Source organism: Corynebacterium sp. ES2775-CONJ (assembly GCF_024814515.1).
Classification (GTDB): domain Bacteria; phylum Actinomycetota; class Actinomycetes; order Mycobacteriales; family Mycobacteriaceae; genus Corynebacterium.
Genome location: NZ_JANUXT010000003.1, coordinates 1 through 115,343 on the forward strand (window position 1 = coordinate 1; position 115,343 = coordinate 115,343).

General features: G+C 52.8%; 92 protein-coding genes, 3 tRNA genes, 1 pseudogene and 2 riboswitches (1 of these 98 running past the window's edge). Of the genes and pseudogenes, 25 read left to right on the forward strand and 71 right to left on the reverse strand.

The window, feature by feature from the left end:
• A pseudogene (locus NXT01_RS04040) lies at positions 1-892 on the forward strand (hypothetical protein); the annotation flags it as partial.
• Positions 893-2,270: 1,378 nt separating this feature from the next.
• On the opposite strand, the gene NXT01_RS04045 reads toward NXT01_RS04040, so the two are convergent.
• From NXT01_RS04045 to NXT01_RS04055, 3 genes are all read right to left on the reverse strand, one after another.
• Positions 2,271-2,343: transfer RNA gene (locus NXT01_RS04045), tRNA-Glu, on the reverse strand.
• Between the two features lie 27 nt (positions 2,344-2,370).
• Positions 2,371-2,442, reverse strand: a tRNA-Gln gene (locus NXT01_RS04050).
• 109 nt (positions 2,443-2,551) lie between these two features.
• Entirely contained in the window at positions 2,552-3,526 is a 975-nt protein-coding gene (locus NXT01_RS04055) for a PHB depolymerase family esterase (protein ID WP_259077818.1), read from the reverse strand.
• 135 nt (positions 3,527-3,661) lie between these two features.
• Positions 3,662-3,809: riboswitch (FMN riboswitch) on the forward strand.
• 205 nt (positions 3,810-4,014) lie between these two features.
• Here NXT01_RS04055 and NXT01_RS04060 point away from each other — a divergent pair.
• A complete protein-coding gene (locus NXT01_RS04060; protein WP_259078430.1) occupies positions 4,015-4,743 on the forward strand; it encodes a nicotinamide mononucleotide transporter family protein in 729 nt (242 codons plus the stop codon).
• 69 nt (positions 4,744-4,812) lie between these two features.
• Here the strand turns inward: NXT01_RS04060 and gltX are convergent, their stop codons facing one another.
• Complete coding sequence (gene gltX, locus NXT01_RS04065) at positions 4,813-6,294, reverse strand: glutamate--tRNA ligase (protein WP_259077820.1); 1,482 nt, start codon at positions 6,292-6,294, stop codon at positions 4,813-4,815.
• Between the two features lie 1,203 nt (positions 6,295-7,497).
• Between gltX and NXT01_RS04070 the strand changes: the two genes are divergently transcribed.
• On the forward strand, positions 7,498-8,049 hold the full coding sequence (locus tag NXT01_RS04070; protein ID WP_259077822.1) for a MerR family transcriptional regulator: 552 nt from the start codon (positions 7,498-7,500) through the stop codon (positions 8,047-8,049).
• A gap of 40 nt (positions 8,050-8,089) precedes the next feature.
• Here the strand turns inward: NXT01_RS04070 and NXT01_RS04075 are convergent, their stop codons facing one another.
• The 10 genes from NXT01_RS04075 to NXT01_RS04120 all read right to left on the reverse strand — a co-directional run bounded on the left by NXT01_RS04075 (position 8,090) and on the right by NXT01_RS04120 (position 22,154).
• The gene (locus tag NXT01_RS04075; RefSeq protein WP_259077824.1) at positions 8,090-8,887 is read right to left on the reverse strand and encodes a fumarylacetoacetate hydrolase family protein; all 798 of its coding nucleotides are present in this window, start codon (positions 8,885-8,887) and stop codon (positions 8,090-8,092) included.
• Between the two features lie 31 nt (positions 8,888-8,918).
• A complete protein-coding gene (locus NXT01_RS04080; RefSeq protein WP_259077827.1) occupies positions 8,919-9,560 on the reverse strand; it encodes an exonuclease domain-containing protein in 642 nt (213 codons plus the stop codon).
• Positions 9,561-9,575: 15 nt separating this feature from the next.
• The gene (locus NXT01_RS04085) at positions 9,576-11,432 is read right to left on the reverse strand and encodes a putative nucleotidyltransferase substrate binding domain-containing protein (RefSeq protein WP_259077828.1); all 1,857 of its coding nucleotides are present in this window, start codon (positions 11,430-11,432) and stop codon (positions 9,576-9,578) included.
• A 344-nt stretch (positions 11,433-11,776) separates the two neighbouring features.
• Entirely contained in the window at positions 11,777-13,369 is a 1,593-nt protein-coding gene (gene serA / locus NXT01_RS04090) for a phosphoglycerate dehydrogenase (RefSeq protein ID WP_259077830.1), read from the reverse strand.
• A 106-nt stretch (positions 13,370-13,475) separates the two neighbouring features.
• The gene (locus NXT01_RS04095) at positions 13,476-15,077 is read right to left on the reverse strand and encodes a hypothetical protein (RefSeq protein WP_259077833.1); all 1,602 of its coding nucleotides are present in this window, start codon (positions 15,075-15,077) and stop codon (positions 13,476-13,478) included.
• 3 nt (positions 15,078-15,080) lie between these two features.
• Positions 15,081-16,874, reverse strand: coding sequence for a DUF262 domain-containing protein (locus NXT01_RS04100; RefSeq protein WP_259077835.1), 1,794 nt, complete (start codon positions 16,872-16,874; stop codon positions 15,081-15,083).
• Between the two features lie 20 nt (positions 16,875-16,894).
• Positions 16,895-18,046 carry a cation diffusion facilitator family transporter gene (locus NXT01_RS04105; RefSeq protein WP_259077838.1) on the reverse strand — a complete coding sequence of 384 codons (1,152 nt, stop codon included), beginning with the start codon at positions 18,044-18,046 and terminating at the stop codon, positions 16,895-16,897.
• A 589-nt stretch (positions 18,047-18,635) separates the two neighbouring features.
• Complete coding sequence (gene ilvC, locus NXT01_RS04110) at positions 18,636-19,649, reverse strand: ketol-acid reductoisomerase (protein ID WP_259077841.1); 1,014 nt, start codon at positions 19,647-19,649, stop codon at positions 18,636-18,638.
• Between the two features lie 85 nt (positions 19,650-19,734).
• Positions 19,735-20,256: an acetolactate synthase small subunit gene (gene ilvN, locus NXT01_RS04115; RefSeq protein WP_259077854.1), complete on the reverse strand. Its 522-nt coding sequence runs from the start codon at positions 20,254-20,256 to the stop codon at positions 19,735-19,737.
• A gap of 8 nt (positions 20,257-20,264) precedes the next feature.
• Positions 20,265-22,154: an acetolactate synthase large subunit gene (locus NXT01_RS04120; RefSeq protein ID WP_259077864.1), complete on the reverse strand. Its 1,890-nt coding sequence runs from the start codon at positions 22,152-22,154 to the stop codon at positions 20,265-20,267.
• Positions 22,155-22,578: 424 nt separating this feature from the next.
• Between NXT01_RS04120 and NXT01_RS04125 the strand changes: the two genes are divergently transcribed.
• From NXT01_RS04125 to NXT01_RS04140, 4 genes are read left to right on the forward strand one after another with little or no spacing between them, the layout of a single operon-like run.
• Positions 22,579-23,979, forward strand: coding sequence for a mechanosensitive ion channel domain-containing protein (locus NXT01_RS04125; protein ID WP_259077883.1), 1,401 nt, complete (start codon positions 22,579-22,581; stop codon positions 23,977-23,979).
• A gap of 36 nt (positions 23,980-24,015) precedes the next feature.
• Positions 24,016-24,531 (forward strand): PH domain-containing protein, encoded by a 516-nt coding sequence (locus NXT01_RS04130; protein ID WP_259077885.1) that lies wholly within the window; start codon positions 24,016-24,018, stop codon positions 24,529-24,531.
• A gap of 12 nt (positions 24,532-24,543) precedes the next feature.
• Positions 24,544-26,382, forward strand: a complete 1,839-nt coding sequence (gene ilvD / locus NXT01_RS04135; RefSeq protein ID WP_259077887.1) for a dihydroxy-acid dehydratase — start codon at positions 24,544-24,546, stop codon at positions 26,380-26,382.
• A 14-nt stretch (positions 26,383-26,396) separates the two neighbouring features.
• Positions 26,397-27,632 (forward strand): glycosyltransferase 87 family protein, encoded by a 1,236-nt coding sequence (locus NXT01_RS04140; protein WP_259077900.1) that lies wholly within the window; start codon positions 26,397-26,399, stop codon positions 27,630-27,632.
• Here the strand turns inward: NXT01_RS04140 and NXT01_RS04145 are convergent.
• From NXT01_RS04145 to NXT01_RS04155, 3 genes are read right to left on the reverse strand one after another with little or no spacing between them, the layout of a single operon-like run.
• The gene (locus NXT01_RS04145; RefSeq protein ID WP_259077903.1) at positions 27,629-28,600 is read right to left on the reverse strand and encodes a DoxX family protein; all 972 of its coding nucleotides are present in this window, start codon (positions 28,598-28,600) and stop codon (positions 27,629-27,631) included. The two genes, NXT01_RS04140 and NXT01_RS04145, sit on opposite strands and share 4 nt — an antisense overlap.
• Positions 28,601-28,655: 55 nt before the next feature.
• Positions 28,656-29,594 (reverse strand): HNH endonuclease family protein, encoded by a 939-nt coding sequence (locus tag NXT01_RS04150; RefSeq protein WP_259077905.1) that lies wholly within the window; start codon positions 29,592-29,594, stop codon positions 28,656-28,658.
• Complete coding sequence (locus tag NXT01_RS04155; protein WP_259077907.1) at positions 29,591-30,442, reverse strand: LysR family transcriptional regulator ArgP; 852 nt, start codon at positions 30,440-30,442, stop codon at positions 29,591-29,593. The genes NXT01_RS04150 and NXT01_RS04155 overlap by 4 nt, the downstream gene beginning before the upstream one ends.
• Positions 30,443-30,513: 71 nt before the next feature.
• Between NXT01_RS04155 and NXT01_RS04160 the strand changes: the two genes are divergently transcribed.
• Positions 30,514-31,188 (forward strand): LysE/ArgO family amino acid transporter, encoded by a 675-nt coding sequence (locus NXT01_RS04160; RefSeq protein WP_259077908.1) that lies wholly within the window; start codon positions 30,514-30,516, stop codon positions 31,186-31,188.
• Positions 31,189-31,252: 64 nt separating this feature from the next.
• Here NXT01_RS04160 and gatB read toward each other — a convergent pair whose 3' ends face one another.
• A complete protein-coding gene (gene gatB / locus NXT01_RS04165) occupies positions 31,253-32,761 on the reverse strand; it encodes an Asp-tRNA(Asn)/Glu-tRNA(Gln) amidotransferase subunit GatB (protein WP_259077911.1) in 1,509 nt (502 codons plus the stop codon).
• 131 nt (positions 32,762-32,892) lie between these two features.
• Between gatB and NXT01_RS04170 the strand changes: the two genes are divergently transcribed.
• Entirely contained in the window at positions 32,893-34,971 is a 2,079-nt protein-coding gene (locus NXT01_RS04170) for an ATP-dependent DNA helicase RecQ (RefSeq protein ID WP_259077913.1), read from the forward strand.
• Positions 34,972-35,018: 47 nt separating this feature from the next.
• On the opposite strand, the gene NXT01_RS04175 is transcribed toward NXT01_RS04170, so the two are convergent.
• The 8 genes from NXT01_RS04175 to gatC all read right to left on the reverse strand — a co-directional run bounded on the left by NXT01_RS04175 (position 35,019) and on the right by gatC (position 44,918).
• Complete coding sequence (locus NXT01_RS04175) at positions 35,019-36,047, reverse strand: ATP-dependent 6-phosphofructokinase (protein ID WP_259077915.1); 1,029 nt, start codon at positions 36,045-36,047, stop codon at positions 35,019-35,021.
• Between the two features lie 76 nt (positions 36,048-36,123).
• Entirely contained in the window at positions 36,124-37,536 is a 1,413-nt protein-coding gene (locus tag NXT01_RS04180) for a DHA2 family efflux MFS transporter permease subunit (RefSeq protein WP_259077921.1), read from the reverse strand.
• Positions 37,537-37,549: 13 nt separating this feature from the next.
• The gene (locus tag NXT01_RS04185) at positions 37,550-38,755 is read right to left on the reverse strand and encodes an MFS transporter (protein WP_259077922.1); all 1,206 of its coding nucleotides are present in this window, start codon (positions 38,753-38,755) and stop codon (positions 37,550-37,552) included.
• Between the two features lie 139 nt (positions 38,756-38,894).
• Positions 38,895-40,001: an ABC transporter substrate-binding protein gene (locus NXT01_RS04190; protein ID WP_259077924.1), complete on the reverse strand. Its 1,107-nt coding sequence runs from the start codon at positions 39,999-40,001 to the stop codon at positions 38,895-38,897.
• A gap of 53 nt (positions 40,002-40,054) precedes the next feature.
• The gene (locus NXT01_RS04195; RefSeq protein WP_259077926.1) at positions 40,055-40,822 is read right to left on the reverse strand and encodes an ABC transporter ATP-binding protein; all 768 of its coding nucleotides are present in this window, start codon (positions 40,820-40,822) and stop codon (positions 40,055-40,057) included.
• The gene (locus tag NXT01_RS04200) at positions 40,819-41,859 is read right to left on the reverse strand and encodes an iron ABC transporter permease (protein ID WP_259077928.1); all 1,041 of its coding nucleotides are present in this window, start codon (positions 41,857-41,859) and stop codon (positions 40,819-40,821) included. Before NXT01_RS04200 ends, NXT01_RS04195 begins: the two co-directional genes overlap by 4 nt.
• 978 nt (positions 41,860-42,837) lie before the next feature.
• Positions 42,838-43,040, reverse strand: a riboswitch (cobalamin riboswitch).
• 81 nt (positions 43,041-43,121) lie between these two features.
• Positions 43,122-44,618, reverse strand: a complete 1,497-nt coding sequence (gene gatA, locus NXT01_RS04205; protein WP_259077930.1) for an Asp-tRNA(Asn)/Glu-tRNA(Gln) amidotransferase subunit GatA — start codon at positions 44,616-44,618, stop codon at positions 43,122-43,124.
• A 6-nt stretch (positions 44,619-44,624) separates the two neighbouring features.
• Positions 44,625-44,918, reverse strand: coding sequence for an Asp-tRNA(Asn)/Glu-tRNA(Gln) amidotransferase subunit GatC (gatC, locus tag NXT01_RS04210; RefSeq protein WP_259077932.1), 294 nt, complete (start codon positions 44,916-44,918; stop codon positions 44,625-44,627).
• 462 nt (positions 44,919-45,380) lie between these two features.
• Between gatC and NXT01_RS04215 the strand changes: the two genes are divergently transcribed.
• Entirely contained in the window at positions 45,381-46,043 is a 663-nt protein-coding gene (locus NXT01_RS04215) for an amino acid-binding ACT domain protein (RefSeq protein WP_259077934.1), read from the forward strand.
• A 60-nt stretch (positions 46,044-46,103) separates the two neighbouring features.
• Here NXT01_RS04215 and ligA read toward each other — a convergent pair whose 3' ends face one another.
• Entirely contained in the window at positions 46,104-48,179 is a 2,076-nt protein-coding gene (ligA, locus tag NXT01_RS04220) for an NAD-dependent DNA ligase LigA (protein WP_259077936.1), read from the reverse strand.
• 152 nt (positions 48,180-48,331) lie between these two features.
• On the opposite strand from ligA, the gene NXT01_RS04225 reads away from it, so the two are divergent.
• Entirely contained in the window at positions 48,332-49,036 is a 705-nt protein-coding gene (locus NXT01_RS04225) for an exonuclease domain-containing protein (RefSeq protein WP_259077939.1), read from the forward strand.
• 8 nt (positions 49,037-49,044) lie between these two features.
• Here the strand turns inward: NXT01_RS04225 and NXT01_RS04230 are convergent, their stop codons facing one another.
• Positions 49,045-50,019, reverse strand: coding sequence for a hypothetical protein (locus NXT01_RS04230; RefSeq protein WP_259077941.1), 975 nt, complete (start codon positions 50,017-50,019; stop codon positions 49,045-49,047).
• Positions 50,019-51,116: a tRNA 2-thiouridine(34) synthase MnmA gene (gene mnmA, locus NXT01_RS04235; RefSeq protein WP_259077943.1), complete on the reverse strand. Its 1,098-nt coding sequence runs from the start codon at positions 51,114-51,116 to the stop codon at positions 50,019-50,021. The genes NXT01_RS04230 and mnmA overlap by 1 nt, the downstream gene beginning before the upstream one ends.
• Before the next feature lie 64 nt (positions 51,117-51,180).
• On the opposite strand from mnmA, the gene NXT01_RS04240 reads away from it, so the two are divergent.
• Both NXT01_RS04240 and NXT01_RS04245 read left to right on the forward strand, forming a co-directional pair.
• On the forward strand, positions 51,181-52,038 hold the full coding sequence (locus tag NXT01_RS04240; protein ID WP_396124730.1) for a spermidine synthase: 858 nt from the start codon (positions 51,181-51,183) through the stop codon (positions 52,036-52,038).
• A 101-nt stretch (positions 52,039-52,139) separates the two neighbouring features.
• Positions 52,140-53,522, forward strand: coding sequence for an alpha/beta hydrolase family protein (locus tag NXT01_RS04245; protein ID WP_259077945.1), 1,383 nt, complete (start codon positions 52,140-52,142; stop codon positions 53,520-53,522).
• A gap of 33 nt (positions 53,523-53,555) precedes the next feature.
• On the opposite strand, the gene NXT01_RS04250 is transcribed toward NXT01_RS04245, so the two are convergent.
• The 6 genes from NXT01_RS04250 to NXT01_RS04275 all read right to left on the reverse strand — a co-directional run bounded on the left by NXT01_RS04250 (position 53,556) and on the right by NXT01_RS04275 (position 59,417).
• On the reverse strand, positions 53,556-54,695 hold the full coding sequence (locus NXT01_RS04250; RefSeq protein WP_259077947.1) for a cysteine desulfurase family protein: 1,140 nt from the start codon (positions 54,693-54,695) through the stop codon (positions 53,556-53,558).
• Between the two features lie 44 nt (positions 54,696-54,739).
• A complete protein-coding gene (locus tag NXT01_RS04255; protein ID WP_259077949.1) occupies positions 54,740-55,702 on the reverse strand; it encodes an electron transfer flavoprotein subunit alpha/FixB family protein in 963 nt (320 codons plus the stop codon).
• Positions 55,703-55,714: 12 nt separating this feature from the next.
• Positions 55,715-56,512 (reverse strand): electron transfer flavoprotein subunit beta/FixA family protein, encoded by a 798-nt coding sequence (locus NXT01_RS04260; protein WP_259077950.1) that lies wholly within the window; start codon positions 56,510-56,512, stop codon positions 55,715-55,717.
• Between the two features lie 134 nt (positions 56,513-56,646).
• Positions 56,647-57,825, reverse strand: a complete 1,179-nt coding sequence (locus NXT01_RS04265) for a THUMP-like domain-containing protein (protein ID WP_259077951.1) — start codon at positions 57,823-57,825, stop codon at positions 56,647-56,649.
• Entirely contained in the window at positions 57,822-58,619 is a 798-nt protein-coding gene (locus tag NXT01_RS04270; RefSeq protein ID WP_259077953.1) for an NUDIX domain-containing protein, read from the reverse strand. The genes NXT01_RS04265 and NXT01_RS04270 overlap by 4 nt, the downstream gene beginning before the upstream one ends.
• A gap of 12 nt (positions 58,620-58,631) precedes the next feature.
• Entirely contained in the window at positions 58,632-59,417 is a 786-nt protein-coding gene (locus NXT01_RS04275) for an ABC transporter ATP-binding protein (protein ID WP_259077954.1), read from the reverse strand.
• 194 nt (positions 59,418-59,611) lie between these two features.
• Between NXT01_RS04275 and NXT01_RS04280 the strand changes: the two genes are divergently transcribed.
• Positions 59,612-61,648, forward strand: a complete 2,037-nt coding sequence (locus tag NXT01_RS04280; protein WP_259077962.1) for a maltotransferase domain-containing protein — start codon at positions 59,612-59,614, stop codon at positions 61,646-61,648.
• Between the two features lie 387 nt (positions 61,649-62,035).
• A complete protein-coding gene (glgB, locus tag NXT01_RS04285; RefSeq protein WP_259077970.1) occupies positions 62,036-64,255 on the forward strand; it encodes a 1,4-alpha-glucan branching protein GlgB in 2,220 nt (739 codons plus the stop codon).
• Positions 64,256-64,310: 55 nt separating this feature from the next.
• Here the strand turns inward: glgB and NXT01_RS04290 are convergent, their stop codons facing one another.
• Together NXT01_RS04290 and NXT01_RS04295 are read right to left on the reverse strand one after the other, a co-directional pair.
• A complete protein-coding gene (locus tag NXT01_RS04290) occupies positions 64,311-65,153 on the reverse strand; it encodes a tetratricopeptide repeat protein (RefSeq protein ID WP_259077972.1) in 843 nt (280 codons plus the stop codon).
• 12 nt (positions 65,154-65,165) lie between these two features.
• The gene (locus NXT01_RS04295; RefSeq protein ID WP_259077974.1) at positions 65,166-65,474 is read right to left on the reverse strand and encodes an MTH1187 family thiamine-binding protein; all 309 of its coding nucleotides are present in this window, start codon (positions 65,472-65,474) and stop codon (positions 65,166-65,168) included.
• A gap of 72 nt (positions 65,475-65,546) precedes the next feature.
• On the opposite strand from NXT01_RS04295, the gene mce reads away from it, so the two are divergent.
• Entirely contained in the window at positions 65,547-65,993 is a 447-nt protein-coding gene (gene mce / locus NXT01_RS04300; RefSeq protein WP_396124731.1) for a methylmalonyl-CoA epimerase, read from the forward strand.
• 3 nt (positions 65,994-65,996) lie between these two features.
• On the opposite strand, the gene NXT01_RS04305 is transcribed toward mce, so the two are convergent.
• The 17 genes from NXT01_RS04305 to rho all read right to left on the reverse strand — a co-directional run bounded on the left by NXT01_RS04305 (position 65,997) and on the right by rho (position 82,314).
• Positions 65,997-66,284, reverse strand: a complete 288-nt coding sequence (locus NXT01_RS04305) for a hypothetical protein (protein WP_259077976.1) — start codon at positions 66,282-66,284, stop codon at positions 65,997-65,999.
• 4 nt (positions 66,285-66,288) lie between these two features.
• Complete coding sequence (gene nucS / locus NXT01_RS04310) at positions 66,289-66,987, reverse strand: endonuclease NucS (RefSeq protein WP_259077978.1); 699 nt, start codon at positions 66,985-66,987, stop codon at positions 66,289-66,291.
• A gap of 33 nt (positions 66,988-67,020) precedes the next feature.
• Positions 67,021-67,476, reverse strand: a complete 456-nt coding sequence (locus NXT01_RS04315; RefSeq protein ID WP_259077980.1) for a DUF2550 domain-containing protein — start codon at positions 67,474-67,476, stop codon at positions 67,021-67,023.
• 100 nt (positions 67,477-67,576) lie between these two features.
• The gene (locus NXT01_RS04320; RefSeq protein WP_259077982.1) at positions 67,577-67,948 is read right to left on the reverse strand and encodes a F0F1 ATP synthase subunit epsilon; all 372 of its coding nucleotides are present in this window, start codon (positions 67,946-67,948) and stop codon (positions 67,577-67,579) included.
• A 14-nt stretch (positions 67,949-67,962) separates the two neighbouring features.
• Positions 67,963-69,408, reverse strand: coding sequence for a F0F1 ATP synthase subunit beta (atpD, locus tag NXT01_RS04325; RefSeq protein ID WP_259077983.1), 1,446 nt, complete (start codon positions 69,406-69,408; stop codon positions 67,963-67,965).
• A gap of 3 nt (positions 69,409-69,411) precedes the next feature.
• Positions 69,412-70,389, reverse strand: a complete 978-nt coding sequence (locus tag NXT01_RS04330) for a F0F1 ATP synthase subunit gamma (RefSeq protein WP_259077985.1) — start codon at positions 70,387-70,389, stop codon at positions 69,412-69,414.
• Positions 70,390-70,446: 57 nt separating this feature from the next.
• Positions 70,447-72,075: a F0F1 ATP synthase subunit alpha gene (gene atpA, locus NXT01_RS04335; protein WP_259077987.1), complete on the reverse strand. Its 1,629-nt coding sequence runs from the start codon at positions 72,073-72,075 to the stop codon at positions 70,447-70,449.
• Between the two features lie 63 nt (positions 72,076-72,138).
• A complete protein-coding gene (locus NXT01_RS04340) occupies positions 72,139-72,957 on the reverse strand; it encodes a F0F1 ATP synthase subunit delta (protein WP_259077989.1) in 819 nt (272 codons plus the stop codon).
• Between the two features lie 8 nt (positions 72,958-72,965).
• Entirely contained in the window at positions 72,966-73,514 is a 549-nt protein-coding gene (locus NXT01_RS04345; RefSeq protein WP_259077991.1) for a F0F1 ATP synthase subunit B, read from the reverse strand.
• Positions 73,515-73,547: 33 nt separating this feature from the next.
• A complete protein-coding gene (locus NXT01_RS04350) occupies positions 73,548-73,787 on the reverse strand; it encodes an ATP synthase F0 subunit C (RefSeq protein ID WP_259077993.1) in 240 nt (79 codons plus the stop codon).
• A gap of 97 nt (positions 73,788-73,884) precedes the next feature.
• The gene (gene atpB, locus NXT01_RS04355; protein WP_259078435.1) at positions 73,885-74,676 is read right to left on the reverse strand and encodes a F0F1 ATP synthase subunit A; all 792 of its coding nucleotides are present in this window, start codon (positions 74,674-74,676) and stop codon (positions 73,885-73,887) included.
• Between the two features lie 1,512 nt (positions 74,677-76,188).
• Positions 76,189-76,620 (reverse strand): hypothetical protein, encoded by a 432-nt coding sequence (locus tag NXT01_RS04360; RefSeq protein WP_259077994.1) that lies wholly within the window; start codon positions 76,618-76,620, stop codon positions 76,189-76,191.
• Positions 76,617-77,831 (reverse strand): MraY family glycosyltransferase, encoded by a 1,215-nt coding sequence (locus NXT01_RS04365; RefSeq protein ID WP_259077995.1) that lies wholly within the window; start codon positions 77,829-77,831, stop codon positions 76,617-76,619. Before NXT01_RS04365 ends, NXT01_RS04360 begins: the two co-directional genes overlap by 4 nt.
• Entirely contained in the window at positions 77,832-78,482 is a 651-nt protein-coding gene (locus NXT01_RS04370) for an L-threonylcarbamoyladenylate synthase (RefSeq protein WP_259077996.1), read from the reverse strand.
• Between the two features lie 44 nt (positions 78,483-78,526).
• Entirely contained in the window at positions 78,527-79,363 is an 837-nt protein-coding gene (gene prmC, locus NXT01_RS04375) for a peptide chain release factor N(5)-glutamine methyltransferase (protein WP_259077997.1), read from the reverse strand.
• 5 nt (positions 79,364-79,368) lie between these two features.
• Complete coding sequence (gene prfA, locus NXT01_RS04380; RefSeq protein ID WP_259077999.1) at positions 79,369-80,442, reverse strand: peptide chain release factor 1; 1,074 nt, start codon at positions 80,440-80,442, stop codon at positions 79,369-79,371.
• A gap of 3 nt (positions 80,443-80,445) precedes the next feature.
• Positions 80,446-82,314, reverse strand: a complete 1,869-nt coding sequence (gene rho / locus NXT01_RS04385) for a transcription termination factor Rho (protein WP_259078001.1) — start codon at positions 82,312-82,314, stop codon at positions 80,446-80,448.
• Positions 82,315-82,740: 426 nt separating this feature from the next.
• Here rho and NXT01_RS04390 point away from each other — a divergent pair, with 426 nt between their 5' ends.
• A complete protein-coding gene (locus tag NXT01_RS04390) occupies positions 82,741-84,468 on the forward strand; it encodes a long-chain fatty-acid--CoA ligase (RefSeq protein ID WP_259078003.1) in 1,728 nt (575 codons plus the stop codon).
• Here NXT01_RS04390 and thrB read toward each other — a convergent pair.
• The 4 genes from thrB to argS form a co-directional block, all read right to left on the reverse strand.
• On the reverse strand, positions 84,465-85,379 hold the full coding sequence (thrB, locus tag NXT01_RS04395; RefSeq protein WP_259078005.1) for a homoserine kinase: 915 nt from the start codon (positions 85,377-85,379) through the stop codon (positions 84,465-84,467). The two genes, NXT01_RS04390 and thrB, sit on opposite strands and share 4 nt — an antisense overlap.
• Complete coding sequence (locus NXT01_RS04400) at positions 85,380-86,726, reverse strand: homoserine dehydrogenase (RefSeq protein WP_259078006.1); 1,347 nt, start codon at positions 86,724-86,726, stop codon at positions 85,380-85,382.
• A 112-nt stretch (positions 86,727-86,838) separates the two neighbouring features.
• Positions 86,839-88,188 (reverse strand): diaminopimelate decarboxylase, encoded by a 1,350-nt coding sequence (gene lysA / locus NXT01_RS04405; RefSeq protein ID WP_259078008.1) that lies wholly within the window; start codon positions 88,186-88,188, stop codon positions 86,839-86,841.
• Between the two features lie 79 nt (positions 88,189-88,267).
• Complete coding sequence (gene argS / locus NXT01_RS04410) at positions 88,268-89,920, reverse strand: arginine--tRNA ligase (RefSeq protein WP_259078010.1); 1,653 nt, start codon at positions 89,918-89,920, stop codon at positions 88,268-88,270.
• A gap of 561 nt (positions 89,921-90,481) precedes the next feature.
• Between argS and NXT01_RS04415 the strand changes: the two genes are divergently transcribed.
• From NXT01_RS04415 to NXT01_RS04435, 5 genes are all read left to right on the forward strand, one after another.
• A complete protein-coding gene (locus NXT01_RS04415) occupies positions 90,482-92,152 on the forward strand; it encodes an L-lactate permease (RefSeq protein WP_259078012.1) in 1,671 nt (556 codons plus the stop codon).
• Between the two features lie 472 nt (positions 92,153-92,624).
• On the forward strand, positions 92,625-93,410 hold the full coding sequence (locus NXT01_RS04420) for a (Fe-S)-binding protein (protein WP_259078013.1): 786 nt from the start codon (positions 92,625-92,627) through the stop codon (positions 93,408-93,410).
• Complete coding sequence (locus NXT01_RS04425) at positions 93,407-94,945, forward strand: LutB/LldF family L-lactate oxidation iron-sulfur protein (RefSeq protein ID WP_259078015.1); 1,539 nt, start codon at positions 93,407-93,409, stop codon at positions 94,943-94,945. Before NXT01_RS04420 ends, NXT01_RS04425 begins: the two co-directional genes overlap by 4 nt.
• Before the next feature lie 2 nt (positions 94,946-94,947).
• Positions 94,948-95,583: an LUD domain-containing protein gene (locus NXT01_RS04430; RefSeq protein WP_259078017.1), complete on the forward strand. Its 636-nt coding sequence runs from the start codon at positions 94,948-94,950 to the stop codon at positions 95,581-95,583.
• 110 nt (positions 95,584-95,693) lie between these two features.
• A tRNA-Arg gene (locus tag NXT01_RS04435) sits at positions 95,694-95,766 on the forward strand.
• A 53-nt stretch (positions 95,767-95,819) separates the two neighbouring features.
• On the opposite strand, the gene NXT01_RS04440 is transcribed toward NXT01_RS04435, so the two are convergent.
• From NXT01_RS04440 to NXT01_RS04465, 6 genes are all read right to left on the reverse strand, one after another.
• A complete protein-coding gene (locus tag NXT01_RS04440) occupies positions 95,820-96,050 on the reverse strand; it encodes a PspC domain-containing protein (RefSeq protein ID WP_259078018.1) in 231 nt (76 codons plus the stop codon).
• Between the two features lie 90 nt (positions 96,051-96,140).
• Complete coding sequence (locus NXT01_RS04445; protein WP_259078019.1) at positions 96,141-96,623, reverse strand: MarR family winged helix-turn-helix transcriptional regulator; 483 nt, start codon at positions 96,621-96,623, stop codon at positions 96,141-96,143.
• A gap of 90 nt (positions 96,624-96,713) precedes the next feature.
• Positions 96,714-99,284, reverse strand: coding sequence for an AAA family ATPase (locus tag NXT01_RS04450; protein ID WP_259078021.1), 2,571 nt, complete (start codon positions 99,282-99,284; stop codon positions 96,714-96,716).
• Between the two features lie 14 nt (positions 99,285-99,298).
• Positions 99,299-100,438, reverse strand: coding sequence for an exonuclease SbcCD subunit D (locus NXT01_RS04455; protein WP_259078022.1), 1,140 nt, complete (start codon positions 100,436-100,438; stop codon positions 99,299-99,301).
• Between the two features lie 53 nt (positions 100,439-100,491).
• Positions 100,492-101,385: an SWIM zinc finger family protein gene (locus tag NXT01_RS04460; RefSeq protein ID WP_259078023.1), complete on the reverse strand. Its 894-nt coding sequence runs from the start codon at positions 101,383-101,385 to the stop codon at positions 100,492-100,494.
• Position 101,386: 1 nt separating this feature from the next.
• Positions 101,387-104,542, reverse strand: coding sequence for a DEAD/DEAH box helicase (locus NXT01_RS04465; protein WP_259078025.1), 3,156 nt, complete (start codon positions 104,540-104,542; stop codon positions 101,387-101,389).
• Between the two features lie 336 nt (positions 104,543-104,878).
• Here NXT01_RS04465 and putP point away from each other — a divergent pair, with 336 nt between their 5' ends.
• The 3 genes from putP to NXT01_RS04480 all read left to right on the forward strand — a co-directional run bounded on the left by putP (position 104,879) and on the right by NXT01_RS04480 (position 107,745).
• A complete protein-coding gene (gene putP / locus NXT01_RS04470; protein ID WP_259078027.1) occupies positions 104,879-106,393 on the forward strand; it encodes a sodium/proline symporter PutP in 1,515 nt (504 codons plus the stop codon).
• 127 nt (positions 106,394-106,520) lie between these two features.
• Positions 106,521-107,201 carry an HNH endonuclease family protein gene (locus NXT01_RS04475; RefSeq protein WP_259078029.1) on the forward strand — a complete coding sequence of 227 codons (681 nt, stop codon included), beginning with the start codon at positions 106,521-106,523 and terminating at the stop codon, positions 107,199-107,201.
• Positions 107,202-107,253: 52 nt separating this feature from the next.
• Entirely contained in the window at positions 107,254-107,745 is a 492-nt protein-coding gene (locus NXT01_RS04480; RefSeq protein WP_259078031.1) for a DUF2269 family protein, read from the forward strand.
• A gap of 129 nt (positions 107,746-107,874) precedes the next feature.
• Here the strand turns inward: NXT01_RS04480 and NXT01_RS04485 are convergent, their stop codons facing one another.
• From NXT01_RS04485 to NXT01_RS04515, 7 genes are all read right to left on the reverse strand, one after another.
• Positions 107,875-109,968 carry a DEAD/DEAH box helicase gene (locus NXT01_RS04485; protein ID WP_259078437.1) on the reverse strand — a complete coding sequence of 698 codons (2,094 nt, stop codon included), beginning with the start codon at positions 109,966-109,968 and terminating at the stop codon, positions 107,875-107,877.
• Between the two features lie 471 nt (positions 109,969-110,439).
• Complete coding sequence (locus NXT01_RS04490) at positions 110,440-110,850, reverse strand: hypothetical protein (protein WP_259078033.1); 411 nt, start codon at positions 110,848-110,850, stop codon at positions 110,440-110,442.
• A gap of 185 nt (positions 110,851-111,035) precedes the next feature.
• Positions 111,036-111,437 carry a (deoxy)nucleoside triphosphate pyrophosphohydrolase gene (locus NXT01_RS04495; RefSeq protein ID WP_259078035.1) on the reverse strand — a complete coding sequence of 134 codons (402 nt, stop codon included), beginning with the start codon at positions 111,435-111,437 and terminating at the stop codon, positions 111,036-111,038.
• Between the two features lie 202 nt (positions 111,438-111,639).
• Positions 111,640-112,863, reverse strand: coding sequence for an MFS transporter (locus NXT01_RS04500; RefSeq protein ID WP_396124746.1), 1,224 nt, complete (start codon positions 112,861-112,863; stop codon positions 111,640-111,642).
• Between the two features lie 43 nt (positions 112,864-112,906).
• Positions 112,907-113,935 carry an AAA family ATPase gene (locus NXT01_RS04505; protein WP_259078038.1) on the reverse strand — a complete coding sequence of 343 codons (1,029 nt, stop codon included), beginning with the start codon at positions 113,933-113,935 and terminating at the stop codon, positions 112,907-112,909.
• Positions 113,932-114,618, reverse strand: coding sequence for an energy-coupling factor transporter transmembrane protein EcfT (locus NXT01_RS04510; protein ID WP_259078039.1), 687 nt, complete (start codon positions 114,616-114,618; stop codon positions 113,932-113,934). The genes NXT01_RS04505 and NXT01_RS04510 overlap by 4 nt, the downstream gene beginning before the upstream one ends.
• A gap of 5 nt (positions 114,619-114,623) precedes the next feature.
• Positions 114,624-115,343, reverse strand: partial view of an ECF transporter S component gene (locus NXT01_RS04515; protein ID WP_396124735.1) — the 3' portion only. 48 nt of this gene lie beyond the right edge of the window; the window shows 720 of its 768 coding nt (coding positions 49-768); its start codon lies off the right edge, out of view; its stop codon occupies positions 114,624-114,626.

The window sequence follows — 115,343 nt, forward strand, 5'->3', positions numbered from 1 at the left end:
CCTCACTAATTCCCCAACCACCAGTGCACGTTTCGATACACCAACTGGATCAGAAACCATAAGCAACGCATCCATGGCAACTGCTGGTGGTGATAACCCGCATGCCACCGATCACCACACACTCGGGGTAAGTAACCCACATAACCCCACCACCATTAACACCCACCAAGCAAGTACCACCCTCACTTCCCCTCACGGGGCAGGCCTTGCTGGGGCGGGGGCCTCGCCAATGACCACCACCGCAGCAACAACCACCACACACACTAGTTTTGCCACCGGTGGTGGTCTCCCACCGCATGCGTATGCAACACTAACAGGTAAAAACCCAACCACTACCAGTACTCCTTATAGTGGTCTTGGAACCGGAGGAAGCATCAGTGACCGTGGGATTTTAGGTGCAAACGCCCAAGATCATTCCTCCCTCAACTCCCGCTCGCGTTTATTAGGTTCCAAAGATGGGACTGGTTATATCGGTCACCGCACAACTGGTAGCCGCAACAGCACTACCTCAGGTGACGTGGCTCGTCGTGGTGGTGCGTTTGCCGACAATGGTCTCAACCAGCGGGGCACTCCTCGGGGTTCTTCTCCTGGTGTGCACGGGCTAGGGGGTACTGGTGGTGTGGGGTCGAACGGTCCGGATGGGTCGTCGGGGACTTCCCGCGGATTGAATTCCTCCGGTGGGGCGGGTTCGTCTCAGTCGGGTTCTCAAGGGCGTGGGTTTGTTCCGATGATGAATCAGGCCCAGCCTGGTGAGGATCAAGGGCGGAAGCAAAAGCGTCGGATTAGTAATCCGGTTGAGCGTGAGGGGAACCTTCGGGATCTTCTTGGTGATCCCCCGGTTGTGATCCCTAAGGTAATCGGTGAGTGGATCAGAGACGAGGACACCAACTAACACCACTCTAAAAGAGCACCACCCAAACGACATTTCCGAGCCCTATTCGTCTGCCGATAACAAACGCTGTCTGTAGTTTAAGGATACGCCAGCTTGAGGGTCTAGAGATCGTTACAGGAAATGTAGAGGTATGACCCTATATTTTATCCTGCGCACACTGAGGTTTTCACCGTCAGCTCTTATTTAACTTGAATGCAGAGTGCGGGCGAAAAACCTTAGTGCCCCAGCACCCTTGGGAAAAATCTAGGTATAGTGCGTTTGCAGCGAGCTGTGATATCGACGGTGTTTTATCCAGCAACTGCTAGAGCGCTTTCAACCCTATGGGATACCTCGTCGGTTTTCAGCCTAACCAGTATCGGACGCTGTGTATGCGTTGCTGTTAATTCAGGCGTCTACCATCTCACAAGTGGTATAGGCCGCCGCCATAGACCCTGCGAATCGGAGTCCGGCTGTCCAAGCCACGCCGCTTCCGTAGACCTCGCTAAGGAATGGGAAGGAGCGATGATCCATCAAATACGGTTACTATTTGGCGCAAGCGGTACTGAACATTTTTTTACTCAAGTGATCTCAAATCAAAAGTTATCCATGCAGTGCGAAGCCTATGCAGTCTACTCACAGAATCACATGGGACTGGAACATTTGTTGAGTACGGACGCACCATCTAAAGGGTATGAGAGCTTCGAAGCTTCTATCTACCAGCGATATCTAACTGGAGTTTCTAAACAACAACATGCAGATAATAAGGGGTTGCAGTCCTACAAGCGTGACGAGTTTGTGGGAAGTGCAGTTGAATCTCCCAGGGTCTTGAGTCTAATTTCGACAGCGATCAGGACCGACTTTTTTCCGAATATATATACAAGCTACACGGTGTCTGGAAGGCCCCCTAGATCGAATTGGGTTCTTTTCGGTAATGTGAATGCAGGCATTCTCGCCTGCATGAGCAGTTGTGCCAGCGCAGGGGATGTGGAGCTCGGGCGACACCACCTGGCGAACACTACCTTCGAATCGGGTTCGAGAAAGTTCTCAACATGAGACACTATGGTTCGGCAGCGATTTCGTGCTCAAGGTGGGGCCGTGGTGCAGGAGTTTATTGCCGCTGAGCATTATGTGGGCCGATCATCTAGGCACGGCACTAACAACAAAATGAGACGTGCAACTACATGGAGAGTTTCTAACTTGCTATGCAACTGGCCTTGAAATACTTAAACGTTGGCGAAAACCTCGGGGAATCTAAAGTTTCATATTTTGTCCGCAAACCGTCTAATAACGATGCCCTGGTAACACTGCCACTAGACGGGCAAGAAAAAGAGGCAGTCGGTAGATTTCCACCGGCTGCCTCGTAGATCCCTATCCGCACTCTTTAGTATTCGCGGAATTGTACCCCGTACGGGATTTGAACCCGTGTTACCGGCGTGAGAGGCCGGCGTCCTAGGCCACTAGACGAACGGGGCATAGAACTAAGTGGATAGAACCACTTGCTGGCCTACCAGGACTCGAACCTAGAACGAGGGTACCAGAAACCCTTGTGTTGCCAATTACACCATAGGCCAATGCTGCTGCGCTTGAAAGCTGTTTCCGTGCGCAATGCAACGAAATGATATTTAACCAGTTACACCTCTCGAAAGCAAATCGCGAGCTAGGCGACTAGATCTTCTGGCTCTATTTCGACTTACTGCTGAGGAAATTCCAGATATAGCCCGGCAGGGATGGATCGAGTATCCACTTATGCGGTTGTCCATCGATCCGAATATGCTGCGTCTCAGCAGTACATCCACGATAAATATAACGCTCCCCATTCCCAAAGCGGTCGACGTCGGGAGTAGATTGTGAACAGCCGTTGCGTACCGCCTCAAAGTCGGCGGCGAAACGTGGCGCATAATAGTAGGCGCCGTGCCGTTTACCCCCCTCATAGGAAATGATTTGGTCCTCTGAGGAGTGCACGAAAAGCCCGGGCATCGGAGAACGCACGCAGCCGTCTAGAGTGGGAAAGTAGAAGGCGGCGGAGACCGTGGCAATCGCGGCGAAAGTTTCCGGCATCTTACACCCTAGGGCTGCCGCCATTCCCCCACCATTGCTGAAGCCCGCAGCGTAGACACGGTTGCGGTCGATTTTATAGTCGCGATCGATCTGCTCAAGGATTGCTCGTATGAAATCCATATCCTCTGAAGCCGTGGCTTTAGCGTAGGGAGCCCCCTCCCACGCACTGTCAAGCCCTTGAGGGTAAATCGCGATGGCTTCCTCCCAAGCTTTGGTATTAGCGAAGCCAGAATGTTTAACGAAGGCCTCTGCACCTTCTTTCCACCCGTGAAAGGCGAAAAGCACTGGAGCGGGAGCGGGATTGTCTAAATTGTACTGAGAGCCTATATGGACGATATATCGCCTGGTAATACCACTATCATCTCGCATTTCTACACTGTGCTGCATACCTGGAGCCACCGGAGGAACAGGGTTGTAGCTATGATCCTCACCGTAACGAGCTACGTTTCGAGACAGAATATCCGCGCGCTCTTCGACAGCAGCTAGTTGGGGTTCCAAGAATTCTTCGACTCTCGGGGTCACCGCGTCGAGATGCAGCGGATCGGGTTGTGTGGAGCTGAGATCGTGCAGCGGGAATGCTATGAGTGAGCCGGCCAATGCTCCTATTAGAGCGCTAGTAACAAGACCACTCTTGGAGTGCGTCCGATGCCTTCGACGATTTATCATGATAGCTCTCAGTTTAACGGGATAAATGGGATTTCTGAGTATTCATCTCCGTTTGTTAGAATCGTGTTACGTTCTCAGGGCGGGGTGAAACTCCCCACCGGCGGTAAGACTTATATGAGTCGAGCCCGCGAGCGCCACTTTCCTTGGAGGTGGGTCAGCAGATCTGGTGCAACTCCAGAGCCGACGGTTATAGTCCGGATGAAAGAGAGCAGAAGTTAGCTGCAGCTAAAGACTGTCGATGGTTGCTCAACAAAGCAACCATACCGGCCTCGGCGCGTGGTTTCTTTTCAGCTCTGGTTATGAAGACTAAAAGAGAACCGCTCGTGAGGGCTCTTTCTTTATATCCAGCGCTCTAAGGAGAATGCTTCGCTTTTCACCTTGAGGATTTGCGTATTCCTACTACCTTCTGGAGTTTTATCGTGAATCTTCTCACTACCCTTCTTGATGCCACCCTCGTTATCGGCGGCGTCCCCATTTTATGGCGCGAAATCATCGGTAACGCCTTTGGTCTTGCCTCAGCAATCGGAGGCATGCGCCGAGTTGTGTGGGCCTGGCCTGTCGGTATTATCGGCAATCTGCTACTGTTTACTGTTTTTCTTGGGGGAGTCTTTCACACTCCACAAAACCTCGATCTCTACGGCCAAGCAGGGCGCCAGGTTATGTTCCTCATTGTCAGCGTATACGGGTGGTGGAACTGGTCGAAGGCGAAACGCCGCGGCATAAGGGAGGCTTCAGGGACTAATCCCAGCCGTTCAATTATCAGCGAACCCCACGATGAAGCAGCTGCAGTGGAACCACGGTGGGCCACTAATAAGGAGCGCCTCGGTCTAGTGGTCGCCGCTGTTGTTCTGACTGCTACTCTCGCCTGGGTCTTCTCGGCTCTGGGATCGTGGGGGCCTTTGGCCGACGCATGGATTTTCACCGGTTCGCTTCTCGCTACGTACGGCATGGCTCGTGGCTGGACTGAATTCTGGCTAATCTGGATCGGGGTTGACATCGTAGGTGTACCACTATTGCTAAGCGCAGGCTACTACCCGTCAGCCATCCTGTATATCATCTACGGCATTTTCGTTATCTGGGGCTTCTTTGTATGGATGCGAGTGCAACGAAATGCTGCGCGATCTCCGCTAGCTTCGGCTGAAGTTTAACAAACAAGACCCCTTAAACCTCATATCGGTTAAGGGGTCTTGTTATCGGGCAGCGGGTCCTGGCTCAGACTAGTTGACTATTTGGAACGGAGTCTGCTCCAAGGCACGACGAAGTCTAAACAGAGTGGAATCCTTACCGAGCAATTCCATGGACTCGAAAAGTGGCGGTGAAATGGCCTCTCCAGAGATCCCTACTCGCAGTGCTCCGTAGGCAATACGCGGCTTGAGTCCAAGTTCTTCGATTAGGGCCGTCGATAGCGCCTTTTCAATCTCAGGAGTTGTCCAATCAGCTATCGCTTCTAAGGCCGCAATACCGGCGCGAAGTGGTTCGAGGGCAGCCTCTTTGAGGTTCTTTCGTGCAGATTTTTCATCCAAGATGAGATCTTCATCGGCCGTAACCAAGAATTTTAATAACTGCCAGGCGTCTGAGAGCGTCTTGATGCGAGTCTGCACTAATTCTGCAGCAAGGGCGAACTTCTGCTTCGGGTAGTCCGCGGGGAAATCGTAATACCGCTCTAAGTAATCGCGTAGCCGATGCGTGAAATCATCGAGCGGAAGCAAGCGAATATGATCGGCGTTGATTGCTTCGAGCTTCTTTTGGTCAAAGCGAGCTGGGTTTGCAAGAACATCAGTGACCTCGAAATTCTCCACGAGCTCCGTCACACTGAAAATATCGCGCTCCGAGGAGAGCGACCAACCCAGCAACGCTAAATAGTTCAGCATTCCTTCAGGAATAATGCCCTTATCGCGGTGGTGAAAGAGGTTAGATTCGGGATCGCGCTTGGACAACTTCTTATTGCCCTCCCCCATAACAAAAGGCAGGTGGCCAAAGGTGGGAGTGTGCTTGGCAACACCTATCTCCTTGAGGGCCTCATATAAGGCAAGCTGGCGCGGAGTTGAGGGCAGAAGGTCCTCGCCACGCAAGACGTGAGTGACGCCCATCAGGGCATCGTCTACGGGGTTGACCAGTGTGTACAGCGGAGCACCGTTAGATCGGGCAACTACGAAATCGGGCTGGGTTTGACGTTTGAACTCGATGTCCCCGCGCACTAGATCGGACCAACGCCAATCATTCTCAGGCATCCGTAACCGCCACACTGGCTGGCGGCCTTCAGCCTCAAACGCGGCGATCTGCTCCGCGCTCAGATCACGATCGAAGTTATCGTAGCCCAATTTCGGATCGCGACCAGCCTGCTTGTGACGTTCTTCTACTTCTTGAGCGGTTGAGTAGGCGGGGTATACCCATCCTGACTCTTTAAGTTTTTCCAGCACATCCTGATAGATCTCCATACGCTGCGATTGCCGGTACGGGGCGTCGGGACCGCCGATATTGACGCCTTCGTCCCAGTTAATTCCTAGCCACTCGAGAGAATCAATAATCGCCTGATATGATTCCTCGGAATCGCGGGCGGCATCAGTATCCTCGATGCGGAAGATCAGCTTTCCCCCCGTATGGCGAGCGTAAGCCCAATTGAAGAGGGCGGTGCGCACCATGCCTACATGGGGGGTGCCAGTTGGTGATGGACAGAATCGTACGCGTACTTCAGACATGGTTACTTAGTGTAGTTCATCGACACGTAGATATGCCTCTTGGAATCTATCAGGCGCTAGAAAAGGTGAAGCTTCAAGATTCCAGAACTTATTAGCGCACAGATTTTTAGTCGAAGATAACGTGCTTAGTCATGCCCTACTAGTCGAATCCTGGTTGATACGTGGGTCATACTTGGGGAGACCATAGGTAGGTTCCACAATTGTCAGTCACTCTGCACGCATTCACACCGGTTTTCCTAGCAGAATTCGCCCGCGGCAATCTCTAGCCTTTGCAAGGGGCCTGGTTGAGAAGCTCTTTGATTATTTAGTTCACATACGAGGAGATCTGGGAGCTAGTCGAGACTGTGCCCGTGCTACACGACACTCGTGAGCAAGCTGCATAATCTCTGCGAACACTACGTGGAGATATAGCCTTATTCAATCGTGACAGAGAGTTCTTAAACAAATCCAGACAAGGTGTGCTGCGAATAGCAACAAACATTATTCAGAGAGCTATATTCGTCCAACATAAAGACCACTGCTTCCTATCCGCACGGCACAACACTAAAAATCTTTTCCGCTCCATACTCTAAACCTTCCTGCTAATCAAAACCCGAGGTGACCTCTATGGAGAAGATGCAGGCAGCTCGTTAGGGCCTACTCGTTATCGTTTCGCCAGCTATATATTTCAGCCGCCGCGGACAGTAGGAAACTATCGGCACCGTCCTAAGAAAAATCAAAAATTATGATCAATTGGGGCACCATGGCCCACAACTTCTCTCTTGAGGTCTGCTGTGGTCAATAAGTTTAGGCCCTGACACCCCGTCCAATACCCTGCCCGATAAAGCCGTGACGAGATACCTGTGATCAACCGGCGAGACTATCTATACCCATGTGCCCGACGAGGAGAATATATGTCTCCCTGGCGCTTTCTCCCAAAGGTACACCGCCCTTAAGTCCCTAGCTTCGTTACTGACGATATAGCGTCACTTTGAGAGATTAGGCGAGAGATTAGGCGATTTTGAAGTTGTCTATACGCCTGCACGAACGCGTAGGCGCTGGTGGGTGGGGTCACGAAGGTAGTGCGATCGTTGCGAGATCAGGGCTTCTCATGGATGCTTGAAATGTCTTCGCTACTCTGGCGACGTTCTGGAAGGCGTTGATATTGGCAGTTTCACCATTATGCTTGACATCACGTTACGGAAGGCTGGAAGGGTAAGCACTATGCACACGAGAACCATTGGAGAGGTCGCGGAACTCTACCAACTGACCAAGCGGACTCTCCACCACTGGGATGATATCGGGCTTCTCTCCCCTTGCACCCGGTCATGGCAAGGTCATCGCCTTTACAGCAATGATGATATCTCGCGTCTGCAGACCATCATTATCTTCCGCACCATCGGAATGAGCTTAAAAGAAATTTCGGCGCTGCTCGATAGTGATGATTACCCCCATAATCTGCGGCCATATCTCCACCAGCAGCGAGCCTACGTGGAACAGCAAATCGTTTCACTGCACGCAATGCTCGGTGAGATTGACGCACTATTGTCCAAGGAGACACCCGTGAGCGAAACCGATGTGAACCAAGCCCTAGCCCCATTATGCTGCCCACCAGGTTGTTGCGACCCCGCAACCTGTGATGATCAGCAGTGCTGCCCTCCTGGAGCAACAGCTGATAGTCCTTGCTGCTGCGCCGACGGTGCAAAATCGGAGCTACCGGTAGTGGAAGACACGCATGATTGCTGCTGTTCTTCTGACAAGAAAGCTGCCGAATAAAAAATTGGCCTAAGCGATATATATCGTTTAGGCCAATTTTTTATGCCCGTTCTACTGGGTTAGCAAGTTTTCCCAAGCCTGGAATCTCGATTTCGATGCGATCACCTGGAACCATTTCCGCGGTACCAGCTGGAGAACCAGTGAAGATAATATCGCCTGGCAATAACGTCATAGAGGCCGTAATAAACTCGATGATCTCCCCGATATCCATAATCATCTCCCGCGAATTTGAATTCTGCTTCGTAACAGTCTCACCCTCATGAGTTAAGTAGGCCCTAATCGGTACGTCCTCAGTATCAATGGCGTCGAGATCGGTCTCAATCCATGGGCCGATGGGTGCAAATGTATCGATACCCTTTGCCCTCGCCCACTGGTGATCGGAAAATTGCAACGAACGAGAGGATACGTCGTTGACGATGGTATAGCCAAGCACAACCTGCCTCCAGTTATTGGCACTGACATTTTTGCACGGCTTTGCAATGACGAGCCCTAATTCACCTTCAAATTCCACGTTGTGGGCGAAATCGGGAATCCTGATGGGCGCCTCAGGCCCCACTACTGCGGTCGGCGGCTTGAGAAACAGGGTGGGTGGTAACTCTTCGGATGTTTTTCCAAATAGTTCCCTAACGTGGTCGGCATAGTTACGGCCCACTGCCACAATCTTGCTCGGCAGCATCGGCGCAAGAACCTTGACCTCCTCCAACGGATACTCTTTACCGCTATAACGGGGAGAAGTAAAAGGGGTACCCTCAATAACCCGACACCACTGCTTGTCATCGCGAGACTCAACAGTGCAGAAAAACATTCCATCTGGGGTAGCTATTCGTCCAAATCGCATAAACAGAGATTCTAACCTAGAATATTGCGCGCTACCCCATCAAACCTTTGGCGGTTGCAGCCGGTAGATGAGCTTGTTGGGCGAGAAATAACTCTGCGCAGGCTAGAGCGTCGGTCAATGCGTTATGGTTGCCATAATCAGGAAGACCGTAGCGCCGACGCACTACGGCTAGTCTCAGGTCTTCCCCCCGCGGATAGGTTCCCATGCGCTCCATATGGCCTCGCTCGATCTGAAAGGTATCAACCGTATCGAAGGAAAAGCTCGCGGCGAAGTATTTCTTTGTCGCCCGATTGAGAAATTGGGTTTCTAGGGCGGTGAAGTGATTGAGCATCAATCGTCCGTGCATAGCGAACACAAGCCTTCTTATAGCATCGGGTTCGTTCAGCCCGTGCGCCACTTCATCGTCAGTCAGATGGTGAATGGTGGCGGAGGATCCTACTAGGTGACCACGCACTAATTCATAGCCTGCGCTCGACATATCTATGGTTGGCCCATTGACAGCTACCCAACCGATCGCGAGGATATTGTCCGTATGAGGATTCAGACCCGTTGTTTCCATATCCACAGCTAGAAGCTTCAGCTCAGCAAGCTGAGCATCTAGACTTGGGATGCCAGAGTCTAAAAATGCTTGATACTCTGCAGTTATTTGAGGTCTTTTTAAGAAACGAAACATGCCTATCGACTCCTGCTAGATGGTGCGCACGGGATATGTGGTGGCTAGCGCTGTTTGCATGCTCTTGATAATGCCGAAGGCATCCCTTAAGTGTTCGCGGTCCATTTTCCCCAAGAGTATGGGATCGATGTGGTAATCAGGATGTAGTCCGCCGCGAATCTGCTTTCCTTGATGCTTAAAAGTCAATGAGTTAAGAAAATCAAAGGAGTCGATCAGATTCTGGGCACCCTGGGCGCTGACGACTCCGTGCTCGTGCGATACCTTTAGCCGGTCACGAGTGGAGATCTCACTGACACCGGCAGTGATTGCGTAAAGTCTTGCCATTTGCACAATAGCCGCTATTCCGCCCTTTTTAATGTCCAGGGTGTGCCGGTATTCACCGTCACGTTCGAGCACAAATCCACGAAAAAAACCTAGGGGAGGTTCTCGACGCGCTGCAAGGGCCGCCAAGTGTGCGTGAAGGCGTCGTGCCTTATGCGCCATTTGATAGGCGGTTCGGCGAACCATATGCTCGAGTTCCGTCTGACCAAAAAGAGAGCGCATATCGAAGAAGGTCTGGACGTAGAGGAGGGAGTCTGGTTCGGGGGCGGTGATCCACCGGTGAAAGGAAGTAATCCACTCGTCTTCTGTCATTCGCCACGTTGGGTTGGAGACCATCATATATCCGGGGCACAGGGGTTGGCCGGCGGCTGCAAGATGCCGGCTTGTATAATCACCAAGTGCTTGAAAGTAGTCGCCATGGAGTTTTTCCTCATAGCTATTATCTAGGATCAAAGCATTATCTTGGTCAGAAGCAAATCCCATCTCACGGCGTCCCTGGGAACCTAGTGTGATAAAAGAGAACGGAACGGGTGCCGGGCCCAGATGCTCAATAGCCATCGATATAATATGGCGGCCGAGGGCGTCGGCAGACACATTCATCACGCTGGAGATTTCTCCTGGGGAGGAACCCCGTTCAATAAAGCGCAACGCCACCTCACTAGCAGAGGTGTGAACCTCTTGAAGCTGCTCAGTGGTGTATTTATTCTTAAGATCCGCAAGTAGATAAATCGGGTCTGATTGCAGCAATCGCATAATGTCGGGGGAACTGACGATACCAGCCAAAGTTGTGCCATCAAGGACAGGCAGGTGGTGTATGGAAAATTCGGTCATCATGAGCATGGCCTCAAAAGCTTGTGCCGTCGTAGCGATAGTGACCACATTGGTGCTCATGATCGTGGAGAGCGGCTGACTTACGTCAAGAGCGTTGGCTACTACCTTTTTTCGAAAGTCTCGGTCGGTCACGATCCCTACGAGCTGAGAGTCCTCAAGAATAATAAGAGAGGACACATTGGTCTTGTGCATCCTGATGGCGGCATCTTGAATACTGGTCGTAGGGGATGCTGTCGTGGGGTTTGCCACCATGAAATCAGAAATAGAGCGACGCAAAAGGTCTGTTGCAGCTCCTTGACGCAAAGTCGTGGCGGTGGCGTGGATGCGGCGAGTGTGCGAGGCGAAATAGCGAGCAAAAGCCTCGTCGTGATTAGCTATTCGCCTAAAGCTGGCCTCAGGAATGAGATAAAGAAGACTGTCTTCACACGCTTCGAATGAGTACTTTAGGCTCTCGCCGCTGATGAGGCTGGAATACCCGAAGGAACGGCCAGATTCGCGCCGATCTACGAGGATATTGTCTCGATCGAGAACGTCGACGGCTCCCTGGCGGACGAGGTAAAGAGTGGTATTGGCATCACCAATATTCTTAATTCGCTTGCCGCGGCGAACGTAACTGATCGCGAGTTCAGTAGCGAGCACACTGAGGATTTCGCTGGGGAGTTGGGCATAAGGCGCTTGAGTGGAGAGAAAAGCGGTGACTTCTACTGATTCAACTGTCATCTTCCCCACTTTAGTGCGTGAAGCAGAAGTATGTATCCCCTAAGGATAGGGATCTGTGAGACTATCTCCCCCGCTTTGTGGGTAGAATTCAATTCTCGGCTCTAATTCGGGAATAGAGATATACACAGATGAAGAGGATGTGACGCATTTTACCCAGCGCGAGCAGACGCACATCAACCCTCGTGCGAAGATACGCACCTGCACCTACTGGCTCGAGATAGCAAAGCCTACTGAAATAAAAATCGCGGCAGCCTCGACCCCCGTGTTCGAAGCTGCCGCAACTCGCTCCCCATATGGCCCTTTAATCTGAGCGCTCCCCTCAGGCGGGCTACCTTATCCCATTCCTATCCGAGATCAAGTTGGAAGGCTACAGCCCCCAAGTCAGCTGCGATTGATTCCACGACATCATCGTCGACGGGGCGATCCACTCGCAAAATCAAGACGGCTTTATCACCAGAGGACTCTGTGGTCAAAGCTGCGGCCACAATATTGACCCCATAATTGCCCAGAGCAGTACCGACACGCCCCAATGCACCAGGTGTATCGGCATAATTGAAGAATAGGTTAGTGCCTTTAGCTCGCAGATCGATGCCGCGGCCATTGATGCGCACGATTTTTTCTTCGCGGTCGAGCCCCGTGAGGGCACCAATCAGTGAAATCCGAGAGCCGTCAGCTGCAATCGCCGTGACATCTAATACCGAGCGATGCGATACCGACTCGGAACGCGTACTCACCTCCAAAGACACTCCCCGTTCTTTGGCAATCATCGGTGCATTCACGAATGTGACTTGCTCATTGACAATCCCAGCAAAGAGGCCACGCAGTGCCGAGAGGCCAAGAACTTCCACATCCTCGGTGGACAATTCACCGCGAGCTTGCACCTCTAAGCGGATTGGGGCTTGTGCCAACATATGGCTGACGGTCAGGCCGAGCTTACGCGCTAGTTCGAGCCACAGGGCTACTTCTTCACCCACTTGACCCGCAGCCACATTCACCGCATCAGGGACAAATTCGCCGGCTAAGGCTCGCAGGCAAGAGGCCGCCACATCGGTACCAGCACGATCTTGTGCCTCAACAGTCGACGCTCCCAAATGAGGGGTAACTACCACTTCATCGAGGTCAAATAGCGGAGAATCGGTGCACGGTTCAGTGGCGAATACGTCAAAACCAGCACCCCTGATGCGCCCACTGCGTATCGCCTCAGCTAGAGCGTGTTCGTCAACCAATCCCCCTCGCGCTGCGTTGATAATAATCTGCCCGGGCTTAGCGTGAGCGAGCAGTTCAGCGTCGAACATTCCCGCGGTCTCCGGAGTCTTGGGTAGGTGAATCGTTATAAAATCAGATTGCTCAACCACCTCCACCAAAGACAGCAGCTCCACGCCTAATTGGCCTGCACGCGCCGGGTTCGCATAAGGATCAAAGGCGATAATTCGGGCCCCGAACGCCGTGAGACGTTGCGCGAATAACTGTCCGATATGGCCAAAGCCGATAATGCCAATCGTTTTACCGTAGATTTCTACACCGTTAAAGGACGAGCGTTTCCACTTACCGCGGCGCAGCGTTGAATCAGCCGCCGGAATTTGACGAGCTGTGGCTAGTAGTAGCGAAATTGCATGCTCGCACGCCGAGTGGATATTTGAGGTGGGTGCATTGGCGACCATAATTCCCAGCTCTGTGGCTGCCTGGATATCGACGTTGTCCAGCCCCACGCCCGCGCGACCTACAATCTTTAGACGAGGTGCCGCCTGCAAAACCTCTCGGTCTACCGTAGTCGCTGAACGTACTAACAGCGCGTCAGCCTCTGCAACTGCTGCCATCAATGCCTCACGATTGGGGCCATCAACCCAGCGAACCTCAACCTCATCTCCAAGCGCATCAACAGTTGACTGCGCCAATTTATCAGCAATTAAAACTACGGGGCGATGTGAAACGCTCACGTTGCATATTCTCCTTGACAGGTGGGTTTGGCCGGATGAAATATCACCCATAGGCTCTTAGTGACGGTCAATACTGATATTGACTATGTGTAGTGTATCCCACACCTTAGCGAAGAGCAGGAAATTCTTGGCTCTTTTGACTACGTTTTAACATCTTCAACCGAGGTTGCACCTGGTCAATATCAGCTACCGCAAGCGGACTATCGGGAAGTAGCTCTAGAGCTGGATGGTAATACGGCGGTAATTCCGCCGCTTCCTTTAGGTATTTCTCTTTTCCCACAATCAAGTGGACATAGGACAGCTCATCGTAACGCGTAGTGAGAGGAAAATCAGTAATAAATATTTTTTGTGGCAGATCCTGCGCCCTCACGACTAAAGAAAGCCACTCGCTGGCTTTTTCCACCTCACGATTGTCCGCCGTGTGATCCTCGGTATCTCGAGCCGAATCGGTGTGGAAATAAACCCCCACATGAGGCGCAATAACTTCCGCTTTGAAGCGTTGCAATTCTTTAAAACTGCGGACCTTGATGATTCCGTATGCATCGGCATCCTTGAGCTGCTCCAGCCATCCATCCAACTCCGATAGATTCGTATTGTCCATATCAAAGAAAACTGCTGGGCTAATAACGTGATCATAAAGTTTACCCATCTCCGCGCTATCAGCCCGCGCTTGGGCCAATCTTTCGGTGAAGATGCCGCTATGGTCCACCCTCTTAGTCGCAGGCATCTCTACCGCCGCAATCGAGCGCTGCGGGAAGACGAGGCCGCGTCGACCCGGACCTGGCTGATATTGTGTCAGCTGCTCACCTGCCTCGATTCGATCTGCAAGTTCTGCGGCACTACCAAACTGTTCACCCAGGGCCACTAATGGATGATTGGATAATCCTGCTACCTTGCGCATACTTTCCACGCTAAAGCGGGGATCAGGAAATGCCAGAACACGTATTTTTGCACCGAAAGCTCGCGTGCTGGCAACTGCTGCAATACTTGAATCTGCGGATGCAATTACAATGGGGGCAGTATCTGCGTCGCGTTTAGAATTCAGCGGGAAAGGGCGCAATTTTTGGCCACCGTCTGGACGGCCAAAACGCTCTTGCGGGCTCATGTCAGCAAATTCTTCATCCCATGCAGGCACCAATTCAACGGCCTCATCTCCTGGGAGCTTAGCCACACTGCGGATCACAGATTTTTGATACGTTATCGCTTTGCGCTGGAATTGCAGTGCGGTGAGGTCCCCTAGAGCTACCGGAGTTAACGTATCTTTGATGATTGCTACATCCCCACTGAGCGAGGCCAAAGGCACATCTCCGACGAGTAAGATAGTTTTGACGCCCAGGCGATCGATTTCGGCGATAATATCGTCGCGGTCGTCGTCAGTCATGGTCAGCATCGGAGCATGAGCAACCACTGCGATGCTGGCTGCACGCAACTGGTGGGCAATATCTGCGTCTGAAATCACCAGAGTTTCCGCAGCCTCGAAGAAGTGTCTTACCGCCGCAATCCCCGAACCAGTGTCGCTTAATACAACTGGTTCCCGATCGAATATAGGATTGACATGGTGCCCTAGATTCCTGGTTCGCGATTGCTCTAGATGATCGGCAACTTGAGTAGTTGGAATCGCTGAAATCTGGCGAGCCGGATCAGTGGTACACGCGCCGAGCACCAACGACGCTAGCAGGACGCTTGACAGTATTTTCCAATAACGCATGAACTACTTGCGGGCATCCACGAAGGCACCTGGGCCCTCTTCTCCAGCGTGAAGGTTATCTTCATCAACATCTAAGATGGCTGTGACTCCCATGGCTGACTCGATCATCTTCAGAATCTTATGGCGTCGATCATGAAAGAATTCTCGGGCATTGGCACTAAAGAGTAAGTGAGAATCAATGAGATGGGAATTCAATACGGCATCGAACTCCGCATCGTCAAGCAGACTTTTCAGCTGAATTCGGTGCAGGTAGCGCGCAGGCGAGTTCTGCTCCAGCATCACATATGTGCGCCGCGACATTGGGGTCCGGTTGAGAACCGAATCTGATAGAAATTCTTCGATGCCGTTTTCCGCGCACCACTCGGTCGGGAAAATCTTGCGGAAATGTGTGCTGAGGGCGTGGAAATTTTCCCCGTCGAACCTAGAATTGCTGCGCCAATCTATAGCACCGCGCCCCATGATTAAAGCATAGATGCCTTTATAGAGCCCAGAATGTGGGGTAGCAGAATGCAGTCGTGATTCCACAAAGCGGGCTTGAGCAATGGTTTTTGGCTCTGGTACGCCCCTGGAATTGTTGTAATCAAGAATCCACTTGGTTACTTCATCGACATCTTGGCTTGTTCGCACCATGACAGCTGGGGAGCCGTAGAGTTCGCCAAATACCCCGCACCAGAACCAGCGATTCAGGCGGTCAAGTGCTGCTTGGTTGTCCAAGACACTGTCATCGAGAAGGGCTCTGATCGCGGCTAGGGGTACCAATTGGGCACTATAGGGCACTTGGTCAATGGAATGAATACAGCGTTCAGTGAGGAAGTCACCGACGTGTTCAAATGCAGATCGCAGATTTTCTGCGGCCTCTTTGTACTCCTCGAGCGTGAGCTGCAGAATTGACTGCCTGAAACCTGAAGCTTTGCCCTTGTTGTAGGTGCAATAGAGGGCAACAGCAGTGAGGAATTCGGTGCGCCCAATTTCTGCTAAAGCTGGGTGGGCATTAAGGACCCGCTGGGTTTTGCGCCAATCATCGGCTAGGTGAAAATTCTGGTCCTGGGCAGCAAAGATTGCAGTGATGAGCTCGAATACGTCCATTTGCTGACCCACGCTATTAGCATGGGCAAAAATCGATCCGATTCCAGCCTGGGCAGTATCACGATCCAACCTGATAATGGGGATTTGGTAGCGCACTAGTGGCTTGATAACCCGGGTATAAAATTTCTTTGCCACGTCATGGGAGGAAGCAACAGCTATATCGAAGAGTAGATCTGTACCTTTTTCAAAGAGTAAATCTGCCACTGGAATATAGCCATAGGTAGATGCAGTATCGGAGTCTGGAAGTTGTGCAGAAGGGCCGAAATGCGAACACACAACACCTTGTTCATCAACTGCGATGACAGCATCATCTGGAATGATTTCTTCTGCTGTAGCGCGCTCAACATTAACGTAAAACCGCCGACGCACCCGCTTATGACGAAAGTCGACGCTTTCGACGATTCCACCACCACGGAGGCAATGATACAAGGTAGTCAGGCGTTGTTGTCCATCAAGGAGCAGCATACCTGGACCCAGGCCATGATCTGGGGCGCCGGCGAGGGGGCGCGGACGGAAACGGAGTACCTCGTTGCGCGTGTCGAGCGCCATGAATGCGCCGATGGGGTCGCCCCGTAAGACTGAAATGATTAGAGTGCGGATTTGGTCGACATCCCACCGGTATTCGCGCTGGAAATCTGGCAGTTGGATATCGCCGCGATCTACACGAGCGAAGAGATCGAGAAGATCATAACTTGGGGTGCTATAAGCCATAATTTTAGCTTAGCCGATGATCAGCACGTCGTCTCGTGCCTTTGGTGCCCGGGGCCTTCGAGCTGCACTGTTGAGTGCTCGATACCAAAATCGAGCAAGCGATCTTGAACTTTATCCAAGACGGTACACGACCCAATGGACATATCGCGATCGACTACGAGGTGGCAGGTGGCGATTAGTTCATTGCCGTCAAGTGACCAGACGTGTAGATCATGTACTGTTAGCACATCATCGATATGGGTAAGCGCTAGCTTAATCTCGGCCATGTCTACCCCTAGTGGCACCTGTTCCGTAATCACCCTTAGCGATTCCCATGCCAGCTTCATGCTCCGCGGAAGAATGAGGGCTGCGATGATGAGCGAAGCTACCGTATCAGCCCATATAATTTGGTAGAAGATCATGGCGAGGGCTGCGATGATTACGGCAATTGATCCGAAGAGATCGACGAGAACGTGTAAATAAGCACCGCGCATATTCATGCTGGAGTGACTGTGTCCGTGCAACACAAGTGCCCCGAAAATATTTGCCACCAAACCTATGATGCCTACTCCGAGCATTAGTGGGGCGTTGATCTCTTCCTGGGCGAAAAAACGCATGATCGCTTCCACTACGATCCACAACGAGATAATCGAAACGCTCAGCGCGTTCGCTAAGGCGGCTACCACCTCTAGTCGGCGGTAGCCGTATGTTGCGGTATCGCTTGCAGTCTTGCGGGCGAAAATGATGGCTAACGCGGCTACTAGAAGTCCTGTTGAATCCGAGAGCATATGCATCGCGTCAGAGACGAGGGCGAGCGAGCCAGATATATATCCACCAATGAGTTCGGCAAAAAAAATTGTCGCGGTGAAAATAAGAACTGTTAGGAGTGCTTTTAGACCCTCCGGTGCGTGGCTATGATGATCATGATCGTGGTTGTGGTTATGGTTGTGATCATGGCCATTACTGTGGTCATGGTTGTGGTCATGATCATCATCGCGGGCATGGCCACGACCTACAAGCACCTTGGACTGCTGGGGCACACTGTGCTCCTGATCGTGCGTGCGAGGAGTCGGAGCGGTCTGGGACTCGGAAGCGTCACGTGCGCGGATACTATAGCGACGCGCGCCTCGCGAGCGAGTTTCTCCCGGGCGACGGCTGTGTCCGTGGTTTAAATGACGTCGTTTCCTGCTCATAATGCTACCCTAACCTGTACTTTCATTAACTTCAATATAATGAAAATAGATATTCATATCAGTCGGTCTTTTTGGGGTTTTTCTTAGAAAGGCGAGAGCAAAAAAATGGGGCGACCGTCGACATACCCGGCTCGTTGCCATCGCTTACCGGTCGTTTCCGGTTACTTATTTCGAAGATATTTATCGCTGACACAATTTACGAGGCTAGACCTCCACGAAGACGGTTCGACGCCCCCGCACGTTAAGCAAATTCTCACAGATCCAATACTTCTTCTCATTAGCTCTAATGTGCCCACATTGAGCACTCGGATGCGACAAAGCGAGCTTTTAAGGTGGGTGTACCCGAAAGTCCAGCCCACACGCTACAGAGCACGCAAGAACACAAGTTACAACCAGATGATGGGAATTGGTCGGCAAAGTAGAACTTAAGAGGTAGCTCTAAGAGTAGCTCTATCGAAGCCCAGCTCTCCTACTCTCAACACATATCCCGAACCTCACCAGGCTTGTACCCAATGTCGAATAGTAAGCTTGGCAGAGCAAAACCCCTCGGAATACCCGAGGGGTTTGAGGGTCAGCAGCTACCTAAACTCTAGGCAGTGGCATCGAGAGGATTTTTAACCCAGCTCATAAGATCGCGCAGTTTCTCGCCAGTCTCTTCGATCTGGTGTGCAGAAGTCTCAGCGCGCAACTGTTCAAGCCGCCGATTGCCGTCTTTGATATTGGCTAGGAGCTGCTCTGTGAAGGAACCGTTCTGGATATCCTGCAGAATTTCGCGCATGCGTGTCTTCGTATCCCCATCAATGACACGAGGACCAGACAGGTAGCCGCCGAGCTCAGCGGTATCGGAAATCGAGTAATTCATATTAGCCAGACCGCCCTCATAGATGAGGTCAACGATCAATTTCATCTCATGCAAGCATTCGAAATAAGCCATCTCCGGCTCGTAGCCAGCTTCAACGAGGACATCGAAACCATTTTTAATCAGCTCTTCGAGGCCACCACACAGCACAACCTGCTCACCAAACAGATCAGTAACAGTCTCGGCCTCAAAAGTAGTGGGGATAACCCCGGCGCGAGCGCCACCGATGGCTGCAGCATAAGACAGGCATAGCTCCTTGCCGTGACCGTGAGGGTCTTGGCCTACGGCAATCAAGCACGGCACCCCTTTACCGTCGACAAATTCACGACGGACGAGATGTCCAGGGCCCTTAGGGGCGATCATTCCTACGGTTATATTCTGCGCAGGCTCGATCAGTTTGAAGTGAATATTGAGGCCGTGGGCAAAAAGGATTGTATCGCCGTCTTTTAAATGTGGTGCAAGGTCTTCCTCGTAGACTTTGGCCTGGGTGGTATCGGGAACCAAGACCATGATGACATCTGCCCATTCGGCGGCCTCGGAATTTGTTTTAACGTCGAAACCGGCTTCTTCAGCCTTTTGACGTGATGGGGAGCCTTCGCGCAAACCGATAACGACCTCGACTCCTGAGTCACGCAAATTCATCGCATGGGCATGCCCTTGGGAGCCGTAGCCCAAAACCGCTACCTTGCGGGATTGGATGAGGGAGAGATCAGCATCTGCATCATAGAGCAGCTCAATTGCCATGAAAAAAGGACCTTTCTGTTAAAGAATATGAGTCACACGAGAGTTTCCTAGTGGGGACTCTGTGAAACTAATTATAGGATACTGCTTAATTGATCTTTGGAGCCATCGTCTTCGGACCACGGGTCAAAGCGATCGGCCCTGAGGATATTAATTCTCGAACTCCGAAGGGCCTTAGGATCTCCAGAAAAGCCGCCAACTTATCCTCGGTACCTGTGGCCTCGATAACCACAGATTCGGGAGCCACGTCGATAATCCGAGCCCTGAAAATATTGGCTGCATCGACTACCTGCGGGCGATTTGAGGCATCTGCCGAGACCTTAACCAGCATTAGAGCACGGGCCACTGTCGATTCTGGATCCATGCGAACCACTTTGCGAACTGGCACGATCTTGTTGAGCTGTTTGGTGATCTGCTCAATAGCATTTTCATCCGCATCGAAGACGATGGTAATTCGTGTGAGCTGTGGCGTTTCGGTGGTGCCCGAGACGAAGGAACGCAAATTGAAGCCGCGACGTGAGAACATTGCGGACACTCGGGTCACCAGCCCATCAACGTCCTCTACCAAAGCGGACAGTATATGGCGGGAATTTTTAGGTTGATTATTCACGCTATCCCTCAGATCTTTTTCGTCATATCGTCGACGTCGGTGGGCGAAGCTTCGTCGAAAAGCGGACGTAGATCACGCGCGTATTGAATTTCGGAATTCGAGTGCCCCGCAGCGACCATGGGCCACACCTGCGCATCCTCTCCGACGATAAAATCTATAACCACCGGTCGGTCATTGATCTCGCGCGCTTTGTGAATCGCCTCAAGTGCCTCCGCCTCGGTGGCGGCTCTAAAAGCAGCGCAGCCCTGAGCCTCAGCCAGTCCTACAAAATCAGGTAGAAAATGATTACCCTTGCGCAGTTGGGTATGAGAGTAGTGTCCGTCGTAGAACAGTGTCTGCCACTGGCGCACCATGCCTAAGTTGCCGTTATTGATGAGGGCTACCTTAATGGGGAAGCCATTAGCTGAGGCCGTAGTGAGTTCCTGGTTGGTCATCTGGAAACATCCATCGCCGTCAACCGCCCATACTTCACGGTCGGGTGCTGCAGCTTTAGCGCCTACGGCCGCCGGAATCGCATAACCCATGGTTCCTAGCCCCCCGGAATTAAGCCAGTGACGAGGTCTTTCGAAGTCGATAAACTGCGCTGACCACATTTGGTGTTGACCTACTCCGGCACAGTAGATTGCCTCAGGTCCAACTATCGATGAGAGGGACTCAATCACGAATTGAGGTTCCAAAACTCCATCGGCGCTGTGCTCGTAGCCACGCGGGAACCTCTCTTTAAGATCGCTGAGATGATACGTCCACGCAGAAATATCAATCCCTTGGGGCAAAGTTCTATCAAACTCTTCCGCCAGCGCCACAAGTACCTCGCGGGCATCCCCAACTATGGGGATATCGGCCATTCTGATCTTGCCAATTTCGGCTGGGTCTATATCAGCGTGGATCACCTTAGCCTCCGGGGCAAAAGATGCAGTATCACCGGTTACGCGGTCATCGAAGCGGGTGCCGATAGCGATCAGCAAGTCGCTCTCTTGAAGCGCCCCCACAGCGGGAACTGTTCCATGCATGCCTGGCATACCCATATGCAAAGGATGTGAATCGGGAAATACGCCGAGCGCCATCAAAGTAGTCACGACTGGAATTCCAGTTTTTTCGGCAAAGATTTTCAGCTCGCGGGCGGCATCAGCCTTCACGACGCCGCCCCCAATATAGAGGGCCGGGCGGGTAGATTCTGCGATGAGCCTCACTGCTTGTTCGATGGGACGCGAATGAGGTTTGGTCACGGGGTGATACCCAACAAGTTCCAGACGCGGTGGCCAGTGGAATTCCATTTCCATCGCTTGGATATCTTTGGGAATATCTACGAGCACTGGTCCGGGGCGGCCCGTATTCGCTACATGAAAGGCCTCGGCGATAGCCCGCGGAATTTCGTCCGGAGAAGTAATCATAAAACTATGTTTGGTCACCGGTATCGTAATCGATCGAATATCGGCTTCCTGGAAGGCATCTGTTCCTAACATGGGGCGGGCCACTTGGCCTGTAATGGCGACGAGCGGAACAGAGTCGAGATAGGCATCTGCTATTGGGGTGACGAGATTGGTTGCACCTGGTCCGGACGTGGCAATACAGACGCCCACTTTTCCGGATACTTGTGCGTAGCCTGTCGCCGCGTGGCCAGCACCTTGCTCATGACGAACTAAAATATGCCGCAATTTCGTTGATTTATAGAGCGCGTCGTAGAGTGGCAAAACGGCCCCGCCGGGCAGACCGAAGACAATATCGGTGCCCAACATTTCCAGAGTCCGAACGACCGCGTCGGCGCCGGTCATTCGTTCTGGTTGTGCAGCTTTAGCACGCGAAGCAACCGTGGCGGGGCTCGGACGTGAGGGAGTTGTCACGACTTCTAACTCCTTGTTGGGGTCTAGAAATAAAGATATTCCTTCACTCCTGCCCATTATCCATGGTGTGATAATCGCAAAGAATGAAGCCAATGGCGGTCTGCCACCTAAAACACTAAAGCCCCCGTATTCCTAGCACTTGTGGTGCGTAGGTTTCGGGGGCGCTTTGGTTTCGACTTGAACTTTAGCAAGCCGCGACATCAAGCGCCGCGCCGTTCACTACTAGTACAAGTCGAATAATGTTCATAGTCACCAATCATACAATTCAACTAAGGGAATTGTCGAAAATATCGCTTTTTACCCCTCGCCACTACCCCATCCAGAGCTCTCCCAAAAACCAATCGGTGCAGGTAGAGGCTTATTCGCCCAAAAAATTCTGGAGCACCCCAAGTTAAGCTATCAGCAGTCATGACCAAGCAGTGAGGCGCTCGATCCGCACTATTCGCGAGACCACAGGGAAGACGATAACCTAGAAAGAATTATGCATATCAGTTATATTGCCCAGTCTCTATGGAACTGGTTTCTCGATCCTGGCATTCCTCTAGCCCTGCTTATCTTGTTAGCGCTCCTGGTGCCCCGCGCTGGACGCCTCGCCATGTATATCATTCGTAATAAGGTCGTGGATGAACAAGCGGATGAGCAGAAAACCCAACTCGCCTTCGCGGGAGTATTTGTTTATGCCGCTCAAATCTTGGCCTATTTCCTCATCTTTGTTGCAATATTGCAACAACTTGGATTTTCTCTCGCTTCCGCAGCTATTCCTGCAACGGCGGCCTCAGCCGCTATCGGCCTGGGTGCGCAATCCATCATCGCAGATTTTCTCGCAGGCTTTTTCATTCTCTCGGAGAAGCAGTACGGGGTTGGCGATTGGGTGATCTTTAAAGGGGGATCTGCCGACGCTATCGAGGGCACCGTCATTCAAATTACAATGCGATCGACTCGTATTCGAACCCTCGCAGAAGAGACGGTTATCATCCCGAATTCCAAAGCCGGGGTGAGCATCAATTGTTCCAATCACTGGTCTTCTGCCGTAGTTTCCATGCCCGTTCCCCTTCTCGGATCCCATTCGGTGGACGAAGCCGTCGAACGCGCTACTAGCGCTACACAGCGCGCCCTCGATGAGCCTAATATACGTGAGGTGGTTTTGGGCCCCCTTGCCGTACATCCCGCATTGGCGATCAATCCGCCTGCGAGCGTTGGCATGCCGTGGACCATGCAAATGCGCTTCCTTACTCAGGTCAAGCCGGGTTCTCAATGGATGGTAGAACGCGCAGTGCGAGTCAAAATTATCGAAGAGTTTTGGCACGAATACGGATCCGCTGCAACGATTGATGGACGCATCGTTTCAGAACTCGAAGATACCCAGACTCCTCATTCACTCGCGACGCAAGCTACCACCGTTGAGTACACCCCCCAAGAAGGAACTATGCATCCCAGCAGTGCGGAACGGCTAACTGAGCGTGGATTCCTCACCGATAACGATCCCGCTGTTACCGATCCTGCGCAAGAGGACGACGCAGAGCCGACCGCACACTCCTCGCAGCATATTTTTACCTTCGGCGGAAGGGTACGTCTGTCCACTGCTTTGATGTTGCTAGCGGGGATCATTCTGCTAGCTATTAAGGCCTTCACTCTCGAACCCGAGCCCACTGCAGAAACTCCAACGCTGTTACCGCAGAGTCAGATCCAGCCCGCCATTCCAAGTGAAACTGAACCAGAGGTGACTATTGTTCCTCAAGATACCCACGACGATACCCACGTAGCGGAACTCACGGAGGAGCCGGTTTCCATCCAGCCCACAGCGAACCCCGAAACTGAAGTGACAGTCGAACCTGAATCCACCACCCCCTTAGATAGCTCAGTGGAGCCTGAAACTACTTAAAGAATTAACCGTGATCTTGAGAATCCAATATCATCAATGAGTATGAGCGACCACAACCCCGACAGCCCCGAGACAATCTTTCGTGTCGATCGCGCCCATCTGCTCGCAGCGATCTTCATGGCAGCCCTAGCGCTGCTCATCTCAGGCGCTGCTTTTACATATCTCTTCTGGGTGCCATTCCTACCGCTGGTCATGATTTATTATGTGCTGAGGTCGCGCACCGTTATTACCACCGACGGGATTACCGCCTACTATGCATTCAAACGCCCAGCCACAATGCCATGGGCAGAATTCACCGGGCTCGGTTTTCAGGGCTCGCGCGCACTGGCATTTGGTTCGCGCAATAAGAAGATGAGGCTTCCTGGTATCAGCTTCAATTCCTTGCCCAAACTAGAAAAAGCCTCTTTTGGCCGGATTCCCGATGTTATCACTAAGGCTCACCAGGCGGCCGATGACCAGGTTGTCATCATAAACAAAGACGGCCACCAAGTCCTCATTTCTAAGGATGAGTACGATGCCCGTATTCATAGTGACACCGCTGACAACGATTAAGGATTGACTAGTATGTTTCCTCTGCGCTCTCGCGTAACCACGGTTGGCCGCAACGCATCTGGGGCACGCGCCCTATGGCGAGCTACCGGCACCAAGGAACAAGATTTTGACAAACCAATTGTGGCCATCGTCAATTCCTATACCCAATTTGTTCCAGGGCACGTGCATCTGAAAAATGTGGGCGATATCGTCGCTGAGGCTGTCCGCAAGGCGGGAGGTGTCCCCAAAGAATTTAATACCATTGCCGTCGATGACGGTATCGCGATGGGTCACGGGGGCATGCTCTACTCCCTACCTTCTCGCGAGATTATTGCTGATTCTGTGGAATATATGTGCAATGCCCATACCGCCGATGCGATGGTGTGCATCTCCAACTGCGATAAAATTACCCCCGGCATGCTCAACGCCGCCCTCCGTTTGAATATTCCAGCGGTCTTCGTCTCTGGTGGCCCCATGGAAGCCGGAAAAGTTGTGTCCATTGACGGGGTCGCTCACGCCCCCACTGATCTCATCACAGCAATCACGGCCTCTGCCAATGAGGCAATCTCCGATGCTGAATTGCGCACAATCGAAGACCTCGCCTGTCCCACCTGTGGTTCCTGTTCAGGAATGTTCACCGCGAATTCCATGAATTGTCTCACCGAGGCATTGGGACTATCCCTGCCCGGTAATGGCACCACCTTGGCCACCCATACCGCTCGGAAGCAGCTTTTTGAACAAGCCGGCCATATGATCGTCGATCTGTGTCAGCGTTACTACGGCGAGGAAGATGAATCAGTGCTGCCACGCTCGATCGCGACTAAAGAGGCCTTTAGCAATGCCTTAGCTCTCGATATGGCCATGGGCGGGTCCACCAATACGATCCTGCACACTCTAGCGGCAGCTCAAGAAGGCGAGGTGGACTTCGATCTCAGCGATATTTCGGAACTCTCCCATAAAATTCCTTGTATTTCCAAAGTTGCGCCTAATGGGCACTACCATATCGAAGACGTCCATCGCGCTGGAGGGATTCCAGCAATCTTGGGTGAATTACGACGCGCCGGGCTCCTTCATGAGCAGGTACACACAGTGGCTTATGACACCTTAGACGGCTGGCTTAACGATTGGGATATCCGCGGCGGCAAAGCCCTCGATCGGGCCGAAGAACTCTTCCACGCCGCCCCCGGCGGCATGCGCACCACAGAACCGTTTAGCCAATCGACGCGGTGGGAAAGCCTAGATACCGACCAAAAAGATGGTTGCATCCACAGCATCGACCATGCTTACTCCGAAAACGGCGGACTCGTCATTTTGCGTGGCAACTTGTCCCCTGACGGTTCGGTTTTGAAAACCGCCGGCGTCGACGCCGAATTATGGGAATTTTCCGGGCCGGCACGGGTGTGCGAATCCCAGGAAGAAGCTGTGTCTATTATTCTCAAACGAGAGGTGCAGCCCGGAGAAGTAGTTGTCATTCGCTATGAAGGCCCAGCCGGGGGCCCTGGCATGCAAGAGATGCTCCACCCCACCTCTTTTCTTAAAGGAGCAGGTCTTGGCAAAGCGTGTGCTCTTATCACAGACGGACGCTTCTCCGGTGGGACCTCTGGTCTATCCATCGGCCATATCTCCCCTGAGGCCGCTCACGGCGGGCTCATCGGTCTCATAGAGAACGGAGATATGATCAGCATCTCAGTGAAAAACCGCGAACTCAATCTACTCGTCGACGCCGACGAGATCGAAAGACGTCGCCAGGCACAAGGGGTCCGCAACAAACCGTGGACGCCAGTCAACCGCCAACGCACAGTATCGAAGGCATTGCGGGCCTACGCAAAAATGGCTACATCCGCTGACAAGGGTGCCGTCCGCGAAGTATAGGAAGAAGAATCTCAATGACTTTGCTGCGGCGCTTCAGGCCGCTGCTCACGGTAGTAGCTTGTGTGGTCTCCGCACTCATTATGGTGCTTCAGATCGCAGACCCTCACGGGCATATAGATATGATCATTTATCGTCAGGGAGCACAAGCCTACATGGACGGAGCCAGTCTCTACCAGGCAGGATTTCCCGCCTACGATCTTACCTTGCCGTTTATCTACCCGCCCTTTGCAGCACTTCTCCTTAGTCCGTTCGCCCTCCTCTCAGAGCAGCACGCTGGCTACTTGATGATTGCTCTATCGGGGCTTCTCCTAGCGCTCTGCCTATGGTATTTAGGGCGCTATCTTTTCTCGTCTCCCTCTGCCGCATTACTTTTTACAGCCACAGGGTGGGGATTCGGGCTGCTTCTGGAACCTGTTGTGCAGAATGCCAAATTTGGGCAAATCAATATGTGGCTTCTCGCCTTGGTTTTTCTTGATATTGTGCCGCGCAAGCGAAAGATACCACGAGGGTGGTTGATAGGAATCGCCGCTGCCATCAAAATCACCCCAGCAGTCATGGTGCTCTACCTGGTGCTCCGCAAAGATCTCAAGGGCATTGGGATGTTTATCTTAGGAGCTGTGGGAGCCACGGCCATTGGTGCTCTTCATAATACCAAGGAAACTGTTGATTTCTTTGGCCGTGCCATCTTTGTTATGAATGATAATTCACGCATTGGTGTGAATATCGGCTATATCTCCAACCAATCAATCAAGGGTGTCCTCACACGGTTGTGGCCAAGTTCCGAGGCAGCCCACAATGCCAGTGACACCATTCAGGTACTCTGGCTGATCCTAGCGGTACTAGTGACCGTCATTTTCGCCGTAGTTATGCTCCGACTGCTGCGATCTGGCCTGGATTTCGAGGCAGCATTAGTCAATACAGCCCTCATGCTGCTAGTCTCCCCTATTTCCTGGTCACATCACTGGGTGTGGTGGCCTATATGGATAGCGGTTCTCGGCTACTATGCACTGCGTTTGCGTGCCCGTACATTGGTGGTTCTATTGGGAGCTATGAGCTTTTTTATGATGACCACTCCACCTCATTGGTGGCTCGGTGATCCCCAAGGTGATCAGGACTTTGAGCAGATTTTACTGCTTAAACTGTGGATGGATGATTATTTCTTTTGGACTCTTTTCCTCATCCTCCCACTGCTAAAGACGAACGTAAAAGGCGCTGCAGTCTCACCTGCAGCGCCTGGAGTTCGGACTTAGTTAAAAGGGTTCGTGGCCGCCCCGAACCACCACAACGCGGCGGCCGCACCAAGGCCTACTATCACAAAGACCCAGCTCGAAGCTAGAGGCCGTTTCGACCACGAACGACCGGCGTCGAAAGAGTAACGGCCAGGACCTGTGAATTGCACAACGAGAGCGATCGCGCTCAAAAATGCACCAAACCACAGCGTCTCAGTAGCCGTATTAAAGGTGAGGCTGTCTTGGATATTGATGGTGTGCAAGGCCATGAAGGAGGTTGATATGATCGCCAGCGCCGCAGCTACTGGGCTCAGGAGTCCAAAGAGCAAGAATATGCCGGCAGTAAGCTCAATCGTAGGAAGTGCGATGCTAAGAATATCGCCATAAGGATAGGCAGCAAATTCGGCGGATAGCTCACTGATACCCTCCGACGAACCGATGCGGAAAAAGACGATGAGAGCGTGACTGATGAGGTAGAGGCTAAAGAAGATACGCAAAAGGAGCAGTCCAAAGTCAAGAGTTCCACGCTTAACTTCCTTTTCCACGATCACCTCATCTCGAACCACAAAGTCTGCAGGAACACCTGCTGGCGCTGGTTCTGTTAGAGGAGCAGGTTGGGCAAGCTGCACAGCGGCAAGGTGCTGAGTGGCATCTGTACCCATAGCACCGTCGTCATAGGCACTGATAGGTGCATCAGAGGCGAGGCGATCACTCACTTCAAAAATTTCGGCCTGCTGGGTGGCAGCCGCCGGAGTGCGCACGGGATGATCCAGTGCATCCTCGGCGTGCATATCAGGCACCTCGCCTAGCACTGGTTCAGGGCTAGGGTTAATGCTAGGGCTGTGAGGGGGGATATCCTGTGGGGCCGCCCGTCCGGCGCGCGCATAAATATCTGTAGGCTCAGCAGCGGTGGGCGGCGTATTAGGATCAAAGGTTGGAATATCTGAGTCGAGCTCGGTGGCTCGATCGGGTGTATTATTCTCGCTCATACTTTATCAATGTAGGCGAGAACGCCGTCGAATAGGGCAACGGCACGCAGGAAAACTAGCAGCGATGCAGAGCTTTTTCCAAGGCTCCGCGCTCCGCTGTTGTGACCGCGAGATCATATGTGTGCTTGATCTGCACCTGCTTACGAGCATACTCGCAGTGAAATTCCTCGTTAGGTGGCATCCAGCTCGCCGCAGACTGTGCGCTCTTCGAGGAGTTCTCAGACTGCGTGGTGGCAAGGAGGTTAATAGGATCATTAGCAAAAGCGAGACGACGTTGATTATCCCACCGATAAGCTCCGGCATACCACGCGTCACCGAGGGCAACCACATGATCGATGGGAACGAGGGCACTGGTTTTCTGACCTCGCTGGAAATCAACGCGCTTCCCGGTATAAGGATCGATGAACCAGCCACTTTTCACCTTACATGTCTCGACCTTATTCTTCCGCTTCGAAGGAACAAAGACCACATCATTAAGGTCGCGCGCAAGAATATCATTTCGAGTATCGCAGCTATTGCCACTCAAATCGACGTCCATAGCATCGTCACTCCACGCCTTACCAAAAGCGCCTCGATCGTATGCGGGTGCATTCTTATCGAAGACGCGAGTCGGTAGCTCCGCAAGCCAAGCCAAAGATTGCTGGTCGCCAGTTACCGCTGGAGGCACCTCGCCTGCACCCTCTGGTCCTTCGGGTGCCACGTCGGGGAGCTGTTCGTCTTCCGCTGATTCTCCAGGTACAGCGTCGAGGTCCTCCTCCTGCTGAGGAGAGCTACCAGTGTCAGGGTTTTCCTCAGTTGTCGGGGTCACAGCCGAAGTCACTGCTGGAGGTTGAGTGCTCGATCCCGAATTACTTCCTAATACAACGCCCACAATGAGCGATACCGTCGTGATAATTCCAATTACTAAACTAATAAGCTGCGCCATATCAAGGCCAAAAGGTCGTGCATTTTTCACGGTCGGTACCGTATCACAACCGTCCGAAAATGTGCTCATAGAGTCTGTGCTGCACCAACTACCGCTTGGGTCAGGCGCTCTAGCGAGGTCGATTCCAGACGCCAGCTCTGCCAAAACAGGGGTACCGCCTGGACCTTTTCATCGAGGAGTATAATCTCTCCGCTCTCAAGAAGGGGGCTAGCCTCATGAATAGGTAGCATTGACCATCCCAGACCCACTCTCGTAGCTTCGATAAAAGCTTCGGCAGAAGGGATCTGGGATATGCGTCGGTGGCGCGAGCGCCCTTTGAGGTCATCAATTTGCAAGGTGTCCCGGGGACCAAAACGCAACGTTGGCATCGCAGCCCAATCTAGTTCGCCTTGGATTGTATAGCGGTGCGCGAGGCGGGGATGGGCAACGGGCACATAGCGCATGGTTCCCAATGCCACAGACTCACATCCGGGGACCGGATTCTTTTCTCGCGTCACTGCACCCAAAACATCCCCCCTACGCAGCAAGTTTAGCGAATGCGATTCGTCTTCGATGAGTAGCCTTAATGTGGCATTCTCCCACCGAGCCACCTCAGCCAACACAGGTTTAAACCAGGTGGACAGTGAATCCGCATTAACGACGACGCTCAGCGGAATACCCGCAATTCTTCCCTTTAATTCTGCGAGAGTCTCCGCCTCCAGAAGCGCCATCTTGCGAGCGGACTGCACCAAAATTTCTCCAGCAGCGGTGGCAGTCACCGGGCTCGTACGACGTAAGAGAACCCGACCGGCGAATTTCTCCAAACTCTTGATGCGTTGGCTAACCGCTGAAGGGCTAATGCCTAGGGCTGCGGCGGCATCTTCGAAACTACCCTCGTCGATAATGCTGAGCAATGTGTGCAGGTGAGTGGGGTTCATGAAGCTATTCTAAACTATGTTTAAGGTATGTAATTTTACTTAAGGATTCGCTCAATCTAATTTCATTGAGTATGAGCATTGTTATCGCTGGATTCCTCCTGGGAATCTCCATTATCGTGGCCATTGGTCCTCAGAACGCACTCATTATCCGACAGGGCATCAAACGCGAAGCTGTTGGAGCTGTTGTGGCCGTCTGTCTCATCAGTGATATCTTGCTCATCTTCGGTGGCACCGCAGGAGTGGGCGCCATAATCGAGCGGGCTCCAATTATTCTCACCATTTTGAAGTATGCGGGCGCAAGCTACCTCGCCTGGTTTGGGCTGAGCTGTTTTAGGGATGCTTTCAAACCTAAAGGCGGATCTATGGTCATAGAGCAATCCTCCCCTACTGCTCCCGTTGACGGTGCCAGCGGTTCCGGGGGCGTTCAGGTTAAGGTGCGACCACAGCAACGCACTCGGACATGGACGAAGCCCGTTCTCGCGGCGCTTGCGTTTACATGGCTGAATCCAGCTGCCTATATCGATGCACTCATCATGCTGGGCGGAATGGCAAACCAGTATGGAACGTCTGGTCGCTGGTATTTCGCTACAGGTGCCCTCATCGCCTCAGTTGTGTGGTTTCCTCTCATAGGCTTCGGGTCCAGCTACTTCTCCCATATCTTAGCCAAGCCCTCATCCTGGCGTATTATTAACGCTGCCATCGGCTGCATTATGGCCGTCATGTGTGTGCGCTTACTCATGCACTAACTGAACGTGTGCTCTAACCGAAACCAACAAGAGGGATCTAGCCGGAGCTAGATCCCCCTCTTTTTTAAGAGTTGAGCTTTTTCGCAATGAGCTGGTTCACGTGACCTGGATCGGCCTTGCCGCGTGTTGCCTTCATCACTTGACCAACAATGGCTCCGACAACTTTCTTATTGCCGGCTCTATATTTCTCCACGATATCTGGATTGGCTGCTAAGGCCTCATCTACTGCCTTTTCGATCGCACCATCATCGCGGACTACCTCCAAGCCTCGGGCCTTAATAACTTCAGCCACACTGCCCTCCCCGGCGACGACCCCGTCAACTGCCTGGCGGGCCAACTTATTGGTAAGCGTTCCCTGCTTAACCATGGACACCACCTCAGCAACCTGCTGAGGGGTGATAGCGAGGTCCTCGAGTTCCACACCGCGCTCCTTGGCTTTTTGCGCCAGATAAGAAACCCACCAAGAACGAGCCTCGTCAGCAGTGGTTCCGGCTTCTACGGTTGCGATGATGACGTCGATGGCACCAGCGTTCACGAGATCGCGCATTTCAGCGTCGGAGAGATTCCACTCCTTCTGAATACGTGCCTTCCTCACCCACGGCAGCTCCGGCAGGGTGGCGCGGATCTCCTCGACCCATTCTCGGGGGGCAATAACCGGCGGCAAGTCGGGATCATTGAAATACCGATAGTCCTCGGCGGTTTCCTTGATACGGCCGGAGGTCGTCGACCCGTCGGTTTCCTGATAGTGGCGCGTTTCTTGGATAATCTCACCTCCGTTCTCGATCACTGCTGCTTGACGCATCATCTCGAAGCGCACAGCCTGCTCAACGGATTTGAGAGAGTTAATATTCTTTGTCTCTGTACGGGTGCCAAATTCCTCAGCTCCGATCCGATTGAGCGAGAGATTCGAATCAACGCGCATAGATCCTTGATCCATTCGCGCATCAGATACACCCAGAGCCTTGACCAAATCTCGAAGCGCAGACACATATGCTTTTGCTACTTCTGGGGCTCTCTCACCAGCACCAACGATGGGCTTTGTCACTATCTCTATAAGTGGAATCCCTGCGCGGTTGCAATCCACCAACGACGAGGTGGCTCCGTGGATGCGGCCATCGGCCCCACCGATATGAGTCAACTTGCCAGTATCTTCCTCCATATGTGCCCGTTCAATGTCAATCCGCCACGGCGTACCGTCATCGAGAACCACATCGAGATAGCCATCGTAAGCAATTGGCTCGTCGTACTGCGAGATCTGATAATTTTTGGGCTGATCAGGATAGAAATAATTCTTGCGAGCGAAGCGCGAAGATTCAGCGATGGAGCAGTTGAGGGCGAGGCCGATCTTAATAGCCCACTCGACTCCCTGAGCATTTACAACGGGAAGCGCACCAGGCAGACCGAGTGAAACGGGATCAACATTGGAATTGGGTTCTGAACCGAAATGAGCCGAGGATGTGGAGAACATTTTGGTTTCAGTTGCCAATTCAACGTGGACTTCCATGCCCATCACTGGCTCAAATTTTTCCAGGACCTCGTCGTAATCCATCAGTTCATCAAAGGCTGTAGTCATAATTCACCATTCTATACTGTCTCCTCCGAGATACCGATACCCACTGAGAAGCCAGATAATCGGGACTCCGTGCGCCGTTGCATCACCATCGTGGGGGTGGTGTGTCCTGTGCACCCGATACTCTCATCCATATGAGCATAGTTAGCCAGGCATCAGCCACTAATATTTTAAGAAGAATTACCGGAGATGATGACCATCATCTCCACCCTGACCAATGGGATGCGATAGATGCCCTTGTCAACGGCCATCAACGGCTCTTGGTGGTCCAACGGACCGGATGGGGAAAATCAGCCGTTTATTTCATAGCTGCTCAACTCCTCCGCGATGCAGGGGGTGGCCCCGCTGTGATTATCTCCCCGTTATTAGCTTTGATGCGCAACCAGATCGAAGCGGCCCAGCGCGCTGGCATTCAGGCAGTGACTCTCAATAGTGCAAATATCGACGAATGGGGCACGATCGCTTCCCGTCTAAGGGATGGGGACATCGATATTCTCCTCGTGTCCCCCGAGCGGCTGAATAATCTTAATTTCCGCGAAGAGCTCCTGCCTCGACTGGCAACACAGTTGTCACTTCTTGTCATCGATGAGGCGCACTGTATTTCAGATTGGGGACATGATTTCCGCCCTGACTATCGCCGCATTAAGGACCTGATTCCCACTCTGAATCCGGCAACCCCAGTGCTTGCCACTACTGCTACCGCAAATAACAGAGTAGTCGGCGATATCAGTGCTCAATTAGGGGAAGAAACCACGATCATGCGTGGATCTCTCGCCCGGCGTTCGCTATATCTCAATGTGCTCCACCTACCCGATTCGTCCCAACGAGCGGCGTGGATTGCTACTCATATACAAGATCTATCTGGTTCCGGCATCGTTTATTGCTTGACTATTGCGGCAGCCGAAGAGCTCGGCCACTATCTTCGTTCCATGGGTTATCAGGCGGCTACCTATACAGGGCGCACTGAGGCTGCAGAGCGGGAACTCTATGAGCAACAACTTCTCAACAACGAACTGAAAGTACTCGTTGCCACATCCGCCTTGGGCATGGGCTTTGACAAACCTGACCTCGGCTTTGTCATACACTACGGAGCGCCCTCCTCACCTATTAGCTACTATCAGCACATTGGACGAGCAGGCCGCAATAACGATCAAGCCAGTATTATTCTTCTACCCGGAACTGAGGATCAGGCAATTTGGGAATACTTCGCCAAATCGAGCCTGCCCGATGCTTCCGCCGTCGAGCCTCTTATGCAGGCCCTCTCCCAAGCAGATACCCCTCTCACCGTGGCCCGCCTGGAGAATTCTGTCAACCTAAGCCGCGGGCGAATTGAGCAAACCCTGAAAATCCTCAGCGTTGACCACTTCGTAGAGAAAACCCGCAGCGGATGGATAAGAACCAGCAAACCCTTTACTCTTGACCTCCACAAGAACCAGGCTCTCAAAGAAACACGCGCAAAGGAGGCACAGGCGATGTTGGACTATATCGAAACGTCGTGGTGTCGCGAGCTTTATTTACGCAAGCAACTCGATGATATGACCGCTACGGAACCGTGCGGTCGGTGCGACAATTGCCGCAACACCTACCTCGACCCACATATCGACACAGCGAGTCTCGAGGCCCTGCGTGCAGCGGCCGCTCAGAGCGGCGTCGATATAAGCGTCCGAAAGAGGTGGCCTGCTGGTGTAACCCAGAAAGGACCAATTTTAGGAATTGCAGGGATCAAAGCTCTCGATCGACTCTCCTCCCTCACGCACGGAACACTATTACGTCAAATCCTCCACGACAAAGCGTGGCCCTTCGCTGCCCGGTGGCAGGACGACCCACTCCTCGCCCTATCCGTCAGTGTCTTACAGGATTGGGAGTGGGAATATCGCCCGCGCTGTGTGGTCGTCTTAGAAAATCCGCATCCAGACATAACAACATTGCTCCACCAGTATGCGCAGTGCCTAGCAGATATTGGCAATATAAATTTCAGCGGTGTACTAAAGCTCCATGAGGGGGCCCGAGACGTCGACGCACATAATTCCACCTACCGCGTGAGAGCACTCACCAAGAGATGGAACTGCGACTCTCTCGGTGAGGTCATCGGTCCTGTATTACTCATCAGTGATGTTGTGGACACGTCGTGGAGTGTCACTGTCGCGGCTTCGGAGCTGCACGAGCACTACGGTGTCCAGGTCCTCGGTCTCGTGCTTGCAACCCACTATTAGAAAAAGCCTGCGACCACAGAGGCCGCAGGCTTTTTCTTTTACTATTATTAGCCAAAGAGGGCTTGGGCGGTGCGATACCGGCCGGCTGGAACAGCTTTCAAACTGCCAACTGCTTCTTGCAAATCGATGAGCTCGATATGTTCTCCATGCAGAGCCACACACTTACCAAAGTTTCCGTTGTGGCAAGCACGAGCTGCATGAACGCCATAGCGAGTGGCAAGAACTCGGTCAAAGGCGGTGGGAGTACCGCCGCGTTGAATATGTCCCAACACCGAGGTGCGAACATCGTGTCCCAGACGTTTTTTGATTTCCTCACCGATCACATGACCGATGCCATTAAAGGTCTTGTGACCAAATTGATCCTCTTCACCCTCATCAAAATTCAGGGTGCCTTCCTTGGGCAGTGCACCTTCAGCAACCACAATAATGCCGTACTTTTCGCCCATTTGGAAGCGACGTTCCATTGCCTTGCAGATTTCCGCAATATCAAAAGGAACCTCAGGTATCACAATATAGTGAGCGCCACCAGCCATACCTGCGTGCAAGGCAATCCAACCGACATGCCGACCCATAACCTCCACGATCATCACGCGGTTGTGCGATTCTGCGGTAGTGTGCAAACGGTCAATCGAGTCTGTTGCTACTGATACTGCCGTATCAAAACCAAAGGTGAAATCGGTTCCGTTGACGTCGTTGTCGATTGTTTTAGGGACACCTACAACAGGGATCCCGTTATCTGCGAGCCACTGAGCGCCCTTCAAGGTTCCCTCGCCACCGATGGGTACGAGAGCATCGATCCCTGCGTCAGCGAGATTTGCCTTGATCTGGTCAACCCCACTCTTGAAACGGTCAGGGTGCAGTCGGCCGGTACCAAGTATGGTACCGCCACGTAAGAGAATACGATCGATACTTTCATCGTCGTAAAGCTGCACACGGCGATCTTCCATGAGGCCTACCCAACCATCTTGATAGCCCACTACTGTGGAGCCGTACTCGGTGGCGGTACGAACGATTCCTCGAATAACAGCATTCAGGCCGGGGCAGTCGCCGCCGGAGGTTAAAGTGGCAATACGCATGATTGTTATCCTAGCTTATACTTGAAAAAATGTCCGATCGGTAAAAATGGGCATTGTGGTGTTGAGCTGGTCTTTCCTAGAGTTGTGAGTTTTCTCGCACACGAGCATTCTTTTTCGCTGACGGGTCGTTGAATTGGATTACGGCTAGCAGGCCAAAAGCCAGCGCGATGACGGCTGCAATCATGGAAAAACCCATAGCGTCTTTGACCGAAGCAGAATGCGCCATACCGTGCTGCATTAAGGCGCCGATCATGGCGGTCCCAACCACTGAACCCACCTGACGGGTCGTATTATATACCCCTGAAGCTGCTCCTAGCTGCGAAACAGGAAGGTCTCGCAGGGCGGTGGCGGAATTAGGCGACCACACGAAACCATTTCCAAAACCAAGCAAAACCACAGGAAGCAACAACCACCAGTAGCTCCATCCTTCGCGCATAACGACAAACAGCGCACAGGCAGCACAGAGCATACAGCTAAACCCAATAGTAGAGAGGATTCGTGGATGAAGCCGATCCGATAACCTGCCGACAAAAGGAGCCAAAACGCCCGCTAGAACGGACATGGGAATGAGCATAAAACCCGCATCTTGCGCGCTTAATTGGTGCCCGTCTTGGAGGTAAATCATCATAGGGAGCATCACACCCCCAACCGCAAAAGCCATGGTCGATATGGAGAAAGCGGCAAGGGAAAAATTCTTGTCCTTGAAAATTTCCAAAGGAACGAGAGCATCCTCGGCGCGAGCAGCCACATCAGCCTGACGTCGAATAAAATACCCGATACCTAGCAGTCCGATGGCGAGAAGGATCCACAACCACCAGGGCCACCCGAGCTCGGGACCCTGCTGAACCGCAAAAATGAAACAGGACATAGCGACTATTGCCACAACAACACTTACGGTGTCTATTGCCTTAGCGGTTCGCGGGAGCTTTGGAACCCAGTAATAAACCGCAATAATCGAAGGAATTCCGAGAGGGATATTCGCCAGAAAAATCCACTGCCATCCCACACTGCTGACTAAGACTCCGCCGAGAATTGGGCCAAGCAAAGTGGCAAGTCCTGCAACCGCACCCCAAACCCCGAGGGCCGCACCACGTCGATCGCGCGGAAAAATCCGGTTAACCACACTCATTGTTTGGGGTGTCATAATAGCCGCCCCGATCCCTTGGAAAGCGCGCGCTACAATGAGAATGTCAATCGAGGGAGCCAGTCCACAAGCCAGCGAGCTTGCCGTGAAGATAGACATACCCGTGATATACATCCGACGCTGTCCATATCGGTCACCTAAGCGTCCGGTAACAAGGATAGGGACCGCGAAGAAGAGTAAATAAATACTCGATACCCACACCACTTGATTGAGCGTGGCACCCAGTTCGGCTTGGATTTCAGGGGTGGCAACGGCAACGATTGTTTGGTCAAGTAAAATCATAAAGAAGCCAATACACAAGGCTGCCAGCGCCCGCCATGCCTGCTTCTCACTTATATCAGTCACCGGTACGATCCTACTACGCTATTTTGCTCGGGTGCAGCACTCGCGCTCCATAAACGGCAGCCCATAAAGCAACAATGAGCCAAATTCCCGCAACCGCTGTGGCAAGAACATAGATGGTCGTGAATTCCAGGAAAAATGCTGCGGCTGATAATCCCATGGGTTGAGTTAATAAGGCAATGGCACCGAGGAGCGAAAACGCTCGCCCTCGCACGTGCTCGGCGGCATTCTCGGTGATGATGACCGCTTGCAGAGGATTAATTAATCCGCCGCCAATTCCGGCAATAGCAGTCCCCGCGATCACGACCCATTCCCACTGTAGGACTGACATCATAGAAAACCCAATGCTGTAACTGAGAAGAGCAATACTCCACGGGCAGAACTTATTTTTGGAAGAGATTGTAGTACTTAGAACACCGCCGGCCATCATCCCAATAGCGAAACTCGAAAGCACCATGCCCATACCGAGAGGATTCTCGGTGGCCTGAAAGTGGGCTGGAACCACAATAATGATATAAGGCATGACTAAGATTTGAGAGATACCACTGGTGATAGCAAGCAATCGTATAGGCCCGCTTTTTAACAGGTTGGTCCATGCTCGCCAGCCCTGCAGAGGATTGTCTGAGGTTTCTGCTGCCTCTTGACTGGGTTTCAAACGCAGCGACCACGTCACCAGCGCGGCTAAGAAAGAACATAACGCGGTAATCCACAGAACTTGAGTGATAGGGAACGCTGCAATAAGTACACCGGCAAGTGCTGGACCAACAAGAAAGGTCATCGCGCCCACCGTCTGACTAGCACCCGCTAACCACTTCAAGGTGCGTTGAGAGGTTTGAGCGACATCTCCCAGGAGGGCACTACGCGCGGCGTAACCTGGGACGTCGCCGATTGCCCCAAAGATCCCTATAATCACGAACCACCATATATTAAGCCCCAAAAGTTGATCAACGATGATCACGCTCACGATGCTTAAAGCAGAAATGGTGTCGGAGATTACGCTCATACGTTTCCGGCCAAAGGTATCGATGAGTTGGCCGCCGACAACGGAAAACACCACCGAGGGAATAGCAATGAGAGCGGCCACCAGTGCAGCGGAAGCCGGATCTCCCGTGCGTACGAGGACTAGCCATGGCCACACAGTCCCAGCAATGGAGTTGCCAAAATTGGATAAGGCGGCTGATAGGAGGTAAACCCATACGGTATTTTTTGGAGAGCGCGTCAACTGAGGCAACTGTATACCCTTTCCCCGGTACTAGCTTTGCAGCACAGCTTAGCCGAATCTGAGGTATAGCAAAGTAGGGGGTGAAAAACCGCCTCGTCACAGACAGAGGCGGTTGACTGTAGAGCAAAATCAGCGGCTACTAGCCGACGAAGAACTCCTTACCAGGAACAGAATCTGGCAAATCAAGCTTGGGAGTCAGGTTCGAAGCAGGAACGAGGTCAAATTTTTCCAAGCCCTTCCGTACGTGCTCAGCAGCATCGATATTGAGCGGGCCGGAGGTCCACATCGCATACGGCAGGTTGATAAAGCGGTTTTCCTTGACAGCTGGGAGATCCTTGGTCACTGGGTGCTCCTTGAGGATCTTCACCTTCTCATCGAATTCTTGTCCTGGATATTCCACGAAAACGAAGAAATCTGGGGATTTCGCGGACATTTGCTCCCAGCTCACAGTGGTCCATGTGTTGTCAATATCAGCGGCTGCATTTTCGGAGCCAGCAGCCTCAAGGATGGCTTGCGGAGCACCGAACCGGCCAGAGGTAAAGATGGTGTCACTGCCAGAATCGAAAAGGAAGCCTACAGGGGTCTTCTCAGCCTTCGCGGCGTTTTCCAATTTATTCAGGCGGGAGTTGATATCGGCAACGACCTTATCGGCGTTCTCCTTGTGTCCAGTGATGGCGGCGATATTCTTGATATCGGTGGTCACAGCGGTCCAGGGGTCAACGATACCGCGGTCGCCATCCTCTTGGCGGCATGATTCCGTGAGGAAATACGAGTCGATGCCTTGCTCTTTGAGTGCCTCTGGAGTGATATTTTTACCCTCACTGAAGCCGTAGCCCCACCCAGCTACATAAATATCAGGTTGCTTGGATACGATCTCTTCGAGAGACGGGTACTGCTCAGCCACATCAACTAAGCCATCGACCTCCTCACCGTATTTGGCCCTGAGAATATCCATATCGCGCTGGACAGACGAGACATATTTGATATTCTCGCGAGCACCAGCCGACATGACGATGGAGATGATATTGCCGTCGTTGACGAATAGATTGTCGGCCTTCGAGAAGGTCACCTCTTCGCCGCAGTTAGTAACAGTGACTCCTTCGCCTTCAGCTGCCTTAGTCATTTGGCTGTCGGCAGCGCCCGAGGTGGCAGGGTTAACGGCCTGCTCATTATTTGCGCAGCCAGTTAAAACGAAGGCGCTAATCACTAGGGCGCCGATGCTCTTGTTATTCCAGATATTTTTCATTAGGTTTTCTTTCTCCAGCCCTTCTGAGCTGGGTCGTACTGGTGCAGAATCTATCAGAGAGAATCCACAACTAGATGGGGGTGTTCTGTTGTCTCAAAATCGAATACAAAAGCTGAGACATCAAAGACCTGTCTTAAGGTTTGCGAATTTAGTACCTCGACAGGAGTCCCTGCAACCAAGATCCCGCCCTCATGGAGCACCACAACTTGATCGCAGTATGCAACCGCAAGATCGAGATCGTGAATAGTAGCAAGAATGGTTAATCCCGAGTTCTTCAATAACTGCAGGAGATGGTGCTGGTGGTGAACATCAAGGTGATTGGTCGGCTCATCCAGGATCATCATGGGTGCCTGCTGAGCTAGCCCTCTTGCGATCAGAGCTAATCGACGCTGACCGCCAGATAGCTGCTCACAGCGGCGCTCCGCAAGGCCGACCATATCCACCATGTCTAAACATGATTCAATAATCGTCTGCTCTTTTCTGCCGCCAATTTGCCAGCTCTTTAGATGCGGCATACGCCCCATAGCTACCATCTCATGAACGGTGAGATCACCCAACGGAACCTCATCCTGCCCGATGAAACTGAGAGCTTGGGCTCGCTTTTTTGACGGCATACGGTGGATATCGTGTCCGTCGAGGTGCACATGGCCAGATAGAACCGGAGTGATGCCCGCAATAGCGCGAAGCAGTGTCGATTTACCTGCACCGTTGACTCCTACGAGTGCTGTGAAGGATCCATTCGCCACCCTAAAGGAAGCATCGTGAACAACCGACCTTTGATTAAATCCCGCAGCAACGTTTTTAACTTCAAGTAAGGTCATGATGCACTCCCAAAGGTATAGCGACCGCGACTCATGAGAATCAGGAATATTGGTGCGCCAATCACACCGGTCACCACACCGAGCGGAATTTCTTGTGGAGCGGCGGCGATACGCGCTAACACATCAACCCAAAGGAGAAACAGCCCACCCATCGCCATCGCAATGGGTAGCAATCGACGGTGCAGAGAGCCCACCACCATTCGGGCAAGGTGTGGAATAACCAAGCCAACGAATCCGATGCCGCCAGCAACAGCGACCATCGATCCCACCAACAGGGCTTGGAGGAAAAAAAGTAAACGCCTAAGCTGTGGCACCTTTACCCCCAAAGCACTAGCGGTGTCAGGGCCTGAAGCTAAAGCATCGAGATCATTAGCGCATAAGCTGAGGATGAGGTAGCTGATAACAACGACTACGACCGGAATCAGCAGCTTATCCCACTGTCCGCCTGAGACTGAGCCTAGCATCCAGAACATTACTCCTTGAGCGGCACGGGGATCTGGTCCCCAAAAAACGAGGAAGCTTGCCAGGGCAGAAAAAGCCGACGAAAGTACAACACCAGTAAGTATCAGGCGCAAAGGGGTCAGACCTCCTTGGGCTAGAGTGATGGTGTATACGCTGACGGTAGCAACGAGGGCGCCAATCAGAGCACCCACCGAGAGCGAGTAGAGACCGAAGGAAGAGAATATTCCCCATGTGATAACCGCAGTTGCTCCCACTGAAGCGCCAGAGGAAACGCCAAGAAGATAGGGATCTGCGAGAGGATTGCGCACCAGAGTCTGCATGGCCACACCTGCTAGCGCCAAACCGGCGCCCACGATGATAGCTAGCAGGCCTCGAGGGGCGCGAAGCTCCCACACAACCGCATCAAGTGCTGGGTCATCTCCCATTCCACCTGCGAGGTGGGCCATCACTACGTTTCGAACATCTGCTGCGGGATATTCAACCGCACCAAAGGTTAAGGAAAGCACAAAACTCACCGCTGTAAAACCCAGCAAGGTGAGAAAGAGAACGGGTGTGAGCCACCGAAACTTTAGCACTAACGAACCTCTATTATTCCAAAAAAAGCGGTAGCAAAGCAGCTTGTCTAGATACTTGTTACTAACGCTAGCTTTCTAATGAAAGCTCAGCGGTAATGGTAGCTCATATACCTGACGTAACGTAACTGAAAGGTGAAAATGTTATCTAAACAATAAAAAAGACTAATCTCTTTACCCCCGTTTTTCCCGGTATCCACTACCACCATTGATTGTGATAAATCGCCTAAGCAAGCTCTCCCCTAATACGCTTCTTAACTGTACGAGCAGCAGTTATTACGATTGCCGACACATCTGGCTTATTCCCCGGGTTTCACACGCCGACTGACTCATTCCCCGTCTCCTACAGAACCCCCGATACCCTCTGGTTTGTGGACTGCGCAGCGAAAGCTCTGACAGCCAACCGTTTCATTGGCGATGCCATTTTATCCGCTAAATGCATATCAAATAACAAACTAAAATCACTAAATTAAGGCATGGGTGAAACAGGAAATAGGTTGGACCTTTTTTAAGCTCAGCCCCCAAGATGAATCTTGAGACTATTTGAGTCCATGTTCGGCACCGAAATAAAATTACTCGAAGCTAAAAGGGGTGGGAAAAACTTCGAGATCATATTCCCTCAGCGTCGAGGCTTTCCTCAAAAAAGGTGCGACGACGATAACCTATTTCCTGTTTCATCAAAAGGTGCGTCAGCAGGGAGGAGGCAGCATTTTCCGCGCATCACAAGCGCCTGTCGATCGTTTGGTCCCGGAGGAAGCCTGACAAAACTTTTCCGGCTGACAGTGACCTCAATACGATCGACTGACTCACTTTTCTGCTACTGCCCCACGGTTCTGCGTGGCGCGTGCACTTAGGAGCATTATGGCGATAGGTGTACCGGCCCTTTTGACGGAGGGCTGATCGAACCTAAGGCACTATAACGGACCTGCTATGCCGGAAAGATCCTCGTAGTATCAGCATCTACCTAGAACGCGAGGCGATTACTAACGGTCACGAGCTGATCGGTCTTCGGACTTCGCGGATCAACCCTCATTACCCTCTCACCTTCCCAGCCATGGAATTGGCCAGTGGTTGCTATAAATAACTCGAGAGTAGGAAGTCCCCGCTCACCGCTGCGCGTCAGTCCCCAGAATCTCACTGGGTGTTCCCATGGGAAAATTCCCATCAGCTCACTTCGAAGTGCTAGTAATTAGTTTAGCAGTGTGTTTTGGCAATTAAAAGCCCGCCGGTAAAATCCGGCGGGCTTTTAATTGCCAGTCCCCCTATCAGGAACGACCTTGTTCGAATGCCGCTCCGACATGGTAAAGACGGTCATCAGCAAAAGCGGGGGCCATCAACTGCAAGCCCACCGGCAGCTGGGTATCGGTGGCCAATCCTGCTGGGACCGACATGCCACACAAACCAGCAAGATTTAGAGGCAGGGTGCACAAATCAAAGTTGTACATTGCCATTGGATCGGAGACCTTCTCCCCCAGTTTGAAGGCGGTGGTAGGCGTGGTGGGGGAAATCAGCACGTCGCACTGCTCAAAAGCGCGCGCGAAATCTTGGGCGATGAGCGTTCGCACACGCTGCGCCTGCAGGTAATAGGCATCGTAATAACCTACTGAGAGTGCATAAGTTCCAAGAATGATGCGCCTCTTGACTTCGGGCCCGAAGCCTTCGGCACGCGTTAGAGACATCACCTCTTCCGCGGAGCGTTGCCCGTCATCACCGGCTCTCAAGCCATAGCGCATGCCATCAAAGCGGGCAAGGTTCGAGGACACTTCACACGGCAGAATGAGGTAGTAGGCTGCGAGTGCATCATCGAAATGGGGGCAATCGACCTCCACGATATCAGCACCTTGGGATTGTAGCTGCTCCACAGACCGGTGGAATTGCTGCAATACACCATCTTGGTAGCCTTCCCGGTCGAATTGCTTGACCACACCAAGCCGCACGCCGGTTAAGTCGCCACTCTGACCCCGTCGTGCAGCCTCAACAACAGGCGCAACAGAGCGGTTCACGCTTGTCGCATCAAATCGGTCATAACCTGCAATAATCTCATGGAGAAGAGCTGTGTCCAGTACCGTGCGCGCGGTCGGGCCGCCCTGATCCAGAGACGATGCGCATGCCACTAGACCATAACGCGAGACCGTACCATAGGTTGGTTTCACGCCTACTGTGCTGGTCAAAGCTGCGGGCTGCCTAATTGATCCACCTGTATCAGTTCCAATAGCCAAAGGAGCCTCACCAGACGCTAAGGCAGCAGCTGAGCCACCTCCGGAGCCACCGGCAGTGCGCTCCAAATCCCACGGATTATGGGTAGGACCGTAGGCGGAATTTTCCGTGGACGAGCCCATGGCAAATTCGTCCATATTTGTTTTACCTAAAATTGGGATTCCAGCTGCTCGAATCTTAGACGTTACCGTGGCATCGTACGGCGATATATACCCTTCAAGTATCTTTGAAGCGCAGGTCGTAGGAGCGTCAGTGGTGGTAAATACATCCTTAAGTGCCAATGGCACACCTGCTAGTGCAGAGGCGGGTTGCTCCCCGCGGTCGAGAGCTTCATCAACTTTTTCCGCCGCCTCAAGAGCTTGCTGAGCTCCAATATGAAGGAAAGCGTGGATGTCGTCATCAATGTCAGCAATACGATCAAGATGAGCTTGGGTCACCTCTACCGAGGAGACTTCGCGGGAGTGAATTTTCTCTGCTAGCTCTGCCGCCGAGAGCTTAACGAGCTCTGGGGCAGATTCAGAATTCCATATATATTTACTGGTCATGCTAGTTTACTCTCCCAAAATCTGAGGTACGACGAAACGCTGCTCGGCAACCTTGGGCGCCTGGTCCAGAGCTTGCTCCGCGGTTAATGTGGGCTCTACTCTGTCCTCCCGCATCCGCGTTGGAATTGAGTGCGGATGACTCATCGGCTCAACTCCCTCAACCGAGACCTTTTGAACCGCGGAAACATTAGCCACGATACTGTCGATCTGCTCTGCAAACCGATCCAATTCTTCATCTGTTAGAGCCAAGCGGGCGAGCTTAGCCAGGTGAGCAACTTCATTGCGCGAAATATCAGGCACTGTTAGTCGTATCCTTACTGCAGTCAATTCGATGTTCACTACCTCGATTTGGATGGTGAACATATAGGTGTAACCACCATCTTAGGGCACCTATCGAACGTGGAGCTATTCCATGCCAAATCTTCGCTCCTCACTCGCGCGGTAACGCGGATGCCCAGCGATCGTCACACCTAAGCGTCATGAGCCGCCATGGAGACACAATGAGCACCGCGCTATCAGGTGGGTGCATCATAGTTTTGCAACTAGGCGCGTTTCTGAGATCTAGAGGGTCTAGAGGGTCCAGAGGAGTTCAAGGGGTTGCCCCAATCGTGGTGGCTGGTAATTGCCGAAACGCGCTGGAGCGCTACGGAGCATAGGAGCCCCGAGAGTCTAAGATAGGAAGTCTGGCCTTTCGTTAGCCCTCAGTCATGGATCCTTCATGAGAAGTAAAGGTCAGTACTCTAAGAAAGGCTGTGATACTCGGTGAAGTACTTAATCCGCGTCTTGCTTCCCGATACTCCCGGTAGCCTGGGACTACTCGCAGAGGCTATTGGATTAATCGATGGCAATATCAAATCGGTCGATGTCATAGAAACACTCCCCGATGGTACCGCCATGGATGATATGGTAGTCCATCTGCCTGGTCATGCCATGGCCGATACCCTCATTTCGGCTGCCACCTCGGTCCCAGGCGTCGAAGTAGACTCCATTCGGCCTTTTTCCGGAACTGTCGATCGACGCGGTCAAATTGCCATGCTCGCAGCCGTGGCAGGTGCGTCCTCTCACTCTGACACTATTGCCGCCCTCGTGGATCGGATCCCCCAGGCCATCACCTCGAGTTGGGCCATCCTCCTCCAAGATGGCAGTCCTGTGAGCCGAGTGACCGCATCCGATGCCGCACCCGGCGACGATGGCTCCGCACCTTCGCAGCTTAATATTCCCAAGGCGCGCATTCTCAACCCTGAAGAAGAAGCCTGGATTCCGGAGTCGTGGTCCTTGCTCGACTCTTCTCTCGCAGCGGCACCCCTAGGCCACTCTGGACTCGTCCTTATCATCGGCAGAGTAGGCGGACCCGATTATTTACCGGGAGAGGTAGAACATATGGGTAATTTTGGCACGATCCTATCCAGGATGCTTCAAGACTAGAAGAACCACGAAGCATGCCCGCGGCCCGAGCTGACCACGGGCATACTTTAGCTTCGATGCCTAGTCAGCAGTGCCCGCAGCATTTCCGATGTTCCCAGTTTCAATGAGCTCACGGAACTCCTCTTCGTTGAGAATCCGTAAACCTAAGTCGCGAGCCTTCGTTTCCTTAGACCCTGCGTTGGCCCCCACGACAACGTAATCAGTCTTTCTAGATACAGAGCCACTGGCTTTGCCACCACGAGCAATAATCGCCTCCTTCACGGAATCACGGGTATACCCCTCCAAGGTGCCCGTTACCACGACGGTTAAACCAGCTAGCGTTTGTGGCAGCTCCTCGCGAGCATTCTCTTCCATGGTAACCCCGCTAGCGGCCCATCTGTCGACGATATCCTGGTGCCAATCAACCTCGAACCATTCCTTAAAGCTCTGCGCAATAATGGTTCCTACGCCTGGGGTTTCGGCAAGGTCCTCGATATCCGCGGCACGGGCGGCAGCCATGCTGCGATACCTATTCGCTATCGCGCGCGCCGCGATCGGTCCCACGTGACGAATTGACAGGGCCACGATGACCCTCCACAATTCGGTATGCTTGGCGCTCTCAAGATTCTTGAGCAGTTTCCGGGCACTAGCGTTGATAGTTCCCTTCTTGGTGGTATAGACGCCCGTTCGTTCGAGATCCTCAGCAGTTAAATCGAAAAGCCCGGCCTCATCGTTGAGAACTTTGGAGGCTATGAGATCCTGGGCACCCTTTTCACCTAGCGCTTCGATATCAAAGGCTCCGCGTCCACCTATATAACTCAGGCGGGCTGACAGCTGTGCAGGGCATGAACGAGTATTGGGGCAGCGCCAATCGGCGTCGTCTTCTTTTTGCGGCGCGAGGACTGTACCGCAACTCGGACAATACGTGGGAAAAACGAAGTCGTATTCACTTCCGTCACGGTCCTCCACCACTGGGCCTAAGACTTCTGGAATGATCTCTCCTGCTTTACGCACGACTACGGTATCACCGATCAGAACGCCTTTGCGCTTAACCTCCGTCTGGTTGTGCAATGTGGCCATAGAAACCGTCGATCCGGCCACGAAAACTGGTTCCATAATGGCAAAAGGTGTAACTCGGCCGGTACGTCCCACTGAGGCCCTTATGTCAAGGAGCTTAGTTGTAACTTCTTCTGGAGGGTATTTGTAGGCGATGGCCCAGCGTGGCGCTCTAGAGGTTGCTCCCAGTTGGGCCTGTTGAGCGCGTGAATTCACCTTGATGACAAGGCCATCCATCTCATGAAGTGCATCACCTCGGTGTTTTTCCCAGTAGCTCACCCGTTGGTGCACTTCCGCCGAACTGGTAACCACTTGTGAGTATTTGGACACTGGTAATCCCCAAGCATCGAGGGCTTCGTAGGCTGCTGACTGTGTAACAGGCTCAAAACCCTCGCTGTAGCCAATGCCGTGGCAAAGGAGCCTCAGTCTGCGGCGCTTCACGGCCTCAACGTCCTTCTGACGCAGCGATCCAGCGGCCGCATTACGAGGATTGGCGAATGGCTTACCACCATCCTTTTGCCGTTGTTCGTTAACGAGCCCGAAATCCTCAACAGCGATAAAGACTTCGCCGCGCACTTCCACAACGTCTGGAATGGGGAACTCGGGGTGCTCGTGGAGTCGGTGCGGGATATCTTCGATGACCTTGGCGTTCTCTGTCACGTCTTCTCCCACGCGCCCGTCCCCTCTCGTAGCTGCGCGTTCTAGAACACCACGGCGGTAGACGAGCGCAAGCGATAGCCCATCGATTTTCAGTTCGGTAATATAGTCATCAGCTGGGGTTTTCTTAAGCCACTCGTCGAGTTCCTCAGCGTTGAAGACATTGTCCAAGCTAGTCATCTTCTCCAGATGCTCAACGTTTTCAAAGCTAGATTCTTTTACTGGTGAACCAACTTGAGCACTAGGGCTATCCGGCGTTTTTAACTGCGGATGCGCTTCTTCCAGGGCGAGTAATTCTTGAAAAAGTCGGTCGAATTCTTGATCACTTATCTTCGGAGAGCCTTGATAGTAGAGATCCCGGTGATCGGTGATCGTGGCCGCCAATTTTTGCCACTGCTGATAGATATCGCTGTAGTCCGACTCTTTACTCGTCTCACTTGTCATAGCCTTAGAGTGTAGTAATAATTCCGTACTTTCGTCATCCACCTCACAGCTTTGGTGTCGCGACTGTGATCTACACTGATAGGGACAAAACCTGGGTGGCTCATCGACTTTGATGAAGGTCTCCCCCTCATCCTCCCCTGGAAGGTATCTTTATGGACGCGCTTCTTCACCCCTTCGACCCGCAAAAAGTCATCAGCTTTGATCTCGAGACCACGTCTGCGCAGCCCTTCGAGGCGCGAATAGTAACGTCTGCGCTCATCACCATCGATACCGATGGCGCCCACCCGTATGAGATGTTGGCGGACCCAGGAGTGGACATACCGGAGGAAGCAACCAACGTGCACGGAATCTCTACCGACTATGCGCGTACCCACGGCCGCCCCCACAATGACGTACTCAATGAGACTATTGCCACGATCACTAAGGGCTGGGAGCAGGGATATACACTTATTGTTTTTAATGCCGCCTATGATCTCTCCGTCTTGCACCACCTCGACCCGAGTTTTCTCATCAATGGTCCCGTTTTTGATCCCTATGTGATCGACAAAACCTTAGATCGCTACCGTAAGGGCCGCCGGACTTTGACAGATCTTTGTGAATTTTATGGGGTCAAAATTGATAATGCTCACGAAGCCACCGCAGACGCTCTAGCGGCTGCTCGTATTGCGTGGAAACAAGCAAAGCACACGTTCAAGACCGATATCTCCGATCGATCCATGGAAGAATTGATGGAGTTCCAAGCTGTGGGATATCACGAGATTCAAAGTTCTCTCGCGCGCTATCTCCAAGGTGAGGGCAAGGATGCAGACGAAGTCAATACCTCGTGGCCCGTGCAGGTGCGCAGAGCACACACATAAGGAAGCTATTAGAGGTCACTGCCAGCATATTCTAAAATCTGCGCTACCTTTCGCACTCGTTCGAGGGTGTGCGCGGCATCCGGCTGACTACCCTCACTCAGGTCGCCGGTGTGGGTAATCGAGAGGCGTTCGAGCAGCAGGCAGCGATCAATGGCCCACTCATCTGCAAGCCGGATGACTCGCTGGGCTAAATCTGTTTCTGACTCATATGGCTTTTTTGGGTTGACGGCGCCAAGCGCTAGCGGCATGCCTGAGGCAACTGCTTCGCCGCAGGCATCGAGGATCTCAGCGGTACATAGTGAATCGATATCAGCCATGAGCCCGGGAAACTGAGCGTGCTGGACAATCTGAAAGTCTTCGCGAGAGCGCAGGTATAGCCACGTATTATCGTTGGGCAGCACAGAAACACAGTGCGCCAACCGAGGCGCGAGGTCCTCCATGTTCATCGCTGGGATTCGATCAAAGTCACTCGTTCCTGGAAGCGTTCCGCGCATGAGGTCCTTCACGTCCGGCTCATAAATGGCGAGCGTTACCCGTTTTCCAAAGCGTTTCTTTAGGTCGAGTATATGCTGCTGCACCCCAGCGGCGAAGAGCGTAAAAATCTCCTCCACTGCTCCGCGATCGGTAATGGCGCGATGTCCCCGAGGCAGCTCTATCCTGCTCGCCAGTGACCATGGGCCCATGACGTGACAGTGGATATCCCCTCGACCCCAGAATTCCACTAATTGGTCCAGATCCCTTTCCCTCATATCGAATAGGCGCCTACTGATCTGCTGCGGCCGGGCACTAAGCCGCCATGAGCGGGGTCCGATATCGACAGGCAGTTCTTCGATGACGGCCATGGTGTGTCCAACCAGATCAGCACCAAGGCCTCGTTGCACGAGCCGTGGAATCGCTCGCAGGCTCCCCGTTTCGCTGGAGATTATATCGGCAGCACTTTCAAGGTCTGTTCCTGGGAACTCGCCGCGTGCAAAAGCATCCATTAGTTCTTCGTCCCAGAAATTGTGCCGGAGCCCAAGACAATATCTCCGCCAGGGTCGGGTCGATAGATGACAGCCGCTTGCCCGCGCGCCACACCGCTAAGAGGATGATGAAGGTCGATGGTCATGGTATCGCGTTCGCGATCGATAACAACAGTGCACGGTACGACCGAACCGTGAGCGCGAACTTGAACTTCAGCCTCAAATTCACCAGTCATATCAGGATGCAGGTATTTGAGGCGATCAGCTGTGATAGTGCGGACCTCGAGATCTTTTCTGGCACCTACTGTCACTGTCCCGGTTGCCGCATCAATATCAGTGACATATCGGGGTTGACCATCAGCAGCTGGTTCCTTGATATCGAGACCTTTTCTTTGACCAATAGTATAATTCCATGCCCCGTCGTGGCTGCGCAGCTCTCGGCCCTCGGTGTCAACAATCATCCCTGGCCTGAGGCCGATGCGCGCTCCTAAGAAGGCTTGGGTGTTTCCGTCGGGAATAAAACAGATATCGTAGGAGTCCGGCTTGGTTGCCACCGAGAAACCCAATGTTGCTGCCTCTTGTCTAATGTCGGGTTTAATCGTATCGCCGACAGGAAACATGCAATGTGCGATTTCCTTCGCCCCGAGTACACCTAAAACATAGGACTGGTCCTTTTGCGGATCGATCCCGCGGCGGAGATATCCATCGCCGCCGTCACCAACTTGCGTCAACTGAGCGTAGTGTCCGGTAACCACGGCGTCGAATCCTAGCGCAATCCCGCGTTCGAGGAGGGCCTCAAATTTGATTTTTTCGTTACATCTTAAGCAGGGGTTAGGGGTTTCGCCGCGCTCATAGGAGTCCACAAAATCGTCGATAACCTCGGTCTTGAAGCGGTCAGAGAAGTCCCACACGTAGAAGGGAATACCGAGTTTATCGCATACCCGGCGCGCATCGGCTGAATCTTCAAGAGAGCAGCATCCGCGGGAGGATTCGCGCACGGACTTCGGATCGCGAGAAAGAGCAAGGTGAACGCCGATGACCTCGTGGCCGGCTTGTACTGCGCGGGCGGCGGCGACGGCGGAATCAACGCCACCGCTCATTGCTGCAAGAACTCTCATAAGCCCCTCTCTTCTTTCGAGCGTCGATGATAATGCGAGTCTACTACTCTAGTATTAGAGCACTGTGGGCCGAAAACAACGATTATCACATCTAAACAAGAAGACTCCCGATAAGTCCGAGCTGGCTGGAATTTATCCTACGTCCTCGGGAAGCGTGGAGGTGCGAGCAGACAGTTTCAGCCCGGGCGACTGGGAGGTTTTAGTCAACGGGGTTCCGTCTTCTCATATCAGCCAAGACCCTCTCCGCCTTGAATATGAGTATATGCGGTGGATTGTGGCTGCAATTGAGCCGTGGGTGGAGAACTGCCTGGATCCGCAGAAGTTGCGGGTGACGCACCTAGGAGGTGGGGCATGTTCGCTGGCAAGGTATATGGTGGCACGGTATCCGGCGTCCCGAAATACTGTGGTGGAAATCGATGGAGATTTAGCTCGTATGGTGCGCGAGTGGTTTGATCTGCCCCGCAGCCCCCAGTTGAAAATTCGAGTGGGCGATGCTCGTACTGTGACTGATTCCTTTGTCGATCGCTCGCGAGACATCATCATTCGAGACGTATTCGCCGGTGATCAAACTCCTTCATCTCTTAGAACTATTGAGTTTTTCCATCAGGTGGCTGCCTCCCTAGACTCCAGCGGTCTGTACTGCGCAAATTGCGGAGACCACTCCGATCTCAGTCTAGCTAAATCGGAATTGAAAACTATGGGAGAGATTTTTCCCTACCGCGCGGCGATTGCCGATCCTGCGATGCTGAAAGGGCGACGCTATGGGAATATGATTTTACTCGCTTCTTCTTCTCCCCTGCCTTTACGTGATCAGGCACCTCATATGACAAAGATGCTGTTGCGCGGTGCGGTTCCAGCTCAATATAAGGATGAGGAGTGGGTTAAGCAATTTTGTGCCAGCGGTAAGATTCTGCATGACTGATCATAGCGGGCAAGCAATGGCGACGATTGTAGTTAGATAAAGGCTGCTATTCTAAGTGCACTAAGATTTCCAACCAGGTTGTCCCTCTCGCAAGGAGCGTTATGAGTAAATCGTCCGTAGGTCTTACAGCGATCAGTTTTTTAGTTGCGAGCTTGGTAGCTCATCCAGCTCTCAGTCACGCAGAAGACTCATCTTTTACTGCTGCTGACAACCTCGTGTCAGCCGAAGTTTTAGGTACGGAGACCCTCAGGGATGAGATCGCCGCACCCTCACAGACAGAACTCTCCATCGCAGAAGAAGATCCTGCAGAAGCCGTTCCGGTGGCTTTATCGCAATTGACGGTGATGCGTCCAGAAGATCGCCCCGCTGATGCCGAGTTCAACGATGATCGTTTCCGGCAACGGATTGATTATTTCAACCAGCGCCACGGTGATGATCGAATTGTGGAGATTCAGGCGACCTCACCGTCTATGAATAATCGTAGTATTCCGTTGGTGGTTATTAAGGCTAAAGACCCCAATCGACCGATTCTCTATTTGCTCAATGGTGCCGGTGGCGGTGAGCAACGTGTGACGTGGGTAAGTAATACTCAAGCGCTCGATTTTTACTGGAAAAAGAATATCAATGTGGTCATCCCGATGCGTGGTGCCTTTTCCTATTATGTGGATTGGCTGAAGGAACCCCAAGGCGATACCTATCTCAAGGGGCCGCAGCGCTGGGAGACCTTCCTTACTAAAGAATTACCTGGCCCTTTAGAGGCAGAACTGGAGGCTGACAGTCAGCGCCGGGGCATCGTAGGTATGAGTATGTCTGCGACCTCGTCGCTACTACTAGCCGAGCGCAATCCCGATTTCTATGATGTAGTCGGTTCATATTCTGGCTGCGCTGCTACATCGAAGCCGCTACCAGCCCTATGGGCTCAATTCACCGTGAACCGCGACGGGGAGAGCCCAGCGTCAATATGGGGCCCTTTGGGATCCGAGCGCAACAAGGCCCATGATGCTTTGATCCAAGCTCCTGGACTTCGCGATAAAACGATCTATATCTCCAATGGTTCGGGCCTAGTTTCCGCAAGCGAGGTATTTAGCTCTTTTGTTAATTCCAAGACAAGTACCCCGGAGCAAAGCACGGAAGCCTTGGGAGGGTCTGCCGAAGTGACGGTATCCGGTGGAGTGATCGAGGCTGCAACCAATTCATGCACTCATGATCTTAAAGCGAAACTAGATCACCTGGGGATCCCGGCGACCTATAATTTCCGCAATACAGGCGTCCACACCTGGTCCTACTGGGTCCGTGATATGGAGGATTCCTGGCCCACCTACGCTAAAGGGTTCGGCATCGACAACGAGGAGGTATTACCCCACGCATTCCGGATGCGCGCAACCGACGAAGACAGCAATACAGACAGCGACGAGAATCTGGCCCCGAGCGAGACTAGATCAACCCTGACTGAAGCTGACCTCAACCAACTTCCTTTCGAATAAAGAAACTGCCTGCTTACAGAGCAGGCAGTTTTTCTACGTGGACGCCATTCCAGCGGCTCGCGCTCGTTCGACTACCTTAGGCAGCGCCGCTAAAAGCGTATCGACGTCATCCTCGGTGGTGGTATAGCCCAAGGTAATGCGTAGGGTTCCCCTCGCTGTAGCGTCATCGAGGCCCTGGGCCAGCAGCACCCGCGAAGCACGGTTAACTCCGTTGGCACAGGCGGACCCGGTTGAAGCAGCGATATTCATCGCGTCGAGAAGCATGATGAGGCTATCCCCCTCACAGCCGGGAAAAGAGAAATTTATATGGCTCGATAAGGAGAGCTCCGGAGTATTGATCAGCACGTCATCAACGGTGTCGGAAACTGTGCGAAGCACTTTCTCCTTCAACCGTTCCAAGCGCCTATTTTCTGCGTCGATGTCCGCGACTGCCTCCTCCAGCGCGCGTGCAAGAGCCCACGCTCCAGCAACGTCCACGGTCCCTGACCGTAGCCCTCGCTCTTGACCCCCTCCATGGAAAAGTGGACGTGGAGCGGGGTTGCGTTTCACTAACAGCACTCCGACACCTCGGGGCCCACCGAATTTGTGTCCGGACACAGCCAGCGAACTAGCCCCCAGCGCCGCGAAATCGATGGGGATTTTGCCTGCCACCTGGACAGCATCAATATGGACCGGGGTACCAGTAGCGGCAGCTCCGGCAATGAGGCTCGATATTGGTTGTATCGCGCCAGTTTCATTATTGGCCCACATGAAACTAGCCACCGCCGCGGGTTGGTCGAGAGCGTCGTGGGCATCATGGATAAAGCCGCTACGGTCGGCTGGGAGTAGCTCGAGGTGTGCTCCTCTGCTTGCCTCGAGATGGCGTACGGTATCATAAACAGCAGCGTGCTCTATGTCGGAACTAATCACTCGAGGGTGGGTGGCACCCCGCGCCTCGTAGTAGCCTTGAATCGCGAGATTGTCTGCTTCGGTGCCGCTAGCTGTGAAAACAACCTCAATGGGTTCTGCACCTAAGAGACTGGCTACGAGTTCGCGGGCATCGTCGAGCACACTTCGAGCCTGTCGCCCTGCCCCATACTGGCCGGCTGGATTCAGGTAGGTGCTCGCCTCCAGCCATGCACTTTTGGTGACCGCGCGCATCGGTGTTGTGGCGGCATGGTCAAGGTATACCAAGGCTTCTCCCTCCTAATTGCAGCGCAGCCTATTTAGCGGCCTATTTAGCTACGACGAGCCTTGATCTTCTCAATCACTAGTGGCACGACCTCATGGAGGTCACCCACTATACCTAGATCCGCTATGTGGAAAAACGGTGCGTCCTCGTCGTTATTGATCACGATGACCGTCCGCGAGGTCTGCATTCCGGATGTATGCTGGATGGCTCCAGAGATACCGAGACCAATGTAGAGATCAGGGCTGACAGTCACGCCTGTCTGCCCCACCTGGTATTGCCCGGGATACCAATCGAGGTCAACCACATCGCGGGTTGCACCCACCGCCCCTTCGAATAGATCGGCCAAAGGTTCGGCGAGCTCGTGGAAATTCTCGGCCGAGTCAATTCCGCGGCCAGCACAAATGACTACCTTTGCTTGACTCAGATCCGGCCGTTCGCCAGCCTCGACTGGGCTAAAGGACGTAATAGTGCAATCCTTAGCGCCGTGAGAAGGAAGCGCGAAGCTGCTGACAGCCCCAGCCCCTGCACTAATCTCTTGGCGAGAATCAACGGCACCCTGGCGCAGCGTATAAATTGGGCTGGTACCTCCTACGACTGCATTGACTTCAATAGAGTCTCCAAAGATGCTCATGGTGGCGCTGCGATCGGAGTTGATGGCTACTACATCGCAAAGCACCCCCGAGGCGAGTCGAGCAGCGAGCCTGCCAGCGATTTCATTGCCCTCAATGCCGGCGCTGACTACGATGGGTCCAGGATTTCCAGCCGCAAGCATACTTAGGGCATCAACTTCAGGAATAATGGTTCGACGCGAATAATCGGCCACCTCAGCCCCGATAATGGTATCAGCGCCGTGTGCCTTTAAGTCCTCGACAAAGCGAAGATGACTCCCGGGCTCACCAACCACCACAGCCGTAACAGATCCTAGGACGCGAGCAGCATGCAAGAGCTCGATAGTCGAGGGCGCAAGAGTATCGCCAGCATAATCGACGAGAATATAGGCTTGAGACATAGCTTTGCTCCTTTAATTCCGTGTAAGTAGATTCCTAGCGGCAAGGAATTCCACTACCGCCTCGGCTTGGGTATCGGCATCGCCGTAGATTGTCTCTCCTCGACCACGCACCCCGCGTGAGACTGCATGAGTGATACGCGTAGCAGCATGGGCTAAACCAACCTGCTCGGCAGCCACCCCAATATCCTCCAGGCTATACACGGGGATTTCTGCTTTCTTAGCGGCCATGATGCCCTTAAAATTTGGGAACCTGGGCTTGTCTGCCTGATCAGTCACCGAAATTACCGCTGGTATTTGCGCTTCGACCTCCCAGATTCCGGAATGGGTTTGGCGCGTAGCAGTAACCGTAGCACCTGATAGCTTCACTTCGGTGCAACTTGTCAGCGCTGGGCAACTGCGGTATTCGGCTAGTATGCCGGGCAGCGCTCCCATGGCGCCATCTGAGGAAGCTTGTCCGGCGATAATGAGGGCAATATCATCAACGAGATTGAGAGCATTTGTAATTACCCATGCGGTGCCCATGATATCGGAGCCGGCGAGAGCCTCATCAGCTACCTGAATAGCTCGATCTGCGCCCATAGCTAAGGCCTTTCGCAGAGCTTCTTGGCCGTTATTTGGCGCCACGGAAAGCGCCACGACCTCGCTGTTGTCTAAGGAATCCCGCAACTGTAGCGCCTGCTCCACAGCATATTCATTAACTTCATCGAGCACATTGTCAACGCTTTCCCGATCAAGGGTGTAATCCTGCTTGAGAGATTTCGCCGACCAGGTATCAGGAACGTTTTTTACCAATACTACGATTGCTGGCATCTATCGCCCTTTCTATTGCCGTTTTCTATCGTTGGCTAACTACGCTAGCGCCAAATTTGAGAAAAATATCACGCCCCACCCACACTACTGCCCCAATAGGAATCGGTAAACTGCGAATACTTCTAGCTGTTTAATCAAGCTGTCGTAACAGCCATGTAATTCGGGTGACTTCCTCCCCATTGCCTCGGACCGCAGATAAAACCAATATGATCGTCACCGATTCGAGCAAGTACTAGGGTTAGGTGATTTTTTCCGCGTAATTTCAAACTCCGGCGTAGCTGGTCGGGGTCTTTCTCCACACCGCGGATGAGAATCTCCACACTACCCGCCTGGTAGTAATCCATTGCCTTGCGCAGTTTTTTTAGCGACACCGCTTCCAGAAATTCAAATCCGCTATGTCCTGGTGGAATGGCATCGCCACTGAGAAAAGCAATACGCTCGTCAAGCATCCACAGTTTTTCTCGGACGGCATAGTGGCGGACTAAGCCGGCCCGCACCACAGCGCCGTCAGGGTCGATTATAAAACGTCCGGGTTCTTTAACCTGACAGTCCTGTGGCAGATCGTCGTTGAGTCGGTCCACTTTACCTTTGACGATAACGAGCGCCTCGCGCTTTGATCCTCCGCTCAGGCCTTCGCTGTATAGGCACACCTCTTTTACCCCGCCGTCAACACTGCTAACGCTCACCAAGCCTGGCCAAAATCGATAGTCTAGGCCAGGAGCGCATTTAATTGCCAGCTCTCTTCCCGCATAGGACTTGATGAGATCCGGCAGTGGAGGCAGCAGATCTTCTGGCTTGAGGAGTCGACGCCCCCCTTGCCGTCTCGCTGGGTCCGCAATGATGATATCGCCTCGACGAACCGCGGGTTGGAGTGCATCTGCTTGGTGAATGAGGGCACGGTCACCGAGGTTATGCCTCGCCATCTTGAGGCGAATTCGGTCAAGATCAGAACCCCAATATGTTAATCCATAGTGGGACACAGCTAGCCCCTCGGTTCCGATTGAACACGTTATATCATGGACTACTCCCCCATAGAGGGACAATCTGTGAGCACGCTGCAAAGCAACCTCTGCAGGAGTAGCCTGCTGCGCTGATTCGGTGCACATAAGCCACGACTCTGGGAGTTTCGTTTTGGCGGCTAAGCGCGCCGACAGCAACTCCATCACGGCCCGGGAATGCTCAGGAAATAGAGAGCGCATCACTGTGGCATTGCGAAGCGCATTTTTCTTATCCCACGTTAATCTCGGCGCTACCGCCGCAATCTCATCGTGCTGAGCTATGAGATAATCGACCTCGTCGGCACTGAAACTCATAGTTGAAATCTCTGGGGTGGAGTGTGGGAGTAGAATTTTTCAAAGCGCGGATCGTGATATGGATCCCCCACCACAGGAGTAATCTCGCGTCCTTTAATGTTGGTGAGAACTTCGTCCACAGAGGAAAAAGCGCTGAGAAATTTTAAGTGAGCCCATGTAGGTATCACCAATTGCAGCAGGCCCTCATGCCAACCTCTGAGCACCAGCTCGGGGCTAAACCACCCCGTAGAGGCGGCTTCGCGCGTACGACCATCAGGTTCTTGGCCACGAGGTTGAGCAACGATGAAAGAGAACATATCGAACCGGTGACGGGCGTTGATTGGACTCACCCACCTAGCATAGGGATAAAGCACTTCCGAGCGCAGTGTCAGTCGGTGAGTCTTGAGCACCTCAGAAAAAGACAATCTATGCGATTCTAGGGCCATACGCTGCGGATGGTACGGGTGCGCATCGGCAATTAATTCCCCCTGTTGATCTGATGCCAGAAGGGTTCCAGTTTCTTCGAACAGCTCGCGGCCGGCAGCCATAATGAGGGCGCAGGCTTTATTCGGCTCAATTCCTAATGTGGAACTCCACGTATGTGCGCTCGGACCAGACCACAATGGGCTGTCGGCATGCTGCTCAAGATCGCGCTCATCCACACCGCCACCGGGGAATACGGTGGCATTAGGAAAAGTGGGCATCGACGATACGCGTTCTTGAATATAGACTTCTAAGCCGCGGGCACTGTCACGGATCATCAGGACGGTCACGGCAAGCCGGGCATTACCCAATCCGGTAACAGCTGGCGACATTACGCTCCTTCTTTATTCTTGTCGACGCGCAAAATAACGCCCGTCAATTTCGTCAACAACCAGCGGCTGGTCGTAGAGCTTGCTGAGGTTTTCACTTGTCACTACATCAGCAATCGGCCCCTGAGTGACAATCTGTCCCTGGTCAAGAAGTAATGCGTGACTGAATCCTGCTGGAATTTCTTCCACATGGTGGGTGATCATGACCAAGACCGGGGCATCTTCATCGCGGGCGATAGCACCTAAGTATCCCATTAGATCCTCGCGCCCGCCAAGATCTAGACCTGCGGTTGGCTCATCGAGTAGGAGCAATTCTGGGTCAGTCATGAGCGCGCGCGCAATAAGCACGCGTTTGCGTTCACCTTCGCTTAAATAGCCAAACCGCCGATCTGCGAGGTGACCTGCACCCATGCGTTCCAGAAGAGCTTGAGCGCGGGCAATATCATGCTCATCGTATTCTTCGCGCCATCGCCCCACGATTGCATATCCTGCGGACACCACAAGATCGATTACGTTCTCATCATGTGGGATACGAGTCGCAAGGCTCGGCGAACTAAAGCCGATCATGCTGCGCAGATCACGCATATCCGTCCGACCTACCTGCTCGTCGAGAATCCGCACACTCCCTCGGGTAGGGAATTCCTCCGCTCCAGCGATACGGAGCAGTGTAGTTTTACCGGCTCCATTCGGGCCTAGAATAACCCATCGTTGACCAGGGCTGACCTTCCAGCTGAGATCTTTAATAATGGGCTTGGACTGCCTGATAAGGCTTATATCGCGCAGATCGAGGATATGAGTCATATATCCTATTCTTCCTTATCTTCACCATCCAGGAGTGAAGTGACACCAACTTCTTAACGACACATCAAATAAATGTCACAGTGAATTGCTCTTCCTTATCTCCGTCACATGACTAGATTGGATAATAAGCGCACTGCGGTGCTGCCTTTTTCTTAGCTATGCCAATTGGCACCCTACTCATAATGGAGACAATCGTGACAGGACGACTTGCGATCGAAGATATTCGCCCCGTACTTTCCGCCCGGGAACATCCCTCGAAAGCAGTCGTGGGTGAGCTGGTTCCAGTTAGTGCCCTCGTCTGGCGTGAAGGGCATGATGCTATCGTCGGCACTCTCGTAGTTCAAGGCCCCGCGGATTCCCGGCTGGCAGCGAATCGCGTTCGATTTAGTATGCGCCCTGAGGCGAATAACCCTGACCTCGTCCACGCCTTTTTCATTCCTGATACTCCAGGTCAGTGGTCCTTCAAAGTTGAGGCCTGGAGCGATCCCATGAGTACCTGGCGCAACGCGATTACCAAAAAGATCGAGGCTGGACAAAAGGCCGAAGAGCTTCGCAATGACTTCGAAACCGGAGCACTTCTATTCGAGCGGGCTGCTCAAAAGGTACGCAAAAAGAGCCACAAAATGGCGTTACTCGCAGTAGCCAAAGAGCTACGTGATGAGACCGAATCCTTGAGGGTGCGCGTAGCTCCCAGCCTGTCTCATGAGGTTCTGGAGATCCTGCACGAATTCCCGATACGGGAACTTCTTACATCCTCTCCCTTACACAAGGTATTAGTTGAACGCCGCGAAGCTCTGGTGAATTCATGGTATGAACTATTCCCACGGTCCACCGGCGGAGTCGACTCCAATGGAAAACCGGTTCACGGAACCTTTGCCACCACGGCCCAGGCACTCGACCGCGTAGCTCGAATGGGCTTTGATACCGTTTATTTCCCGCCCATTCATCCCATTGGCGAAATCAATCGCAAAGGGAAAAATAATTCTCTTGTCGCAGAAGCTAATGATGTAGGCTCCCCATGGGCCATCGGCTCCGCCGCAGGCGGTCACGACGCCTTCCACCCAGAACTAGGTGATGCTAAAGATTTCAAGAAACTTATCTCCCACGCCGAGAAACTAGGCTTGGAAGTAGCGCTGGACCTCGCCTTGCAGGCGGCTCCGGATCACCCGTGGGCACACAGCCACCCAGATTTCTTTACGACCCTTCCCGATGGCACTATCGCCTTTGCGGAGAACCCACCAAAGAAATATCAGGATATCTATCCGCTGAATTTCGACAATAACCAAGGCGATATTTATGCTGAGATCCTACGTGTGGTGCAATACTGGATCAGTCTTGGGGTTAAGACCTTCAGAGTAGACAACCCTCATACTAAGCCTGCTAATTTCTGGCAATGGCTGATTACTGAAGTACGTGCCACCAATCCTGAGGTGATCTTCCTAGCTGAGGCTTTTACGCGACCGGCCAAACTCTACGGTTTAGCCAAGGTAGGATTCTCGCAGTCCTATACTTACTTCACGTGGAAGACGTCTAAGTCTGAGCTCATCGATTTCGCCCACGAAATTGCTACAATGGCCGACTGCTCACGCCCGAATCTCTTTGTCAACACTCCTGATATTCTGCACGCCTCTTTGCAGTACGGCGGGCGGGCCATCTTCGCCATCCGCGCTACGTTGGCGGCAACTCTCTCTCCACTATGGGGTGTCTATTCCGGCTATGAGCTCTATGAGTCTCAAGCAGCTAACGAGGGCAGTGAAGAATATCTCGATAGCGAGAAATATCAATTGCGACCCCGCGATTTTGAGGCTGCCGTCGAATCGGGTGATTCCCTCGAACCGTATATCACGACTCTCAATGAGATCAGGCGTGCTCACCCCGCTCTCCAACAACTGCGTCAGATCCATTTCCACCACACTGCCAATGATCAGATCATTGCCTATACCAAGATCGATCCTGTCACTGGGGACGCCATCTTGATTATCGTCAATCTCGATTCTTTCCATGCTCAGGAAACGATGGTGGAACTCGATATGGGGGCCATTGGCCTAGCCCCTGGTGAGCAATTTAACGTGCACGATATGATTACAGGTCAGAATTTCCCGTGGAGCGATCGAACTTACGTCCGACTTGAGCCTTTGCAAGACGTCGCCCATATTTTGAGCTTGCCCAAGGTATCTGGTGACGCCCTCGAGCGCATAAGAAAGCGCACTATAACGGATTATCGCCCCTAGGACTTGTCCCCCACCCTTGATTTCAGGGGGTGGGGTTTTCCTTTTCTGCTGGAAAAACTCCTGAGAGATTCCCGCAGATGTGGGCGCAGTCTTCCCTACCTTCGGGGGTAATTGGGGCAGCAATCTCAATGCGAACTGTGGCTTATCGTGCGCTATGCGGGGGTTTTATCCCACTGTGTTTAATCTCCCTATTTTTTGGGCCCTAAAACCGATCTTAGAAATAGGGCTTTAGGATGGAGGAAGCTAAACTAAAGCTATGTGTTGTGATTCCATCTTCATCCAAACTATGAGCTAAGTTACATAGCCTTCGAGGGTGCAGGGCGGAATCTCTGTGGGTTTTGAAAACCCAGCTACCTATGGAGTACGAGCGAAAGAAAGAAGCTAATTATGGCTGAGTTCACCACCTATAACCCCGCCGGTCTCGACGACCACGACCGCGGACTATTAACGCAGTGCCGTCATTATGATCCACACGGCATCTATGGGTGGCACGCTCTTGAGAACGGCGATGCCATCATACGTACCAGGCAACTGGGAGCTGAAAAGGTAGAAATACTCACTGCTGATGGCAAAACCCGCAAGCTCGACGCAATCGGAGATGACATCTTCACCGCCACCATAAAAAAAGGTGCCACTCTCGAAGACTATCGCCTAAAGGTCACCTGGAATAAGGATCTGACCACCATCGAGGCTGATCCCTACCACTTCCTTCCCACCTTGGGCGAGCTGGACATGCATCTTATCAAGGAGGGCCGCCACGAACGCCTCTGGGATGTGATGGGTGCGCATATTCGCCAATATGAGACCACCATGGGCACAGTCTCAGGTGTCTCCTTCGCAGTATGGGCTCCTCACGCAGCGGGTGTGGCCGTTATCGGTGATTTCTGCGGGTGGAATCCCAACCAATTCCCGATGCGCTCGCTCGGTGACTCCGGAATCTGGGAACTGTTCATCCCGGGGCTGGAAGCTGGCTGTGTCTACAAATTCGCTATCCATACCCAGCAAGGTTGGCGCCTCGACAAAGCCGACCCCATGGCGCGCGCAGCTGAGGAGCCACCACGCACCGGCTCCATTGTGGTGGCGAATAACTATAAGTGGAAAGATGCGTCGTGGCTACGCAACCGCGAGCACGCTGACCATCTCAATAAGCCAATGAGTGTTTACGAGGTGCACCTAGGTTCGTGGCGCATGGGCCTGGGGTATCACGAGCTCAAGACTGAACTCGTCGCCTACGTGAAAGATATGGGCTATACGCACGTCGAATTCATGCCCGTAGCCGAGCATCCCTTTGGCGGTTCCTGGGGTTACCAAGTGTCCGGCTACTACGCCCCAACTGCCCGCTGGGGTAGTCCCGATGAGTTCCGAGAACTAGTCGACGCTTTCCACGCGGAGGGCATTGGTGTGATCATGGACTGGGTTCCTGCACACTTTCCTAAGGATGATTTCGCCCTCGGCCGCTTCGACGGCCAGGCTCTCTACGAGCATCCCGATTGGCGCCGTGGCGAACAGATGGACTGGGGTACCTATGTCTTCGACTTTGGCCGCAACGAGGTCCGTAACTTCTTGGTAGCAAATGCCCTTTATTGGATTGACCAATTCCATATCGATGGTTTGCGCGTTGACGCCGTGGCTTCCATGCTCTATCTCGATTACTCGCGCAAAGAGGGCGAATGGCTGCCCAATATCTACGGCGGTCGGGAAAACTTAGAAGCAGTGCAATTCCTCCAAGAGATGAATGCTACCGTTCACAAAACCTTCCCCGGTGCGCTCACCATTGCTGAGGAATCTACCTCATGGCCCGGGGTGACCTCCCCCACCGAATTTAACGGTCTCGGCTTCGATTTGAAATGGAATATGGGCTGGATGAACGACAGCTTGGAGTACTTCAAGCTCGATCCTATCCACCGATCATGGCATCACAACGAGATCACCTTCTCTCTCGTCTACGCCTTCTCTGAAAATTTCTGCCTCCCCTTCAGCCATGATGAAGTGGTTCACGGGAAGGGTTCACTGTGGACTAAGATGCCTGGGAACGCTTGGCAGAAGGCAGCTGGTCTTAGGACTCTCTACGCCTATATGTACGCTCACCCCGGCAAGAAATTACTCTTCCAAGGTCAAGAGTTCGGTCAAATCATGGAGTGGTCCGAGGCTCGTTCCCTAGACTGGGACAATATGTCTGGCTGGGAGGGCGAATATCACGACGCTCTGCAGAATTTAGTGCGTGATCTCAACGGTATCTATGAGAGCTCCCCCGCCCTGTACAGCCTAGACAATACTCCCGACGGCTTCTCGTGGACCAAGTCCGATGACGCAAGCAATAATATCCTCGCGTTTGTGCGTCACGGTCGAGACGGAGAGAAAATCCTTTGTGTCTTCAACCTCGGCGGCTCCCCTCAGACTAGTTATAAATTTGGTGTTCCTGCATCAGGAAACTGGCATTGTATTCTTAATACTGATGCTGGTGTTTACCAGGGCGGCGATAACTATGTGGAGACCGATGTCGAAGCGTGGGATACCGCGTGGGATGGTTATGAACACTCCCTGACCATCGCCATTCCAGCAATTAGCGCTCAGTTCTATCAATGGACTGGTAATAGGCGCCCATAAATTGCGACATAAATAGAGAAAAGCCCACTTCGGTGGGCTTTTCTTTTGAGTCTAATTAAAAGAGAGCTGAAGCCATCGCGCGACGTGCTGCGATAACACGCGCATCGGAGACATCGAAAAGAGAAAATAGCTCAAGGAGTCGATCGCGTACCTTCGGCGTATCTATTTTCAACACTCCGATGAGCGTATCGAAGGCTTGCTCCGGTGCCCCAGCCGCAATATATGCGTCAGCTGCAGCGAACTGAGCGTCGATATCTTTGGGATTCTGCTGTGCCCAGGTAATTGGATCGTTGTCTGATTTTGAGGCCTCATTTAACCTTTTGAGCACGTGAGCGCTGTCGCGAGCTCGCAACGCCTCTTGGTTCTTAGGCTCTGAGGCAAGAATTGACTCGTAAACTGCAATAGCGGCATCATAATCTCCGTCGTTTAAGGCGGCAGTAGCCGGCTCAAACCGAGGATCGCCATCGGGCTCTTCGTTCTCTAACCCCGGCAACTGGTCTCCAACAGCCTCCAGAATCGCCTTGAGCCATTGTGTTAAAGCTTCACGTGGCTGCCCGCCTTCAAAATTGGCCAGTGGTTGACCGGAGGCAAAAGCAACAACGGTGGGTAAGCCCTGAATACCAAACATGCGCGCAATATCAGGACTGGCGTCCGCGTCTACATAGGCGACCACATATTTACCGGGGTTAGCGGTCACTAACTGTTTAAAATCGCTTTTGAGTTGCTCCGATTCTGGGCTCCGAGGGGTTCCCACAATGACAATTACGGGTACCTGCGCCGAGCGTTCCACTAACTCATGCTGAATATTGTCCATTGTGAGATCCACAAAGGTGGGTACACCAGCGACGGCAGGTTTGGAAATGGCTGCTAGATCTACAGCACCAGAAAAGTTGGTCATAAAAAGTTCTTTCTACTGGGAGTTGGCAAGATGGCGCTCAACTGATTCAACTTTGGCACGCAATTGGTTGGTATATCCAGGGCGGATATCTGCCTTGATGACCAAACCTACCCTAGGTGACACCTCCAAGACCGCATCAGTCGCGCGCTTGACCACATCCATCACCTCATCCCACTCGCCTTCGATCAACGTAAACATGGCATTTGTTTCGTGAGGCAATCCGGATTCGCGAACTATTTTTACTGCGGCGGCTACCGCCTCGCTCATTTCTGCGGTGGGATTCGGAACCTCTGTGGGGGCAACGGAAAAAGCAATTATCATACGACCATTCTAGCGCTTGATCTATTTCACACAGCATGTTTTCCCAGAGATAAGGGGGTAATATCGATAACTATGACGACATTGAATATTCCCGAAAATCTCGTGATCTGCCTAGATCACGTAGGTATTGCTGTTCCAGATCTTGACGAAGCTCTGAAGTTCTACGCCTCTGCTTTCGGCTGGGTTAACCACCACCAGGAAGTTAACGAAGAACAGGGCGTCACCGAGGCCATGGTCGGCCCTAAGAATCTGGGTAAAACCGACGGTATGATCCAGCTTCTGGCGCCACTCAACGAAGAATCAACAATTGCAAAGTTCATCTCTAAGAAGGGCCCTGGCCTGCAGCAGATGTGCCTTCGCACCAGTGATATTGACGCCCTCAGTGCTCACCTGAAGGAGCAGGGCGTCCGCCTCCTCTATCCCGAGCCAAAGACTGGTACCGGCGGAGCCCGAATCAACTTTGTGCACCCGAAGGATGCTGGCGGAGTACTTCTCGAACTCACCCAGCCACAGCACTAAATTCTATCGCCTTTCCCAGCAGGCCCGATGCCAATGACGACGATCTTCCGCTCGTCCGCCATAGTCTTTGGGCCAAGCCACTACGTGGGTAATACCCGGGGGGATATTCTGATTGCAGCCAGGGCAAATATAGTACTTTTTGGCAGTGCTGCTACCCATGAGTCGCATGAGAAATATCTCTCCCTGGGCCCACCGAGGTCCGACAACCTCACGAGTTCCAAAAAACGCGGCCCCATGACTGGGAAGCTGATGTGACGAGCTGATATTAGCTCGTCTATTTTTTCGTCCCATCGACCTAGAATAACCTCAACTCGCTGCTTTCACTTCCCCGTAATTCGTTATAGTCAAGTACAAGGCAGGAAAGACCGCGATCCTCAGCAAGCGTGCGAGCTTGTGGTTTAATACTTTGAGCAGCAAATACTCCCTGGACAGGTGCCAAGAGTGGATCTCGGTTCAGTAGTTCCACATAGCGGCACAGTTGTTCGACCCCATCAATTCCGCCACGGCGCTTAATCTCTACGGCTATGGTATTTCCCTGGTCATCGCGGCATAGGATGTCTACAGGGCCAATAGGTGTCATATACTCACGCCGAATAAGGCTATAACCCTCCCCCATCACCTCAATATTATCGGCTAGTAGCTCCTGGAGGTGAGCTTCCACTCCGTCTTTGACTAGACCGGGATCGACACCCAGCTCGTAGGAGATATCTGAATGGATAGCTTCGATACTGATGCGCAGTTGTTCACCCTTTTTATTCTCCACTATCCAGTAGCTAACTAGATCGCTGGCGCCCTCGGGAAAATCCTTGGGATCTTCGGTCTCGGTCACCGTCAATGGGGGCGTCATCCAATTTAGAGGTTTGTACGCACGGTCATCAGCGTGAACGGAGACGGATCCATCAGCTTTCAAAAGCAAGAGACGATCGGCCATGGGCAGATGGGCTTCGAGGCGGCCCACATAATTAACTGAACACCGTGCTATAACGAGACGCATAAATTCTAGCCTAGCTCACGATCACTGGCTTCATTAATCAGAATTGCTCTGGTGCCTTAATTCCTGCACCGACATGCGATCGGTACGGATATCTGGGGCAGACTCGATCCAAGCCGTGAATGCCAAGCGAACGAGGCTGGTAGCATGCGCCTCGTAGGTGGTGTCCCCGTGAGAGAAAATAAAAACCGGTTCTCCATCACCGAAGAAGGTTCGTTCAGCAGAGCTGGTATCACGTTGACCTAATAATTCGATGGAAGACCGGTTGAAATTAAGATCCTCACCAGGGCGGATCGAGCGTAGTTTATAGAATTTTAAAGTTTGATAAGAATAATGGGCGCTACCAAAGCGCCACCCATGGATTCCAGAGGTAGGCATCGTCCGTATTGCCATGGCTGAGCCCTGTGGTCGATACCTAAAGAATCGCCACGCGGCAAGGAGTGCGGTCGTGAGCAGTATTGCCGATAACAACCAGAGCAACCCAGATACCATGATTCTCCCCTTTTATATCCAGCGTTTATGAGAATAATAATACGGTGAGATCCCCGGAGAAAAAACTTATCTCGGGGATCTCACCATATACACGGCTGCTCTACGAGCGACCGCTACGTTTGAGTGCCTTTAATTCAGCCTGAGCGCGAAGTTTGGCTACCTTATCGGGATCTTGCAGACGTTGCGTAGAGTCGGAGGAATTAATCTCCGAAGCCCAAACGGCATACTCCGCTAGGATCGTGACCTTCTCCTTTGAGACGGATAAGAAGCCACCTTGCACAGCGGCGTAGCGCTTTTCCCCATCAGTTGGGCTGATGGTTACAACACCATTGTCCACGAGCTGTCCCAGCATAGGTTCGTGCCCAGCGAGCACGCCAATCTCACCTTCGGTGGTCTGCGCGGTAACAATCGTCGCGGTGCCACTCCACAGCATACGCTCGGGAGAAACGAGTTCCACGGTGATATCAGCCATGTGCGTGCCTCTTCCTATTTCTCAGACAACTTTTTGTAGGCGTTTTCTACATCTTCCAAACCGCCCAAGCCGTTGAAAGCTTGCTCGGGATAATGATCGAACTCGCCGTCGCAGATGCGCTCGAATGCATCAATGGTTTCCTCTAATGGCACATAGGAGCCAGGAATACCAGTGAATTTCTCGGCAACAAAGAAGTTCTGCCCTAAGAATCGCTCGATACGGCGGGCACGAGCCACCGTGATTTTATCTTCTTCTGACAGCTCATCCATACCGAGAATAGCGATAATATCTTGGAGCTCTTTGTTCTTCTGCAAAATATTGATCACACGCTGGGCAACGGTATAGTGGCGCTCACCCACGATGCCCGGCTCCAGGATACGGGAAGTCGAAGACAGCGGGTTCACTGCAGGGTAGATACCCTTTGATGCAATAGCACGGTCAAGTTCGGTGGTGGCATCCAAGTGGGCGAAGGTTGTCGCCGGTGCAGGGTCGGTGTAGTCGTCGGCTGGCACGTAGACGGCCTGCAAGGAGGTAATCGAACGACCTTTAGTGGAAGTAATTCGCTCCTGCAGCACACCCATTTCGTCAGCCAAGGTGGGCTGGTAACCCACAGCCGAAGGCATACGACCGAGCAGCGTGGAAACCTCGGAACCTGCTTGGGTAAAGCGGAAGATATTATCGATGAACAGCAACACGTCCTGGTGCTGGACGTCACGGAAATACTCCGCCATGGTGAGGCCCGACAAAGCGACGCGCATACGCACTCCAGGGGGCTCATCCATCTGGCCGAAAACCAGCGCTGTATCTGGAAGCACGCCCATTTCTTCCATCTCCAAGAAGAGGTCGGTTCCTTCGCGGGTACGCTCACCAACACCAGCGAATACCGAGGTACCGGAGAATTCGCGGGCGATACGCGTGATCATCTCCTGAATGAGAACGGTCTTACCCACGCCAGCACCACCAAAGAGGCCAATTTTACCGCCCTTTACATAAGGGGTGAGTAGGTCGATGACTTTAATGCCCGTCTCCAGGATTTCAGTCTTACCCTCGAGCTGGTCGAAGGGTGGCGGATCGCGGTGGATGCCCCATTGCTCACCGTCGCGGCCAAGACCTGGCTCATCAAGGCAGTCGCCGAGGGCATTAAAGACGTGGCCCTTGACGATGTCGCCGACGGGCACGCTAATGGGCTTACCGCTATCGGTCACGGTAGCGCCTCGCACGAGGCCGTCAGTAGGCGCCATGGAAACGGTTCGCACGATATTGTCGCCCAGGTGTTGGGCCACCTCGAGCGTGATGGTCTTTGCAACTGCCTCGAGGTCGATATCGACAGTCAGCGCGTTAAAGAGTGCCGGGAGCTCGCCGCGCGGAAATTCCACGTCGACGACCGGCCCAATAACGCGCACTACGCGGCCCGCGGTAGCCGCGGCCTGGGTTTGTTGCTCTGTGAGAGCTGTGGTCATAATCTAGTCACTTTCTCCGCTTTCGGCGAGCGCGCCTGCGCCACCGACAATCTCTGTGATTTCCTGGGTAATCTGCGCCTGACGAGCTTGGTTAGCCACCCGCGAGAGGTCTTTGACCAACTCGTTGGCGTTGTCCGTGGCAGATTTCATCGCGTTACGACGCGAAGCTGATTCTGCTGCCGAGGCCTCCAGCAACATAGCGAAAAGGCTTCGAGAGATGAACTTAGGAAGCAGAGCCTCCATGAGTGTTTCCACGTCAGGTTCAAAATAATAATCTGGTTCTGGCTCGCCTGAGGTATCGAGGAAGTCTTCGCCTTTTTTAATCTCAGTCGTCTCTACAACCGGCTCTATAGGAAGCAGCTGGTGTGCGGTCGCCGTTTGGGTCAACATGGACTCAAACTCGGTGTAGACAACGTGCACAGAATCAAACCCTGGTACTGCCTGGCCTTCTTCCCCGTTGATGCCCGGACGATATTTAGCAAGACCGTCGGAGCCAGCGAGGAAACCGTCGATTAGGTGGCGACGCAAGTCGTGCGTATCTACCCAGGACGGATCTTGGGAGAACCCCGCCCACGCGCCAGCATAATCGCCGCCACGGAAGTTGTAGTAGCCCACACCCTTGTTGCCACAAATATACCGCACAACTTCGTAGCCCTCGGCGGTCAGCAGCTTTTCCAACTCCGCTGTCTTCTTGAAGACGTTGTAGTTATAGCCTCCAGCCATTCCACGATCTGAGGTCACCACGAGAATGGCGGCCCGTCGGGCATTATCTCGAAGTCTCAGCATTGGGTGATCGAGGGAACTTGCTGAGGCCAGACGACCAATCACATTTTGGATTTCGGTGGCGTATGGCTGTGATGCTTCCACGCGGGCCTGAGCTCTCGTGATGCGCGAAGTAGCGATCAGCTCCTGGGCCTTCGTGATTTTCTTCGTTGAGTTAACCGAACGGATTCGGCTACGCAATTCGCGAAGACTTGCCATATACAGCGCCTCCCTTCTTTTCCTTGATGTTTGTCATGCTCGTAAGAGTCATTGCTCTTATTTCTTAACCTTCAGCTGATGCTTCTTCACCTGATCAGCAGGCAGAGCCTCAGGCTCTACTTCGTTGATCACAGGAGTTCCATCGGTGGTCTGGAAGCTGCGTTTGAAGTTCTCGGTCTGCTCGACCAAGGTCTCCTGGCTACTTTCAGATAAAGCCGCACCCCCAGCAATCTGGTCGAAGATCGCGCGGTGCGAAGCATGTAGGTAATCTAGCAACTCACGTTCGAAGCGACGAATATCTTCGACGGGTACGTTGTCAAAATGCCCCTCGCTAGCCAGCCAGATGGATACGATCTGATCTTCTACTGGTTGTGGTGAATTCTCGGGTTGCTTGAGCAGTTCAACCAGGCGTGAACCACGATCGAGCTGCGCTCTGGATGCTGGATCAAGGTCGGAGGCGAAAGTGGCGAAGGCCTCGAGATCTCGGTAAGCGGCAAGATCGAGACGTAGAGAACCAGAAACCTTCTTCATCCCCTTCGTCTGTGCGGCACCACCGACACGGGACACTGAAACACCGACGTTGATTGCGGGGCGAACACCCTGGTTGAAGAGATCTGACTCGAGGAAGACCTGACCATCGGTGATCGAGATCACGTTGGTAGGAATGAAGGCGGAAACATCGTTTGCCTTGGTCTCGATGATCGGTAGAGCGGTCATCGAGCCAGCGCCTAGCTCATCGGACAGTTTCGCGGCGCGCTCGAGTAGTCGGGAGTGCAGGTAGAAGACGTCACCGGGGTAGGCCTCACGTCCTGGAGGACGACGCAGCAACAACGAGATCGCACGATAAGCCTCTGCCTGCTTGGTCAAATCATCGTAGACCACCAGGACATGGTAGCCCTGGTACATCCAGTGCTGTCCGAGGGCCGCTCCTGCGAAAGGAGCCAACCACTTAAAGCCAGCGGAATCGGATGCTGGAGCAGCCACAATGGTGGTGTACTCCAGAGCGCCGTGTTCCTCTAAGGTTTTGCGCAGAGCAGCCACAGTCGAGCCTTTTTGGCCGATAGCCACGTAGATGCAGCGCACCTGCTTGGATTTATCGCCCGATTCCCAGTTCGCCTTTTGATTCAAAATCGTATCGACACACACGGCTGTCTTGCCGGTCTTGCGGTCGCCAATAATCAGCTGGCGCTGACCGCGACCGATGGGAGTCATAGCGTCAATAGCTTTAATACCCGTCTGCATGGGCTCTCCCACGGGCTGACGCTCAAGGACTGAGGGGGCTTGTAGTTCTAGGACGCGATCCTCTTCAGCCTCGATAGCCCCCAAGCCATCGATGGGTTGACCAAGGGGGTTGATGACGCGCCCGCGAAAATTATCGCCCACGGGAATCGACAGCACCTCACCGGTGCGCTTAACTTCGTCGCCTTCTTTTAATGTCTCATAATTACCCAAGATCACAACACCGATGCGGTCGGTATCGAGGTTCTGCGCGACGCCTATAACGCCGCCTGGGAATTCGATGAGCTCGTTAGCCATTACTGATGGGAGTCCAGACACCTGGGCAATGCCATCAGCAGTGGAAATAACCACTCCGACCTCCTCGCGGGAGGCCTCCGCGGAGTAGCTCGAGGTGTAGTTCGCAATCGCGCTACGGATCTCATCGGAGGAGATCGTCAGCTCCGCCATGTTTTTCCTGCTCTCGGTAGTTTCTTCCAGCAATTTCTTAATCTTCTTCGTTTCTGTCGTGTTTTAGACTTGCAAAAGACGCAACCGGTCAATCTTGCCGGTATAGGAGCCATCAATTACTTCGTCGTCAACTCGGATGATCATGCCACCGAGGAGGCTGGGATTAACCTCTAAGTGGATGCTCATCGCACGACCATAAATACGCTCTAACTTGCTTGACAGCGCCTGTTTTTGGGACTCGGAAAGCTCAACGGCAGATTCCACGTAAGCAACCTCACGCCCCCACATGCTGGCGGCGTATGTCGAAATCTCGTGGAGATCGTCGATAATATTTGCCTCGCGCCGACCCACAACCTGTAATGCTAGGGTTTCGGTTGCAGCTGTGACTTTGCCATAAAGAATGTGGGCAAATAGCTCACGCCTCTTTAATGAGTCAGCACTCCGGTCATCGAGTCTCAGGGCAAGTTGCGGTTGCTTGAGGAGCAGCCTAGATAGGCGGAAGAGTTCATCTTCCACCTGCAAAAGTTGTCCCTGCAAGTCAGCCGAACGCAAGATTGCGCGACGGCCTAGTTGAACGAGCCCAGCTCGAAACTCTCGCGGAGTTGACCATTCCTTTGCCGCTGCCGCGCGGAGGAGCTTAAGTGTGGACAAGGACACCTTGTCGGCAAATACAGCTGCAATGAGGCCCGCGCGCTGATCGGCGCTGAGGGAAACATCGGCAACCGACGTGCGCAAGCGGCGCTCCTCGTCCAGAACTTCCACCACGTCGAATAGTTCAGTGCCGATCTGGGCGGCCGCCGCAATAGCCTGATCTTCTCCGCGCAGATCCTCGTCGAGGCTGGCAGATAGCTGAGCGAGTGCGTAGCGACTTGCTGCGTGCATAAGTAGGCCTACTTTCCTGCCGCTGGGACCGTGTCGAGATCGGCCAGGAAACGATCAATGGTGCCAGAACGCTTGGTTGCATCCGACAACTGCTCAGCCATGAGGCGCTCAGCCAAAGCCACTGCATGCTGCCCCATCTCATTACGCAATTGGGCTACAACCTGCTCCCGCTGGGCAGCTAATTGCTTCTCACCAGACTCAATAATCCGGTGGCTTTCTTCGGTTGCCTTGGCCCTCATCTCGGCCTCGATCTGCTTGCCCTTCTGGCGGGCTTCTTCACGGATTTCGGCAGCTTCGGTGCGAGCTTCTGCTAGCTGAGCGTTGTACTTCTCGAGGGCTGCTTTGGCCTCCGATTGCGCTGCTTCAGCACGCTGGATGCCGCCCTTGATACGGTCTTTACGCTCGGATAGGACCTCTTGGTACTTCGGGTTGATATATAACCAGAAGGCGAGTCCCACGACGATGAATACAACGAGCGACCAGACGATGTCGTAATTCGCTGGCAGCAGCACAGAATTTTCTGAGTCTGCAGCTACTAAAGAAATGACGTTCGTCATGAATCCTCAAACTTTCCTAGTCGTCGTTAGTAATTACAAGATGAAGCCGGCGACAAGACCGATCAGTGCGAGGGCCTCCACGAAAGCGATACCGAGAATCATGTTGGTACGAAGCTGACCGGCCATTTCTGGCTGGCGTGCCATGCCTTCGAGAGCCTTACCTACAAGGAAACCCAAGCCGAGGCCGGGCCCTAGGGTTGCAAGGCCGTAGCCGAGGGTGGCAATGGAGCCGGTAACTCCAGCTGCTTCTTGAGCCAAGATGACTTCATTCATGAGAGTGTCATTCCCTTTCTTCGTGCTCAGTTCTTCCGAGCAAGTTTCAAAAATATGTGATTAATTAGCGATCTTAGAACAAGATGCGCTATGTGGATCAGTGTTCGTCGGCGTGCAACGACAATTCGATGTAGACGGCTACTAGCAGGGCGAAAATATAGGCCTGCAAGAAGATGACCAACATCTCAAAGATAGTGAACGCGACACCAGCAACCAAGGTGACTGCCGATAAGGCGGTCCAGCCATTCATCTGCCAGAAAAAGAAGTTAGAAGCAGAAAAAAGCAGAACCAGAATGATGTGTCCAACCAGCATATTCGCCATCAGACGAACCGTGAGTGTGGCGGGGCGCAGAATAAAGGTCGATAAAAATTCCAGTGGCACCACCGCAAAGTGTAGCGGCAGCGGCAGGTTGGGGATCACCACTGAACTCTTCATATACTTGAAGAATCCGTACTTCTTAGCGCCCGCGTAAATGAAGGCTATATAACCTACAATCGCCAACACTAATGGCATAGCGATACGAGCATTGGGCGAAATATTAAGGAACGGAATGATCGACGGGGCATTAATAAACAGCACCAGGAAGAAGATTGTGGCAATAACCGGCAGGAACCGCCGCCCTTCTTTCCTCCCGAGGATCTCTTCTGCGATATGGATGCGCACAAAGTCCAACAGCAACTCGCCAACATTCTGCAAGCCCGAAGGAATTAGCTTCGGGCGACGCATAGCAATGAGGAAGAATGCCAGAAGAACGCCAACCATAATTAAGCGGACAAACACCAGACGGTCGATTGTGAACCAGCCGTTCGCAATATCGGCGAACCAAATGGCATCCGGGAAAAATTCATGATCCAAATCGGGCGCGTGAAATTCACCCTCTAAGGCCAGTTGTATAACGCTCAGCGTTCTCTCCCGTGTTCGGGCCACGAAAATCTATTTTTTGAAAAATCGTGGTGTAAGGGACGTCATGTCATTTCTTGGTACTGACTACCAATTCCCTTACACATCGGTAGTCAACCCAGAACCTAAGTCTCGATCAATTGCGAGCAGGCACTCGCCGAGATATAAGCCCACGTGTAAGACTAGCAGCCCAAACCATACTTTTCTTCCCACTCGGCTCAGCGAAATTCTAGCCCCGCCAACCCGAAGAGCTAGAGTGCTAGTTAAGCTGCGCTAATAAGCGACCCATAACGTCGCTCACACTCAGTTACGGGGGTAATTTTACTCACATCCATACTCGTTGGATTCTGCTTAAATTCCCACTCCACTCGAGTAGAGCACGACTACTCCACATGACCGTGCGCACTCGAAATCTAGTGCACAACCGCTAGGTCGTGCACATGGTCCATAGCCGCGGGTCTACCAACTCGATATCACTGATGACCACCTCAGCCTTATATCTCTCTTAACCCCGCAGCCTGATATCTTAGCGAGAGACCCACCCACCGCTCTTAATGCTCCATAACGACTAAAGAGACAATTAATAGATAATCTCAACCGATCCATATTGGTTAGATTTTCCCTCCAGTTCTCAATATAAGTAGCGGCGATCCAGGCGTTGCTATTCGACTCTTCGAGGGGTCCGAAATAAACATTACCGCGGGTGATCCGACATCGGCACGAGGAAAATATTATTCTGAGCTCGCACACCACAAAAACACAGCCCGCGACCAACGTCACTGGTTTCGTATCAAGGGTGCTCGTGTGTGCACTGGTGCCGGCATATGAAGCAAGCCTGAAGCAGGGTGGATGAGAAGGCACAACTAGCAGGGAGCGAGACGCCCACTGCCAAGCTCGAAGCTTGCACCCAATGTGCGCTCGCCAGCGATCTGGCTATATCCGCTTAGCTAACCTTAGAGTTTCCGAGGTTCATCCAGCGTTATTATTCCTAGAAACCGCAGTGCAAATGGGAAACGGGCGCTTGCCTCTTTGACCCGTGAGCGAGAAAAAAACAACCGATGAGCTGAGCTCATTCGGTAGGGAGACCCCGCCTACTTTTGTCGAAGTTTCGTGGTTATCCGGATCGACGGCGGAGTTGTCACAGACACAGAAAACCTGTATCCAATTCTTCTCACACAATCGCCGCGGGTAATGCGATAACTTGGGGTATCATTTTTGGTCACGCCCGCTAATCCCGATCGATGACCTTACTAAGAAAACTCACGATCGCGTACCGTGGACGAGGTGCTCCTCGGTTCCGTTGAGCTGACTCGATGGGACGCGCATTGGATTGTTATCCACAGCGGCAGTCGCGGAAGAAACGCTATAGAGCGAGGAGAAGAGCTTGCCCTTTGAGCTCGAGACGTTGTGTAGGGTCTCGTTGCTTGTAGCTCGGCGACATCGAGGAATCCGATTGATCTATCGAGATAACCGCTGGGGAGAGCGTTGTGTCTGTAGTGGCTAGGGAGTGTCCTGCGGAGTTATGTAGGTGACGTTGGTGGTCATAATCCCATAGACCTCGGCGCCAATCACGACAATGCACACAGCCACCACGGAACTGAAAAGCGCAACCGGATCGTAAAATTCGGCGTCTCGAACGGAGTAGAGAACGATACCGGCCACGATAAGTTTGACCAGCCATCCACCCAATATCACCACCCCAGTAGTACTCGGTGACGAGGATGCGGTAATGAGCACATTTATCACCGTGAGCAGCATAAAGGCACCACCGATACCCGATCCCACCAAGACTCCCCACAATCCGGGGAGTCCGCTGACCGCTCCCCACACCATAAGCAGGACGATCGTGACAATGACGAGGGCATGCAGACCAAAATAGAGGGCTCGATTGAGGGGCCTTTTATGGTCATCGTAGGGCGAGCGTGTTTTCACGGGTTTTTAAAACTTTCGTTGATCGCTGGAGGAGCTTGAGGGTGAGAGTCTATAAGAATCTTAAGTTCAGGTTGGCGTTCTCTTCTTCCTTCATAAATAGGGCGTGCCGTTAGGGCCACCACAACAATAAAGGACACGACAGTAGCGATGCTAGCGGCCTGCGACGGTACGATGGAAAACGCCACGGCTCCAAAAGCCGCCAAGGATACCCAGGCATAGATGATCAGTACCGCCCTGCGATGGGTATGTCCGATGGATAATAACCTGTGGTGGATATGAAGCTGATCCGCTGAAAAAGGTGATTGCCCGCGTAACAACCGTTGGATAACCACCACAATGAGATCGCCCACAGGTATGAGGATCACCGCAATGACCACCATGAGCGGCGATAAAAGAGCAATAATATCTACGACCCCGTAGAGGCTGAGGCTAGTTTTTCCTGATGCGGAGGTTGAGGCTGCCGCTAGTAACAAACCGATCAGCATGGCACCGGAGTCACCCATGAATATTCGGGCGGGCTCAAAATTATGGGGCAAAAAGCCTGCACAGATACCTACGAGCGCTGCCGCAATAATAGCCGGAGGATAGGCGGAGACCATTCCGCCCTGATCATGGAGGACGGTCAGCGAGTAGAGAAGGATCGCTCCCCCTCCGATGAGGCCCACGCCAGCAGCTAAGCCATCAAGGCCGTCGATGAAGTTAATCGCATTGATGAGGGTAACGGTGAATAGGACCGTCACGAACGTCGAGGCGATGGGGTCCAAAATGAACGTACTCCCGCCATCGAGCGGCAACCATATAAGTGTCCAGGTAAGTCCCAAGAAGACCATGATGATCGCGGCCACCAGCTGGCCAACGAGTTTCGTAAGAGCGTCGAGTTCCCAGAGATCGTCGCAAATTCCCACCAAGACTACTATGAAACCGCCGGCCAAAACAGCGTCCATCTCTGGGGTCAGTGGCTGAAAACCCCTCGTGAGAGCTGGCAATTGAGCCGCTAGTAGGACGGCACAAACAAATCCTGTGAACATAGCGGCGCCGCCAAGTCTCGGCTTAGGAACTAAGTGCACGTCGCGCTCGCGGATCTCCCCCATGCGTCCGGCCTTGACCATGGCCATTCGTACGATCCCTGTGGTGAGATATGTCAAAGAAGCGGCAACTAGAAGCACGAGCCCTAGTTCGCGCATCGGGACGCCGGCAACTCCCGCCCCCATCTACCTGATGCTCTCAGGATCAACATCGAGAACCTCTGCGATTCTGTCAGCACTCAGGGCGCCTTCGCGCAGTAATTTAGGGTGGGTACCTGAGAGATCGAGAATCGATGAGGCAACCTTAGCGGCACACTCTCCCCCGTCGAGATACACCGCAACCTTATCGCCCAACTGTTCTTTAGCCTGAACGACCGTAGTTGCAGGTGGTTGACCAGAGATATTCGCTGACGACACGGCCATGGGACCGGTTGCTCGTAAAAGCTCGATTGCTACTGGATGAAGGGGCATCCTCAACATGACTGTGCCCCTCGTATCCCCGAGATTCCACCTCAGCGACGGAGCTTGCGGTATAACAATACTCAACGCGCCAGGCCAGAAAGCTTCGATGAGAGTACGCAAACGATCATCATACGAGTGGACGAGTCCGCGAGCGGTCTCCCAACTACCAACAAGAACGGGTACGGGCATATTTGGTCCGCGATCTTTGGTAGTGAGCAGGCGTTCAACCGCCCGAATATCAAAGGCGTTACAGCCGAGGCCGTAAAGCGTATCGGTAGGAAGCACCACTAGTTGCCCCGACTCGACTGCACTGAGGGCGGCTTTGATCCCTAATGCCCGGTTATCGGCTGAACTGCACTGGTAAATTCTGCTCATGATCGCCTCTTTATTCTTTTTGGCTATAGATCGTCTCTCAAGTGTTACAGCTTACTCTTTGCCGTTACGAATCGCGGCTTAGCCGCAGCATCCAGATGCCCGCATATATTCTCAAAGCCATGCGTGGCTAGCAGAGTGATAACTTCATCTTGCGTGGTGTCGTCGTGTTCAATTGCAATCAATCCACCAGGTCTTAAGTTCGAGTCAATAGTAGTGACAAGTTTATTTATGATCTCCATACCCGACTCGCCTGCGAATACGGCTTGGGGCGGATCGGCGTAAACTTCCGGTTCCAGTGTGGGCGATTCTGGTACATAGGGTGGGTTAGTAAGGATCATATCGAGATCTTTCGGTACTATTCGCGGATCGCAGGCGTCACCAGCAATAATCTCTACGTTGTCAAAAGGAGCCAGGTTCTTTTTGGTATAGGCTAAGGCTGCTGCAGAGATTTCCACAGCGAAGACCTGAGCGTGGCGTCCCAGCGAAGTCGCTATATAACCAGCAATGGCTCCGGAACCGGTACAAAGATCGGCAATTCTTGGCGCCTTCCGCTCCTTCAGCATTTCTTGAGCATGCTCCACAGCCCACTGAGCCATGGCTTCGGTTTCAGGTCGGGGTATAAAAACTCCTGGTCCGACGGCTAAGTCGAGCGACCCGAAGGCTGCGGTGCCAATTATATATTGCAGCGGCTCCCTGAGAGCGCGCCTCGCGACTAGCAGTGAAAAATCCTGGGCAAAATCCTCGGGAACAGAGCTGAGAAAACCCAGATCTAAAGGCTGACATTTAAGAATATGTGCGGCCAGCGCTCGGGCGTCATAGGCAGGCGAAGCCACCCCCGCTTGAGCAAGGGTGGCTTCAGCTTGCGTGAGAAGGTCACGCACGTGACTTACTCCGCTTCGAGACGCGCCGCGCGTTCGGCGTCTCGCAGTGCCGAGAAGAGATCATCGAGATCACCATTGAGAACTGAGTCGAGGTTATTCGACTTGTAGCCTATGCGGTGATCGGAGATTCGGTTCTCGGGCCAGTTGTAGGTTCGCACTCGCTCCGAGCGGTCGAGAGTGCGAATCTGTGCGGCGCGCCCTTCAGCAGCCTCGGCATCTGCTGCCTCTTCAGCAAGCGCCTGCAGTCGTGCAGCGAGCACCTGCATTGCGCGAGCCTTGTTTTGGATCTGGGAGCGCTCTTTCTGGCAGGTGACGACAATGCCCGTAGGCAGGTGGGTGATACGCACCGCTGAATCGGTGGTGTTCACACCCTGGCCACCTTTACCAGACGAGCGGTACACATCGACTCGCAGATCTTTATCGTCGATCTCCACTTCCGCGATCTCATCAGGCTCAGGGTAGACCAGTACTCCAGCGGCTGAGGTTTGAATCCGCCCCTGAGATTCGGTGACAGGCACACGCTGTACGCGGTGGACGCCACCCTCGAACTTGAAAATGCTCCACGCTCCGTCTCGGGAGGGCTGCTTCGAACGAATTGACAAGGTTATATCCTTGACACCGCCAAGATCAGACTCTGAGAGATCGAGTACTTCGGTAATGAAACCGTGCTTCTCGGCAAAGCGCTGGTACATCCGCACCAGCTCTCCTGCAAAGAGTGCAGCTTCTTCGCCGCCAGCTCCGGCTTTAACCTCCATAACAATATCCTCAGAGTCATGGGGGTCGCGCGGAGCCAGGAGATCGGCCAGCTGCTCCTCCAATTGCACGATTGTGCCCTCTAATTCTTCGGCTTCAGCCTTGAATTCGGCATCCTCGTGCGCCATTGATGCTGCGGCTTCATGATCTTCGCGAGCCTGAACCAGTTTCCGATTGACATTCATGATTGGCTGCAACTCTGAATAGCGCTTCGAGAGTTTCCTAAATAAAGCCTGATCATTCATGGTCTCGGGATCAGACATCTGTGCCTCGATGCCCTGATACTCCGAGACGATATCGTCAACGGCTGAAACGTGTGTTGCCACCAGTTACTCCTGTTCGTTATCAGCAGACATAATTGACGAGGAAGCGATCTGCATCATGAACTCGCGATTACTCTTCGTCTTTTTCAGCTGCTTGATCAATAGATCAATAGCCTGCTGATTATCCAATGCCGAAAGGATTCGGCGCAGCTTGTGCATCAGGCGGGCTTCTTCAGGAGCGAGAAGCAACTCATCCTTACGTGTACCAGAAGGATTAACATCCACTGCTGGGAATACGCGACGCTCTGCAATTTTGCGATCCAGCTTCAGTTCGGCGTTGCCGGTGCCCTTGAATTCCTCAAAGATCACGTTGTCACCCGCGGAACCGGTTTCCACCATGGCCGTAGCGATGATCGTTAACGAGCCGCCATTTTCGATATTACGAGCCGCTCCGAGGAAGCGCTTCGGCGGATATAGAGCGTTGGAGTCCACACCACCGGAGAGAATACGACCAGAAGCCGGTGAGGAGTTGTTGTAGGCGCGGCCCAACCTCGTAATAGAGTCGAGTAGAACCACCACGTCTTGACCCTGCTCCACTAGACGCTTGGCTCGCTCAATGGCTAATTCGGCCACCGCGGTGTGCTCTGATGGCGGACGGTCGAATGTCGAGGAAATGACCTCGCCTTTTACGCTACGCTGCATATCGGTGACTTCTTCAGGCCGTTCGTCTACAAGCACCACCATGAGATAGCACTCAGGGTTATTTGTGGCGATGGCATTGGCAATATTCTGCATAACCGTGGTCTTACCGGCCTTCGGGGGCGATACGATAAGGGCTCGCTGCCCCTTGCCAATAGGCATGATCAAGTCAATAACGCGGGTTGTGAGAATATTTTGCTCGGTCTCCAAACGCAAGCGCTGGTTTGGATACAGTGGAGTCAGCGAGTTGAAGGCGGGGCGGGCTTTAGCCTCTTCTACCGTCATGCCGTTGACGGAATCAACGCGAACGAGAGGGTTATATTTCTGGCGATTGCGACCGCGCCCATAGTTACCGCGATTGTCGTTATTCCCGCCCACACGGACACCACCGACAATATAGTCACCGGATCGCAGCCCTAAGCGGCGGATCATCTGGTTATTAACGTAGACGTCCGCTGGCCCTGCATGATAGCTCGAGGTTCGTACAAAAGCGATATTGGAATCGACAATATCGAGAATTCCTGCAGCTTCCTGAATATTTTCTTCTTTGGCTTCGCGCTCATCCTGATTGTCGCGGCTGTCGCGGTTATCACGGCCGTCCCGTCCACGTCGCCCTCGGCGGCCACGACGCTCCCCCCGACGATCTCCCCGATGGGAGCGATTGTCCTGAGAATCGTCATCGGATGCGGAATCGGTCTGTTCTGAGTTGTCGTTCTGCGGAGCCGACTCATCGGCACCATCGTGACTATGTCGTCCTCGACCCCTCTCGTCGCGGCGGGAGCGGTTCCGCCGCGCGCGACGTGCAGCCGAGCGGGATTCGTAGCGGTTATCACCATCACGCTCATCCTCTGAGCCCGCATCTCTGGATTCTGTATCCTCGTGCTGATTATCGCCCTCTTCGCCGTCCTGATGGCGCCGCTGAGTACGCTGCTTAGGCTGCGAGCTCTCGTCGCCCTCGGCCGAAGCGGAGTCGGCCGAACTGTGCTTAGTCACCCGCCGACGACGTGGGCGCTTGTCGGTAGTGTCAGTTTCTTGATTGTCAGCAACTGGGCGATTGTCACTGGGGGTAGATTCAGCCCGGGCTGGAGCGTGGTCGGCGTTGTTGATGGCGGCTATTAAATCGCCCTTACGCAGGGCGGAAATTCCTTTAAGACCGAGATCGGCTGCCATTTTCCGCAGCTCAGGTAGGCGCAGAGCTGCGAGATTTCGCGGTGCGCCTTGATCTGTTGTAGTCACAGATGTCCTTTCAGTTTCACTGTGCTCGTTGCTAGCTGTGAGGTTGGGGTATATCAGCCATCGATGGCCATTGGGGCGCTGAATGCCGATGCGGCAAGGCATCGTGACAGCGACGCCCTTCAATGGAAGACCATGAAATGCGGAGCAAGTCCTACTATGTATGTGGATGAACAAACTGAGCAATCTTTAGTCACAGAATTTGCAGGCTTCTCCCGTTTGAGCGAAATTCAACGCGCACAACCTCTGGTGCAAATAGTGCGGACGCGGGGGAGGCAAAGATTGGTATGTTCGTTCGTTAGTCTAGCTCAATCTGCGCGAATATGAAAAATGGCCGTATGAGAACTCTCTTCTCCCCTCACGGCATTCAGCTAATAAGGTGGCGAGTTCGCTTACGGTCCTAGCGAACTGATTGCTACGCTTATACTCATGCTTTCTACCATGCAGGAAGTCCCTCTTAATATTTCTCGCATTCTGGATTACGGTGCGCGCGCATTCGGGCCTACGCTCATTAAAACGTGGGAATCTGGGGAGGAATTTACAAGCACCTACCGTGAACTGGCTGCGCGAGCGGCCGCGCTCGCGCATGCCCTCGCCGATGAGTTGGAAATCAAACCCTCCCATCGGGTGGGCACCTTCATGTTTAATTGCACTGAGCACCTGGAGACCCTTTTTGCTGTGACCTGTATGGGGGCAGTATTTAATCCTCTGAACAAGCAGCTACTGAATGCGCAGATTGCTCATATCATCAATCTTGCGGAAGATCAGGTTATTATCGCCGATCAGCGCCTGGCAAAACAATTGGGTGAGGTCCTATCGACGGGGTGCCCGAGCGTTCGGGCAGTGATTTTCATCGGTCGCACCAATCCGCAGGCGGCTTCACGCTATATACCTTCAGGCATTACCACCTTTTCTTATGAGGCCCTCCTCGACGGGCGGCGTTCGACCTATCCGTGGCCCCTACTGCCGGAAAATGCTGCAGCAGCACTCTGTTATTCCACTGGCACTACTGGCGAGCCGAAGGGCGTAGTGTATTCCCAGCGCTCTTTGTATTTGAAAGCGATCAGTTTGCGCACCTCCGACTCCTTGGGAATTTCGCATGGACGAACCTTTCTGTGCTGCGTCCCGATTTATCACACACTTTCGTGGTGCGTGCCCATCGCCGCAGTCATGTCTGGGGCACCCCTAGTATTTCCAGGGGCTGATTTAACACCACGATCCCTAGCAGAGCTCATAGAAACCACCTCTCCGCAGGCTGCAAATGGAGTTCCGTCCATCTGGATTCAGGTCGTGATGTACTATCTGGCGCACCCACCAAATAATATTTCGCTGCGGGAGATTTTTTCTGGTGGTTCCCCCGTTCCACCGGCGCTGATGGATTTATGGCGCAATAACTTCGGCATTGATCTCGTTCAAATCTGGGGCATGACCGAAACCTCTGGTGTCACCACGGTGGCCCGTCCGCCTACTGGACTATCACCCGATGCCGAACGTTCCTACCGGATCACCCAAGGTCGTTTCCCCGCCGCCGTTGACTATCGTGTGGTCAACGATGGCCGGGTGGTCAATAGCACGGAGCGCCACGATGGTGAGATTCAGGTTAGGGGTACGTGGATTACCGGTTCTTATTATCACTCCTCGAACGAAGGCTCAGCAGTCAGCGATCACCCGTCAGACCCCTCTAAAGCCGATAATTATGCGCAACAGTTCACTGAAGATGGGTGGCTTCGCACAGGTGATGTCGGCACGGTTACTGCTGATGGTTTCCTCATTCTTAACGACCGCGCCCGAGATGTCATCCGTTCCGGAGGAGAATGGATTTACTCCAGCCTCTTGGAAAATGAAATCATGTCCGCACCTGAAGTTGTTGAGTGCGCCGTTATTGGAAACCACGACCGCACCTGGGGTGAGCGTCCGCTAGCAATTACCAAATTGGTTGCTGATGTCGATGCTACCTTTGAGACCGCAGATAAATTACGCGATCACCTACGCGAAACGTTCCCTTCGTGGATGCTTCCTGAGTACTGGGCCTTTGTCGAAAATATTGCTAAAACCTCAGTAGGAAAATTCGACAAGATCGAACTCAGAGCTACCGCGGCCCGCGGCGATCTCGACATCATTAAACTACCCGGACCGGGCAGCTCCCGAGTTCGTTAAGCTATGACCTTGGTGCTCACTCCACCAGCAATTTCTAGAGTGAGAACTTGTAATCCCGCGGCTACAGCTTCATCGATGAGCGACTGGTCGACCCAGGTGGTTCCTAACACCATACAGGTGGGGCCAGCACCGGAAAGGTAAGCTGCATAGCCCTTGTCCCGCAACCGCTCAATCCATGAGGCAGTCTGCTCTAAGACCGCGGCACGATAAGGTTGATGCAGCACGTCTTCTGTGGCGCTCTGCAGGTGCTCGGGATGCTCGTTTAAGGCGGCGACCATTAAAGCTGCACGCGAAATATTAAAGCGGGCATCTAGGTGAGAAATGCTTGCGGGTAAGACTTTACGCACCTCATGTGTGGAGGCGTGGCAACTTGGTACAAAAGCCGTAGCCTTGAGGTCGGGATGAACCGGAGTGGTGACCGCCTGGTAGCGCTTACTTTCACCAGCAGTTGACCATGAAATAATGGCGCCACCGAAAAGAGAAGCTGCGGCGTTATCGGGGTGACCTTCAAATTCAGAGGCTAATTGTAAAAGGGTAGCAGAATCGAGTGCATCACCAGTTAATGCTTGAGCTAAAGCCACTCCCGCAACCGCGGCTGCGGCCGAGGAACCAAGGCCTCTAGAATGCGGGATCCTATTGTGGCAGATGATTTTCAAACCCGCAACCGTTATCCCAGCTGCCGACAGTCCAGCCTCAAGGGCACGGTAAACGAGGTGGGAGCTATCGCGGGGAACTTCCCCAGCCCCCTCGCCATGAACCTCAATATCTAGTCCCGCATCGGTCGTTATAACCTCTACCGTGTCGTAAAGTCCAAGCGCGAGACCAAGAGAATCGAAACCTGCGCCCAAGTTGGCCGTTGATGCAGGCACCGAGCAGGTAATATGACGACCAGGTTGAAGTTGGTGGCTCATTTACTCTCCTGCAAAACGTAGTACGGAGTTTACCGATAGACAGGTATCGGATTCTTCGAGGGCTGAAACCATCGAGGCTAGCGACCGTTCTTTGGCGGTATGGGTAACGAGGATGAGGCGAGCTTCACCGTGGTGATCTTCTTGGCGCACCGTGCGCAAGGATATACCCTGGTCAGCGCAGATCTGTGTGATCTCAGCCAGCACACCCACCCTATCAATAACCTTCATATCGATGTGGTACCTGGTTGGGACATCTCCAAAGTCAGCGATCGGCAAATCAGCATACGTGGATTCACCAGGAGCTCGGCCACCGAATACTTTATTACGCGCGGCGCCCACAATATCGCCTAGAACCGCGGAGGCGGTGGGGTTACCACCAGCACCATTTCCGTAAAACATTAGGCGACCAGCAGCTTCCGCTTCAACGAAGATCGCATTAAAGCTCTTACTCACGCTAGCCAAAGGGTGATCCCGTGGAATTAAGGTAGGGTGAACACGAGCGGAAACAGAGCGTTGACCTCTATCGTTGGTCAAGCGCTCGCAAATAGCCAGTAGTTTAATGGTATAACCAGCTGCTCGAGCGGCCTTGATATCATCCGAAGTAATCGCTGAGATGCCCTCGCAGTATACATCCGACGCTGTCACTCTCGTGTGGAAGGCTAGAGATGCAAGAATGGCGGCCTTGGATGCAGCATCGTATCCCTCAACATCGGCGGTGGGATCTGCTTCTGCATAGCCCAAGCGCATGGCTTCGGCGAGCACATCCTCATATTCGGCACCGGCGGAATCCATCGCATCCAATATGAAGTTGGTAGTCCCATTGACGATTCCGGCCACTGATTCGATCTGATCACCTGCAAGGGAACGCCGGAGTGGACCAACCACTGGGATAGCAGCGGCAACTGCCGCCTCAAAATAAAGATCCACCCCCGCGGAATCCGCAGCCTCGGATAGCTCTGCTGAATGAGCGGCCACCAGTGCTTTATTGGCCGTGACCACGGACTTACCGGCACGTAGGGCTTTAAGGACTAACTCACGTGGATATTCGATACCGCCGATAACTTCGACAACGAGATCGACGTCGTCACGCTCAATCAGGGAGGCGGCATCGTCGGTAAGAACACCCAGTTCGGCGGCAAGACTCGAGGTGTGCTTCTCTTTGTTGGCCACTGCAACACCGCGAACCTCGAGGGGGCCGCCTGCCCGGTGGGCAAATTCTTCAGCATTTTCAACCATGAGCCGAAGTACCTGTGAACCCACGGTTCCATTGCCCAAGATGGCCACACCCACGGGTGAATTCTCTCCCTTACCATGCCTGAAATTGCTTGCCGGATGGGTTTCGCTCATAGTAACTCCCGTTATCAAATAAAAAGTTATGGCATTTAAGTCGCGAAATCTCTCGCTACCTCTTTAAACCTATTGCCAAATTCTAAACCATAGACCGCACACCATGAATTCTTCATGCGGAAGTGTTGTCGTTCTCTTCAAGGTTGAGGAAATCCTCGATGGTCTCGCGACGCACCATTAATTGCGCTTGGCCATCTTTGACCGAAACAATTGCCGGGCGCATGAGCATATTGTATCGACTGCTCATCGAATAACAGTAGGCGCCCGTAGCAGCAGTGGCGACCAAATCTCCCCGAGCAATATCGGTAGGAATCTGCGCATGGTTGACCACGATATCCCCGGATTCGCAGTGCGAACCCACCACTCGAGCATCCACTGTCGGCGCTGAACTGAAGCCGTCCACCTTGCGTATATCGTAGATAGCCTCATAGAGTGCCGGGCGGATATTATCGCTCATCCCCCCATCCACCGAGATATAGCGGCGCGAATATCCCCCATCCAAGCTCACATCTTTTACTGTGCCCACCGTATAGAGGGTCACTGTAGATGGGCCGGCAATTGCCCGTCCTGGTTCTACCATCACAAAAGGCATGGGTACGTCTTCGCGGTGGGCGTAATCAGCGACGCGACGCAACAGATCTTTAGCTACTGCGTCAACATCGAGGGCAGTTTCGGATTCCGTATAAGCAATACCGTAGCCCCCACCAAGGTCGAGAATTGAGAAATCTCGACCCACAGACAGCTCCTTTAAAATCCTTCCATACAGTTTAAGCACCCGCTCAGCAGCAAGCGAGAAGCCTTCAGCATCAAAAACCTGAGAGCCGACGTGGCAGTGAAGACCGACGAGATTTAAGTTTTCTAATTCAACAATTCTGCGAGCAGCACGGTACGCAGAGCCTGAGTAAAGCGAGAATCCAAATTTCTGGTCCTCGTGGGCAGTGGCAATGAACTCGTGTGTATGAGCATCGATACCTGGTTTAACCCGCACCATAACATCTTGAACCTTGTCCAAGGACGCAGCTATGTCCTGCAGTTCTTCAATTTCCTGATGGGAATCTACTATCACATGACCGATGTCGTTGGCGACAATATCACCAAGAAAAGCAGCGTCTTTGTTATTACCATGGGCTGCGATAAGTGCGGGCGGAAAACCGGCGCGCAGAGCAACCTGCAATTCTCCGTGCGAAGCGATGTCGAGGGCGAGACCTTCGCTTGCCACCCATTGGGCGATACGGGTAGTAAGAAATGCTTTGGCTGCATAGTGCACGTGTTCTCCGCCCCCGAATGCCTTGGCCATATCGCGGCACCTCGAGCGGAAGTCGTCTTCATCAACAACGAAGGTGGGGGTTCCAAATTCAGCGGCAATCGCTGCAAGTGGCACACCCGCGATCGTGACACCACCATCGGCTGATCGGCACGCATTGCGGGGCCATATATGGGCGGGGAGATCATTAAAATTCACGCGTTCATCATCTTCCGGTCAAATATTAAAAGGAGCCCACGAGGCAGGACACCCCGTGGGCTTGAAAGTGGCACTGCTTCTACATCCGCTCTGGCGCACGAACGCCGAGAAGGTTCAAGGCATTGGCTAAGACCTGTTGGCTGGCCATTGCTAAAGCGAGGCGCGCGGTGTGGATGTCAGCAGCTTCCTCCCCTACTTTTGGCAGAATCTGACAGTTATCGTAGAAACGGTGGAAAGTACCTGCCAAAACTTCGCTATAGCGCGCAATACGGTGCGGTTCTCGCAATTCACAGGCGGCCTGCACCACAGCAGGGAACTCTCCGAGCGTGCGGATGAGTTCTCCCTCCCGCTCGTGCTTGAGTAACGAGAAGTCTGGGTTTATGGCTTCAATGCCGAGCTCTGCGGCCTTACGGCTCAATGAGCACAGGCGGGCGTGACCGTATTGCACATAATAAACGGGATTATCAGAGGATTGAGACTGCCATATCTCAAGATCAATGTCGAGGGTTGAATCCACTGATGAGCGGATCATCGCATAGCGGGCACCATCGATACCTATAGCGGCTACAAGATCGTCGAGAGTAATCACGGTACCGGCACGCTTGGACATTCTTACCGCGTTGCCGTCGCGCACGAGATTCACCATCTGACCAATGAGAACTTCTACCCGCTCAGGAGCGTAGCCTAGAGCGGCGGCAGCGGCCCTGAGTCTCGAGATATAACCGTGGTGATCGGCGCCCAACATATAGATGGCAATGTCATGGCCGCGTTCAAATTTATCCCTGACATAGGCGATATCGCCGGCAATATAGGCTGCGTCTCCGTCCGATTTGATAACAACGCGATCTTTGTCGTCGCCATAGTCAGTGGAACGCAGCCACCATGCGCCATCCTTTTCGTACAGGTTGCCGTTTTCTTTTAAGGCTGCAATAGCTTGGTCAACCGCGCCGGACTCGAAAAGCGAATTCTCGTGGAAGAATATATCGAAGGTGGTGCCAAATTCACGAAGTGAGGATTTAATATGACTAAACATCATATCAACTCCGTGGCTGCGGAAAATTTCGCGCATTACCTCATCGTCTTGATTGAGTGCATCTGGGTGAGCGGAGGTAATTTCTGCTGCAATCTCGGTTATATATTCTCCCCCATAGCCATCCTCTGGCGTAGGCTCGCCCTTGGCTGCAGCGAGCAGGGAATTGACAAATCGGTCGATCTGTCGCCCGTGATCATTGAAATAGTATTCGCGAGTCACATCAGCCCCGCTAAAGCTCATTATTCGCCCCAGCGAATCACCGACGGCAGCCCACCGAGTTCCGCCTAAGTGGATGGGACCAGTAGGGTTAGCCGATACGAACTCCAAGTTAATCTTTTTGCCAGCGAGGACATCGCCGGCCCCATACTGGGCTCCCAGCTTAAGGATCTGCGCGATAATCGCCCCCTGGGCTGCAGCTTGCAATGTGATATTGATAAAGCCAGGTCCAGCGATTTCGCAGGATTCGATGCCGTCGATGACGTTGAGGGCTTGCGCAAGTAGGTGACCCAATTCGCGCGGGTTCATTCCGACTTTTTTGGCTACCTGCAAGGCAATATTGGTGGCGTAATCACCATGCTCAGGATTGCGAGGGCGTTCCACGACAACAGTTTCAGGCAATACCGAAGTATCGAGCTGTTTCTCGGAGAGTACTTGGTACGCCGTGGAGGTGATGAGTTGTGAGAGTTCTGCAGGTGTCATAGGCAGTGAGTTTAGCGTATCTACTTTTCGGCAGTCACATCACATGCTGTTGAAAAAAGACATGTCAGCGAGCGCTTCGATTACTGGGTTGTGTTCCCCTTGGCTGCATAGATGGGTCCCCCGATTTCTCTCCACCTCTTATTCAAGACGCCCACCGCCACCCCGCTACCCCCTTGAATTCTTAGCCAAAACGACTCTCAACAGGTTTAACTGCTGGTTTTCAAGGAAACGGGGGTAATTTTCGACGATTTTCAACAGGCCGAAAAACCCCCACGAGGCCCACATCAGACACTGCGGGGGGTTAAGCTGTTAGCGGAGCACATAGGTAGGGGTGTCATCATCTTTCTTCGGCAGCGCAGCTTCAGGCTTCACCGATTGAAAGGTCATGCTGCTCTCTCCCTATCTGCACGAGAAGACCATAAATCCAGTCCACCATGCAACCTTGACGCTCGCCTGAGGGGTTTATGATCGCGGTGGGCGTTATGGTTGCGCCTCGGGATATAACTAGGGCGCAACTCTTCATAAAAATATTGACAATACTATCCAGTCAAAGGAGTTGCAGTGAACCAATTTACCGCTGTGACCGATGCAGTTGGCGGTAGCCTCGGCCTATCAGCCTTAGTGGGCACCCTACCCTTACTCGCATTCTTCGTCATGCTCATCGGTGTAAAAACAAGCGCCCATGTTTCCGCTGCCGTGGCTACCCTCACGGCTATCGTGGTGGCAGTCTTAGGCTTTAATATGCCCATCGACCTCGCACTAAGCGCCACCCTGCGCGGTGCGCTCTTCGGGCTATTACCCATTGTCTGGGTTATCGTGATGGCTATTTGGTTTTACCAGATCACGGTGGCATCGGGCCGATTTGAGGATCTCCGCCGCACCTTCGATAAGCTAGGCGACGGCGATGTCCGCATCCAGGCTATTCTTATCGCCTTCTGCTTCGGCGGCTTGCTCGAAGCCCTGGCGGGCTTTGGTGCACCAGTGGCCATCACGGCCACCATGATTTTGGCTCTCGGTATTAAACCGCTCAAGGCTGCCACCGTGGTCCTCTTGGCTAATACCGCTCCCGTGGCCTTCGGCGCCGTGGCCATCCCCATCACCACGGCGGGCGCTGTGGGCGGTCGCACCCTCGAACAAACCGAGAATATTGCGGCTATTGTGGGTCACCAGGCCCCACTCATCGCGGTTTTTGTGCCGGCTATCTTGCTCATCATTTTGGACGGATTCAAGGGACTCAAGGAGGCGTGGGTACCAGCGTTTGTTATTGGTTTCGCTTTCGCCATTGCCCAGTGGGCTACCTCGAATTTCTTCGCCTACCAGCTCACCGATGTGGTAGCTTGTATCGTTTCGCTTGGTGCCGCCTTTGTCTTCCTTCGTTTCTGGGATCCCCGGGGCGTGGACGAGATGCGTAAGCGCATGGAGCTCCCTCCGGCCGCAACCTCCGAGGAGCTACCTCCAATGCGCGTGTGGATGGCTTTATTGCCATATGCCGTGGTGACAGTCGTCTTCGGTGTTGCCAACTTGGGTAGTACCATTCCTGACCTCCTCAAGGCTCCAAAGATCTCCTTCGATTGGCCACTTCTGGCTGATCGCCTTGTCACCGCTGATGGCGATCCAGTGAATTCCAGCTATACCTTGTTGCTCATTCACAACCCCGGTTCCCTCCTGCTCATCTCGGGTCTCATCGTGGCAGTTATCTACGCAATCTTCACGGAGAACGGCCGTTATAAGCTAACAGCCGGAGAAGTGGTCAACGAATTCACTTCAACTGCTTATCGTATGCGCTGGTCCGCCCTGACCATCACCTTGGTTCTTGGGCTAGCTTATGTTATGAATTACTCTGGTCAAACGGTGGCTATCGGCCAGTTCGTCGCATCGCTCGGCGGCGCATATGCTTTCTTGGCTCCGTCTCTAGGTTGGGTGGGAACCGCCGTAACGGGTTCAGATACCTCGGCTAATGCACTCTTCTCTAAGATGCAGGTGACCGCTGCTAATACTGCTGGCATTAATCCCGACCTTATGCTCGCTGCCAACACCTCGGGCGGCGTAGTGGGCAAGATGGTTTCACCTCAGTCCTTGGCAATTGCCGCTACAGCGGTGAAGATGGAAGGTCGCGAGTCTGAAATTTTCAAAGCCGTTGTCTGGTGGTCCCTGGGTATGCTTTTTGTTGTATGCTCCTTGGTCTTCCTCCAAACTAACGTTCTTAGCTTCATGGCCCCCATCGTGCCGTAGTGGCTTTCCGCCTCTACGGAATAAGGGTTTAGCCCGCTAGATCTCGCATGATCTCGCAAGGTCTCCACACCCACTTGCTCCCCCATATAAGGGGGAGTAAGTGGGTGCTTTTTATTGACAACTGTTCCCCTTTTTATGCGGCTTACCACCCGCAACGATTCAAGCGGGAACTGACAATATCGGAAAGTAAGCGCTCAGTACCGTTCTTACCTTAACCTAAGTTAGGTTAGCCTTTTTGAAACACTAGTGTTTCTTATATATTGGCAGCTAGGTCGCTATTTTAGTGCTAGTTTTGGTTAGATTAACTAAGGGTGATCAGGTAGGGTAAAAGGTAGCTATTTTCGCGTCTCACGCTTTCTCTAACCCAAGGATTACTCGCAATTTTCGGGCCACAGATGCGTCACCCTCGGGTGGAGCTTTGAACTAAGCGCGGCGTGAATATCTAACTTCCACAAGACAGGAGTAGTACCACATGAGAGTTGCGCTCTTCTCTACATGCATCGGTGACGCCATGTTCCCCGATGCTTCGAAGGCCACCGCTTTGCTTCTATCCCGCTTGGGCCATGAAGTCGTTTTCCCCAAGGCCCAAACCTGCTGCGGTCAGATGCACGTCAATACCGGTTACCAACGCGAAGCGATTGGCCAAGTAAAGAACTACGTAGACGCCTTCGAGGATTCCTCCATCGACTATGTCGTTTCCCCTTCTGGCTCTTGCGTTACCGCCGTCCGCGATGATCACGAGCACTTGGCTAAACGCTATGGCACCGCCTCTCTAGTTGATGGCGCCAAGAAGTGCGCTCAAAAGACCCTCGACCTCCCCGAATTTCTGATCGATGTCGCAGGTGTGGAGAATGTCGGCGCCTTCTTCCCTCACAAGGTGACCTACCACCCCAGCTGCCACGGCTTGCGCTTTCTCAAACTTGGCGACCGCCCATACCGCTTATTGCAGCATGTCGAAGGCCTGGAGCTTATCGATTTGCCTAATAAGGAAGAATGCTGCGGATTCGGTGGCACTTTCTCGCTTAAGAACGCGGAAACTTCCGCTGCGATGGTTTCGGATAAATGCCGTAATATTCAGATAACGGGAGCAGAATTCGTTACTGGTGGCGATTCATCCTGCTTAATGAATATCGCCGGTTCCCTTTCCCGTCAGCATGTTGGCATCCGCGCTATTCATATCGCGGAAATTCTTGCATCCACTAAAGATCACGAGTGGAGCCCCACGTCGGCCGCTTATTCCAAGGAGGCAATGCTGTGAGCATTAATCTCGGCACCCCACCCATGCCACCCTACGCAACAGCACCGTCGATGTTGCGTGGCGATGATTCCTTCCCACATAAAGCCCATGATGGGCTCAATAATGTTACCCAGCGGCGTAATCTCACCAAGGCCACCACGCATATTAGGAATAAGCGCCACGAGGTCATCTCTGAAATTGATGACTGGGAAGCGCTGCGTGAAGCAGGATCCACGACCAAGCGTTATGTCCAGGCGCATCTTCCCGAGCTGCTCGAGCAGTTCGAGGAAGCAGTCACTGCCCGCGGCGGTCACGTCCATTGGGCGCGCGATGCCGCCGAGGCTGGCAAGATCGTGCTCGACTTAGTGAAGGAGCAAAATGTCGATCGCGTCGTGAAAATTAAATCTATGGCTACCCAAGAGATTGCTCTTAATGAACAGCTCGAGGAAGCTGGTATTTTTGCTCAAGAAACTGACCTCGCTGAGCTGATTGTGCAGTTAGGAGAGGATCGCCCCTCCCACATTCTGGTGCCTGCTATTCACCGCAACCGAGCCGAGATTCGCTCTATATTCCTGAAGAAGATGAGTCATATCGACGAATCGATTAGCTCCGATCCCCCGGAGCTGGCAGAGGCTGCTCGCGTATACCTACGTGAACAGTTTATGGAAGCCAAGGTAGCTATTTCGGGCGCCAATTTTGGTATCGCGGAAACAGGGCACGTCACGATTGTGGAATCAGAGGGCAATGGCCGTATGTGCCTTACACTTCCGGAAACCCTCATTTCCGTGATGGGCATTGAGAAGATTTTGCCAACTTTCCGCGACTACGAGACCTTCTTGCAATTACTGCCGCGCTCTTCCACCGGCGAACGCATGAATCCCTATACTTCACTGTGGTCAGGGGTTACTGAAGGCGATGGCCCTCAGAACTTCCATCTAATTCTGCTCGATAACGGCCGCACTGCCGCAATGTCTGACGAACTCGGCCGCGAAGCTCTCAAGTGCATCCGTTGCTCAGCTTGTTTGAATGTCTGCCCCGTCTACGAGCGCGCCGGTGGACATGCTTATGGCTCCACATATCCTGGCCCCATCGGTGCTATTTTGTCACCGCAGCTAACTGGCATGGACACCTCCGACGATCCAAATAACTATCTCCCCTATGCCTCCTCACTGTGTGGTCGCTGTAATGAAGTGTGCCCGGTTAAAATCCCTATTGTGGAGACCCTCCTTGAACTGCGCCACCAGAAGGTGGAAAAGCACAAGCCACTCGTCGAAGGTGCACTTATGGGTGCTATGCAAATGACGTGGGGCTCTCCGACTCTGTGGAACCTTGCAACGCGTGTGGTCTTCATGGGGCGTATTCTCGGAGGTTTCAACGGCAAGATTACGCATCTACCATCCTTCCTTTCTGGTTGGACCGATATTCGCGATACCGCGGTGCCACCAAAGAAATCTTTCCGACAGTGGTTCGAATCTGATGAGGCGCAGCAGCTGCTCACTGACGCCCGCCACGACGGTCTTCCCACCAATAAGCTCAACGAGGGCGAGGAGAATTAATAATGGATGCCAAGACTGAGATGCTCACCCGTATTCGGAATGCGCACAAGCTCTCCAATATGCCCGACGAGGTTGAGATTGTCCGCGAATACAACGAGAACGAGACCGAGAAGTATTCACGGGAAGAACTCAAGGACATTCTTATCGATCGCCTCCTGGACTACAAGGCTATCGTGGAAGAAAGCACCGCTGAGGGACTAGGGAATAAGATTTCCGAAATCCTTAATGCTCGCGAAGCGCGTACTGTTCGCTATGCTCCTGGTCTCGATAGTGGTCTCTTCGACTCATTTAATGGTCACGCATCTCCCGACGACAACTCTGTGGATCCGCGCACCCTCAATGAGGTTGACGCTATCGTGACTGATTCTCATGTTTCGTCGGCTCAAACTGGAACCATTTGTCTGGAGTCCAATGACCGCTGTGGTCGTCGTGCCCTCACTTTAGTGCCCGACTGCCACGTTGTGATTGTGCATATGGATTCGGTAGTTTACGGAATTCCGGAAATGATCGCCCGGTTGGGTCGCACTCGACCGATCACCATGATCTCTGGGCCTTCAGCCACCTCGGATATCGAGCTCAGCCGTGTTGAAGGTGTGCACGGCCCGCGTACTCTCATCTGTGTTTTAGTGGATGGCTAAAAATTCCTAGTGGGAGCGGCGAAGATACCCGGCCTCGCCGCTCTTTTTTAGTTTGACCTCTAAGGTGCTAAAGTAAGTCGCGTTGTTCTTTATAGAATGAGAACTTCTTGGCCCCCGTAGCTCAGTGGATAGAGCGCTGGTTTCCGGTACCAAAGGTCGCAGGTTCGACTCCTGTCGGGGGCACTATATAAATAGGTCCCTCTCCAGATGAAGTGGAGAGGGACCTATTCGCTATCTTAGCCCCGTGGCGTCATAAGAAACCACGCCAGGAAATAAAGGAGCAGTTGCGGGCCAGGCAGCATCATGGAGAGCAAGAATATCAACCGCAGCAACGTGATATTGACACCGTAGGTTTCCCCGATACCCGCCAACACTCCCCCAGCGATTCCCTGAGTCCGCGAACGGTGGACCTGCCGTTGGTACCACGGGACAGAAGGGTCGCCATAGGGCGTCGAATAAAATTCCATCGAAGTCTCCTTAATTGTGATGTGATCCTTCTATTATGCCTTTTCACAACAACTGTAGGTATCAGGGATCCCCCTGAATAAACCCTGAATTCACACTGCTGGTGAATCGATATCAGGAGCAGAGAGATCTTGATCTTGAATATTCTGGAGATATATTTCTACCGCTGCCATCAATTCGGGTGTGATGGTGTCGAAAATCAATGATCGCACCGTATTTACATGGGTCGGGGCCGCTTCCACCAGACGCTTCTTTCCTTCGGCACTGAGGCTGATATGGATGCCTCGTGCATCACCGGAACACTTACTTTTAGCTACGAGACCGCGCTTCTCCATGCGAGTTACCTGGTGCGACGTCCGGGAGCGATCCCACTCCAGATTGGCGCACAAATCGCGCAGACGCAGCATCTCATCCGGAGCTTCCGATAGGCATACGAGGACGGCGAATTCGCTACTGGTGAGCTTGTGTTCATTGTGCAGTACTTGCTCATTAGTATTCTGTACCTTCCGCACGGTGCTTAGTAGGAGGCGCCAAAATACCTGCTCTTCGTCGGTCAACCAGCGGGGAGTACTCATAAAGCCCATGATAACCGCATAATTTTCTTTTGGGAAACGTCACGGTCTCTACTTGTAAAATTGTCCTTGCGGAATTTTTAAAGCCTGTTACTATTTTTTGAGCAAAGCGAGAGGTCTTTCATCGCACTGGGTAACACCCTGGTAGCGCGAGGGAACACAGGTTAGGACGAAAATTTGCTGAGTTTTAGCGAGCTGGTTGAACACTGCCGCCATAGCGTCCAGACGCGTGGCATCTGTTGATCCGAGTACATCGTCAAAAAATACTGGGATTGACTGCTCGCTCACCAGGGAGGCAACGGCAAGCCTCGATAGGATATTCAGCTGCTCTTTTGCCCCACCTGAGAGTTCGCCCTGTTCTACGCGAACTCCACCCATTCCGGTACGCGCGAGCACTTGGAGCTTTTCGCTCAACTCAAAATTCACATCAGGCCCCCATACAATCCGTGCTAAGGAATTGAGTTTTTGGGCAAAGGGGAGGGCATAGCGCTCTCGGGCCAATTTCTGGTGTGAAAGTAGTATCTGATAAAGGAGCTTTGCCGCTGCTGCCCGGCTCTCTATCGCCTCAAGTTTACGCTCCGCCTGACTTAGATGATCGCAGGCTAGGTCGTAGTCTGTGCCGGCCCCATCGGCTTGTTCGATATAGCCGGCCATGCGGGCGATTTCCTGCTCGGCTCGTCTTAATGATTCTTTGGTGTTGGTCACTTTCGCTTGCGCAACTTCCAGTGCTCTTTTTTTATTCTCGATATCCAAGAGATCGAGTTGCTTTTTGGCTGCTTCCCATTTCTGACGGGTTTTCTCCACCATCGTCTCCGCAGATTCTCGTTGCTGATCTAAGACCAAAGAACTCACTTCGGCTTCGGCGCTTTCTAGATACAGTTCCTCTCGCTGCAAAACAGCTTCTTTGGCGCTAATAGTACTACTGAGCGATTGCAGGAGTTGAGCTTGCGGGGAGTTCTCACTATCGGTGATCTGAGCGTCAAGGCACTCTCGCTCTTCTTCTTTTTCTTCTTTTGATTTCTCTAGAAGATGGAGCTCAGCGCTTAGATCGGCCGAGCTATCCTCATCCTCGTCCTGAGGTGCTGCAGCGATGAGCTGCGATAACTCTGCGTGGGTGCGCTCCTTGGTTAATTCCTTCAGTGTGCTGCGGTAGCTGACTATACTACGGGTTGCTTCTTGCCCTGCATGGAATATCTCACGTGCCTGTTCGATAGTTTCGACACCGGCAGCGTCTTTTAACTCCTGCCATTTGGCCTCCGAATCGTCTCGCTCGCGTTGCACCGAACCGGCGCCTGGAGTGATCTCTGCGGTAATATCACCAATCTCGAGTGTTAAGGGTTTGGTGATTAAGTAGTCTCTACGCTCCCGACCAACTGCTACATCCTGTCCGTCGACTAGAAGCTCGGTGTCGGAACGGGCTGATAGGGATAGAACCGTCGATTGGGCTTCGGCCTTGATAGAAGCGGCATTGAAATTCTCCCACGCCTGCTCCAGTTGCTTAAGTACACTGTTCTCGATGTGGGGAACTTGTGCGAGACGGGCAATAGTTTCTTCGACTTCACGAATCTTTTCTAGGGTTTCTGTTGCCTCCCGAGCCAGTTCCCCAGCGGCCGTGCGTTCAATACGCTCCTTGAGAGTTTTTATCTCTTCCCGTAATTGCTTCAGTTGGTCAGTAAGATCGCCTCTGCGTGTTCTCAGCGCCTCAAGTTCCTCATGCTCTTTGTCGGCGGCCTGCGCTATGGGAATAATATCTTTGCGCAGTTGGGCCAGTTCCTGAGCAAGCTCTGCGCAAGCGGCTTGCAACTCTTGGCGCCTCTTGCACTCTCTTATACTGTGTTTTAAGGCTTCTTGTGCGCGCTCGAAGTCTTCTTTTAATCCCAGTAGCTTATTCTCAGCGGATTCGATCTCTGCAACCTGCTCTGCTAATTCGCTTACGTGATCATGGTACGTGGGCAGCGCTTTCTCCGATTCGGTGACGTGGCGCTGCTGTTTGTCATACTCAGCGATATAGGTGCTGAGATCTGAGAGTTTTTTCTTCTTGGCTTCGAAGTTTTGCTGAGCTTCTTGAACCGCCTGACGCGCATTTTTCACCTCGGTGGTTTCTCGCCCGGTTCTTTGGTAAAACCGTGAATACTCCTCGAAAGCTCTCTTAATCAATTCGTTTCCATGATCGGGAGAGGCATCCTCGTCCAGGTCAGCGCGTAAGGTGTCTTCTAATGGCTTAATATCAGCAAAGACCAGATCGTCGTCCATTTGGTCTTGTTGATTATAAAGTGCCCGAAAAAGTCCAGGATCGATATATCGCTGCTTGAGTTGTTCTAGTTGGTCCTCGGCGTCGTCCGCTGTATAGCTTCGGTTATCGACCTTCAGCTCAGTTTTGGGCGCTTTCAGATACTGCTTATATAGTTCGATCTTGTGCTCACCGAGGCGAAAATGCAGCCAAATTTCTGGAGCTTCATCCCGATCGAGAGGTTTGAGAGCCTTCACATTTTTGCTTTTTGAGGTTGCTTTCATATCCAATGCGATGCGGATAGCTTCAAGTATTGTGGATTTTCCTGCCTCATTATCTCCAGAGATCATAATAACGCCGGTGGCAGGGAGATCATCGAGAATGAGGTGATTGATACCGCGAATATTCTTGAGCTCAATTCGTTGGATGTCCATCGTGAATTCTCCTCTTAGGTCCTGTCCAGTCCGGCTTCAAGGCGCAGGAGCAATTTCAATGCCTCCTGAGCATGGGGATCTGTTGATTCTATGAGTTCCTCGAAAGCTTCACGGGCAAAACCGTCAAAACTAAGATCGTCCACATCATCGGCTGTGGGCTGAATAGCTAAGTCCATCAGGCGCGTCCGCGGAAATAGAGCTGCGAAAAGTACTGTTCGCTGAGCAAGTCCGTTCTCGAAGAATCTCATAGTACTAATATCAAGAGAGCCGGTGAGGGCATATTTGATAACCACTCGATCTTTATCTGGGAAGGCATCGAGGTAGGCAAAAAAATCTTCGACGTCCGCTCTGCTATACAGTTCGAAATGGGGTGCGATAAAGCGCCACGTGCCTACCGAAACTTCTACAGGTTTAACGGTACTTGTGTGGCCACTCTTTTCAATTTCGACGATCAGAGCATTTCCAGAGTTATATTCCCCCATCCCACTGGGTTCCTCTCTGAAATCCGTCACTTCGGGTGCGCCTGAATACCAAACTTTTCCGCTGGACCCCACCGACTGGGTGGAATGGGTATCACCAAGCGCAACATAATCAATGATCCCCTGTTCGAGAGCCTTGTCCACGGCAGCCAGATCAATAAGATCTGGGTTGACTTCATTAGAGCGCGCAAGCGCCTGTCCATGTCCCACCACAATTCGAATAGCCGAAGTGGGTAAAAGATCCTTCAACGCTTTAGCTACTAGATCCTGGCCTGCTCGCTTCGAGCGCAGCGGGGCTCCCACTAACTCGACGCCGGGGAGGACCTCTCGTAGCGAGTCATCGTCGAGGATATTTAAACCCTCGTATTCTTGCACACGGTGGAATATGCTATCCGCACTCAAAGGATCGTGATTTCCAGGTAGTAGATAGACTGGCACAGGGATATTCGCTAGCGCCTGCAGAGCGCGTTCTCGCACCCTGGCATTAATAGTATTATGCTCAAAAACGTCCCCTGCCACCACCATAAACGCGCACCCGTTGTCTGCAGCTATCTCACCGAGGCGCACTATGGCATCTTTGCGTGCCGCTTCAAAGCGGGGGCCTGCATCACCCTCGAGGAAAGCTCGGGTCATACCGATTTGAAAATCTGAGGTATGCAAGAATTTAACTGCCATTGTTCTTTCGGCCCCTCGCTCGCTGATTTTGTCGTTATTTTAATTTTAGAAGATTACTGAGACACATCATCGTCTGCGCGGATTAGATAATCGAAAATGTCTTCGATATCGCTTACTGCTCTTAATTCGTCCAAAGTACTGAAGCTGACCAATCGCATCGCTTGATGCAAAAGTGTGAGATCCGAGTCATCGAGAACAGAATGTACTTCCAACTCTGGGATAGGTGGCACAGGGCCTCCATGCCAAAATTCCTCTTGGTCGATAGTGGCATCTTTCGCCTTCTCTTGGGCAGCTATATGTGCGGCAGAGACTAGCAGCTCGTCGATTGCGGCAAACGAGAGTCCCCGCATCTTTAAGGCGACCTCAAACTCGCGCTCTATTTTCTCCTGGGCTTCATATGCAACCGCAACGAGATGCTTACATAGCGGCTTCAGGTCCGGGCAATCACACGAAAACCGGATGTCAAAAGGAGTGGCTCCAATTAAAAGATCTACCACCTCGTGAGGAAAGTCCCCGGCGCGCATCCGCTCGAGTGCGACGGGATTCTCCAGTAGGAGTTGAATAAGTTTTCTTTTTGCCTCTTCACCGAAGTAGGGCAAAGTTATGGCGCAATCGAATGGGAGATTTTGGGTACCCGCTACTGAACCGTATATAACCCCGTCCTTAAAATCGAGGCTCGCAACCTTACCTGCGCGCTGGTAGGACCGGCCTCGCTCTCCCCTCTTAGGTTCGGTTTTTTTCTCTACGAGTTCCACTATGCGCCTGGCTATTAAAGGGATGCGCTCGTGCTTTCGGTGCGAGCGCATCCCTTCGATACGTCGGATTTTCGCCGGCGATTGTCGTTCATCCTCGCCCGCTGAGCTGCGCTTTGCAGCATGAAAATTTGCGTAGATAATATTGTCGCGAGAAATATGCCTGTTCGGAGGTAGTGCTTGATTATCTGCCATTCTAGTCCTCCCTACTCAAACCATCGGACATGGTCCGATACTCTAGTAATTCTGCCAGCTCACTGTCGTCTAACTCGGTCAGCCACCCTTCACCGCGACTTATCATCGTGTGGGCGAGAGCTGATTTACCTTCGATAATTTCTTGTATTTTCTCCTCGAGGGTGCCGGCAGTAATGAGTTTGTATACCATGACATTTTTATCTTGACCGATGCGATAGGCACGGTCGGTGGCCTGATTTTCCACTGCTGGATTCCACCAGCGATCTATATGGACCACCACATTAGCTTGGGTGAGATTGAGTCCCGTGCCACCCGCCTTCAGCGAGAGCACCATTGCCGGCGCCCCGCTCGTTGATTGAAATTCATCCACCATCCGATCGCGGCCCGATTTACTCACACTTCCGTGCAAGAAGGGTATGTCAGTGCCATAGTAGTTTTCCAGATATGGTACAAGAATATCTCCGAAGGCCTTGTACTGGGTGAATACAAGAATTTTCTCGTCATTGGCACGGGCATTATCGACGATATTCATAAGCTCTTCGATTTTGCCAGAACGGTGCTTGCCTTTAAAGGTAACGGGCGAGTTATCGGCCAAGAAATGAGCTGGGTGATTACAGATCTGCTTAATTTTCGTCAAAGAACTAAGGATGAGGCCACGGCGCTTCATGCCCTCTCTATGGCTCAAAGCTTCTTTGAGTTCATTGACGTAGGCCTGGTAGAGAGCTGCCTGCTCAGCGGTCATATCGACTGTCACAATATTTTCGGTCTTTGCGGGCAGATCCTGGGCCACTGTCGGATCGGATTTCAACCTTCGTAAGATAAAAGGCTGCGTGAGAGTTTTAAGCTTCTCAGCCACGACTTCATCTTGGGTTACCTCAATGGGCTTGGCAAAATGATTTCTGAAAAATGACACGCTGCCTAGGATCCCTGGATTGCAAAAATCTAGGATGGCACGCAGTTCCAGCAACCTATTCTCCACTGGAGTGCCCGTCAAAGCCAGCCGGTGCGTACTCCTGAGTGCGCGCACAGCTTTGGAGGTTCGGGTCTGAGAATTTTTTATATGCTGTGCTTCATCGAGGGTGACCCGGTGCCAGTACACCTGGGTGAACAAAGAGATATCTCGGCTCACAGTGCCGTAGGAGGTGATCACGAGATCATAGCCAGCTAATTTATCAAGCTCATCTTTCGAACTTATCCGCTTGGGCCCATGGTGGACTAGCACCTTTAACTCTGGGGTAAATTTCTGCGCCTCCTTGGCCCAGTTTCCTACCACCGATGTAGGAGCGACCACCAAAGACGGCCCGTACGGGGACCTGGAGGTGATCCCACGCGTGGCGTGCATCTGTGTCTCAAACTCGGCTTTTTCTATTGCTTGGAGAGTGAGAAGTTGGAGGGTTTTTCCGAGTCCCATATCATCAGCCAAGATAGCGCCGAGATGCTGGCTAGACATCCACTTCAGCCATGAAACGCCGCGGTGCTGGTAATCGCGCAGTTGGGCTCTCACCGTGGTCGGGATTTTTACGGGTTGTGGTGCGGGTAGCTCGGGGAGATTTCCCTTACCCATCAGAGCCAGATACCAATCGCTTCCGGTGAATTCTACCGGGTCGTGTGCATACTGAGACTCATCAGCTAGAGACAATTCGCGCAGGTCCTGCAAGCTCAGACGTCCCGAGCTAGAGGCTTCCCTGGCGATGCGGGCTGTTAAGTCCGCGATTTCCTTTTTCCTGGTACAGATCAGATCGGGGTCGACATCTGATAGAAGCTCTTGGTGGAGCCTGGCACGCTCTTTTTCGAGGGAGCTCAGCTTCGAGCTGTGCATCTTCGATAAATATGAGCGCACTTTGTTCAAGGCTTGGGAATCAGCCATGACCCATTCGCCGCGCAGCTTTATCAGTCCCGACTGCGAGGCGATGAGTTCCTTCATTTCCTTGTCATCTAAGGTGGTGTCGCCGATAGCGATCTGCCAGGAAAAGTCCACAATAGCATCCATACCGACCTTGCGATCTCCTGTCGATTCACTGGCGGCGCTCACTTTGACGGTAGCCTTTGTATCCTGATTGCTCCACGCTTTGGGGAGAAAGATCGTATATCCAGCTTCGCGCAACCGTTTTATATCTGTGGCTATAAAGTCCACAAGATCGACAGTACTGAGGTAGATATCAAAATCCCCGCCCTGTCCGTCATTTAACCGTGTTGTCGGATGCGCGTGAGGTGTTTGTTCGGTTGAAAAATAGCGGGAGACAAAGGACAATTCTCGCCGCATAGCCTCCAACTGTTGACGGGTAGTTGAGTCAAATTGACTGAGAATAACAGGCACAGGTTGGTCGATACCGGATCTCACGCTGACTCTCACAGGCCACTCGGCATGATCAGCATTGTCGTATAAATTCTGCTCCTCTTCGTCTGAACGCGGGGGTTCCTCAACTCGAATTATCAGCTCCAGACCTACAGCCTGTATGGATTCTTTCCATTTATTCAACGCGCTCACAACTTGAGCGCTTCCGCGTCTAAGCGGTTCGGAGGCTAAAAGGGCACGCGGAAAATCGTGCCATGGTGTGGCTCGGGGTTTAAAATACAGCGGTTTGAGGATCGCCTGCGCAATCCAATGTGGCAATTCCTCGGCCATATCTTCTGCCACACTCGAACCACTATTGCGCACGAGTACACCAGGGCACGCGTGTGTCATATGAGCGATCCAACCGCGCTCTCCCAAGCCCGTCGATAGCTGCCACGTGGGATACCATTGCTGCTCAAAATAATTGAGTTTGATGGTGATCCGACCCGCCCGCACACAGTGATATAACCCCTTATACAGGTGGCTCATCCACTTCAGATCACTAGCAATCGTGGCGAGCTGGGATTCGGTGGTGGTGACCTCGTTGAGGGCAGCAACTCGGGCGAGGAGCTTAACAGCATATTCTGGAGCCAAGGCCATTGTGGGGACTCCCAGACGAACTTGGCGCCCTTTGGGGGTGAGCAGGGTCATATTCAACCGGTGCCAGAATTTTTTCCCCCGGATCATGGCGTCTATCTCGTCGGGGAAAACTCCCGGCGCAATATCATCAGGGGTAACAATACGGTGCCCCTCTACTTGTTCGATCCACAGATGCAGGCCCGAACTACGCTGCCAGAGTCCGTGAATTAAGTGAGAAGTCATATAAACCGTTCCACCCAAAGGAAAATCGAGTGCCAGAAGAAAAAGAAGCCGATCTGTATAAGAATATACCCTCGCTTTCATCTTGCGAATCCCTATAGATTGCACTCTCCCGCTACCACGAGGAATGCCCACAGCTCGGTATATTTCACTCTCTCCTGATTGTGCATCTCTGTTCGATAAAGTCCTGCTATTAACTACTAGGCGTGTAAGATCCCTTCCCGTGATGAAAAATTCCCACCCCTAATCGCAAGCAAGAGGCTCGAACAGTGTTAGGGGAAGAAATATTTTCATCTCTTTTCTTTTTGTCACTGAACTATCAAAGGAGGTGGCGGCCCTATGTCAGATCAAACCTGGTATATCCTCGCCATCATTATCTATATGAGCTCAATGCTTGGCATTGGCTACTGGAGCTACCGCCAAACTGACGCCTACGACGATTACGTTCTCGCCGGACGAGGCCTCAATCCTTTTGTTGCGGCGATGTCCGCCGGTGCCTCCGACATGTCTGGCTGGCTTCTCATGGGCCTTCCTGGTGCACTCTTTGTCAGCGGTATCAGCGAATTGTGGATTGCCGTTGGCTTGATTGCTGGCGCATGGGCCAATTGGAAGTGGGTAGCCCCGAGACTGCGCGCCTACTCAGAGGTCGCCTCCGACTCGGTCACTATCCCCTCCTTCTTTGAAAATCGACTCTCAGATTCCTCCCGCCTGCTCCGGGTAGTTTCCGCCCTCATTATTGTGGTCTTCTTTACCTTTTATGTTTCCTCCGGCATGGTGGCAGGCGGACGCTATTTCGAGTCAACCTTCGGCGGCAACTATCTGGACGGCATGTTGATCGTTGCCTTTATTACAGTGGTATACACATTCGTCGGGGGCTTTTTGGCGGTCTCTTATACGGATGCCGTTCAGGGCACGATCATGTTCTGTGCCCTTATCATCGTTCCTGTCATGGCGCTGTTTTATCTCGACGACCCCAGCTCTATATGGACATGGGCCGCCCATAACGATTACGGACCGTATACCTCTGGGGCGGGTAATCCCACCTACTTCTCAATGGTGTCCGGAGTTTCCTTCGCAGCGATTATCGGAAATATGGCTTGGGGCTTAGGTTACTTTGGTCAGCCGCATATCATCGTGCGATTTATGGCTTTACGCAGTCCATCCGACGCCAAGCGTGGCCGCGCTATTGGTATTGGCTGGATGATTTTGACCATTGCTGGCGCCACCTTTGTGGCGATTATCGGTACCGCCTTCTTCGGTCAGAACCCAAATATCTCGATTGTGGACCGCCAGGCCTTTGAAACCATCTTCCTAGATATGGGACGAATTCTTTTCCATCCCCTGATCGCTGGTCTCATCTTGACTGCGGTCCTAGCAGCTATCATGTCCACTATTTCTTCCCAGCTTTTAGTCTCCTCCACCTCACTCATAGAGGATCTTTACCTTATTGTGGTAAAGAAGAAACCACGTCAGCAGGTACTCATCAATCTTTCCCGCACAGCGGTGGTTGCGGTAGCTGTAGTTGCTGGCATTCTATCGGTAAATCCATCCGATTCCATCTTGGGATTAGTTGGCTTCGCGTGGGCGGGCTTTGGCTCGGCCTTCGGACCACTGGTGCTTTTGAGCCTCTACTGGAAGCGGCTAAATACCCAGGGCGCACTAGCTGGGATGATAACTGGTGCCATCGTGGTTTTCATCTGGGGATCGACGAGCCTTGGCGAATTCTTATACGAGATGGTGCCCGGTGTTATCAGCTCCTTTGTCGTCACCGTGGTGGTATCGCTGATCACCGCTCCCCCACAGGACACAGTCACTCAACAGTTTATGACCGCAACCGCTCGGGCTAGAGATTAAATTCCCGGGTTTAAGACTTCGGTTTAAAACTTCACCAAACCCCTCCTCGTTGCTTTTTCTTGGCAAGGAGAAGGGGTTTTGCGCATCTTGAGGAACCAAATGGACCCCCTGCTTAGTCGTAGGTCGTATGCGTCCATTTCGCAGTACTACTCAGGATGAGTATCGCATCCCTGTTATTCCCTTGATTCTCACGCTTGTGACCCTGATGTTGCTTGGGGAATACTTCCCAAATCCGCAGCGTAGTCATTTTGACTTCGATTCAATTCGGGTGGTCTCCCGCCGCACCCATATACTTGGTTATTCTCGGGAGGAGTTTGGATCAGGTTGGGCTACGATCCCCGGACACCCGTGTTCTATCCGCGAGGAGATCATCTATAGCCAACTATTGGAGTCTCCCTCAGACATACCCCGTGAAAGCGGTAGCTTTTGTCCCACGGCTCCTGCAACCGTGCCCCTTACTGGCCCCGATCCCTATTCAACAGCGACGCTTTCTACCGCAGCAGATGGTTCAGGTCGTGCCATCGAGGTGGATCATATCTTTCCGCTACGTGCGGCATGGGATATGGGGGCCTTTCGATGGGAGACGTCCCAACGGCGCGCCTTCGCCAATGATCCAGACAATCTAGTGGCGGTATCGCAAGAAGAGAATCAAAGAAAATCAGATCTTCTGCCCTCCCGATATCTTCCAAGCAATATCCACCGACGCTGTTGGTATGTCACGCGTCTCGCACGCATTGCGGTGAAATACGACCTTGCCCTGACAAAAAGGGACGTGTCAATTATGCGTCGACAGTGCCTGTTCGAGTAGGGTAGTCTTCCGTATCTTTTTAAGTATTCTAAGAAAGTGAAAGGACTCTACCATGAATTCTCTTCTGGAACTCCTCCATATCCTCACAGCGGTTCTCTTCCTTGGTCCCATTACCGTGGCGGTATCAAGCTTCCATACCCAAGCATTCAAAGCCAAAGACGGCGATCTGCAGGCCGCCGGAGCCGCTAAGGTTCTTCACAAGACCACTCAAACCTATGCGATACTCTCGCTTCTCGTTCCGCTTCTCGGCTTTGCGCTGATGTTTACCGGCGACTATTGGAGTGAAGGCCGTTACCATGCATCCATTGCCCTCTCTGTTATTGCTTGGGCTCTCCTTCTCTTCCTCATCATTCCGCGCCAGAAAAATATGCTAGGCGCCCTTAATCTCCTGCCAGCTGATGAACAATCGACGAAAACTTTTTCTGTTGCCGATTGGAATCGCGCGAAAAGCCAACTGTCAATGTTTGGCGGTATTTTCGCGGCGCTGTGGGTGATTGTCTTCATTCTTATGATGTGGTCTTCTATCACGAGCATCTTCGCTTAAAACCTAGTTGAGAAATGCCCTCTGGATTAAATAATCTAGAGGGCATTTTTTCTCAGTGGAGCTATATTCACATAAAAAATCCCCCTCCATTAACGGCGAACCATCAAATGGAGGGGGTCAATCATGGAATTAGTCGCGCCAACCGCCACGACGGTCATCGCGATCACGTCCACCGCGGAAACCACGGCCACCGCGATCACCACGGTCCCGGCCACCGCGCTGTCCTCCGCGCTCACCACGGAAACCACCACGATCACCACGGAATCCTCCGCGATCTCCGCGACCCGAGCCACGACGATCCATGGAGGCACCGGAATGATCGCGCTCAATCTGAATCAACTGCCCCGAGATACGGGTGTCGCGCAAGTTATCCAATACAGAGTTTGGCAAGTCACGCGGCAACTCCACTAACGTGTGGTCTGCGGCGATAGTAATGCGGCCGAAATCTTTATTGGAGAGACCACCTTCATTGGCCAGCGCGCCGACGATAGCACCAGGGCGCACATGCTGACGTTTACCCACTGCTAGGCGGTAGACAGCCATATCTTGGCCCGAGCGCTCGAAGCGGGAACCACCACGATCGCCCCGGTCACGACCTCCGCGTCGCTCATCGCCGAAGCGCCCACCACGGTCACGACCACCGCGATCATCACGATCACGACGACGCTCGAACGGCTCGTCCTTCATCAAGAACTCAGTACCCGCACGAGTTTGAGTTGCTAGGGCGGCTGCCACATCCTCCAACGGAACATCATGCTGTTCCGAGTACGCTTTCACCAAACTGCGGAACTCGGCAACCTGAGGATCTTCCAAGGACTCCGTGATCGAATCGGCAAATTTGGCACGGCGAGAATCATTAACTTCTTCAGCGGTCGGCAGATCCATCTCATGCAAAGGCGCATTAGTAGCACGCTCAATATTGCGGAGGAATCGGCGCTCACGAGGGGTGACAAAGAGAATTGCTTCGCCCGTACGCCCGGCACGGCCCGTACGACCAATCCGGTGCACATACGACTCAGTATCGGAGGGGATATCGAAGTTCAGCACGTGAGAAATGCGCTCCACGTCCAAACCGCGGGCCGCAACATCGGTGGCCACGAGGATATCAAGACGGCCGTCCTTGAGCTGGTCCACGGTGCGCTCACGCTGGGCTTGGGCAATATCGCCGTTAATAGCAGCTGCAGAGAAACCACGGGCACGCAGCTTTTCAGCGAGCTCCTCAGTTTCGTGCTTGGTACGCACGAACATGATCATGGCTTCAAACTCAGTGACTTCCAAGATACGGGTTAACGCATCGAGTTTATTGCGATGAGCCACATTAAGGAATCGCTGAGTAATATTAGTGGCGGTGCGGGTTTCAGACTTCACCTGGATCTCGCGGGGCTCATTCATATAGTCCCTAGAGATACGGCGAATACTATTAGGCATCGTCGCGGAGAAGAGAGCAACCTGCTTAACCTCTGGGGTATCGGCCAGGATGCGCTCAACATCTTCCTGGAAGCCCATATTCAGCATCTCATCAGCCTCATCAAGGACGAGGAAGCGTAGTGCTGAGATATCGAGAGATCCGCGCTGCAAGTGGTCGATCACACGACCTGGTGTGCCAACCACAATTTGGGCGCCACGGCGCAATCCCGAGAGCTGAATGCCATAGGACTGGCCGCCGTAGATCGGAAGTACGGAAATCCTTTTACCTAAGTGATCCGCGAAGGACTGAAACGCATCAGCTACCTGCAAGGCCAATTCACGCGTCGGTGCCAAAACGAGCGCTTGGGGGTGGCGTACATCAGGATCAATTTTGGATAAGATGGGCAACGCGAACGCTGCAGTCTTACCTGTACCAGTCTGAGCTAGGCCTAGAACATCATGGCCTTCGAGCAGGACTGGAATTGTCGCTGATTGGATAGGCGATGGAGATTCGTAGCCGACCTTTGATACTGCCTTCAGTACGAACTCGGGCAGACCCAATTCGGCGAAATTAGGTCCAGTATTTTCATTACTGGATTCACCTTCTGAGTCACTCTGGTCATCTACTTCGTTGTCTACTTCTACAGTAGAGCCGGTGTCCTCAGAAGTGTCCGCGTCCCGGGCGTCATCTGAACCTAGTACCTCATCAAGGGTAACTGGCTCAGTGGTTGCCTGCGTATTTTCCTGAGATTCCGACACATTATTATTCTCATCCAGCTCAATCGCGCCGCTGGTAGCGTCATCGGTAATACTCATTGCCCAATCTACGATACGGCATGACGAGGCTTTGGGGTTAATCGCCGAATCAAGGGATGCCACCCACCGAAAAGATAGGGCAAGCGCCTGATTAATTAATGCTGCTATTTATACATGCACCATCAAGAGTGTTACCTCACTACCCTAAAATTGATCCCCCATCTAAAGCGGCTTCGAGCGCCTTAACATCGCTATGCTTCCAGGTGATCGGAGGTTGTCGCTTTAACGAAGCTCTTGAAATCGAGAACCATCTCTTTACGTGAGTATGATCCTTGCTCGGAATCGTCTCAGTACGATCCATTCGTGGCGTGGCGAACACTTGATTCTCCCAGACGGAAAACCTCATCCTTCGGAATCATCTTGTCTAACGAAAATATACAGGCCAACGTAGTCATAGATATCAGCCCTCAATGCATGGCATTCGCGATAATCCCGGGTTGGGCATTTTCTGGGCACTTGATCTAGGGGGCTCTAAAGACCCGTGCGTTCGTAATCGGCGATCCATTCTTCAGTCAAGAGTCCGCCGTTGCGAGTATCAAGTGGTCGATTGATCGTCGCACTGTTTAATGCGGTGATTCCTCCTCCGGGAGAAGCAGATACTTTAGGCTTCCACTCCTCGTTTTCCAGGAGAGCACTCCGGCTAAGATTCGAGCTACCGATGATTACGCTGCGATACTTCCGGTGCTCAAAGAGATAGCCCTTCGAAAGAAGACCGCTGCCATGGTAGACACATACATCAATATTGGGAATTCGTAGCAACTCGCGGAATATATCCAGCCCGTCAAAACCGTCATACCTTGACCTAATAAGACTAAAAGGCCCTTGGAAGCCTAAGAGGTCGTCCTTCAACAACTCTAAAGCGTGAGAGCTAATAGACGCCACGGAAAACCTTGAGCACACTGCACCACTGGTTCTTCGCTCAACGCTCTGAGCATGGTGTTAGCCGGCTGATCCGAAATCTGTGTTGGGCTTAAGCGACTACCGGATTGAGTATCGGAATCAACAAAACCGAAGGGCACACTTTCCCCGCGCATCTAGACATCAACTGGTCGACATTATATTTAGCCTCAAGATTCATCAGTGCGCCCCACAAGAGCATCGACAGCGGCTAGATCTGCTGGCGCCCAATCAAGCTCATATAGTTGGCTAATTTCAACCCAGCGGATTTGGGCGTGCTCCTTCGGGGTAGGTTCTCGACCAACCAGTGTGCAGAAAAAAATACTCAGTTCCACCGAGCCGAAGTCGTAGTCATAGGTCGCGGTATTAACCAAATCCCCGACCTCTACACAACAGTCCAATTCTTCCTTGAGCTCGCGGACGAGAGCTGCAGCAGGAGTTTCCCCTGCTTCGATTTTTCCACCAGGAAATTCCCATTTCCCTTCAAGCGAGATCCCTACTCCACGCTGTGCTGCTAGAACCCTCTCACCGGCCACGATGGCGGCACCGACGACCCGGATTAATTTCTTCATAAAATTCTACGTTCCTTACACACCATCGCTTCAAGCAGGTTTACCTCAAGAGCTCCTAGAGGTCTGGACCAGTCTAACGGGCGTGATCTGAGCTGGTGAACTAACGACCTTTCCATCCCAACTCGGAGAAGCCAAAGAGTACTAAAGCCTACTATAGAATCAGAGAACGTCTAGAGGTCCTTCTCAGACTCGTCTCTTTTAGCTACTCTCGAGGCTCGAGATTTTCCACTGTAGCCTTAATTGCTAGGGTTTCCCGCGCGAAAACCCATCTGATAGCGGCAAAGAAAAGCACCGCGCTAGTTGCCAAGAAACCGATCTCGTAGCCATATATCTCCACCACTGCACCGATCAAAATTGGGCCTAGAATGGCACCAAAATCAGAGCTCATTTGGTAGGAAGCGAGAACTTTGCCCCCTGCACGGTCGTTGCCGATCAGATCGGCCAAGCTCGCCTGCATCGGCGGGTTGTAGAGACCGGAACCCACACCAGCTAGGACCGAGAGCGCGATGAGGTGGTAGATATCTTCGGTTAGTCCGAATGTCGCAGTGAATGTGGCGGAAACGAATAAACCTACAATGATTAGCGGCTTACGACCGTGGCGGTCAGCTAGACGCCCCGAGAACTGCAGAGCGAGGGCATTCCCGACCGCATAGGCCGCCAAGATGACCCCAGCAAAAGCTGGGCCTTGGTGGAATACGGTGGCAGCAAAAAGCGGAACGATGGCGATGCGCACTCCAAAATTGGCCCACCCGTTAGCGAAGGAGGCGATAAGGGCCGCCCGGTAAGTATTCAGTCGCACAGCTTCTTTGGGGCTGAAAGCTGGTTTTGATTCGCTCGTAGGGGTGGCCTCACCAATATTTTTAGGTAGCCGCAGGTAAACAATCAATGAGGCTAGCGATAGAAATACTCCATAAATGACAAAAGGCCAGCGCATTCCGAGGAAAGAGAGGGCGGAGCCAGCTAGTGGGCCCAGGATCGAACCAAAGAGGAAGCCTGAGGCATAAGCGCCCGAACAGCGCCCGCGAATTTCAGGAGGCGACAGTTTAACCACCAGACCCATTGCGGAGACTGTGAACATAGTAGAGCCAAAACCCGCGAGACCACGCAGCGCAACAATATGCCAATACTCTTGAGCAACCCCTACCAAGGTAGTAGTCACGGCAACACTGAGAAGCCCTGAAATATAGATGGTGCGCGATCCAAGAGCATCAACGAGTCTGCCGGCAAAGGGAGCGAAAATGAGGCGGCTGATAGCAAATACAGAGATGACGAATCCAGCCGCGGCGGTACCGACATTGAAGCTGGTGATGTACTGCGGCAGGATCGGGGATATAAAACCAAAACCTAGTGCGATAATAAACGCAGCCGCAACGAGAGTTTTAATCGATCCAGGTATTTTCGTGGTCGGCTCCTCAGCCACGACTATCCGCTCCTTCTTCTCACGATCGGGGTGATGTTGATCAACCCCATCATCCTAGTCCTGTTTCTCCCATTCGTACCGTACGCACAGATGCATAGCTTTCCACTCGATGAATGAAGCGCTTATCATGGCTGGTTATGATCACCGCCGGCGGATCCGGCTGCGACAAGGCGCGGTGGAGAAGCTGGTGGGCTACTGGTTCTTTTGATATTAAGTCCTGATCTGGTTCGTCGAGCAGAATGACGTGAGCGCCCGAATGGAGGGTTCGGGCAATCTGGGCGAGACGCAGGTCTTCCGCACTGAGATCGAGGGGGTGCGTATCACGTGTGGCTGTTGTGGGATTCGGGGCACCTGCGAGAAAATCCGAAAGAGTGATTTCGAGGACTTGGTCGACTGGATGCTGTACTGCCATAGCAACCGAGTGATCTCGCTGTTGCGTCGCAAGTTCGAGCAAGCACGTCGTCTTTCCGCTCCCATTTGCTCCACTTAGGTACACCACCTCACCTGGGATGAGCTCAGCGAAGGGTATGTGGGTGCTAAAGGTAACCTCTGCGGGCCGAAATAAGCGGCGACGAGTGCGGGTCGCAACACGTTGAGCTACCTTGATCGGCCAATATGTCCCCGGAAGGGGTGAGGTAACTGTTTCAAGCTCGAGTGGACTCGTAGGTGCTTCAGCTATGAAGAGGTGCACTTGCCCTGGGTATGAGTGCAGATACTGTTCTAAGAGCGTGCGGGCTTTGTGGTCGAGACCGCGGTAGGGGGATTCAATAAGGATGGTAGGAAACCGCAGAGCTAAAGTGCTTGCGATAACGACAAGCCGCACTTGACCCGGGGAAAGATCAGCTGGATTTCGCAATCGAAGCAGCTCAAGCCGCAGAGCCGCGATGACCTCATCGACCCGAGCCCGCATGGATGCCCGATCAATTCCTCGCTGCTCCAGCGGAAAAGCGATCTCTTCCTCTACACTTTCGCGCAGCAGACTAAGGTGAGTTGAAGCCTCGCTTTGAATAATCCCCATAGTTCCATCTGGCCGGTAGTGATTCAGAGCAGAGCCCTTGTGATGTTCAATCACGCTCATAGGACCCCTCCGATCATTGCTGCGATGATAACTGAAGGACGGGCGATCTTTTCCCACCATGGATCCCGCTCAGGGCAATAAACACTGCGTCTGCCTGCTAGATCCACACCGAGTGCGTGAAGGGCAACTTCTCTCTCCCCAGCGCGGTGAAGAAGCTGCATAATGAGGGGGAAAATATAGAATTCAACCACCATAAACGGGTGCCGCCACGAAGCTCTGCGGCCTGCCAAAGTGTTGGTGGTTATCACCGTCTCCAGTACGTGGCGGGCGAATGGTAAGAATTGGAGGGACTGCGTGATAAGGAAAGTAACCGAGTGGTGAATACGTGTGAGCTGCATGGCCTTGTTCAGGCGAGCTGGGGTAAAGAAACTAAAAGCCGCCACGGCGCTAGCCATAAGAGCGGCAAAACGCACACTAAGATGAAGAGCGATAGCCCCACCGTCGCGGGTGATCAACGGTGCTATGGACTGCTCACCAAACGGAATATGAATTATTGCGATGGATAAAGCTACTGGGGTCACGATTGTGAGGACAGCCCCGAGGGGTCTGAGACTCACGGTTTTTAGGCACGCAGCAGTAAGAGCGATAGCACAGACAAGAAGAGAAATTCTTAGGTCATTGCCCCCCAAGACAAAAATCCACGTAGCTGCGGCGAAGCTGAGAGTGGTAAGTGGATTAATCATGGAACCTACCGAAGTGTCGGGGAAATGGATGGCGTGAGAGCGGAGGCTGGCAGACGCTTGACGCAACGCCAGGCGATAAGAAAAACGAGCGCCTTATCGAGTGGATCAGAAAGAAAAGATTGCCACGTCACGGCTGCAAGGAGGGAATTCCCCATTTCCCGGAACAATGCTACTACTGCCCCTGTACCCACGCCCGCAGTGCCACCATAAACAACGGCCGCCACTGGTGCGGCGAGTGTTGCAGAGATGATGCCGACCCCGACGCCGGAAATTATAACCTTGACACTATGGTTCCCTATCCCTCTAGCGAAGGCTAACCCCGCAAGTAAACCAATGAGTCCTGATACTGCAGCGAAAGGTAAAGCTGCGGGATTAATAAGCGCCCAGACAACGCTGCTGAGAACCCCCGTAGCGAGTCCCGCTACGGGACCTGCAAGGATGGCGACCATGACCGTCCCAATAGAGTCTAAGTAGAGTGGGATACCTACAGCACCGAGAAGTTGACCGGTAATGATATTGAGCGCCAAGGCCATGGGGATCAGCGCTAAGGTTCGTGAGCTCAGTCGCGGAATAGATGCCGCAAGGAGGAGAAAAGCACCACACACATAAGCCACAAAGGTTATAAGAGCCGGAGAGGAACCAAATACCGAATCCCACTGCGTCGGACGGGCAAGAACCAAAAATAACCACGTGGCCCCAATAATCCCACCCCCAAGGGTGCCTAA

Bases quoted from the DNA above. Each gene is read 5' to 3' on its own strand.
- NXT01_RS04495 (WP_259078035.1), bottom strand. From the start codon at position 111,437: ATGAAGAAATTAATCCGGGTCGTCGGTGCCGCCATCGTGGCCGGTGAG.
- NXT01_RS04095 (WP_259077833.1), bottom strand. From the start codon at position 15,077: ATGCGTTATTGGAAAATACTGTCAAGCGTCCTGCTAGCGTCGTTGGTG.
- NXT01_RS04120 (WP_259077864.1), bottom strand. From the start codon at position 22,154: ATGGGCAGGAGTGAAGGAATATCTTTATTTCTAGACCCCAACAAGGAG.
- NXT01_RS04085 (WP_259077828.1), bottom strand. From the start codon at position 11,432: ATGACAGTTGAATCAGTAGAAGTCACCGCTTTTCTCTCCACTCAAGCG.
- gltX (WP_259077820.1), bottom strand. From the start codon at position 6,294: ATGTCTGAAGTACGCGTACGATTCTGTCCATCACCAACTGGCACCCCC.
- NXT01_RS04295 (WP_259077974.1), bottom strand. From the start codon at position 65,474: ATGATAATTGCTTTTTCCGTTGCCCCCACAGAGGTTCCGAATCCCACC.
- NXT01_RS04245 (WP_259077945.1), top strand. From the start codon at position 52,140: ATGAGTAAATCGTCCGTAGGTCTTACAGCGATCAGTTTTTTAGTTGCG.
- NXT01_RS04505 (WP_259078038.1), bottom strand. From the start codon at position 113,935: ATGAGCGTGATTGAACATCACAAGGGCTCTGCTCTGAATCACTACCGG.
- NXT01_RS04150 (WP_259077905.1), bottom strand. From the start codon at position 29,594: ATGAGCACATTTTCGGACGGTTGTGATACGGTACCGACCGTGAAAAAT.
- mce (WP_396124731.1), top strand. From the start codon at position 65,547: ATGACGACATTGAATATTCCCGAAAATCTCGTGATCTGCCTAGATCAC.
- NXT01_RS04450 (WP_259078021.1), bottom strand. From the start codon at position 99,284: ATGGACATCCAACGAATTGAGCTCAAGAATATTCGCGGTATCAATCAC.
- NXT01_RS04475 (WP_259078029.1), top strand. From the start codon at position 106,521: ATGCGTCCATTTCGCAGTACTACTCAGGATGAGTATCGCATCCCTGTT.
- NXT01_RS04340 (WP_259077989.1), bottom strand. From the start codon at position 72,957: ATGCACGCAGCAAGTCGCTACGCACTCGCTCAGCTATCTGCCAGCCTC.
- NXT01_RS04275 (WP_259077954.1), bottom strand. From the start codon at position 59,417: ATGACTCATATCCTCGATCTGCGCGATATAAGCCTTATCAGGCAGTCC.
- NXT01_RS04480 (WP_259078031.1), top strand. From the start codon at position 107,254: ATGAATTCTCTTCTGGAACTCCTCCATATCCTCACAGCGGTTCTCTTC.
- NXT01_RS04080 (WP_259077827.1), bottom strand. From the start codon at position 9,560: ATGTTTCGTTTCTTAAAAAGACCTCAAATAACTGCAGAGTATCAAGCA.
- NXT01_RS04140 (WP_259077900.1), top strand. From the start codon at position 26,397: ATGACTTTGCTGCGGCGCTTCAGGCCGCTGCTCACGGTAGTAGCTTGT.
- NXT01_RS04160 (WP_259077908.1), top strand. From the start codon at position 30,514: ATGAGCATTGTTATCGCTGGATTCCTCCTGGGAATCTCCATTATCGTG.
- NXT01_RS04440 (WP_259078018.1), bottom strand. From the start codon at position 96,050: ATGGAATTTTATTCGACGCCCTATGGCGACCCTTCTGTCCCGTGGTAC.
- NXT01_RS04460 (WP_259078023.1), bottom strand. From the start codon at position 101,385: ATGGCAGATAATCAAGCACTACCTCCGAACAGGCATATTTCTCGCGAC.
- ilvD (WP_259077887.1), top strand. From the start codon at position 24,544: ATGTTTCCTCTGCGCTCTCGCGTAACCACGGTTGGCCGCAACGCATCT.
- NXT01_RS04255 (WP_259077949.1), bottom strand. From the start codon at position 55,702: ATGTCTCAAGCCTATATTCTCGTCGATTATGCTGGCGATACTCTTGCG.
- ligA (WP_259077936.1), bottom strand. From the start codon at position 48,179: ATGACAAGTGAGACGAGTAAAGAGTCGGACTACAGCGATATCTATCAG.
- NXT01_RS04155 (WP_259077907.1), bottom strand. From the start codon at position 30,442: ATGAACCCCACTCACCTGCACACATTGCTCAGCATTATCGACGAGGGT.
- NXT01_RS04190 (WP_259077924.1), bottom strand. From the start codon at position 40,001: ATGAAAAATATCTGGAATAACAAGAGCATCGGCGCCCTAGTGATTAGC.
- NXT01_RS04100 (WP_259077835.1), bottom strand. From the start codon at position 16,874: ATGGCTTATAGCACCCCAAGTTATGATCTTCTCGATCTCTTCGCTCGT.
- nucS (WP_259077978.1), bottom strand. From the start codon at position 66,987: ATGCGTCTCGTTATAGCACGGTGTTCAGTTAATTATGTGGGCCGCCTC.
- NXT01_RS04465 (WP_259078025.1), bottom strand. From the start codon at position 104,542: ATGACTTCTCACTTAATTCACGGACTCTGGCAGCGTAGTTCGGGCCTG.
- NXT01_RS04105 (WP_259077838.1), bottom strand. From the start codon at position 18,046: ATGAGCAGGAAACGACGTCATTTAAACCACGGACACAGCCGTCGCCCG.
- NXT01_RS04070 (WP_259077822.1), top strand. From the start codon at position 7,498: ATGCACACGAGAACCATTGGAGAGGTCGCGGAACTCTACCAACTGACC.
- putP (WP_259078027.1), top strand. From the start codon at position 104,879: ATGTCAGATCAAACCTGGTATATCCTCGCCATCATTATCTATATGAGC.
- NXT01_RS04290 (WP_259077972.1), bottom strand. From the start codon at position 65,153: ATGACCAACTTTTCTGGTGCTGTAGATCTAGCAGCCATTTCCAAACCT.
- ilvC (WP_259077841.1), bottom strand. From the start codon at position 19,649: ATGGCAATTGAGCTGCTCTATGATGCAGATGCTGATCTCTCCCTCATC.
- NXT01_RS04075 (WP_259077824.1), bottom strand. From the start codon at position 8,887: ATGCGATTTGGACGAATAGCTACCCCAGATGGAATGTTTTTCTGCACT.
- NXT01_RS04420 (WP_259078013.1), top strand. From the start codon at position 92,625: ATGAGAGTTGCGCTCTTCTCTACATGCATCGGTGACGCCATGTTCCCC.
- NXT01_RS04260 (WP_259077950.1), bottom strand. From the start codon at position 56,512: ATGCCAGCAATCGTAGTATTGGTAAAAAACGTTCCTGATACCTGGTCG.
- NXT01_RS04315 (WP_259077980.1), bottom strand. From the start codon at position 67,476: ATGGTATCTGGGTTGCTCTGGTTGTTATCGGCAATACTGCTCACGACC.
- thrB (WP_259078005.1), bottom strand. From the start codon at position 85,379: ATGAGCCACCAACTTCAACCTGGTCGTCATATTACCTGCTCGGTGCCT.
- NXT01_RS04265 (WP_259077951.1), bottom strand. From the start codon at position 57,825: ATGAGTTTCAGTGCCGACGAGGTCGATTATCTCATAGCTCAGCACGAT.
- NXT01_RS04130 (WP_259077885.1), top strand. From the start codon at position 24,016: ATGAGTATGAGCGACCACAACCCCGACAGCCCCGAGACAATCTTTCGT.
- NXT01_RS04125 (WP_259077883.1), top strand. From the start codon at position 22,579: ATGCATATCAGTTATATTGCCCAGTCTCTATGGAACTGGTTTCTCGAT.
- NXT01_RS04305 (WP_259077976.1), bottom strand. From the start codon at position 66,284: ATGGGACGAAAAAATAGACGAGCTAATATCAGCTCGTCACATCAGCTT.
- NXT01_RS04445 (WP_259078019.1), bottom strand. From the start codon at position 96,623: ATGAGTACTCCCCGCTGGTTGACCGACGAAGAGCAGGTATTTTGGCGC.
- NXT01_RS04145 (WP_259077903.1), bottom strand. From the start codon at position 28,600: ATGAGCGAGAATAATACACCCGATCGAGCCACCGAGCTCGACTCAGAT.
- NXT01_RS04430 (WP_259078017.1), top strand. From the start codon at position 94,948: ATGGATGCCAAGACTGAGATGCTCACCCGTATTCGGAATGCGCACAAG.
- NXT01_RS04170 (WP_259077913.1), top strand. From the start codon at position 32,893: ATGAGCATAGTTAGCCAGGCATCAGCCACTAATATTTTAAGAAGAATT.
- NXT01_RS04330 (WP_259077985.1), bottom strand. From the start codon at position 70,389: ATGGCAAGTCTTCGCGAATTGCGTAGCCGAATCCGTTCGGTTAACTCA.
- NXT01_RS04485 (WP_259078437.1), bottom strand. From the start codon at position 109,968: ATGAGTATTACCGATGACGCTACCAGCGGCGCGATTGAGCTGGATGAG.
- NXT01_RS04270 (WP_259077953.1), bottom strand. From the start codon at position 58,619: ATGTCGCCAGCTGTTACCGGATTGGGTAATGCCCGGCTTGCCGTGACC.
- mnmA (WP_259077943.1), bottom strand. From the start codon at position 51,116: ATGAGAGTTCTTGCAGCAATGAGCGGTGGCGTTGATTCCGCCGTCGCC.
- gatA (WP_259077930.1), bottom strand. From the start codon at position 44,618: ATGACCAGTAAATATATATGGAATTCTGAATCTGCCCCAGAGCTCGTT.
- NXT01_RS04350 (WP_259077993.1), bottom strand. From the start codon at position 73,787: ATGAATGAAGTCATCTTGGCTCAAGAAGCAGCTGGAGTTACCGGCTCC.
- NXT01_RS04370 (WP_259077996.1), bottom strand. From the start codon at position 78,482: ATGAGCAGAATTTACCAGTGCAGTTCAGCCGATAACCGGGCATTAGGG.
- NXT01_RS04400 (WP_259078006.1), bottom strand. From the start codon at position 86,726: ATGAGCGAAACCCATCCGGCAAGCAATTTCAGGCATGGTAAGGGAGAG.
- NXT01_RS04345 (WP_259077991.1), bottom strand. From the start codon at position 73,514: ATGACGAACGTCATTTCTTTAGTAGCTGCAGACTCAGAAAATTCTGTG.
- gatB (WP_259077911.1), bottom strand. From the start codon at position 32,761: ATGACTACAGCCTTTGATGAACTGATGGATTACGACGAGGTCCTGGAA.
- atpA (WP_259077987.1), bottom strand. From the start codon at position 72,075: ATGGCGGAGCTGACGATCTCCTCCGATGAGATCCGTAGCGCGATTGCG.
- glgB (WP_259077970.1), top strand. From the start codon at position 62,036: ATGGCTGAGTTCACCACCTATAACCCCGCCGGTCTCGACGACCACGAC.
- NXT01_RS04175 (WP_259077915.1), bottom strand. From the start codon at position 36,047: ATGCGTATTGCCACTTTAACCTCCGGCGGCGACTGCCCCGGCCTGAAT.
- NXT01_RS04320 (WP_259077982.1), bottom strand. From the start codon at position 67,948: ATGGCTGATATCACCGTGGAACTCGTTTCTCCCGAGCGTATGCTGTGG.
- argS (WP_259078010.1), bottom strand. From the start codon at position 89,920: ATGACACCTGCAGAACTCTCACAACTCATCACCTCCACGGCGTACCAA.
- NXT01_RS04195 (WP_259077926.1), bottom strand. From the start codon at position 40,822: ATGACCTTACTTGAAGTTAAAAACGTTGCTGCGGGATTTAATCAAAGG.
- NXT01_RS04510 (WP_259078039.1), bottom strand. From the start codon at position 114,618: ATGATTAATCCACTTACCACTCTCAGCTTCGCCGCAGCTACGTGGATT.
- atpD (WP_259077983.1), bottom strand. From the start codon at position 69,408: ATGACCACAGCTCTCACAGAGCAACAAACCCAGGCCGCGGCTACCGCG.
- NXT01_RS04225 (WP_259077939.1), top strand. From the start codon at position 48,332: ATGGACGCGCTTCTTCACCCCTTCGACCCGCAAAAAGTCATCAGCTTT.
- NXT01_RS04365 (WP_259077995.1), bottom strand. From the start codon at position 77,831: ATGGGGGCGGGAGTTGCCGGCGTCCCGATGCGCGAACTAGGGCTCGTG.
- NXT01_RS04230 (WP_259077941.1), bottom strand. From the start codon at position 50,019: ATGGATGCTTTTGCACGCGGCGAGTTCCCAGGAACAGACCTTGAAAGT.
- NXT01_RS04455 (WP_259078022.1), bottom strand. From the start codon at position 100,438: ATGGCAGTTAAATTCTTGCATACCTCAGATTTTCAAATCGGTATGACC.
- NXT01_RS04390 (WP_259078003.1), top strand. From the start codon at position 82,741: ATGCTTTCTACCATGCAGGAAGTCCCTCTTAATATTTCTCGCATTCTG.